The sequence below is a fragment of the Stenotrophomonas nitritireducens genome (assembly GCF_001431425.1).
Taxonomy (GTDB): Bacteria; Pseudomonadota; Gammaproteobacteria; order Xanthomonadales; family Xanthomonadaceae; genus Stenotrophomonas; species Stenotrophomonas nitritireducens.
On record NZ_LDJG01000023.1, the window covers coordinates 1 to 101,852 of the forward strand.

The window sequence follows — 101,852 nt, forward strand, 5'->3', positions numbered from 1 at the left end:
ACAAACAAAAACCCCCGCGACATCATCGCGGGGGTTTTTGTTTGTACTGGCGCCCGAAGTTGGACTCGAACCAACGACCCCCTGATTAACAGTCAAGTGCTCTAACCGGCTGAGCTATTCGGGCGGGAGGCGAATTCTAAGCATGGGGTGGGCGGGATGCAAGCCCCTGGCCGGACGCCGGTGGTGTGGCGGATGGGATGAGGGGCTTGATCCATTACTGCAGCCGCACGGCAGCTGCCTTCCCGGGGTGGTGGGGCTGATATGGCGGGGCATGTGGATGGTCTTGTCCTCACATGGGGCAGGAGGTTGGGTGGACAGGGCGGGTGCTGCGTATTCGCCCGGTGTTGTTCACGATCACGGAGCCGAGCAGTTCGCCGCGCATGTTGCAGATGGAAATGGTCAGGTTGCTGCCGGCACTGCGGCCATCGGGAAGGTAGCGGGCCTGCTGCCTTCCCGCGCTGCTGGTCAATCGAAGGTGTCGCGACACGGAAGTGTTGTCCGCGCGCACGATGTCCTTCGGGCGGTCAGGGCGGCGATTGCCGTCGCGGTCCAGGAACAGCAGCAGGCCACCGCTCCAGTCGGTGCCTGCATTGCAGGTGGCGCCATCGGTGGAGGGGCAAAGCACGGTATGGCTGGAGTGGGTAATGGCGGTCAGGCGGGCGGCCGAAAGGTGGGCGACCAGTGCGTTGGACGCGCTGATGGCGCGCTGTCGTTCAATCAGTCCGGCCATGGAGGGAGCTGCGACAGCGGCCACGATGGCCAGGATGCCGATGCCGGCCAGGAGCTCGATGAGGCTAATGCCTGATGGCTTGTCTGCAGGCAGTGTCCTTGCCATGGCTTCGGCCCTCATGCTGGATGTCGTGACCTGGAATCGTCGCTGCCGCGGTTCCATGGGGATATCGGTGACCACGCCATCACACCTGTGGGCATCACCCTCAGCCGGCCGTCATCCAGGCGGTGGCTATACTTGCCGGTCCATACCGCGCATGCCGCCATGTCCGACAGATTCCAGCTCGTATCGCCCTATTCGCCGTCAGGCGACCAGCCGGCCGCCATCGAGAAACTCGTCGCCAACTTCGAGGCGGGCATCGCCAAGCAGACGCTGCTGGGCGTTACGGGGTCGGGCAAGACCTACACCATCGCCAACGTGGTACAGCAGATCCAGCGGCCGACCCTGGTGATGGCGCCGAACAAGACGCTGGCGGCGCAGCTCTATGGCGAATTCAAGTCGTTCTTCCCGCACAACGCGGTGGAGTACTTCGTCAGCTACTACGATTACTACCAGCCCGAGGCCTACGTGCCCGCGTCGGACACCTTCATCGAGAAGGACAGTTCGATCAACGAGCACATCGAGCAGATGCGGCTTGCGGCGACCAAGACCCTGCTGTCGCGACCGGATGCGATCGTGGTGGCGACGGTGTCTGCGATCTATGGCCTCGGCGCGCCCGAGGATTACCTGTCGCTGCGCCTGATCCTGTCCAAGGGCGAGCGCATCGACCAGCGCGACCTGATCAACCACCTGACCCAGCTGCAGTACACGCGCAACGAATACGAGCTGCAGCGCGGCACTTTCCGAGTGCGCGGCGAGGTGATCGACGTGTTTCCCGCCGAGCTGGACAGCGAGGCGGTGCGCATCGAGCTGTTCGATGGCGAGGTCGAGCAGCTGAGCATGTTCGATCCGCTCACCGGCGAGAGTCTGCGCAGGATGCAGCGCTACACGATCTACCCGAAGACCCACTACGCCACCACGCGCGAACGGGTGCTGGCGGCGATCGAGACGATCAAAGTCGAACTGAAGGAGCGACTGGAACTGCTGTACGCGGAGAACAAGCTGGTCGAGGCGCAACGCCTGGCGCAGCGTACCCAGTTCGATCTGGAGATGATGGCCGAGGTCGGCTACTGCAACGGCATCGAGAACTACTCGCGGCACCTGACCGGCAAGGCCGCGGGCGAGCCGCCGCCGACCCTGTTCGACTACCTGCCCGCCGATGCGCTGCTGGTGATCGACGAATCGCACGTGACCATCCCGCAGATCGGCGCGATGTACAAGGGCGACCGGTCGCGCAAGGAAACGCTGGTGGAGTTCGGCTTCCGCCTGCCGTCGGCGCTGGACAACCGTCCGTTGCGCTTCGAGGAGTGGGAGGCGCGCTCGCCGCGCAGCATCTATGTGTCGGCTACGCCCGGGCCTTATGAGCTGCGCGAATCGGGCGATGAGATCACCGAGCTGGTGGTGCGCCCGACCGGCCTGATCGACCCGCAGGTCGAAATCCGCCCGGTGGGTACCCAGGTCGATGACCTGATGAGCGAATGCAACGAGCGCATCAGGATGGGCGATCGCGTCCTGGTCACCACCTTGACCAAGCGCATGGCCGAGAACCTCACCGAGTACCTCGGCGAGCATGGCATCCGCGTGCGCTACCTGCATTCGGACGTGGACACGGTCGAGCGCGTGGAGATCATCCGCGACCTTCGCCTGGGCAAGTTCGACGTGCTGGTCGGCATCAACCTGCTGCGGGAGGGCCTGGACATGCCCGAAGTCTCGCTGGTGGCGATCCTGGATGCGGACAAGGAGGGCTTCCTGCGTTCGACCGGCTCGCTGATCCAGACCATCGGCCGAGCCGCCCGCAACCTGCGCGGCAAGGCGATCCTCTATGCCGACAGGATCACCCGTTCGATGCAGGCGGCCATCGACGAGACCGACCGCCGCCGGCAGAAGCAGGTCGAGTACAACGAAGCGCATGGCATCGTGCCCAAGTCGGTGGCGCGGCCGATCACCGACATCCTCGAGGGTGCGCATGAGGAGGGTTCGGCCAGGGGCGGTGGCAAGGGCAAGGCCCGTCGTGTGGCCGAGCCGGAGGCCGACTACAGGGCGCTCGATCCGGCCCAGGCCGCTGCCCGCATCAAGGTGCTGGAGCAGCAGATGTACCAGCATGCGCGCGACCTGGAGTTCGAGGATGCGGCACGGGTACGCGACCAGATCCACCGGCTCAAGGAGGCGAGCCTCGGCTGATGAGGCGGGGCTTGCCGGAGTTGTTCTGGGGAGAAAAGAGCGGCGGCGAGGGGCGATGTGAAAATTTTTCCAGAAACCTGTTGCTCTCACCCTGATCGCTGGACTAAGATACGCGCCCTCGCAACGAGCAATTGATTGCGACGCGAAGGGCGGTTAGCTCAGCGGTAGAGCACTACCTTGACATGGTAGGGGTCACAGGTTCGAACCCTGTACCGCCCACCACTCCGGTAAGGAGTGGATCAATGACCCGGCAGATGCCGGGTTTTTTGTTTTCGCCATCCAGGGTTGGGTGGCGCGCCGGCAGGCGATGGCGAAGGCCGCTCCCGATGGTTTTTCATGCCCCGTTCCCGGCCGGTGGTCCGCGACGCTCGCCGCCTGGCCGGCGAAACGGCGCTCGAGCGCGGATGGAGGCGAAACGGCCGCGATTGGTTTACCATCGTGCCCGACCTCCTTCCGGAAAAGGTGGCCCGCGGAAACGCCGGCCGAGCGTGCGACATGAGCACTACCCACTCCTGACGCCAGATCACGCCACGGCCCTGCAGCAGGCGCCTTCGTGGCGCTTTTTTATTGCCCCAGTTCCCCCGGCGGCGCGCCGCCGCATCGCGCGCTCCGCGACCCGCCACACCGGCGGGCCATGACCCAGGTGAAGCCATGATCAACATCACTCTCCCCGACGGCAGTGTCCGTCAGTTCGAAAACCCGGTCAGCGTCATGGACGTGGCCCAATCCATCGGTGCCGGCCTGGCCAAGGCCACCATCGCCGGTGCGGTCGATGGCGTGCTGGTCGACGCCAGCGATGTCATCGACCATGACGCCGCGCTGCGCATCATCACCGCCAAGGACGAGGAGGGCGTGGAGATCATCCGCCACTCCTGCGCCCACCTGGTCGGCCACGCCGTCAAGCAGCTGTACCCGGACGTGAAGATGGTCATCGGCCCGGTCATCGCCGAAGGCTTCTATTACGACATCTACTCCGAGCGTCCGTTCACGCCGGAGGACATGGCGGCGATCGAGAAGCGCATGGGCGAGCTGATCGCGCAGGACTACGATGTCATCAAGAAGATGACGCCGCGCGCGGAGGTGGTCGAGATCTTCAGGGCGCGCGGCGAGGACTACAAGCTGCGCCTGATCGAGGACATGTCTGACGACATCCAGGCCATGGGCATGTACTACCACCAGGAATACGTGGACATGTGCCGCGGTCCGCACGTACCCAACACGCGTTTCCTCAAGGCGTTCAAGTTGACCCGCATCTCCGGCGCCTACTGGCGCGGCGACGCGAAGAACGAGCAGCTGCAGCGCATCTACGGCACGGCCTGGGCCGACAAGAAGCAGCTCGAGGCCTACATCAAGCGCATCGAGGAAGCCGAGATGCGCGACCACCGCCGCATCGGCAAGCAGCAGGAGCTGTTCCACCTGCAGGAAGAGGCTCCCGGCCTGGTGTTCTGGCACCCGAAGGGCTGGGCGCTGTGGCAGGTGGTCGAACAGTACGTGCGCCGCGTCTACCGCAGCAGCGGCTATGGCGAAGTGCGCTGCCCGCAGATCCTGGACGTGAGCCTGTGGAAGAAGTCCGGCCACTGGGACAACTACCAGGACAACATGTTCTTCACCGAGTCGGAGAAGCGCACCTACGCGGTCAAGCCGATGAACTGCCCGGGTCATATCCAGGTGTTCAACCAGGGCCTGCACAGCTATCGCGACCTGCCGATCCGCTACGGCGAGTTCGGCGCCTGCCACCGCAACGAGCCCTCCGGCGCGCTGCACGGCATCCTGCGCGTGCGTGGCTTCACCCAGGACGATGGCCACGTGTTCTGCACCGAGGAGCAGGTGGAGTCCGAGGTCCGCGCCTTCCACGCGCAGGCGCTGAAGGTGTATGCCGATTTCGGCTTCGAGGACATCCAGATCAAGATCGCGCTGCGCCCGGAATCGCGCCTGGGCGATGACGCCACCTGGGACAAGGCCGAGGACGCCCTGCGGTCGGCGCTGTCCAGCTGCGGCGTGGAATGGCAGGAGCTCCCGGGCGAGGGTGCCTTCTACGGCCCGAAGATCGAGTACCACCTTAAGGACGCCATCGGCCGTACCTGGCAGCTGGGTACCATGCAGGTGGACTTCATGATGCCGGGTCGCCTGGGCGCCGAATACGTCGACGAAAACAGCCAGAAACGGCATCCGGTGATGCTGCACCGGGCCATCGTGGGCTCCATGGAGCGCTTCATCGGCATCCTGATCGAGCACCACGCCGGCGCGTTCCCGGCCTGGCTGGCGCCGGTGCAGGTGGTGGTGGCCAATATCACCGACGCCCAGGCTGAATACGTTCAGCAGGTCCGTCAAACCCTTGCGGAGCAAGGGTTCCGGGTCAGCGCCGATTTGCGGAACGAGAAGATCGGCTATAAGATTCGCGAGCATACGCTGCAGCGTGTGCCGTATCTGCTGGTCGTCGGCGACCGCGAGAAGGAGAACGGCGCGGTGGCGGTACGCACCCGTTCGGGCGAGGATCTGGGCAGCATGTCGCTCCAGGCCTTCATCGAACGCCTGCAGGCGGAACACAGGCAGTAAGCATCCAGCCCCGGCCCCCGCGGACGCTCCGTCGGGGCCGGTTCGATTCCATCCGGAGATTGCAATATCAGTACCCTTGACACCAAGCAGAATCGTCGCAACCACGAAATCCGCGTGCCGCGCGTGCGCGTGATCGGCAGCGACGGTGAAATGATCGGCGTGTTGTCGCGCGACGAAGCGCTGTCGATGGCCGAGGATGAGGGCCTGGACCTGGTCGAGATCCAGCCTCAGGCCGATCCGCCGGTCTGCAAGATCATGGACTTCGGCAAGTTCAAGTTCGAGCAGCAGAAGAAGGCCAACGAGGCCAAGAAGAAGAGCAAGCAGGTCGAGATCAAGGAAGTGAAGTTCCGTCCGGTCACGGACGAGGGCGACTACCAGATCAAGCTGCGCAAGATGCGCGGATTCCTCGAGGAAGGCGACAAGGTCAAAGTCAACATCCGCTTCCGTGGCCGTGAAATGAGCCACCAGGAGCTGGGTCGCGAGATGGCCGGCCGCATCGAGGCGGACTTGGGTGAGGACATCGTGATCGAATCGCGCCCGCGCCTCGAAGGCCGGCAGATGGTCATGATGATCGCGCCGAAGAAGAAGTAAGGCCGTCGCGGCCAAGGCCGCTGCCTTGCTGGACGGGGAGCGGCATCATGCCGGCTCCCCGTTCCGCGTTCATGTGCCTGCCTGTCCGGTCGCCTGCGATTGCAAGTGCCCGGATCCGCGGGCATAATGGGCGGCCCGGTTCGCCGGGCTTGTTGTTTGCATCACCTACAGGACCTGCCTGTCTCCATCGGGAGCGCAGGCTTCAAGCAGGCAAGGGCAAGGATGGAAAGCGTGGCTCCGGCCACCGCCCCGGCCAGTAAAAAGAGACCATCAAGGACATAGCAATGCCCAAGATCAAGACCAACCGGGCGGCGGCCAAGCGTTTCCGCAAGACCGCTTCCGGCAAGTACAAGGCTGGCCACGCCAACCGTAGCCACATCCTCACCAAGAAGGCGACCAAGCGGAAGCGTAACCTGCGTCAGGCGAATCACGTCCGCGCAGAAGACGCAGGCCGTCTGGACCGCATGCTGCCCTACCTCTGAGGAACTGAACCATGGCACGAGTTAAGCGTGGTGTGCAGGCGCGTCGCCGCCACAAGAAAATCATCAGCCAGGCGAAGGGCTACTACAACGCCCGCCGCAAGGTTTTCCGCGTCGCCAAGCAGGCGGTCATCAAGGCTCAGCAGTACGCCTACATCGGCCGCAAGCAGAAGAAGCGCAATTTCCGTTCGCTGTGGATCACCCGCATCAATGCGGCTGCCCGCATCAACGGCATGAGCTACAGCCGTTTCATGAACGGCCTGCTCAAGGCTGGCATCACCCTGGACCGCAAGGTGCTGGCGGACATCGCCGTGCACGACGCGGCGGGTTTTGCCGCGCTGGCCGAGAAGGCCAAGGGCGCGCTGGCGGCATAAGTCCTTCTCCTGCCGGCGCGGTTCACCCGCGGCGGTGGTGAATGAGACAATGCATGGGGAAGGGCGCAAGTCCTTCCCCATTTCTTTTGGGGCCGGCCCGGGCATCGCCGATGCGATCGGGTCGACCGGCGGTGCGGCGGGGGTCGGCCCGGCGTGGACCGTACGAGGCAAGCCGATCCGAGGTCCGTCGATCCATGAGTGACATCCAATCCCTGACCGCACAGGCGCTGGCCGACGTGGCCGCGGCGCAGAATCCGGAAACGCTGGAAAACCTGCGCGTCGCCCTGCTGGGCAAGAACGGCAGCATCACCGCGCAGCTCAAGCAGCTGGGCGGCCTGCCCGCCGACGAGCGCAAGGCGGCCGGCGAGGCGATCAACCGCGCGCGGGACGAGGTGTCCGGCGCCCTGGGCGAGCGCAAGGCGCTGCTGGAAAACGCGGCCCTGGATGCGCGCCTGGCGTCCGAACGCATCGACGTCACCCTGCCGGGGCGCGATGGCGGACGCGGCGGCCTGCACCCGGTCACGCGTACGCTGGAGCGCATCACCGAGATCTTCGGCCGTCTGGGCTACGAGCTCTCCGAGGGCCCGGAGATCGAGGACGACTGGCACAACTTCGAGGCGCTGAACTTCCCGCCGCACCATCCGGCGCGCGCCATGCACGACACCTTCTATTTCGGCGACGGCCGCCTGCTGCGCACGCATACCTCCGGTGTGCAGGTGCGCTACATGGACGACCACCGCCCGCCGCTGCGCATGATCGCCGCCGGCAAGGTCTACCGCAGCGACAGCGATCAGACCCACTCGCCGATGTTCCACCAGGTCGAGGGCCTGCTGGTGGACGAGCATTCGACCTTCGCCGACCTCAAGGGCACCCTGAGCGAGTTCGTGCGCGCGTTCTTCGAGCGCGATTTCGAAATGCGCTTCCGCCCGAGCTATTTCCCGTTCGTGGAGCCGGGCGCGGAAGTGGACATCGCCTGGCAGCAGCCCGACGGCAGCACCCGCTGGCTGGAAGTGCTGGGCTGCGGCATGGTGCACCCGAACGTGCTGCGCAACTGCGGCATCGACCCGGAGCGCTACACCGGCTTCGCCTTCGGGCTGGGCGTGGAGCGCTTCGCGATGCTGCGCTATGGCGTGAACGACCTGCGCGCGTTCTTCGACAACGACGTGCGTTTCCTGCGCCAGTTCGCGTAAGCCGCGGCACGGCGGCAGGGTTCCCCACAGGCATACACACGGCGGGCGATGCAGGCCCGCACAACGGATCGAGCAACGATGAAATTCTCCGAAAGCTGGCTGCGCAGCCATGTCCCCACCGATGCCCCGCGCGAGGAGCTGAGCGCGGTGCTGACCGCCATCGGCCTGGAGGTCGAAGACGTCACCGCGCTGGGCGACGGGCTGGACAAGGTGGTGGTGGCGCGCATCGTCGAGGCCGTGCGCCATCCGGAGGCCGACCGCCTGCAGGTATGCAGGGTCGACGCCGGCCAAGGCGAGCTGCTGCAGATCGTCTGCGGCGCGCCGAACGCCCGCCCGGGCCTGGTCGCGCCGCTGGCGATGGTCGGTGCGCAGATCGGCGAACTGAGGATCAAGCCGGCCAAGCTGCGCGGCGTGGAATCCAACGGCATGCTGTGCTCGGCCAAGGAACTGGGCCTGGACAATGATGCCTCCGGCCTGCTGGAGCTGCCGGACGACGCGCCGGTGGGTGTGGCGCTGATAGAGTACCTGGGCCTGCCCGACGCCAGCATCGAGATCAAGCTCACCCCCAACCGTGCCGACTGCTTCAGCGTGCGCGGCATCGCTTTCGACGTCGCCGCCGCTACCCGCAGCGAAGTGAAGCCGTTCGCCGCCGACGCCGTGCCGGCGCAGGGCGCGCGCGAACTGGCCATCGCACTGGATGCTGGCGCCGAAGCGCCGCGTTACCTCGGCCGTGTGATCGAAGGCGTCAACGCCGCGGCGGCGACGCCGCTGTGGATGGCCGAGCGCCTGCGCCGCAGTGGCGTGCGGCCGGTATCGCTGCTGGTGGACATCACCCAGTACGTGATGCTGGAGCTGGGCCAGCCGATGCACGCCTACGACCTGGATACGCTCAAGGGCGGCATCGCCGTGCGCCGCTCGCGCGCCGGCGAAACCCTGAAGCTGCTCGATGGCCGCGACGCCGCGCTGGACGACAGCTTCCTGCTGATCACCGATGCCGACCGCCCGGTCGGCCTGGCCGGCCTGATGGGCGGTTTCGACACCCGTGTCACCGACGCGACCACCAATGTTTTCCTCGAGGCCGCGCACTTCGCGCCGGCCGCGATCATGGGCCGCGGCCGCAAACTGGGCCTGCATACCGATGCCGGCCACCGTTTCGAGCGCGGCGTCGATCCGCAGCTGCCGCGTACGGCCATCGAATACGCCACCCGTCTGGTGCTGGACCTGGCCGGCGGCGTGCCGGCGCCGGTCACCGAGGCCGTGCGCGAGGCCGATCTGCCGCTGGCGGCGACGATCCTGCTGCGGCGTACGCGCATCGCGCGCGTGCTGGGCATCCAGATCGCCGATGCCGAGGTCGAGCGCATCCTGCGCGCGCTGGGCATGGATGTGGTCGCAGCCGCCGAGGGCTGGAACGTCACCGCGCCGAGCCGTCGCTTCGACATCGCCATCGAGGAAGACCTGATCGAGGAGCTGGCACGCATCCACGGCTACGAGACGATCCCGACCACGCTGCCGGGCGGCGCGGCGCGCATCGCGATGCCGAGCGAAACCCGCCTGGACGACCTGAGCGTGCGGCGCCAGCTGGTGGCGCGCGACATGCTGGAGACCATCAATTACGCCTTCGTCGACGCGCAGCTGCTCGACCAGTGGGCGTTGACGGACGGGCGCGTCGCGCTGGCCAACCCGCTGTCGGCCGAACTGGCGGTGATGCGGCCAATGCTGCTGCCCGGGCTGGTGGCGACGCTGGGCCGCAATGTCGCACGCCAGGCGGGCCGCGTGCGCCTGTTCGAACTGGGGCGCGTGTTCGCGCAGCAGGCCGGCGAAGCCGGGCAGGCACCGCAGGAAACCGTGCGCGTGGCCGCGGCGGTCTGCGGCGATGCGGCGGCGCTGCAGTGGGGCGGGAAGGCGCGCAAGGTCGATTTCCATGACCTGAAGGGCGACCTGCAGTCGCTGGCCGCCGCGTCCGGCGCGCAGCTGGAGTTCCGCGTGGCGCAGCATCCGTTCGCGCATCCGGCGCGTTCGGCCGACGTCTGGCGCGATGGCCGGCGCATCGGCTGGATCGGCCAGCTGCACCCGCGCCTGGCTGCGGCGATGGAGATCGACGTGGAAGTACTGGCGTTCGAGCTGGACCTGGAGCCGCTGGCGGCGCGCCTGTTGCCGCGCGCTGGCGAGCTGTCGCGGTTCCCCGCGGTGCGTCGCGATCTGGCCTTGATGGTGGCCGAGCCGGTCGAATGGGGTGCGCTGTCGGCGACGATCCGCCAGGTCGCGGGCAGCCTGCTGCGCGAGGTCGTGCTGTTCGACCGTTACGTCGGCCAGGGGGTCGAACCCGGATTCAAGAGTCTGGCTATGGGCTTGATTTTGCAGGAGACCTCGCGCACTCTGACGGACCGCGACGTGGACGCCGTGGTCGCCTCCGTGGTGGCTGCCGTCGAGCATGAACACGGCGCCAGGATCCGGGGTTGAAGCGGAAGTAACAGGGAACAGGCATGGCATTGACCAAGGCGGAGATGGCCGACCGGTTGTTCGACGAGGTCGGCTTGAACAAGCGCGAGGCCAAGGAGTTCGTCGATGCATTCTTCGACGTGCTGCGCGATGCATTGGAACAGGGACGCCAGGTGAAGCTGTCCGGTTTCGGCAATTTCGACCTGCGGCGCAAGAACCAGCGCCCGGGCCGCAATCCCAAGACCGGGGAGGAGATTCCGATTTCCGCCCGCACGGTGGTCACCTTCCGTCCGGGCCAGAAGCTCAAGGAGCGGGTGGAGGCATATGCTGGATCCGGGCAGTAACCGCGAACTTCCGCCGATTCCGGCCAAGCGCTACTTCACCATCGGTGAGGTCAGCGAGCTGTGCGACGTCAAGCCGCACGTGCTGCGCTACTGGGAAACCGAATTCCCCAGCCTGGAGCCGGCCAAGCGCCGCGGCAACCGTCGTTACTACCAGCGCCACGACGTGCTGATGGTGCGGCAGATCCGCGGCCTGCTGTACGAACAGGGCTACACCATCGGCGGCGCCCGCCTGCGCCTGGAAGGCGAGGGCGCGCGGCAGGAGTCGGCGCTGAGCAACCAGATCATCAAGCAGGTCCGCATGGAGCTGGAAGAAGTGCTGCAACTGCTGCGTCGTTGACCGTTTCCACGGCAATACGCGTATAATCACCGGCTCGCCACCACGGTGGCGGCATGCAGTAACGATCGGGGCGTAGCGCAGCCTGGTAGCGCATCTGCCTGGGGGGCAGAGGGTCGTCGGTTCGAATCCGGCCGTCCCGACCAATTACTGCTGTAAGACAAGGGCTTGCGCTTGAAGCGCAGGCCCTTTCTGTTTCCGGTCGCGGCGAACGATCCGCTAACGCGGGCGCGCCTGGAACCGGTTAAGGTCGCGCCTTTCCCACGAGGCAGGGACGGTCATGCGGGTTGCGAAATGGAGTTTGCCGGCGGTTCTGTGGCTCGTGCTTCTGTCGCCCTCGTACGCCACTGCACCGCCCGCCGGGACGGAGGATGCGGCAGGTGCGGTGCCGATCCGCGATCTGGAAACCCTGGTGGTACACGGCGTGCAGCCCGGGCCGGGGTTGTGGAAGGTAAGCAAGGACGGCCATGTGCTGTGGATCCTGGGGACGGCGTCGCCGCTGCCCGGTCGGATCCAGTGGCAGTCGGCCGAGGTGGAGGCGATTGTCGCGCGCTCGCAGCAGGTGTTGCTGCCTCCTTCGTTGTCCTTCGACGCCGACGTTGGATTCTTCGGCATGCTCGCGCTGGCGCCAGCCGCGTGGAAGGCGATGCGCAACGAGGATGGCGCGAAGCTGGAGGACGTATTGCCGCCGGCGCTATATACCCGCTGGCAGGTGCAGAAGCGCCGGTACCTTGGCCGCGACGGCGGGGTCGAGCGCAAGCGGCCGATGATCGCCGCGAACGAGTTGTACGCGGCGGCGATCAAGTCGGCCGGCCTCGGGCAGAAGCCGGTCGTCTGGCCGGTCGTGCAGAAGGCGGCCAAGGCGGCGGGCATCAAGCCGACTTCGACGACGCTGAAGTTCGAGATCGACGATCCGAAGGCGGCGATCCGCGAGTTCCGCACGGGTGGATTCGACGATGTGGCCTGTTTCGAGCACAAACTCGCTTCGGTGGAACACGACATGCCCCGGCTGGTGGAGCGGGCCAATGCCTGGGCGGTCGGCGATATCGCGGCATTGCGCGACCTGCCGCTGGAAGACGCCGATGGTGCTTGCCTGCGTGCCCTCGCCGAATCCGGCTTTGCCCGCAATCGTGGCTATGGCGATCTGCGGGAGCGGGGGCGCGGACACTGGATGGCGATCGCCGAGGAGGCGCTGCGCCGCAACCGCGAGACGTTCGCGCTGTTGCCGGTCGATGGCCTGCTGGCCGCAGACGGCTACCTGGCCCGGCTGCAGGCACGGGGCTACGAGGTCGAAGCTCCCTGACGCGGGTGGCGCTTCATCCGGCTGCCAGCAGGCCGGCCATGGCCAGTGCGAGGAACAGCAGCGTCAATGTGCCGAACAGCAATGGCCGGGTGCGCAAGGTGACGGGCGCACGCTGCTCGATGCGGGCGCTGCTGGTGCGCAGGATCAGCCCTGCGGGGAATCCGCTGCGGGCCATGGTGTCGTCGCAGGCATCCACGCAGGCGCTGCACTCGATGCAGGAGCCGGTGCTGCCGTTGCGGATGTCCAGGCCGATCGGGCAGGCGAGGAGGCAGGCATCGCAATCGGTGCAGTCGCCGAGATGGGCGTCGCTGAAGGTCGGGCGCGGGCCGGCGCTGGCGGGGTGCGCGGCGCGGAATACGTAGTCGCGCGCGGTCACCGGGTCCAGCAGGCCGCGTGCGCGCTGCATCACGCTGCCGCCACCAGCCGGGCGTGCGCCGCGTGGTTCGCCGCGCCGCGCGTCATAGTGGATCGATGGCGTGAAGGCATCGGTGAGCCAGGGCTGCACGCGGCTGTACGGGCACAGGTAGGTGCACACCCGTTCGTGCAGGAACAACACGTTGGCCCAGGTGGCAAATGCGTAGAAGGCGATCCAGAACGCTTCCCAGCGGCCCAGCGCCAATGCAGGCAAGCCGGTGACGAGCCCTTCGACCGGCGAGAAGTAGCCGACGAAGGTGATGCCGGTCCACAGCGCGATCGCCGCCCACAGCGCATGTCGCAGCACCGGCTCGATCCTTGCGCCGGCCAGGCCATTGAGCGTGGTGATGCGCTGCAATGCGCGGTGCAGCCGCGTCAGCACGGTCTGTGGGCAGGCGTATGCGCACCACAGCCGGCCGTACAGGCTGGTTACCAGGCAGAGTGCGGCCAGCGCGGCCAATGCCAGCCACAGCATCGGCAGGACGGCGTCCATGCGCAGGTCCAGGCCGAAGAAACGGATATGGCGCGCTTCGATGTCGAACAGCAGCAGCGCAGCGCCACGCCAGCGCAGCCATGGCAGGCCGTAGAACAACCCCAGCATCGCCGCCAGCACCAGCCATTGCAGGAGGTGGCGCCGGTTCATTGGCGCCTGTCGCGCAGGTGCGGCGGGATGCGCGGCCGGGGAGTAAACGGGGCGATGGATGTTGCTCATTCCAGCGGCGGCTCGTCGCCGTCGCCCGGAGAGCGCAGCAGCAGGGCGGTCACGCTGCAGGCGGAGAGCGTGCCCAGCCAGGCAAGGAAGAAGCCGGCGGTATAGCCGAGGCCGCGGCTGATGCCATGGCGCGGGAAGCCGATGCGCTGCAGGTCCAGCGGATCGAAGAAGGCGAAGAACAGCACCGACGCGACCACCGCGACGAAGAAGCTCGGCCACAGCACCGCCCCCAGCTGCTGTAGAGGGGGGCGTCGCGTACGGGGCGAAGTGTCGAGGTCGATCATGGTGGCGGCGGACGCGGAGCTGGCAGGCGTACAATCGGTGCTTGCCGCCTCGCCGGGGCGGCGCTGAAGGCAAGGGCGAACTTGCTGTCAGCCTAGGCAGCCCGGAAGCGGGCGGCCTTGATCTGGATCAAGCCACGCCCGGAAGCGGTTCGGCAGAATGCGGGGCAGGGCGAGGAGTTTTGCAGCGATGAACGACGAACGCCTGCCGCAGCCGGCGGCGGACCTGTGCAGCGAGGAGGAGATCGATCGCCTTGTGCGGCGCTTCTACGGGCGCGTGCGCGAGGACGACCTGCTCGGGCCGGTATTCGAGACCCATGTCCACGACTGGGAAGCGCATATGCGCCACCTGGTCGATTTCTGGTCGGCGCTGCTGCGCGGCACGCGCCGCTTCCAGGGCGCGCCGATGCAGAAGCACATGGTGATCGACGAACTGCGCGAGGAACTGTTCGAGCGCTGGCTGCTGCTGTTCCGGCAGACCACCGCCGAACTGGGCAACGTGCCGATGCAGCGGCTGGCCGACGATGCCGCCGAGCGCATCGCGGGCAACTTCTGGCGGCGCTTCCAGATGTCGCGCTGGCCTACGCTGCAGGTACTGGGGCAGTAGCCGGCATGCAGGCAGCGGCTTTTGCCGCTGTCCTCCCTCGTTCCCCGCTACTGCCAACTCCCTCCTGCTCCATTGATCTGGCTCAAGGCGGCCGCATGCGGCATGCGGCAGGCTGTGCGCATGGACACGACCACCGCATTGCCCGACCCGCTGGGCTGGACCTTCGATCCGGACATCCTGCGCCGCCATGACCGGCCCGGGCCGCGCTATACCTCCTATCCCACCGCGCCGCATTTCCACGATGGCTACGGCGCAGGGCAGTTCCACGCGGCCATCGCGCGCAGCAATGCCTCGACGCGCCCGCTCTCGCTGTACGTGCACGTGCCGTACTGCACCAGCCCCTGTTTCTACTGCGGCTGCAACCGCGTCATCAGCCGCGACCGCAGCAAGGGCGCGCCGTATGTCGATCGCGTGCTGGCCGAGGCGGATCGCGTGGCGCCCCTGTTCACGTCGGAACGGGAGGTCATTCAGCTGCATTTCGGCGGCGGTACGCCGAACTTCCTCGATCCGGAGCAGCTGTCGCGGCTGGTCGAAGGACTGCGCCGGCGCTTCCGTTTCAGCGAGGACGCGGGGCGCGATTTTTCCATCGAACTGGACCCGCGCTTTGTCTCGCCTGCCGACATCGCGGTGCTCGCGCAGCTGGGCTTCAACCGCGCCAGCCTCGGCGTGCAGGATTTCGACCCGGCGGTGCAGCAGGCGATCAACCGCGTGCAGGGCGTGGACGAAACCCTGGCGATCATCGAGGCCTGCCGCGGCAATGGCCTGCGCTCGGTCAACGTCGACCTGATCTACGGCCTGCCGAAGCAGACCCGGGAAGGCTTCGCGCGCACACTGGAAACCGTGCTGGCAGTGCGCCCGGACCGGCTGGCGATCTATGGCTATGCGCACATGCCGCACCTGTTCAAGGCGCAGCGGCAGATCGTCGATGCCGACCTGCCCGACGCCGAGCGCAAGCTCGCGCTGCTGGGCCTGGCCGTGGAACGCCTGTCGGCGGCCGGCTACCAGTACATCGGCATGGATCACTTCGCGCTGCCGGAAGAAGACCTGTCGCGCGCGCAGCGCGCCGGCAGCCTGCACCGCAACTTCATGGGCTACACCACCCATGCGGACACCGACCTGCTGGGCCTGGGCGTGAGCGCGATCAGCAGGATCGACAACAGCTACAGCCAGAACCCGCGCGACCTGAATGACTGGGAGGCGCGGATCGACGCAGGCGGCCTGCCGGTATGGCGTGGGCTGGAACTGGACGCCGACGACCTGCTGCGCGCCGAGCTGATCCAGCAGCTGATGTGCCATGGCCGCGTGGACGGACATGCCCTGGCCGCGCGCCATGGCGTCGATTTCGAGCAGTACTTCGCTGCCGAACTGGTGGCGCTGCGGCATCTGGCTGCCGACGGGCTGGCCCGCTACCGCGATGGCGTCGTCGCCGCTACCCGGCAGGGGCGGCCGCTGCTGCGCCTGGTCGCCATGTGCTTCGACCGCTACCTGCAGGCCCCGCAGCAGCCGGCGCGCTATTCGAGGGCGATCTGACCGGCCTTGCTGCCGTGCGTGGGAGCGACTCCAGTCGTGACGGGGCTTTCGTGCGGATGCTACCGCCAAAGCCCCGGTTTCCTGCGCGGTTAGCCCGGCAAGGCCGGTCGCGATTGCAGTTGCTCCTGCAGGAGATGTGGCCAGATCGGATTCACAAGCGCGCGCCGATCAGGCACGCTATCGCGATGCCCGGATGGCGAAACTGGTAGACGCATCGGACTTAAAATCCGCCGGGGGCAACCCCATGCCGGTTCGATTCCGGCTCCGGGCACCAGCATGCAACCTCGAGGGATGGGATGAGCGCCGATATTTCCGCAGCCAGCGCGCCGCGCATCGCCATCATCGGCCTGGGCTACGTCGGTCTGCCGCTTGCGGTCGAGTTCGGCAGGACGCTGGACACGCTCGGCTACGACATCGACGCCGCGCGCGTGGCCGAGCTGCGCGATGGCCATGACCGCACGCTGGAACTGGATGCCGCCGAACTGGCCGCCGCCACCTGCCTGCGCTACTGCGCCGATGCGGCGGAGCTGGCGCAGTGCAATGTGTTCATCGTTACCGTGCCGACGCCCATCGACGCCTGGGAGCAGCCGGACCTGGAGCCGCTGCGCGGTGCCAGCCAGCTGATCGCCGGCGTGCTCAAGCGTGGCGACCTGGTGATCTACGAATCCACGGTCTATCCCGGCACCACCGAGGAAGTCTGCGTGCCGCTGCTGGAGCAGGGCTCGGGCCTGCGCTTCAACCAGGATTTCTGGTGCGGCTACAGTCCGGAGCGGATCAACCCTGGCGACCGCCAGCGGCGCCTGCCGGACATTCGCAAGATCACCTCCGGCTCCACGCCGGAAGCGGCCGAGGTGGTGGACGGGCTGTACCGGCGCATCATCGCCGCCGGCACCTGGCGCGCGCCGTCGCTGCGCGTGGCCGAGGCGGCCAAGGTGGTGGAGAACATCCAGCGCGACGTGAACATCGCCCTGGTCAACGAGCTGGCGCTGATCTTCGACCGGCTCGGCATCGACACGCTGGACGTGCTCGAAGCGGCCGGCACCAAGTGGAACTTCCTGCCGTTCCGGCCGGGCATGGTCGGAGGCCACTGCATCGGCGTGGACCCGTATTACCTGCTGCACAAATCCGAGAGCGTGGGCTACCACCCTGACCTGATCCACACAGCGCGGCAGGTCAACAACCGCGTGGTCGCGCACGTGGTCGGGCGCGTGGACGCGTTGCTGGCCGGCAAGGGCAAGCCGCTGCGCGGCGCCCGGGTGCTGGTGCTGGGCGTGACCTTCAAGGAAGACTGCCCGGACCTGCGCAACAGCCGTGCGCTGGACCTGGCGCGGCTGCTGGCCGGGCAGGGCGCGGCGGTCGATGCCTTCGATCCCTGGGCCGATCCGGCCGAGGCCGAGCGCGAATCGGGCCTGAAACTGGTCGATGCCCCGGCCCCGGCGCATTACGACGCGGTGGTGCTGGCGGTGGCGCACCGCCAGTTCCGCGAACTCGATGCCGCGCGGATACGCGCGCTGGGCGTGGCGGACATGGTGGTCTACGACGTCAAGTCGGCGTGGCCGCGGCACGTGGTGGACGACCGGTTGTAGAATCCGCCATTCCCGGTCGCGAGGACGGCAATGCATCGTTATCTGGTCTATGTACTGGCACTGGTCCTGTTGCCGGTGTCGCTGGCGCTGGCGGACCGTTGGCCCGCCTGGTACTGGGGCGTCGGCCTGTTCGGCGCGATGGCCCTGCTCGGCACCTGGGACGTGCTGCAGCGGCGCAGCGTGCTGCGGCGCAATTACCCGGTGCTGGCGCACTTCCGCTACGGCTTCGAGTCCATCGGCCCGGAAATCCGCCAGTACTTCGTGCAGAGCGACCTGGAGGACGTGCCGTTCTCGCGCCAGCAGCGGCAGCTGGTCTACCAGCGCGCGCGCAACGTGATGGACGTGGTGCCGTTCGGTACGCTGCGCAGCACCTATGCGGTGGATTACGAGTGGATCAACCATTCGATGGCGCCGACCAGCATCCCGCACCACGATTTCCGCGTGGTGATCGGCGCGGACTGCGCGCGGCCGTATTCGGCCAGCGTGTTCAACATCTCGGCGATGAGCTTCGGCTCGCTGTCGGCCAACGCCATCCGCGCCCTGAACAAGGGCGCGAAGATGGGCGGCTTCTACCATGACACCGGCGAAGGCTCGATCTCGCCTTATCACCGCGAGAACGGTGGCGACCTGGTGTGGGAGATCGGCTCGGGGTACTTCGGTTGCCGCGACGAGCAGGGCCGTTTCAGCGAGGAGCGTTTCGTCGAGAACGCCAACCACGACCAGGTCAAGATGATCGAGATCAAGCTGTCGCAGGGCGCCAAGCCCGGCCACGGCGGCGTGCTGCCCGCGGCCAAGGTCAGCGCGGAGATTTCCGTTACCCGCGGCGTTCCGATGGGCGTGGACTGCGTGTCGCCGTCGCGGCACTCGGCGTTCTCCACCCCGGTGGAACTGCTGCAGTTCGTCGCCCGCCTGCGCGAGCTGTCCGGCGGCAAGCCGACAGGCTTCAAGCTTGCCATCGGCCATCCGTGGGAATGGTTCGGCATCGCCAAGGCCATGCACGAGACCGGGCTGCTGCCGGACTTCATCGTGGTCGATGGCGCCGAAGGCGGCACCGGCGCATCGCCGGCCGAGTTCATCGACCACGTCGGCGTGCCGATGAACGAAGCGCTGATCCTGGTGCACAACACGCTGGTGGGCCTGGACCTGCGTGAGCGCATCCGCATCGGCGCGGCCGGCAAGGTGACCAGCGCCTTCGACATCGCGCGCACCCTCGCGCTGGGCGCGGACTGGTGCAACGCCGGGCGCGGCTTCATGTTCGCGCTGGGCTGCATCCAGTCGCTGAGCTGCCACAACGACAAGTGCCCGACCGGCATCGCCACCCAGGACCCGAGCCGCTGGCGCCACCTCGATCCGACCGACAAGGCCGAGCGGGTGCGCAATTTCCACGAGAACACCCTGCGCGCGCTGCGCGACCTGCTGGGCGCGGCCGGGCTGAACGATCCTGCCGAACTCGGTCCCGAGCACATCCTGCGCAGGGTGTCGCCGATCGAGATCCGTTCGATGGCGACGCTGTACCGCTACCTGTCGCCGGGCGAACTGCTCGACCGGGTGCCGGGCCATGCGGTGTTCCGCGAATACTGGGCCGACGCGCGCAGTGATTCGTTCGCACCGCCGCCGCGCATCGAGGCGCTACGCGGAACCAAGTTGCACTGAAGCCCGGTCTGCCCATCGTCATGTAGAGCGGGGCGCAGCCCTGCTGGGGCATTACCGGCCAAACCCCGCCGGGCGTTGCCCGGCGCTACAGAGCCTCGCCGCGTTGTAGAACGGGGCAACGCCCCGCTGGGGCATTCCCGGCCCGGCCCCACCGGGCGTTGCCCGGCGCTATAGAACGCCGGCTTGTAGAGCGGGGCAACGCCCCGCTGGGGTTTCCCCGGAAAAGCCCCGTGCGGAGCACGCTTCCCGCCTAAGCGGATGTGTTCACCGCAGCCACTCGACCACGCCTTCGGCCGCACGCAATGCGCTGGCGTAGCAGGCGGTAAGCAGGTAGCCGCCGGTCGGCGCCTCCCAGTCCAGCATCTCGCCGGCGCAGAAGACGCCCGGCAGGGCGTGCAGCATCAGTCCCGCATCCGTCGCTTCCAGGCGCACGCCGCCGGCGGTGCTGATGGTCTCGGCCATCGGCCGCGGCCGCAACAGGCGCAGCGGCAGGTGCTTGAGCGTGCGCGCCACCGTGTCGAGGTCGTTGCCGGCGTCCTTGCCGAGAATCTCGAACACCAGCGCGGCCTTGGCCGCGTCGATGCCGGTGGCGCGGCGCAGGTGTTCGCCGAAGCTGCGCCCCTTGCGTGGGCGCGACAGGTCGGCGCGCAGGCGCGCTTCGTCGCGGCCGGGCACCAGGTCCAGTTCCAGCAGCGCATGACCATCGCGGTTGATGGTTTCGCGCAGGTCGGCGGCGATGGCGTAGACCAGGCTGCCTTCGATGCCGTATTCGCTGGCCACGCATTCGCCCTGCAACTGCAGCGGCGTGCCGTGCAGATCCCGACAGTGCGCGACGACCGGCTTGAGCGGGCTGCCGGCATGGCGCTGGCGGAAATGTCCGCTCCAGTCGATGTCGAAGCCGCAGTTGGCTGGCTGCAGGGGAGCCATGTCCACGCCGCGCGCGCGCAGTGCTTCCGCCCAGGCGCCATCGGAACCGAGTTCCGGCCAGCTGCCACCGCCCAAGGCCAGCACGGTGGCGTCGGCGGTCACGGTGGCTTCGCCTTCGCCGGTCTGCATGCGCAGCGAGCCGTCGCCGTTCCAGCCCAGCCAGCGATGCTGGACGTGGAAGCGCACACCCTGTTCCTTCAGCCGCCGCACCCAGCCGCGCAGCAGCGGTGCGGCCTTGCGGTCCAGCGGGAACACACGGCCGGAACTGCCGACATAGGTGTCCACGCCCAGGCCCTGAGCCCAGCGGCGCAGGGCGTCGGCGTCGAAGCCGTCCAGCCAGCTGGCGACCTCCGCCGCGCGTTCGCGGTAGCGGCTGTCGAACTGCGGGCGCGGTTCGGAGTGGGTGAGGTTCAGGCCGCCCTTGCCGGCGATCAGGAACTTGCGCCCCGGCGAGCCCTTGGCTTCGTACAGGTCGACCGACAGGCCCGCCGCGCGCAGGCGCTCGGCAGCGAACAGCCCCGCGGGGCCGCCGCCGATCACCGCGACGCGCTTGGCCACGGCGCCGGGCTCAGCGCGGCTGGACATCGAGCAGTTCGACGTCGAACACCAGCGAGGAGCCGGGCGGGATCGGGCCGGCGCGGCGGTCGCCGTAGCCGTAGTCGGCCGGGATCATCAGCGTGCGCTTGCCGCCGACCTTCATGCCGGCCACGCCCTCGTCCCAGCCGCGGATGACCTGCTTCTCGCCCAGGTTGAAGGTGAACGGCTCGCCGCGGTCGAGCGAACTGTCGAATTTCTCGCCGTGTTTGTCGGCCGTGCGCTCGTCGTAGATCCAGCCGGTGTAGTGCACGGTGACCTTGGTGCCGGGGACCGCCTCGGCGCCGGTACCCGGCACGCTGTCGATGCGCTCGAAGGCGGCGATGCTGCCTCCCGGCGGCGGGCCGGGCGGGGTGCAGGCGGCAATGGACAGGGACAACAGCAAGGGGACGAGCAGGCGACGCATGGCGGCTCCAGGGGTGAGTTCCCGCACAACGGATGTGCGGCGCTCGGGTAAGGGGTCCACGACAGGAACCGGGACGCGGACATGCCCGGTTCTGGCGAAGGTTTTCGAGTGAAGGTCCGGCGCCGGGATGCACGGCGCTCTGGCGCGGGCTCCACGGGCGCGGGGCATGCAAGGGTAGCGTATCGCCAGCGGGTATCATGGCGCGATGGCGAAACTGCTGCTCAATCTGCGCAACGTCGGCGAGGACGAAAGCCGCGAGGTCGGCGAACTGCTCGACCGCCACGGCATCGCCTGGTACCGCACCGAACCCAGCCCCTGGGGCATTTCCTTCGGCGGCATCTGGCTGCGCGAACGCGAGGATCATCCGCGCGCGAAGGAGCTGATGGCCGCTTACCAGGCCGAGCGCTCGCGGCGCGTGCGCGCCGAACGCGAGGCCGCGCTGCGCGATGGGACCGCCGAGACCTTCCGCTCGCTGTTCCGGCGGCGGCCGCTGTACGTGCTCGCCGTGCTGCTGGGCATGCTGGCCGCGGCGGCGCTGGTGCTGCTGCCGTTCATGCTGCTGCGTGGCTGAAGGCCGGCGGCGCCGTAAAATACGCCGATGATCGTCAATACCGCCGCCTATCACTTCGTTCCCGTCGCCGATGCCGACGCGCTGGCCGCCACCCTGCTGGAGCGCGCGCAGGCGTACGAACTGCGCGGCACGATCCTGGTGGCGGACGAGGGCATCAACCTGTTCCTGGCCGGCGGCCGCGACGGCATCGACGCCTTCTACGCCGGACTGAGGGCCGACGCGCGTTTCTCCGACATGCGGGTCAAGTACAGCTACAGCCACATGCAGCCGTTCGCGCGGCTCAAGGCCAAGGTCAAGCCGGAGATCATCAGTTTCCGCCGCGACGACGGCCAGCCGCTGGATTACCCGCGCGCGCCTTCCGTGGCCCCGGCCACGCTGCAGCGCTGGCTGCGGCAGGGGCACGACGACGCTGGCAGGCGTGTGGTGATGCTCGATACCCGCAACGAGCAGGAATTCGAGCACGGCACGTTTGCCGGCGCCCTGACCCTGCCGATCGCCCGCTTCACGGATCTGCCGGCGGCACTGGAGCCGCACCGCGCGGAGCTGGCCGACGCCACCGTGGTCAGCTTCTGCACCGGCGGCATCCGCTGCGAGAAGGCCGCGCTGTGGATGCGCAACGACGGCATGGACAACGTGCTGCAGCTGGAGGGCGGCATCCTCGGTTATTTCGAGGAGGCCGGCGGCGAGGGCTACGACGGCCGCTGCTTCGTGTTCGACGAGCGCGTGGCGCTGGACCCGCAGCTGCAGCCGCTGGTGGATACCGGCGTTCCCGCGTAGCGCGGGGCAATGCCCCGCTGGGGCATTGCCAGCCAGGCCCCGCCGGGCGCCGCCCGGCGCTACAGGAGGCAGCGCCTCGGTGATGTAGAGCGGGGCGACGCCCCGCTGGGTCGTGCAGTGAATGCCCTGCCGGGCGTTGATCCGCGCGGCGCGGCCCGGTTGCCGCGAGGTCGACGATGCCGCGCCGGAAAACAGTGTCCGGGCGATGGGCGTCATGGAAGCATGGGAATCTGGCCGCGACGCCCCATGTCTCTCCCGATACCCCGCAGGAAGCCGCCGCATGATTCCACTTTCCGTTCTCGACCTGGCCCCCGTCTGCGAAGGCGCTGCACCGGGCCAGGCCTTCGCCAACATGCTCGACCTCGCGCGGCATGCCGAGCGCTGGGGCTACCGCCGCTACTGGCTGGCCGAGCACCACAACATGCCGGGCATCGCCAGTGCGGCGACCTCGGTGCTGATCGGCCATGTGGCCGGCGGTACCTCGAGCATCCGCGTCGGCGCCGGCGGCATCATGCTGCCCAACCACTCGCCGCTGCAGGTGGCCGAACAGTTCGGCACGCTGGCCTCGCTGTATCCCGGGCGCATCGACCTGGGGCTGGGCCGCGCGCCCGGAACCGACCATGCCACCGCCCGCGCGCTGCGCCGCTACTTCGACAGCGCCGACCAGTTCCCGCAGGACGTGACCGAACTGCTGCACTACTTCGAACCCGTGCAGCCGGGGCAGGGCGTGCAGGCGGTGCCGGGCGCGGGCCTCGAGGTGCCGGTGTGGCTGCTGGGTTCCAGCTTGTTCAGCGCGCGACTGTCGGCGGCGATGGGCCTTCCGTTCGCCTTCGCCTCGCATTTCGCCCCGGACGCGATGGACGAGGCATTGGCGATCTACCGCCGCGATTTCCGCCCCTCCGCGCGCCTGCGCGCGCCCCGGGCGATGCTGGCGCTGAACGTGGTGGCCAGCGAATCGGAGGCGCAGTCGCGGCGCCTGTTCACCACCCAGCAGCAGAGTTTCGTCAACCTGCGGCGCGGCCGTCCCGGACGCATCCCGCCGCCGGTCGACGACATCGAAACGTTCTGGGAACCGCACGAGAAGGCGGGCGTGGAGCGGGCGCTGGCCTGTACGGTGCTGGGCGATCCGGCCCAGGTAGGCGAAGGGTTGGCGGCTTTCGCCGCGCGCCACCGGCCGGACGAAATGATGCTCACCGCCAACATCTTCGACCATGCCGCGCGGCTGCGTTCGTTCGAACTGGCGATGCAGGCCTGGCAGGCTCGGCACTGAGGTAGTGCCCTCGCGGGGCAATCCTCCCGCTGGGCTTCACCAGGAATGCCCCGCCGGGCGTCGCCCGGCGCTACAAGGCGCGGGGCTTCGACCGTGTAGAGCGGGGCAACGCCCCGCTGCGGCTCTACCGGGAATGCCCCGCCGGGCGCTGCCCGGCGCTACAGGGCGCCGTGTTCCGACCATGTAGAGCGGGGCAACGCCCTGCTGGGGCTTTACCGGGAATGCCCCGCCGGGCGCTGCCCGGCGCTACAAGGCGCCGCGCTCCGACCGTGTAGAGCGGGGCAACGCCCCGCTGGGGCTTTGCCGGGAATGCGCCGCTGGGCTTCGCCGGGTCCGGTCTGACGCTACAGGCCGCCGCTCCAGCGCTGGAAAAGATCGACGGCGTGGCTGGCAAGCTGCCCGGAGCCAAGCCCGAAGAACACGCAGGCGGCAACGGCGGCGATCCAGTTGAACAGCATCAGCGCGCCGTCGCGCTCGATCAGCGCCAGCGCGAACAGCAGCAGCTGGAAGCCGAACAGATAGTTGGTGAAGGGAATGGGCAGCGACAGCAGGATGCCGACCAGGACCAGCAGCAGGCCGCTGAATACCCGCGCCGGTAGCGGCCATACCAGCATCGGCAGGCGCGGCTTGAGCATCCGGTCCAGGCGCCGCAGCGGCCGGTCGATGCGGCCGAGGAAGCGGTGCATGGTGCCGCGCCTGGGGCCGCGCCGGGCGATGAAGCCCGGCACCCACGGCCGCGACAGCCCGCACAGCATCTGCAGGCCGATCAGCAGCACCAGCGGGCCGCTGACCGCGCCGCCGATGCCGGGAATCGGGATGAACGAGGGCAGGATGGCGACGAACAGGAACACGCCGAACGCGCTTTCCTGCAGGCCCTGCAGGATCTTCCCCAGTGGCTGGTGCTCGTCCGGGTCGCCCTGTTCGAACATCGCCAGCAGGGTGCGGATGCCTTCGTTGCGGTAGGCGCCCGAAGCCTGGTCCGGCCCTGGTTCGTCGCCCGGCCGGTCAGCCGGTGGTGTCATCGGCGTCTTCTTCCGGGAGCCGGCGCAGCAGCAGCTTGTCGATGCGTGCGCCGTCCAGGTCGACGATCTCGATGCGCCAGCCGGCCCAGTCGAAGTACTCGCCGGCGTGCGGGATGCGGCCGAAGAAATGCATGCACATGCCGGCCAGCGTGTAGTAGTCGCCTTCCTCGGCGTCGGGCAGCTCGACGCCGCCCATCAGCTCGCGCAGGTCGTCCACCGGCAGCGAGCCGTCCACCAGCAGCGAGCCGTCCTCGCGGGTGACCACCAGCGCGTCCTCGTCGGTGTTCTCCGGCGCCTGCAGGCGGCCGACCACCGCGCCCATCAGGTCGCTGATCGTCACCAGGCCCTGGATCTCGCCGTACTCGTCCACCACCAGCGCCATCGACTGGTGCTCCTCGCGGAAGATCTCCAGCAGCTTCATCGCATGGGTGGATTCGGAGACATAGAGCGTCTCGCGCAGGTTCTCGAACAGCGCGTGCGCGTTGCCCTGCAGGCGGCGCGTGACCAGCGACTTGACCTCGAGGATGCCGGCGATGTCCTGGTCGTTGCCGCGGTACACCGGATAGCGCGAGAAGGCATGCTCGTGCATGGTCTCCAGGTTCTTCTCCACATCGGCGTTGGTGTCCAGCCAGGCGATGCGGTTGCGCGGGGTCATCAGGCTGTCGGCGGTGCGGTCGCCCAGGCGCATGACCCGGTTCATCATGTCGCGCTCGTGGATGTCGATCACGCCGGCCTCATGGCTTTCGGCCACCAGCATGCGGATCTCCTCTTCGGTCACCGAGGCCGAATCGGTGTTGCCCAGGCCCAGCAGGCGCAGCACCAGCCGGGTGGTGCGCGAGAGCAGCCATACGAACGGGAAGGCGAGGGTGGCCAGCCAGCCCATCGGCATCGCCACCAGGCCGGCGATATCCTCCGAGCGGGTCAGGGCCAGCCGCTTGGGCACCAGTTCGCCGAAGATCAGCGTGACGAAGGTGATCAGGGTGACGGCCAGCGCCTTGCCCAGCGCGCCGGCGTAGGCAAAGCCGGGCATCAGGCCCTGGATCCACGCGGCGATGGCCTCGCCCAGCGCTTCGCCGCCGAGGAAGCCGGTCAGAACGCCGATCACGGTGATGCCGATCTGCACGGTTGACAGGAAGTTCTCGGGCTTCTCGGCCAGCGCCAGCGCGCGTTCGGCGCGCTTGCTGGAAGCGGACATCTGCTTGAGCCGGCTCTTGCGCGAGGTCATGACCGACATCTCGGACATGGCGAAGAAGCCGTTGAGCAGGATCAGGGCGAAAACGATGAGGATCAGTTCAAACACGGGTCGCTCCCCGGGTCGATGGCAGGGAGGGCGGGTGCTTGCGATGGCGGCAGGAGTCCAGGGGCGTGCCCGGGCGCTGCGGCGGGGGAGAAGGGTCGTCGTCCATAGGGTGCGCCCGCGGGGGCGCCGGCGCATCTTAGCAAACCGGCATGCGGGGCCGGCAAGCGCCTGTTCACTTTTGCCGGCCCGGAGGCGGCGGGAATACCCGAGAAGTCATCCAGCCGTCATAATTCGCCCCGGTGCCGTCCCTTCCGCGACGGCGAACAGGCATCCCCAATGTTTTCATTGCAGACCATTTTCGGCTCCGGCAAGCAGTTCTATACCTACCTCGACGAGGCCGCCCAGGCCGCCGCCGACAGCGCCAAGGCGCTGCACGCGATGATGCGCGAGGCCGACCGGCAGCCGGCTCTGGATGCGTTCAAGCTGGCGCGCCTGCGCGAGCGCGCCGCCTCGGACAAGATCAGCCAGGCGCTGGTGGACAGCTTCATGACCCCGATCGAGCGCGAGGACATCGAGGCGCTGGGCTCGGCGCTGTACAAGATCCCCAAGCAGATCGAGAAATTCGCCGATCGCTATTCGCTGGCTACCCAGCACCTGGCCCAGATCGATTTCGCCCCGCGCGCGGCGATGCTGGAGCAGGCTGCCGACGTGGTGGTGGAGATGGTCCGGGACCTGCGCCACATGAACATCGACCGCATGACGGCGATGAACGAGAAGCTGCGCGCGCTGGAGAACGAGGCCGACCGGCTGATGCTGGAGCTGTACCGGGAAATCTATTCCGGGCGCCTGGACAACCTGCAGATGTTCCTGCTCAAGGAGTTCTTCGAGATCCTGGAGAAGGCCATCGACCGTTGCCGCGAGGCCGGTGTGGTGGTCTACCAGATCGTGTTGAAGAACAGCTGACGGGGACGGTCGATGCTCACCCTCGTACTGGTGGTGATCCTGGCAGCGCTCGTCTTCGAGTTCATCAACGGCTTCCACGATACCGCCAACTCCATCGCCACCGTGGTGGCGACCAAGGTGCTCTCGCCCGGCTGGGCGGTGATGCTGGCCGCGGGCATGAACCTGCTCGGCGCGCTGACCGGCACCGCGGTGGCGCTGACCATCGCCAACGGCCTGCTGAATACCGACGTGGTCGAGGTCACCCCGCAGGTGATCCTGTGCGCCCTGCTCGGCGGCATCGTCTGGAACCTGATCACCTGGTGGAAGGGCCTGCCGTCCTCGTCCTCGCACGCGCTGATCGGTGGCCTGTGCGGCGCCGGCCTGGCTGCCGCGCACAACAACTGGGACGCGCTGATCTGGTCGCAGAGCGTCGGCAACTGGGCGCAGAACAAGGGCCTGTTGTGGAAGGTGTTCGTGCCCATGATCACCTCGCCGATCGCCGGCTTCCTGCTCGGCATCGTGGTGATGTGCCTGCTGTGGGCGATCATCGCCGGCATGGCGCGGATGGGCGGCGTGCTGCGGCGGCTGGCGCGGCCGCGCTGGGTCAACGCGTTCTTCGGCAAGGCGCAGATCGCCTCGGCCGCCTACATGGGTTTCGCCCACGGCCACAACGACGCGCAGAAGACCATGGGCATCATCGCCATGACCCTGATCGGCGCCGAGGCCACCGGCGCGCTCAATGACCTGCCGTCATGGCTGGCGTTCATGCACCCGGACGCGCATGCCGGTGACGGCATCGCGATGTGGATCGTGCTGACCTGTGCGGTGGTGATGGCCGCCGGTACCGCTTCGGGCGGCTGGAAGATCATCAAGACCCTGGGCCACAAGATGGTCAAGCTGCATCCGATCCACGGTTTCGCCGCGGAGACCAGCTCGGCCACCATCCTCACCCTGGCCGCGCACTTCGGCATGCCGGTCTCGACCACGCACAGCATCTCCACCGCGATCATGGGCGTTGGCTTCGCCAAGAACCCGAAGTCGCTGCGCATCGGCGTGATCGAGCGCATCGTCTGGGCATGGATCCTGACCATCCCGGCGGCCGGCGGCTGCGCCTACCTGATCCTGAAGTTGTTCGCCCTCGTCGGCTGGAACTGAACGACGCCGGGTTCGACCCGCAAGAAGAGGCCCGCCGGAACCTGCGTTCCGGCGGGCCTTTCGTTTGTGGGGGGTAATGTCTGGCCCCGGCTTGCTGCGGTCCGCCGCATGGCGGCGGTGCCGCATCGGGCCCTGCGCGGCGGGCGCGGCAGCGGATTGCCTGCGTCGAGGCGCCGCCGGGCGCAGCCCCCGTCGCGGGGCGCCGCGCCATCGTCCTCAGTTGCGCTGGTACATCGCGCGCACGTCGCGGCGGAACGCGGCCTGGCTGTCGGCGCGGCTGTAGAACATGTGCCCGCCCGGATAGCTGCGCACCTGCACGCGCTGCGGATCGCCCATGGCCGGCATCTGGTCCACGGTCAGGATCGAGCCCATGAACGGGCACGACAGGTCGTTCCAGCCGTGCACGACCAGCACCTGCAGGCGCGGGTCGATGGCCACCGCCTGGCGCAGCTGGGTGACGGCGCCGGCGCGCAGGTCGCCGTTGCGGTCCCACAGCCGGTTCACTTCATAGCTCAGCGCGTTGTAGCGGGCGTCGACCTTCCAGCCGACCACGCGGGTGGCGAAGTCCACCATCGCGGTGGTGGTCGGGGCGATGATGCTGTCCAGCAGCGGATCGTTGGCGCGCTGCTCCGGATCGGTGGGGAACGGGTCGAAGGCGGTGACGTTGGAGTCGTAGCGGCTGCCCAGCGTGCCCTTGTCGCGGAATACTTCGCGCAGGTAGGCCTGGGTTTCCAGGCGGCCGCCGGCGCGGCGCACGAACACCGGGTCCAGGCCGGTCAGTTCGACGACGCGGCGGATCATCGCCTCGGTGGCCTGCGGGTCGGAGCGGCCCTTCATCAACGCGGTGGCGTAATCACCGCGGGTGTATTCGACGACTTCGCGCATCGCCTCGTCGGTCAGCCGGCCCTGGCGCTCCAGGTGCGCGGCGGCGATCGAGGGCAGGGTCTGGATCCAGGCCATCGGCGAGACGTCGCTGTTGTCCTCCAGCGTCGGGCTCAGGTAGGGCGAGACCAGCACCAGCCCGTTCATCGCCACGCCCAGCCGGGTCTGCAGGTAGTGGGTGATGCGGGGGCCGCGGTAGCCGCCGTAGCTCTCGCCGGTGAGGTATTTGCGCGAGGTCATGCGCTGGTTCTTCAGCAGCCAGTCGTAGACCGTGCGCGACAGGTATTCGACGTCGGCGGTGGGGGTGAAGAACTGCTTCTTCGCTTCCTCGTCGGGAATGCGCGAGCGGCTGAAGCCGGTGCCGACCGGGTCGATGAACACCAGGTCGGTGAAGTCCAGCCAGGTGCCGGGGTTGTCGCGCAGGGTGGCCGGGGCCGAGGCGCTGTCGCCCTCGCTGCCGAAGGTGACCACCTTCGGGCCGATCGCGCCGAGGTTCAGGTAGACCGAGGAAGCGCCGGGGCCGCCGTTGAGGGCGAAGGTGACCGGGCGGTCCTTGCCGGGCATCGTGTAGGCGGTGAACACCACGTCGCCGATGATCTTGCCCTGTGCATCGCGCACTGGCAGCGAACCGACGGTGGCGGTGTAGTCGAGGGTGCGGCCTTCCAGGCGCATGCTCTGGCGGGTGGAGGCATCGGCCGGAAGCGGGGCGGGGGCGGCCGCGGCGGCCTTGTCCTCGCCAGCGGCATCGGCGGGCTTGGCCGGCGCGGGGGCGGCGAACAGCAGGCCGGCGCCGAGCGCGGCCACGTACAGCAGGTGTTTCATGCGGATGACCACAGGATCAGGGAATTCCTGATCCTATGCCTGCAAGGAGAGCGGCAAATGTGCTCAAAGCCATGGAGAACCTGCCTGCAGGCGCACAGCATGATGCGCTTCTGCGAGCAGGGAGCCAGATCGTCCCTGCGCTCCGGCAGCGCCAGGGCGGCCCGTCCATCGCCGGAGTGCCTGTGCCGTCGCCACGGCAGGCGGCAATGAATCGCCGGGATCAGACTTCCAGTGAAGCCAGGTCGCCTTGCTCTCCAACCGCGCCAGGCCGGCCTGTCCGTTGCCGGAGTGCCCGTGCCGTCGCCACGGCAGGTGGCAATGAATCGCCGGGATCAGACTTCCAGCGAAGCCAGGTCGCCCTTGCTCTCCAGCCGCGCCAGGCCGGCCTGTCCGTTGCCGGAGTGCCTGTGCCGTCGCCACGGCAGGTGGCAATGAATCGCCGGGATCAGACTTCCAGCGAAGCCGGGCCGCCCTTGCTCTCCAACCGCGCCAGGCCGGCCTGTCCGTTGCCGGAGTGCCTGTGCCGTCGCCACGGCAGGTGGCACTGAATAGCCGGGATCAGACTTCCAGTGAAGCCAGGTCGCCCTTGCTCTCCAACCAGCCTTTCCGATCGCCAGCCCGCTTCTTCGCCAGCAGCATGTCCATCAGCGAGCGGGTCTGCTCGTCGTCGTCCACGGTCAACTGCACCAGCCGGCGCGTATCGGGGTGGATGGTGGATTCGCGCAGCTGCGCCGGGTTCATTTCGCCCAGGCCCTTGAAGCGGGTGACGCTGAGCTGGCCGCGGATCTTCTCGCGCTCGATCTTCTCCAGCAGCGAGCGCTTTTCTTCCTCGTCCAGTGCATAGAACACCTGCTTGCCCACGTCCACGCGGAACAGCGGCGGCATCGCCACGAACACGTGGCCGGCGGCGACCAGCGCGGGGAAGTGCTTGAGGAACAGCGCGGCGAGCAGGGTGGCGATATGCAGGCCATCCGAGTCGGCGTCGGCCAGGATCACCACCTTGCCGTAGCGCAGGCCGGAAAGATCGTCCTTGCCCGGGTCGCAGCCGATGGCGATGGCCAGGTTGTGCACTTCCTCCGAGGCCAGCACGCTGCCCGACGCCACTTCCCAGGTGTTGAGGATCTTGCCGCGCAGCGGCAGGATCGCCTGGAAATCCTTGTCGCGGGCCTGCTTGGCGCTGCCGCCGGCCGAGTCGCCTTCCACCAGGAACAGCTCGGTGCGCGACAGGTCCTGGCTGATGCAGTCGGCCAGCTTGCCGGGCAGGGCCGGGCCCTGGGTGACTTTCTTGCGGACGACCAGCTTCTCGGTCTTCAGGCGCGCGCTGGCGCGCTCGATGGCGATCTGGGCGATCTTCTCGCCGACCTCCACGTTCTGGTTCAACAGCAGGCTGAAGGCGTCGTGCGAGGCGCTTTCGACGAAGCCGGCGGCCTGGCGCGAGGACAGGCGCTCCTTGGTCTGGCCGCTGAACTGCGGGTCGGTCATCTTCAGCGACAGCACGAACGACACGCGGTCCCACACGTCTTCCGGCGCCAGCTTGACGCCGCGCGGCAGCAGGTTGCGGAAGTCGCAGAACTCGCGCAGCGCCTCGGTCAGGCCGGTACGCAGGCCATTGGCATGGGTGCCGTGCTGGGCGGTCGGGATCAGGTTGACGTAGCTTTCCTGCACCAGCTCGCCTTCCGGCAGCCAGGCAACGGCCCAGTCGACGATTTCGGTTTCCTTCTTCAGGCTGCCGGTGAACAGGTCGGCGGGCAGCATTTCGCGCTCGCCCAGTTCGGCCTTCAGGTAGTCGCGCAGGCCGTCCTCGTAATACCAGGTGTCGACTTCGCCGGTGGCCTCGTCGGTCAGCCTGACGGTCAGGCCCGGGCACAGCACGGCCTTGGCGCGCAGCAGGTGGCGCAGCGCGCGCACGTTGAACTTCGGCGTGTCGAAATACTTCGGATCCGGCCAGAAGCGCAGGCGGGTACCGGTGTTCTTGCGGCCGACCGTGCCGACCACCTCCAGCGGGCTGGCGCGGTCGCCGTCGCGGAAGCTGATGCGGTGTTCGCTGCCCTCGCGCTTGATGTGGATCTCCACCAGCGTGGACAGCGCATTGACCACCGACACGCCCACGCCGTGCAGGCCGCCGGAGAAGGTGTAGTTGCGGTTGCTGAACTTGCCGCCCGCGTGCAGGCGGGTCAGGATCAGTTCTACGCCGGGGATCTTCTCCTCCGGGTGGATGTCCACGGGCATGCCGCGGCCGTCGTCGCTGACCTCGCAGCTGCCGTCCTTGAACAGCACGACGTCGACGGTTCTCGCGTGCCCGGCCAATGCCTCGTCCACCGAGTTGTCGATGACTTCCTGCGCCAGATGATTCGGGCGCGCGGTGTCGGTGTACATGCCGGGGCGGCGTTTGACCGGGTCCAGGCCGGAGAGGACTTCGATGTCGGCGGCGTTGTAACGGGCGTTCATGTATCTCGATAAGGCGCTGATGCGACGGGCAAGTTTGCGGTCTGCCGGCGGAATTTGCACGCCGGTGTTCAGTGCGGGGAGAGGCGGGTGGAGGTATCCTGTGCGGGCTGGACAAGTACGCAACCGGCCCCTGTGGGTCGGTGGAAACTCCGGAGGATGAGAATGAAATCGTCGAAATTGCTGGTTCTGGCCGTGGCTGCCGCCGCCGTCGTGGCGGTGCCGCTGGTGATGGCGCAGAGCGCCGACAAGGGCAAGACGGGCGAGACCGCCCAGGACGCCGCCGTGGACAAGGCGCAGAACGAGGCCGAGCAGAAGGCCAAGCGCCGCGCCGCCGCCGCCGCCCAGGAAAAGGCGAAGGGCGAGCAGTCCGCCCCGCGCGAAGAGGAAGAAGAGGAAGCGCGCAAGCGTCGCTGACGCGCGTTTCCGCTGGACAGGGACGCCCCGGCCCAGGCCGGGGCGTCTTTTTTGTTGCGTCACCGTGGCGGCCGGGCTGCAGGCCGTGGCCGCCGTGCCGCGGGGCGGGATTTTTCGAGGTCGCCGCATGCCGCGCTTGGGTGTTCGCGCGACAACCTTTAAACTAGGGCTTTCCGGGAGGCAAGTGAGCCATGACCCCCCTTATTTTCGTTACCGGTGGTGTGGTGTCCTCGCTTGGCAAGGGCATTGCCGCCGCGTCGCTGGCCTCCATCCTCGAGGCGCGTGGCCTGAAGGTCACGATGATGAAGCTGGATCCGTACATCAACGTCGATCCGGGCACCATGAGTCCGTTCCAGCATGGCGAGGTCTACGTCACCGATGACGGCGCCGAGACCGACCTGGATCTGGGCCATTACGAGCGCTTCGTCCATACCCGGCTGAGCCGCAAGAACTCGGTCACCACCGGGCGCATCTACGAGAACGTGATCCGCAAGGAGCGCCGCGGCGACTACCTCGGCGCGACGGTGCAGGTGATCCCGCACATCACCGACGAGATCCGCCGTTGCATCGACGAGGCCACCGAAGGTTTCGACGTGGCGCTGGTGGAGATCGGCGGCACCGTCGGCGACATCGAATCGCTGCCGTTCCTTGAAGCCATCCGCCAGGTGCGCACCGAGCGCGGCCCGGAGAAGGCGCTGTTCATGCACCTGACGCTGGTGCCGTACATCGGCGCCGCCGGCGAGCTGAAGACCAAGCCGACCCAGCATTCGGTCAAGGAACTGCGTTCGATCGGCATCCAGCCCGACGTGCTGCTGTGCCGTTCCGAGCAGGCCATCCCGGATTCGGAACGGCGCAAGATCTCGCTGTTCACCAACGTCTCCGAGCGCGCGGTGATCAGCGTGCCGGACGTGGAAGTGCTGTACCGCGTGCCGATGGGCCTGCATGCGCAGGGCCTGGACGACATCGTGGTCAACCAGCTCAAGCTCGCCGACAAGGCCGGTCCGGCCGACCTGTCCGAGTGGGAGGCGGTGCTGGATGCGGCGCTGCACCCGCTGGACGAGGTGACCATCGCCGTGGTCGGCAAGTACGTGGACCACCAGGACGCCTACAAGTCGGTCGGCGAGGCGCTCAAGCACGGCGGCCTGCGCCAGCGCACCCGGGTCAACCTCAAGTGGCTGGAAGCGCAGGAGCTGGAAGAGTCCGGCATGGCCGCGCTGGAAGGCGTGGACGGCATCCTCGTGCCCGGTGGTTTCGGCGACCGCGGTTTCGAGGGCAAGGTGCTGACCTCGCAGTACGCCCGCGAACACCGGCTGCCGTATTTCGGCATCTGCTACGGCATGCAGGCGGCGGTGGTGGATTACGCACGCCACGTGGCCGGGCTGGAAGGCGCCAACAGCACCGAGAACGACCGCCAGTCGCCGAACCCGGTGATCGGCCTGATCACCGAGTGGCGTACCGCCAGCGGCGAGGTCGAGAAGCGCGACGAGAAGTCCGACCTGGGCGGCACCATGCGCCTGGGCCTGCAGGAGCAGCGCCTGAAGCCGGGCACGCTGGCGCGCGAGCTGTATGGCAAGGACGTGGTGGCCGAGCGCCACCGCCACCGTTACGAGTTCAACAACCGCTACCGTACCCAGCTGGAAGACGCCGGCCTGGTGATCTCCGGCAAGTCGATGGACGACACGCTGGTGGAAGTGGTGGAGCTGCCGCGCGAGGTGCACCCGTGGTTCCTGGCCTGCCAGGCGCACCCGGAGTTCCTGTCCACGCCGCGCGGGGGCCATCCGCTGTTCATCGGCTTCATCCGCGCCGCGCGCGAGAAGAAGGCCGGCGGCAAGCTGTTGAAGGAAGCGCGGGCGTGAATCGCCCGCCGCCATCCGGTGGCCGGTTGCAGCGGCGCATGGCCCGCTGGTTCATGGTCGCCGGGGTGGCGGTGTATCCGCTGGTGTTGATGTTCTACCAGGGCTGGCGCTCGCAGTCGGGGCTTGCCGACAGCCAGGGGCTTGGCCTTTTCTACGCGCTGCTGATCGCGACCGTGATCGCCGTACCACTGCTGCTGGTGGCGCTGGCGCTGTGGATTTCCAATCGCAGCCCCGATTTAAGCAGAAACGGGTGAACAGGAACGAGGAGCGAACCGGAGCCACCGCTGCTTCACTCGTTCCCCGCTTCTTTCCACTCGTTTCTTGTCCTTGGCCCATTAACCGGGAAACAGTATGAAACTTTGTGGATTCGACGTCGGCCTGGACCAGCCGCTGTTCCTGATCGCCGGCCCCTGCGTCATCGAGTCGATGCAGCTGCAGCTCGATACCGCTGGCAGGCTCAAGGAAATCACCCGGAAGCTGGGGATGAACTTCATCTTCAAGTCCAGCTTCGACAAGGCCAACCGCACCTCCGGCACCAGTTTCCGCGGCCCGGGCCTGGAAGAAGGCCTGAAGGTGCTGGCCGAGGTGAAGAAGCAGATCGGCGTGCCGGTGCTGACCGACGTGCACGAATACACGCCGATGGACGAAGTGGCCTCGGTCGTCGACGTGCTGCAGACCCCTGCCTTCCTGGTGCGCCAGACCGACTTCATCCGCAAGGTGTGCAGCGCCGGCCGGCCGGTGAACATCAAGAAGGGCCAGTTCCTGTCGCCGTGGGACATGAAGCCGGTCGTGGAAAAGGCCAAGTCCACCGGCAACAACGACATCATGGTCTGCGAGCGCGGCGCCAGCTTCGGCTATAACAACCTGGTCAGCGACATGCGCTCGCTGAGCGTGATGCGCGATACCGGCTGCCCGGTGGTGTTCGACGCGACCCATTCGGTGCAGCTGCCCGGCGGACAGGGCAGCAGTTCCGGTGGCCAGCGCGAGTTCGTGCCGGTGCTGGCGCGTGCGGCGGTGGCGGTCGGCGTGGCCGGCCTGTTCGCCGAGACCCACCCCGATCCGTCCAAGGCGCTGTCCGATGGCCCCAACGCGTGGCCGCTGGACAAGATGGAGGCGCTGCTGGAGACCCTGCTGGCGCTGGACTCGATCACCAAGAAGAACGGGTTCCTGGAGAGCACGCTCTGATGATCCGGAGTGTTGGGCGGATGGGCGCTGCATGCATGCAGCGTGTTGTCCTCGCCATGGCCTGCGTACTGGCCGCGCCCGTGGGCGATGCCGGTGCATGTGTCACGGACCCGCCGCTCAGGACTCCGGAGCCGCGCGAGGCCGCGCGTGGCGCCGACATCGTGGCCGTCATCCATGTCGATCATGTCGAACCCTTGACCGCGCGGGAACGGGCCGAAACCGATCGCCTGTTCACGACGCCGGGCGCAGGGCCGTTCGTTCCTCCCGCCCCCTCGGCGCGTTTCAGCGTGCGCCGTGTGCTCAAGGGCGATATCCCGGTCGGTGCGGTGATACGCAACGGCCCCACCAGCTGCGAGGTGTATCTGGCGGAGGGCGGCGATTACGTATTGTTCGCCATGAAACCACCTGCGCCGGGCGACCGGATCGTACCGATGGATGCTACCTTTCGGCTGGACAATACCGGATACGACGCGGCCAGACTGGCCGAAGTGGAATCCTCCCTCACTCACTCCAACTCACTTTCACCATGACCACTATCGCCAAGATCCACGCCCGTGAAATCCTCGACAGCCGCGGCAACCCCACGCTGGAAGCCGAAGTCACCCTGGCCGACGGCTCGTTCGGCCGTGCCGCGGTGCCCTCGGGTGCCTCGACCGGCACCAAGGAGGCGGTGGAACTGCGCGATGGCGACAAGACCCGTTACCTGGGCAAGGGCGTGCGCGATGCGGTGGCCAACGTCAACGGCCCGATCGCTGCGGCGCTGAAGGATTTCAATGCCGAGGACCAGGCCGGGCTGGACCGCCGCCTGATCGACCTGGATGGCACCGAGAACAAGGGCCGCCTGGGCGCCAATGCGCTGCTGGGCGTTTCGATGGCCGCCGCGCATGCCGCCGCCGCCTCGAATAAGCAGGCGCTGTGGCAGTACCTGGCCGGCAAGACCGGCGCCACGCCGTCGCTGCCGGTGCCGATGATGAACATCATCAACGGCGGCGCGCATGCCGACAACAACGTCGATTTCCAGGAATTCATGGTGCTGCCGGTCGGCTTCGGCTCGTTCGGCGAATCGCTGCGCGCCGGCACCGAGATCTTCCACGCGCTCAAGTCGGTGCTCAAGGGCCATGGCCTGAGCACGGCGGTGGGCGACGAAGGCGGCTTCGCGCCGGACTTCCGCAGCAACGTCGAGGCGCTGGACACCATCCTGGAAGCCATCGGCAAGGCCGGCTACACCGCGGGCGAGGACATCCTGCTGGGCCTGGACGTGGCCTCCAGCGAGTTCTACGAGAACGGCAAGTACAACCTGGTCGGCGAGAACAAGCGCCTGACCTCCGAGCAGTTCGTCGACTTCCTGGCCGACTGGACCGCGCAGTACCCGATCATCACCATCGAGGACGGCCTGGCCGAGAACGACTGGGCCGGCTGGAAGCTGTTGACCCAGCGCATCGGCAGCAAGGTGCAGCTGGTCGGCGACGACCTGTTCGTGACCAACCCGAAGATCTTCGCCGAAGGCATCGAGTCGGGCACCGCCAATGCGATCCTGATCAAGGTCAACCAGATCGGCACCCTGAGCGAGACGCTGGAAGCGATCGCCATGGCCGACAAGGCGCACTACGCGGCGATCGTCTCGCACCGCTCGGGCGAAACCGAGGACACCACCATCGCCGACATCGCCGTGGCCACCACCGCCACCCAGATCAAGACCGGCTCGCTTTGCCGCAGCGACCGCGTGGCCAAGTACAACCAGTTGCTGCGCATCGAGGAAGCGCTCGGCGGCAACGCGCGTTACGCCGGGCGTGACGCGTTCGTCTCGCTCAAGCGCTGACGCCGATGCGCGACTGGCGCTGGCTGCTGCTGGTGCTCGCGGTACTGCTGGCATTGCTGCAGTACCGCTTCTGGTTCGGCCCGGGCAATTCGGGTGAGGTGATGATGCTCGAGGCACAGGTCGCCAACCAGAAGCGCGACAACGAAGGCCTGCAGCAGCGCAACGACGCGCTCGCCGCCGAGGTGAAGGATCTCAAGGAAGGCGAGGCCGCCATCGAGGAGCGCGCGCGCAGCGAACTGGGCATGATCAAGCCGGGCGAGAAGTTCTACCGCGTGGTCGAGGACGCGCCCGTCACGCGGCCGGCCGCGGCGCAGGCGCGCGCGCATGACGCCACGACGCAGGAGGTCGTGCCATGACCACGCAGGTCTGGGCCGTGGTGCCCGCCGCCGGCCGCGGCACCCGCTTCGGCGGGCCGGTGCCCAAGCAGTACCTGCTGGCCGCCGGCGAACCGCTGCTGGCGCATGCGCTGGCGGCGCTGCTGTCGCATCCGGGCGTGGCCGGGGTGATGGTGGCCATCGCCGAGGACGATGCCGACTGGCCGGGCTGGAGCGATTTCGCCGGCAAACCGGTGCTGACCTGCACCGGCGGCGATACCCGCGCCGCCTCGGTGCTGGCCGGGTTGCAGGCCCTGCCGGAGAGCGTTCGCGCCGACGATTTCGTGCTGGTGCACGACGCGGCGCGCCCGAACCTGCCGGCGGGCGACCTGGGCCGGCTGCTGGAAGTGGGGCGCGCCGATCCGGTCGGCGCGATCCTCGCCGCACCAGTGCGCGACACGCTCAAGCGCGCTGGCGACGACGGCGGCATCGACCGCACCGAGCCGCGCGAGCGGCTGTGGCGTGCGCTGACGCCGCAGCTGTTCCGCCGCCACCAGTTGACCCGGGCCCTGGCCGACGCGACCGGCGCCGGCGTGGAGGTGACCGACGAGGCCATGGCCATGGAGCGCCAGGGCGCGCGGCCGCTGCTGGTCGAGGGCGACGAGTGCAACTTCAAGGTCACCACGCCGGCCGACCTGGCCCGATTCGAATTCGAGCTGTCGCGACGCGGCGGCTGATCTCCCTGCCGGCGCCCGTCGCCGGCATTGCAACGATGTACGGTACCGCCATGAATCCTTCCGCTCCGTTTCCTCCCCTCCGCATCGGACAGGGCTACGACGTCCATGCCTTCGGCGAAGGCGACCACGTCATGCTCGGCGGCGTGCGCGTGCCGCACCGTTGCGGCGTGCTTGCGCACAGCGATGGCGACGTGATCCTGCACGCCCTGTGCGACGCCATGCTCGGCGCGCTGGCGCTGGGCGACATCGGCCAGCATTTCCCGCCCAGCGACGACCGCTGGAAGGGCGCGGACAGCAGCGATTTCGTGCGCCATTGCAACGGCCTGCTGCGCGAGCGTGGCTGGCAGGTGGGCAATGCCGACATCACCGTGATCTGCGAGCGGCCCAAGGTCGGCCCGCATGCGCTGGCCATGCGCGAAACGGTGGCGCAACTGCTGGGCATCGCCCTGGACCGGGTCAGCGTCAAGGCCACCACCAGCGAGAAACTGGGCTTCACCGGCCGCGAGGAAGGCATCGCCGCGCAGGCGGTGGTGCTGCTGGTTCCGGCATAGCCGCCGCGGATCGCCCCGCATTTCCGCAGGAGCGGCTTCAGCCGCGAAAAGGCCGCCGGCCCAACCCCGCGCCTGGCCTGGGCAAAGGCGGGAGAAGGCATGAAAGCCCCCTTCGCGGCTGAAGCCGTTCCTACGAAAATACCGGCCAGACATCGTTCCACAGGACTGACATGACCGATCTTCCCGCGCTTCCCCTTGCCTACGGTGTACCGGTACTGCGCGCGCTGATGCGCAGCGTGCCGGAGGACTTCCAGGTCGATGAACTGCCCGCCTTCGAGGCGAGCGGCGAGGGTGAGCACCTGCTGCTGGACATCCGCAAGCGCGGCGCCAACACCGTGGCCGTGGCCAGGCAGCTGGCGCAGTGGGCCGGCGTGCCGCAGATGGGCGTCAGCTATGCCGGGCAGAAGGACCGGCATGCGGTGACCACGCAGCGCTTCAGCGTGCACCTGCCCAAGCGCGTCGCGCCGGACCTGGCGCTGCTGGAATCGGACGAAGTCCATGTGCTGGCCTCGACCTGGCACAACCGCAAACTGCAGCGCGGCGCGCTGGCCGGCAACCGCTTCAGGCTGGTGCTGCGTGAAGTGCGGGGCGAACGCCCTGCCATCGACGAGCGCCTGCAGGCCATCGCCGCGCGGGGCCTGCCCAACTGGTTCGGCGAGCAGCGTTTCGGCCGCGATGGCGGCAACGTGCCGGCCGCGCTGGCGATGTTCGCCGGCCGCCGGGTGCGCAAGGACCAGCGCTCCATGTTCCTGTCGGCGGCGCGTTCGGCGCTGTTCAACCGCGTGCTGGCCGCGCGGGTGGAACAGGGCAACTGGGACGGCGCGCTGGAGGGCGAGGTGTGGATGCTCGACGGCAGCCGCTCGGTGTTCGGCCCCGAGCCGATGAGCGAAGCCCTGGCCGAGCGCCTGGCGCGGTTCGACATCCATCCCAGCGGGCCGTTGTGGGGGGCGGGCGAACTGCGCGCCACCGGCGCGGCGCTGGAACTGGAGCAGGCGGCGCTGGCCGACGAGCAGGCATTGGCGCTGCGCGCCGGCCTGGAACAGGCCGGATTGAAGCAGGAGCGGCGCGCGCTGCGCCTGCGCCCGGCGCTGATGCAGCACGCCTGGCTGCAGGACGACATGCTGGAACTTTCCTTCGCGCTGCCGCCGGGCTGCTATGCCACCGCGGTGCTGCACGAACTGGGTGAAGTGAGCGAAGCCCCGCACCCGCAGGCGACCTAGGGCTGCGCGCTGCCGCGGCGGCGCGGCGTGCCGCGCTTCAGTCCTCCACGCACAGGTCGGGGTCGTCCACCACGCAGTCGCGCAGCGTGGCCGCGCTGCGCAGGCCGCGCGTGGCCGGGCCGGATGCGGCCGCGGCGGCCTGCGCCTGTGCATGCGGCAGCAGCAGCCACATCTGCGCCCGGTCGTTGGTGGCCAGCGCCAGCTGTCCGGCGCTGTCGCCGAAGCCCCAGAACAGGTCGGCGCGCACGCTGCCGCGGATCGCGCCGCCGGTGTCCTGGGCGAACATCAGGCGTTGCAGTGGCCCACCGCGCCTGGCCGGATCGCGGGTGGAGATGAAAACCGGCGATCCCAGGGGGATCGAACGCGGATCCACCGCCAGCGAGCGCCCGGCGCTGAGCGGCACGCCGAGGGCGCCGACCGGCCCTTGCGGGCCGTCGCCACCGGTGTTGCGGAAGAACACATAGCTGGGATCGGGGATGCCGCTGCTGCCGCTGCTTGCGCCGCTGTCGGCGACCGGCCGGGAAGCGGAGGCCGATCCACTGCTGCCGGCGGGCGCACTCGCCGGCGCGACCAGCGCCAGCGATGCGGGGGGCTGTTTCTGCGGCTGCGCCGGGGCAGGCGCGGCGGGCCTTGCCGGCGCCGCCGGGGCGTCCCCCATCAAGGCGGCGATCAGTGCCTGCACGTTGGCATTGGCGCTGACCGGGCGTGGCCGTGCCGGCATCGAGGCAGGCGTCGTGGCAGGGGCAGGCCGTTTGGCGGCGGCAGGCGGTGGCGCCTGCCCGGACAGGCGCGCGATCAGTTGCGCCACCTCGTCGTTGACTACTGCCGGTACCGCCGGGTCCGGCGCGAGCGCGCCGCTGGCCGCGCCCACGCGCAGGCCGCGGGTCTTGATGGCCTGCAGCACCAGGCCGGCGTCGGCGCTGCGGGTGACGTTGGGCAGGAAGGGCTGTCCGTTCTGTTCCAGATATGACACCCGGATGAGCGAGCCGTCTTCCAGTTCGATCTTGCCCGAGCCCTGGATCTGCAGTGAGTACAGCCGGCGCGCGTCGTCCACCCAGGCCAGTACCGGCGCGTCCAGTGCCTGCTGTTCGATCTCCTGCCGGGTCCAGTACGGACGCACGGTGGTGCCATCCAGGCGCACGCGCAGGCGTTTGTCGCGGATGTTGGGCCGGGCATCGTCCAGCGCCAATGTGTACTGGGCCGCCCCGGACGTACCCGGTTCCGCCGGCAGCAGGCGGTTGCCCTGCCGCACCAGCCACGCCGACGCGCCTTGCCCGCGCGCGGCGGCGTCGAGCGTCAGCAGGTCGCGCGGCAGGCCATATACCGGGTGGCGGAAGCGGTCGTCGCGCTGGCGGCGGCCATCGAGCAGAGGCTCGAAATAGCCGGTGATCAGCCCGTCGGGTTGCCGTGCCGGGGACATGATCTGGTAGGCGTAGAAATTGCGCAGGAAAAACCCGCGCAGGGCCGCGTCGCTGCCATCGAGTGCGTCGAAATCCGCGCAGATGCCGGCCCAGGCCGGCTTGCGCTGCAGGGCCTGGCAGGAGGCGCGCATGCCGTTGGCGCTCTCGTGCAGCGCGTCGCTGTCCCAGCCGGGCAGCTGCGCGTAGGACACCGGGAGGAAGGCGGCGTTGCGGGTCGCGAAGGCGGGCCCGAGCGTGTCGGCGGCGGGGACTTCGTCCGCCGATGCCGCGGCCGCAAGCAGGGCCGGCAGCAGGCCGTGCAGCAGCCAATGCCTGCGCTGGCGGACGCGGCGGTCCATCAGTTGCCGGTCCGTATTTCCACGCGGCGGTTCTCGCTGGCATAGGGGTCGTTGGCGTTGAGCAGTTCGCTCATGCCCTTGCCAGCGGAATTCAGGCGCGCGGCGGGTACGCCTTGCCGGATCAGTTCGCGCTTGACGGCCAGGGCGCGGCGTTCGGACAGCGCCTGGTTGTATGCCAGCGAGCCTTTGCCATCGGTATGGCCGATGACGGTGAACGATCGCGTCCCCAGCTGCGGCGCCTGCATGGCCGTGGCCAGGTTGTCCACCATGGCCTGCGAATTGCCGGAAATGCGGTCGGAGTTGAAGTCGAAGTTGATCTGTACCGAGATCGCCGCCTGCCTGGGCGCCACAGCCGGCTGCGGGGCCATCGTCGCCGCGGCCGCCGCGCCGGGGCGCAGGGCCCGGGTGGCGGTGGCCGGGTTCGTGCCGGCTTTGTCGCCTTCCAGGCCGGAAATGATGTCGTCCACCGAGGCATCGGCTTTCATTGCCGTGGCCGGCGGCGCCTGCTGGGCATGCACGGGAAGGGCGGCGAGCGCCAGCAGCAGGGCGGCCAGCAGGGGCCCGGAGGCAATACGACGGTTCATTGCGGCGATCTCCTGACGAGGGCGGATGGACCTGTTCGGCGGCAGCATGGGCGCATGCCCCGGCATTTTCGATACGGCGAACGGGATAGGCCGGTTGCCGCTCAGAGGCGTTTTCCGCGGGGCGACGCAGGGCCGGTATCGGCCCGGGCGGGATCGTGCGCGGGCTGGGCGTCGTCCAGCCGGGAACCGAGGCGCCGGCCATTGCGGGCCTCCGATTCCAGCAGGACCAGCGACAGCGCGGTGTCCTGCGCCAGCGGCGCGGGGGTGGCCGGGAGCATGGCTTCGATCAGGTTGCCGGCGTCGCCGCCACGGGCCTGCACGCGTGCGCCGGTGCGCGCGGCCACGCCGGCGGCGACGCTGAGGCCGGGCGTGCGCTGGCCACTGGGCCAGGTCTGCTGCAGCAGTTGCGCCAGCGGAATGGGAGCGGCGGCGGAGAAGCGCGGGCCGTCGTCGTGTACCTGTATGCAGGGGGATTCGCTGCGGATGCGATGGCTCACCAGGACGCGGGAGGCGGCGCTGCCGATGGCGTTGGCGACCAGCGCCCGCAGCAGATGGGTGCTGGCCTGCGGCACGAGGAAGCGGCAACCGTGGCTGCGCCGCCAGCGCAGGCGTACCCCCTGTTGCGCGGCCAGGGCGTCGAGTTCCGGGCGGATCGCCGCGAACACCCGGGACAGCGGAACCGGCCCGGTGTCGGTGCTGCCTGGCTGCGCCAGCCACTGCAGCAGCTGGTCGATCTCGTTCACCGCATCGGCCAGTTCGCGCACGCTGCTTTCCATGCCGTGCAGGGCGCTGCGCTGCGCCGGCTGCGCGTTTTCGTTGAGGCTGCCGGCATACAGGCTCAGCGCCTGCAGGGGTTGGCGCATGCGGGGAACGGCACTGGTCAGCAGCTCGGCCAGTTCGTCGGTCCCGGCGGGGACATCCAGGTGCCGTACCGGCGGCGCTGGCGTGGGCGGCGTGCCCGGGCGGTCGTCGCGTACAGGGGGACCGTGCGCGCGCCAGCAGGCCAGCGCGGCCAGCAGGGCCAGCAGCGACAAGGTGGCCAGCATGACCCACGGCCAGAGCGGGGCGGCAGGCGCGGTGCGCTGCGCGGCCGAGGCGGACCACGGCAGGGCCGCGATGGCCAGCGGCATGAGGCGCGACATCGCCACGGTCCCGGGCAGGGAGAGCGACATGGGGCAGGGTCAGGACAGGCAATGCGCGTGGATGCGGCGGCAGGCGGGCGTGGACATGCGGAACTCCTGGCGTGCCTGGATTGCCTGCCATTGGATGCAATGCCGCCATGCTTGGCGATACCGCTTGCGCGCTAGAGCGTGTTGCGTACGCCGATGCGGCCGCTGCAGGCGCCGGGCAGGCGGCCACGCGGGCAGGAGAGCATGCGGACGCCGGTCTATTCCGTATTGCCTATCGCGGCGGACGCGCGCGCGAACGCACAATCGCGGCACATCCTCCGAGGCGAACGCCATGGCCAAGCAGGTCGTCAACGGTGCGCTGCTGCAGTGCAGTTTCGGTGTCGCGCCCAGCTCGCTGGTGGTGTTGCCGGTCAACCGGGAGAACTCCAGCCAGCAGCCGGCGGCCACGATCATGGATCACGTGCCGATGGTCAACGTGATGCCGTTCGGCATGTGCCTTTCACCGGCCAACCCGAGCGTGGCCGCGGCCACCGCCGCCGCCCTCGGCGTGCTGACGCCGATGCCGTGCATTCCCAACACCCCCGCGCCGTGGGTGCCGGGCAGCCCGACCGTGCTGCTGGGGAACCAGCCCTGCCTCAACGACACTTCCACCTGCATGTGCCTGTGGGGAGGCACGATCAAGGTCGCTTTCCCCGGCCAGCTCACGCACGAGATTCCCTGAGGAAGCCGGCTTTCAGAAATCCCCGCAACCGTTTTCGCGCTCGCTGTCGAGGCAGCTCATCAGGTTGGGCCGGGTGCGCACGCGCGCCCATTCGCGGCCCAGCGTGTCGCCATTGGATTCCTGCTTCATGCCCAGCGGCGTATCCACCGGGCAGATGCCGGCCTGGCCGATGTTGAGGTCGTAGAGGTAGTTGTCCGGCGGCTGCAGCACGTAGTCGGGTGGCGTGGGCTGGCGCACCAGGCCGATATTCAGGGCGGTGGCATTGGCCGGCGCCTGCTCGAACACGTAATTGCGCGCCGACAGGCCGCTGCCGACGATGGCGTAGTCGCCGGGCAGCGAGAGCGGGGTGGCGTCGGTGGCGAACCTCGCCGTGCCGGTGGTGGCGGTCTGCAGCGTGTCGCCGTTGACGAAGCCGGTCACCGTGCCATGCAGTGTGCCGAGGCGCTGGCCCATCAGGATCGACAGCGGGTCGGCGACATAGGTGAGCAGGGCCGGGGTGACGAGCAGGGTGCCCGGCGAGACGGACAGGAAATAGCCGGGATTGGGCGAGTCGAATTTCCAGTCGATGGCGTAGCTGCCCGTGTCGCTGGCGGCGGTGGCGCTGGTGTATGCCGAGAGCGCGATCCTGTCATCGGCGAACAGTGGCGCGCTGACGGTATAGGTCAGCGGCGGGTTCTGCTGCCCGTATACGCGGCTCTGGTCGTCGAAGCGGATGGCCAGCACCGGCTGGGCGGCGTAGACGAAGTGATTGTCGGTGGCAGGAACGCCCACGGCGCAGGCGCCGGCATAGGTGCAGCCATAGAGGTTGGGCAGGCCGCCGCTGCCGGCCAGGCCGCCGCGGGTTTCGCCGCTCCAGGTCGAGGCCCAGATGCGCCAGCTGTCGGCGGCGCTCACGCTGGCGTTGCCGGTGTTGTCCAGCACGCCGGCGCTGACCAGGTCGACGCGGTTGCCGGAAACGTTGCCCCGCAGCGTCAGGTTGCCGGCCAGGCTGCGCACGAAGACGTTGCCGCCGGCACTGATGCCGGACGCGGTGAGCGGGGTGGTGCGGCTGTCGCCGGTCGTGCCGATGGCGCTCACCGTGCCGAGCGCCAGCGCGGCGCTGTTGAGAAAGGCGAAACCGCCGCCGGCGCTGCCGGCGAGAGTGTCGCTGGCGACATGGTTGGCCGCCGCATCCAGCGCGACATTGCCGTTGGCCCTCACCAGCAGGTCGCGCGTGGTGATCGCGGCATTGGCCGTCTGGCCGATATCGCCGCCGCTGGACAGGGCCAGGGTGTGGCTGCCGGTATCGAGGACGTCGTCCAGTTGGATGCCCGCGGTGCCGCCGTCGTTCTGCAGGGTGAGATCGCCGTTGCGGATGATCGCGTCGGCGACGGTGATCGCGCCGCCGTAAGCGGCGTGGCCGGCAACCAGTACGGGAGTGTCGAGGTTGGCCAGTGTCCTGGCGCTGGCGAACAGGCCGCCGAGCACCATCGGCGCGGTGTCGTCGTCCACCACGGCATCGCCACTGACCGCACCGGTGCGCAGGTTGAGCACGCCGCTGCTGGACGCCGCGCCATCGACCTGCAGGGCGTCGGCCGATGCACTGCCCGCGCGCAGGACGACCATGCCGCCGCCGTCCAGGCGGGAGCCGCTGTCGACCTGGATGCCATGGTGATGCTGCGACCAGCCCGATACCGACAGGTCGCCGCTGCCGCGGATCTGCGAGGACTGGAGCAGGGCGACACCGGCATCGGCGGCGACGCCGTTGGCGATGCCGCCGATGCCGATGGAACCGGTGCCGCCGTAGAGCGCCGTGGCCGATAGCAGTACCCCGGCACGGCCATTGCCCAGCAACTGCAGCCCGGTGGAGCGCAGCGATGCGCCGTAGGCGAGGATTCCCGTTCCGTCGCGGCTGCTCCCGTCGACGCGGATGTGCCCGCTGCCGGCAATCAGCGTACTGGCATCGAAGAACACGCCATGCGTGATTCCCCTGAAGCCGCTGCCGATGGATTGGCCGGCGATGGTGATGTCGCCGCCGCCGCTGTCGATGTCGCTGTCGGCGATGCCTACGCCGTAGGTCTGCGCCGTGCCGCCATGCAGGGCGATGCTGCCGCCCAGGCTGCCGATGCGCATGCCGGACAGGGTGATGCCTTCGCTGGAACTGGCGCGGCTGCCCATCGATACCGATCCACCGGCGGTCCGCAGCGCGCCACCGTACAGGCCGATGGTGGAAAGCGCGTCGAACACCAGGGCCAGCGGGGCGCTGCCGGCGAGCGACCAGGCGCCGGTGCTTGCGCCGCTGGCGGCCACGCCGCCCATGATCTGCCCGGCCGGCGTCCGGAAAGAGAGCGTCACCGGAAGCGGATTGGTGGCGGCGACGTTCACTCCCGGGGCGATGTTGATCTGGCTCGTCGGCCCGCCTGCGGCGCCGGCCTGCAGGCCGACGTCGCTGCCGGCGCTCAATGCGCCGGCCACGCTGGTGTCCGATACCAGGCTCGCATAGCCGCCGAAGCTGCCGTTGCCCGGAACGAGCGCGAGGTCGCCGCCGGATTCGATCCTCCACTGGCCGGGGCTGCCGCCGCCTGCCGATACGCGCAAGCCGCGCAGGTCCAGCCATGGCGCCTGGGTGAGGATCGTGCCACCGGCGCTGCCGCCGTCGGCGCGCAGGCTCGCCCGGGCTCCGGTGACGAGCGTTTCGCCGGCCTGCAGCAGGATGCTGCCGCCCCTGGCGGCCCCACTGGCGTCGAGGGATGCGTCCTGGCCGATCTGTATGTTGTCGGCGGCGAGCGTGATGCTGCCGCGCCGGCTTCCGCTGCTATGGACATTCAGGCTGCCGTCCGTTTCGACCAGATAGCCGGCGCGCAGATCGATGCTGCCGCCGTCGCTGGCGATGACGCCGTGGTTGATCGCCATGCCATCGTCGCCCGGCGCGGTGATGGTGAACTGGGTCAGTCCATCGCCATAGGGATCCAGGGTGATGCTCTGGCCGGCGATCAGGCCGATGCTGCCGCCGGCGCCGGTCAGCGTGCCGTTGTTCTCGACCGAGCCGCCGAGCAGGGCGATCGTGCCATCGGGCCGGGTCGCGGTGAGGGTCGCGCCCCGGTCGACGACCACTGCCGCTGGCGGGTCGCCGTTCGCGGCATGCGCGAAGACATGGCGGCCGCTGGCCGCGCCAGCGCTGAAATCGACATCGTCGATGTCGAGGGTGGAAGCGACGATGCCGCCGACGTTGACCTGCGCGCTGCCGGCGAAGGTGATGCCGGACTGGTTGACCAGGAACACGGTGCCGTCGGGGGCGTTGATCGCGCCGGCGATCAACGATGCGAGCGGCGCGTCGCCGGCCCAGCCGACCACGCGGTTGAGGGTGACGCCGCCGGACGTGGCGTGGTCGAAAATGACGGTATTGCCTTCGCTGATCGAAAACGAACCCCACTCGATCACCGCTCCCCTGCTGGTCTGCCGGATCGTGGTGGCGGCATTGACCGGGATGACATCGCCGGCGCCGGGGTTGTAGGAGATCGTGGCATTGCCCCTCGTCACGTTGCCGCCGCGCGGCAGCTCCGTGCCCCGGGACTGGGCCAGCGCCGGGGCGGCCGGCAGCGCCAGCACCGCCATCGCCAGGGCCATGCTCAGCGGATGGCGGGAAAGCGCGTGGCGCAGGGTGCGGTGGATGCGCGGAGTCATGGTGATCTCTCCTGATCAGAAACTGTGCTGGAGCTGCAGGTACAGCCGCGGTTCGCGGCGATCGGCCAACGGCCTGCCGGCATCGGGCCAGGACAGGCTGGCGTTGACCGTGTAGCGGCCCGGCCGCCCCCAGTTCACGCCCAGGCCGTAGCCGCGCAGGCTGCGGCCGTTGACCCGGGCCAGCGGATGGCGAAGGGTGTCGTACTGGCCGTGGGCGATGTCGTACAGCAGGAACGGCGTCAGGTTGTCGCTGGCCGACCAGCGCAGTTCCAGGTTGGCCAGCCAGCCGCGATCGACCAGCAGCTCGTTGCTGGAGTAGGCGCGCACGGCGCGCGGCCCGCCCAGCGACAGCTGTTCGGACGGATCGAGATTCCGGCTCGCCGCCTGCAGGCCCGCGCCCAGGTACAGCGTGGTGCGCGCGCTCAATGCCTGCAGGCGGGTGGCCTGCACGGTGAACTTGGAGAACCCGCCTTCGGTCTGGCGGCCGAACGGGGAGTGGTCCAGCACGCGGGCCGCGGGGTCGTGGATATGCAGCCTGCCGCCATAGAGCGCGAGGTTGAACGAGGTGTAGCCACCGCCCAGCAGGCGGTCGCGGTACTCGAAGCTGGTGCCGATGCCGATGCCCTGCACGCGCTTGCCCACGCTCAGGCCGACGGCCTCGAAGCGGTCGGTCAGCGCCTTGTTGTCGATGCCGGCGCGGACGAACCAGTTGCCGCTGCGTTGCCGCAGCGCGGGCCAGCTCAACGACAGGTCGGTGATGTTGGCGGTGCCGGTGGCTTCCAGTGCGCGGAAGGCGCCGCCCAGTTCGTACTGCACGCGGCTGAAGCCGGCGCCGATGCGCGCGCCGTCGTAGCCGACCGGCATCTCATAGGACAGGCGGCCGAACAGGGTGTGCGCGTCCTCGGCCACCATCAGCCGCAGGTCGAGGTTGTCGCCATGGCCGGTCGGGCTGGCCCAGCGCAGGGTGCCGCCCAGGCGCGCGCGGCCGGATTCGGGCGTGCCGTGGTTGTCGGCTTCCAGCAGGAAGGACAGGGGCCGGCCCCTGTCCACCTTCACCACCAGGTTGCTGCTGCCGGCTTCCGCGCCGCTGCTGACCGCCGATCGCGGGCGGATGCCGGGCAGGTCGGACAACAGCAGCATGCGGCGTTCGTATTCGCGCCCGTCCAGCGGCTGGCCCGGCTGCAGCGTCGCCAGCATGCGTTCGACCCGCTCGCGCGGAATCGGCGCATCGTCGGCAACCTGCACATCGACCACGCCCAGCACGCCTTCGGCCACGCTGATCTGCACGTGGCCATCGCGCACCTCCTGCACCGGCACCACCGCCTGGGCGAGGAAATAACCCCGGCTGCGGTACAGCGCCGTGATCTGCGCGGCGAGCGCCTGCAGCTCGGCCAGGCTCACCTGCCGGCCCAGCAGGGGCGCGGCCAGCGCCTGCAGACGCGCCTCGTCCACCTGCGTGGCGCCACTGAAGCGCACCGCCTGCAGCAGGAAGGTCTGCTGCTGCGGTGGCGCCTTCATCTGCGGCTCCGCCGGCGCCAGCGACTGCAGCGGCGTTGCCTGCCCGTCATCGTCGGCACCGGCAGGCGCGTCCTCGCCGGCTGACCCGGCCAGGGCCGCCGCCGGCAGCAGCAGGCCGGCGATGGTCCAGGCCAGCAGGGCGGCGCGGGGCTGGTGGTACGCGGGGAAAAGCCTGTTCATGTCACTTCTCCACCGTCAGACGCCAGTCGCCCACCAGGCTGAAGGCCGCCCAATAGAACGGATGCGAGGTGGCCGCATCGGCGATCACCGCCTGTTGCCCGGCCTGCAGCGCCTGTTGCGCGGGGACGCCTTCGCGCAACCGGCCGTACAGGGCCTGCATCAGCTTCTCGGTTTCGCGGTCGGGCACCGGCCACAGCGAGGCCACCAGCGTGGATACGCCGGAAGACAGGAATGCACGGGTGAAGCCGAGCGCTTCGTCGCCGTTCTCGACCTTGCCCAGTCCGGATTCGCAGGCCGACAGCGTCACCAGCGCCACGTCGTGCAGGTCCAGCCCGATCACGTCGCGCGCCTCGAGGAAATGAGTCCTGCCATCGACGTCGGCGAACAGGATCTCCGAGCGCATCGGGTCGGCCAGGTCCACGCGCGCATGCGAAGCCACGTGCACCAGCCGCGCCTTCGGCGCCTGTGCGACGAAGCGTTCGCGGGTGGCGTCCTGCAGGAAATAGGTCTCTGGGCGCGGGAACAGCGCGGTGATGGTGCGCACTTCCTGCTCGGCATGCGGCAGCGGGCTGGCCACCGCCGGGCTGACCAGCGGATTGCCGAAGGCCAGCATGCGCGGCGGCGCGCTGCCACGCCCGGCCAGGCGCAGGGCGATGCTGGCCGAGGGCGCCACCGACAGGGGGTTGCGCTGCACCAGGTATTCATCGTCCATGCGCAAGGCCTGGAACGGCAGGTAGTGCAGCGGCCCGTGCGGCACGAACACCAGCGGCTGGCCGGCGGGAAGCTGCAACGGTTCCAGCAGCAGCCGGGCGACGCTGGCGCCGGCATTCACCGCGCCGGGATGCTGGTTGATGATCGCGTCGCGCCAGGCGGCCACCAGGCGTTCCAGATCGCTGCGGCCAAGTTTGAGGACGGTCATGCGCGCGCCGTCGCGGGACACCACCCAGGCCAGCAGCCGGTCGGGCAGGGCGTGGTAGGCGACGAGGCGTTCATCCGGCTTGAGCTGGCCGCGCAGCTGCGCCACCGGCATGGGCGGGGCGGCGATTCCGCCCGCGCCGCGGGCATGGCCGGCCACGGCGTCGAGCAGGGCGCGGGCCCGGCTGCGTTCGCTGATGTCGAACGCGCCTTCGGCATCGCCGGCATCGGCGCGCAATGCCACCGCGTGGTCGAACACGTCCTGGAAATCGGAGAACAGGCCCATCTTGAATTCGTCGCTGCGGAAGTGCGCGCGCACGTCGTCGAAGGCGGCGATGGCCTGTTCGTAGGCACGTCCGGCGGCCTGCGCATCGCCCAGCGCGGACTGGCTTTCGGCAATGCCGGTCAGCGCCCACATGCGGTAGTTGCCTTCATCGCCCGGCACCGGGGTGTCGGCCAGCGTGCGGTACAGCGCCAGCGCGTCGGCGGGCCTGCCCTGCGCCAGCAGCAGGCGTGCGCGGGTGCGGTCGAGCTGGAAGCGCAGGGCCGGCGTCTCCGGCTCGGCCAGCGCATCCAGCTCGGCCTGTGCGCGGGCGGTGTCGCCGGCCAGCAGCAGCGCGTTGACCAGCGAGGCGCGGGCCAGCGGCAGGTAGCGCGGCGAGCTGGCGGCCACGGCCTGTTCGTAGGCCGCCACCGCTTCGGCGGGGCGGCGCTGGCGCATGCGCAGGTCGCCGATCACCTTGTACACCGGTCCCCGCACCTGCGCCGGATCCGAGGCCTGTCTGCCCAGCGCCAGCTGAGCGAACTGTTCGGCGCGTTCGCTCTGCCCGGCATAGTTGAAGACGATGGCCAGGTCGCGGTAGGACTTGGCCAGCAGGTCCTCGTTGCCGGTTTCCAGCGCTACATGCAGGGCCTTGCTGGCGGCCTGCACGCTGGCGCGGAACTCGCCTTTGTCGGCCAGCGCCACCGACTGGCTGCAGTAGGCGTAGCCGTCCAGCTTGACCGGTTCGGCCGCGTACAGCGCTGCGCCGTCGGCCGACAGCGACAGCGCCGTATCGGTGTCCTGCATGCGCGACAGCGCCCTGGCCACGGCGGTCAGGTCGTCGGCGGGAGCGGCAACCTGCGCGTGCGCGCCCAAGGCCGCCCAGGCCAGCAGCAGGCAGGGCAGCGCCGCGATGCGGCGTCGTGTCCGCCGATCGGAATATCCCGGAGTAGGGGCCCGCGTCATCCTGCCGCTCCTTGTGCAAAGCGCCGGGGGAAGGCGCACAGTAGGGGGGAGGAAACGAGTCTAGGAACCGGCCGGATGCTCGCCTATTTGTGGAATGGCGTAGCCCATTCGGCCGAGACGCCCGGCGCGTCGGCGCCGGTATTCCACGGTAGATTGCCCGCATGCACATCATCGATGACGCCGGCGAAGCGCGCCGCAGGATCACGTTGTCGTTCAGCAGCCGGCTGGCGTTGCTGGCGATCCTGCCGGCCATCCTGACCACCGTGCTGGTGGCCTGGGTGGTGACCCGCAACTACCAGCATGAAGTGCGCCAGTTCGGCACCTCCACCACGCAGATGCTGGCCGACAGCCTGGCCAGTGCGGCGGCGGGCCCCATGGAGCGCGGCGACCGCGAGGAGCTGGAGCGCATCGCCGCGCAGGTGGTGGCGGGCTCGATGCAGGTGAACGTGCAGTTCCTGTCCGGCGAAGGCGAGATCATCGCCGACGCGGGCATCCGCACCACCGATGGCGTGCACGCCATGCGCGGATTGCCGCCGTTTCCCGGCACCCACGCACCGGGCATGGTGCAGGTGTGGCTGAGCATGGAGCAGGCCCACGCCGCGCGCCGCGCGCAGTGGCTGACCACGGTCGCGCTGCTGGCTGCCGGCGTGCTGGTGGCCGGGGGCGTGAGCTGGCGCATGGCGCGGAGGATGGGCCGGCCGATCGCCGAGTTGACCGGCGTGGTGGAGCGCATCGGCCGCGGCGAACGCGGCATCATGGTGCCGGTAACCCGCAGCGGCGAGGTGGGACGCCTGCAGCGCGGTTTCAACGAGACCTCGCTGCTGCTGGACCGGGCCTGGGGCGAAATGGAGGCGCGGGTGGCCGCGGCGACGGCGGAGCTGGCGCACAAGAATGCGCGGCTGGAAGCGGTGGGGCTGGCGCGCGCGCGCTTTCTTGCCGCCGCCAGCCACGACCTGCGGCAGCCGCTGTACGCGCTGACCCTGTTCTCCTCGCTGTTGAAGGCGGGCATATCCGACCCGGTGCAGCTGGAGCGCGCCAGCCACGTGCAGGAATGCGTGGCCAGCCTCGACGCCCTGTTCGCCGAGCTGCTGGACATCTCCCGGCTGGACAGCGGTGCGATGCAGCCGGTGCCCAGTGCGTTCGCGCTGGATGGACTGTTCAACGACATCAGCAATACCTTCCGCGCCATCGCCGAGAAGCGGGAGCTGCGGCTGGTGCTGCGCAAGACCGATGTGCGGGTGGAAACCGACCGCATCATGCTCGCGCGCATCGTCAACAACCTGGTCAGCAACGCGTTGCGCTATACCCGCCACGGCGGCGTGCTGGTGGGGGTGCGCCGCGACAGCCCCGGCTGGGCCCGGCTGGAGGTGTGGGATACCGGTATGGGTATCGAGCCGGAGGTGCAGCAGCGCGTGTTCGAGGAATTCTTCCAGGTCGATCCCGGCCGCCGCAGCGGCGAACACCGCGAGTACGGGCTTGGCCTGGGCCTGTCCACGGTGGAGCGCCTGGCGCGCCTGACCGGCTGCGAGGTCGGCCTGCGCTCGCGTCCGGGCCGCGGCAGCGTGTTCTCGGTGCGGGTACCGCTGGCAGCGGAGGATGCGCAGGGCATGGCGGCGACGCCGGCAGCGGACACGGCGGAGGAGATCGACCTGGCCGGCGTGCGCGTGCTGGTGGTGGACGACGAGCCGGCCATCCTCAGGGGCATGCATCTGCTGCTGGACGCATGGGGCTGCCGCATGCGCAGTGCCCAGGACATCGGGCAGGCGCTGCGGATCGTGGCCGAATGGGGCGTGCCGGACATCGTGCTGACCGACCTGAAGCTGGCCCACGGCAAGACCGGGCTGGATGTCGTGGCCGCGCTGGAAGCATGGGGGGCGAAGCAGGCGCAGGCGCGCCGTTTCGCCTGTCTGGTCGTCACCGGCGAAACCAAGCCCGAGCAGCTGCAGGCCGTGCGGGATGCGGGCATGCGCGTGCTGTACAAGCCGTTGCCGCCGGAGCAGCTGCGTGCCGCGATGGCCGCGGCGCTGGCGGCTCAACGCACCTGATACACCTGCGTGCTCAGCTGCAGCACGGCGTCGAACTGTACCTTCTCCCGCGCCGGCCCCATTGCCATCAGCGCATCGACGCGGAAGCGCAGGGCGCGCTCCAGCGGCGAGGGCGGCTCCAGCGCGATGCGCACGCGGCTCAGCCGCGATTCGTGCTGGGCGATGGCCTGCTCCAGGTGACGGCGGATGCGGTCGCGATCCTTCGGATCGAGCAGGCTGTACGAGGAGAAATCGGCGATGCCGTAGGTCAGCAGCGATCGGCGGCATTCGGCGAAGGCATCGGCAATCAGCCGCGCACCCTCCGAGCGGGTGTTGAGCAGGTGCTCGAGGTCGCGGGAAATGCCCGCCCGCAGGCCATTGGCGCCACGGGCGGCATCGGGGTCTTCCTGCAGGCGGTCGAACAGGGTCGGCATGGGCTGTCATCCGCCGTGGTGGCGCATCGGCGCGGGAGCGGGCGGTCCCGCGCCGGCGCCGGGCGTATCGACGCGCCGCGGGGCGCTACTTGGATTCGTTGCGGGTCCAGTCGTAGTTGGCCGGCACCACGCCGCCCAGCGTGCCATCGGCGTTCTGCGGCTTATATTCGAAGGTGACCTTGCCGACGTTGAGCGAAAAGCTGTCGTGCACCAGCGCATCGCCGGAGGCGGCGGTCGAATAGCTGCTGACGAACACCGCCTCGAAGGTGATGACCAGGTAATCGGCCTGTCCGCCCTGGCCGGACGCCTTGCGCACGCTCAGCACCACCTTGGGGATGTGCTTGCCGGTGGCGGCGGCGGCCATCAGCAGCGGGCTGGCCTTGTCGCATGGCTTGCTGAAGGTGAAGTCGTTGGCGGTGGATTTTCCCGAGCCGCCGCCACCGCCCTGGCCGGTGCTGCCATGGTTGACCACGCCCCAACTGAAGGCGGTGATGTCGATTTCGTTGGCGTGCTTGCTGTCGGTGGATTCGCCGGGGATACCGTCGATTTTCAGGTGATAGTCCGAAGCGGCCATCGGAAGGCTCCTTGCTGGTGGCGGAAGTGCGGTGGAACGGGGCGGGCGAAGCGCGGGGCGCGGGGCGTCAACGTGCCGACTGCGGCAGTTCGGCGACCAGGCGCAGCGAAACGCTCAGTTCGTCGAGCTGGTAGTGCGGGCGCAGGAAGGCCACCGACTTGAAGCAGCCGGGCTTGCCGGGGATTTCGGCGACCTCGATGCGCGCTTCGCGCAAGGGGTATTTGGCCTTGGCAGACTGGCTGGCGTTGTCGTCCAGCAGCACGTACTGGGTGATCCAGTTGTTGAGGAACAGCTCCACGCTGGACTTGGAGGCGAAGCTGCCGACCTTGTCGCGCATCATCGCCTTCAGGTAATGGGCGATGCGGCTGACCGCGAAGATGTACTGCAGCTGCGAGGACAGCCGCGCGTTGGCGTTGGCCGCGTCGGTGTTGTATTCCTTGGCCCTCTGCACCGACTGGGTGGAGAAGAACGCGGCGTAGTCGGTGTTCTTGCAGTGCACCAGCGGAACCATGCCCAGATCGGCCAGTTCCTTCTCGCGGCGGTCGGTGATGGCGATCTCGGTGGGGCATTTCAGCGCCACCTCGCCGTCGTCGGTGGCGAAGGTATGCGCCGGCAGGCCCTCGACCAGGCCGCCGCCTTCGACGCCGCGGATCGCCGCGGTCCAGCCGTACTTGGCGAAGGCGTCGGTGATCTTGCTGCCCAGCGCGTAGGCGGCGTTCATCCACAGGTAGCGGTCGTGCTCCTTGCCGGATACCGATTCGACGAAGTTGAACGCTTCCACCGGCGTGGTGTCCGGACCGTAGGGCAGGCGCCCGAGCACGCGCGGCATCGCCAGGCCGACGTAGCGCGAATCCTCGCTCTGGCGGAACGATTTCCACTTGGCGTACTCGACCGTGTCGAAGATCTTGGCCAGGTCGCGCGGGCCGGACAGCTCGGTGAAGCTCTCGAAACCCATCAGCTCCGGCGAGGCGGCGGACAGGAACGGCGCGTGCGCGGCGGCGGCCACGTGCGACATCTCGCCCAGCAGGTAGATGTCCTCGGGGTTGCGGCCGAACTCGAAATCGCCGATCAGGGTGGCGAAGGGCGAGCCGCCGAACGTGCCGTATTCCTCCTCGTAGATCTTCTTGAACACCTGGCTCTGGTCGAAATCCGAGGCGTTCCTGAAATCCTTGACCAGTTCCTTCTTGGTCACGTTGAAGAGCTTGATCTTCAACGTGGTGCTGGTCTCGGAGTTGTCCACCAGGTACTTGAGCCCGCGCCAGCTGCCTTCCATCTGCTGGAAGTCGGCCATGTGCATGATGGCCGAGAGCTGGTCGGAGATGAGCTTGTCGATATCGGCGATGCGGGCGTCCAGCGACGAGATGGCGTCCTTGGACACCACCAGCGCGCCTTCGGTCACCTGGTTGACCAGCTCGGCCATCAGGTCGCGGGCGCGGTCCTTTTCCGAATCGGTCTTGGCGATCCGGCTCTGCGACAGTATCTGGTCGAACAGGCTGTTCTCGCCGGCTTGTGCGCCGGCGCTCGCGGTAGCGGTCTGGGTGCTGGCCATGGGCTGGGTACTCGCGGTTGCTGGAGGAAACGGGGGCGACGGTGCCGGGCGGGCGTCACTCCGGGGCGGAGGTTTTCCCCGCGCCGATCTCGCTGCTGAGCTGGGCGATCTTGTCGGTGTTCTGCAGGACGTCGTTGAGCAGGTCCTCGAACCGGTCGTTGCCTGCCGCCTTGTTGCGCAGGTCGGCCAGCTTCTGCCGCGCTTCCAGCAGCCTGCGCAGCGGCTCGACCTGCTGCACCACGTTCTCCGGGTCGAAATCGGCCAGGCTGGAGAACTGGATGTCCACCCCGATCCGCGATCCATCGCCGGCCAGCGTGTTCTCCACCTGCCCGGCGATGCGCGGCTTTATCGCCTTCAACACGTCGTTGAAGTTGTCCTTGTCGACATTGATGAACTTGCGGTCCTTCAGCTTGGGCTGCGGAACTTCGCTCTGCCCGCTGAAATCGCCGATCACCCCGGCGACGAACGGCAGCTCCTTCTTCTCGATGGCGTCGCCCACTTCGACGTCATAGGTGAGCTGCACGCGCGGCGCGCGCACGCGGTCGAGCTTGTGCTGGGTACTTTCCTTGGCCATGGCGAGGGTTCCGGTGGTGGTGGGACGGCGCCCGGCGCGATGCGCGGCGGGGCGGGCGCAATGGAGTCTGTGCGGCGCGCAATGCGGGGGAAATCCATCGGAAGGCCAGAAAACGGCATATGCCTTTTGGCGCGCGGGGACGGCGAAGCGGCGCCGGCCCCGTCACCCCTGCGGCAGGCCGACGCGGGCGCGGATGGCGTTGAGCACGCTGTCATCGCGCACCACTTCCTGCAGGAAGTCGGCCAGCGGCATGTCGGCCCAGCGCACGGCCTGGTCCAGCAGGGTGGAGACGGGACTGTGCGGTTCGGTGCGGCGGAAGTAGCCGGCAATCTCGCCAAGCGCTTTCAGGGCGGCCTGTTTGCTGGCGGCGTTGTTGCCGGACAGGTCGAGCGTGCCGCCGCCATTTCCGGTGGTGGCGGCACGCGGCGCGGCGGCATCGCCGCCGATGTCGGCGGCGGGCGCCAGGCCGGCCTCCGCGGCCGGAGCCAGGCCCTTGGCCTGGGCGGCCTTCAGCAGCACCTGGCCGATGCGCTTGAGCGCGGCGTCGATGGCGGCGAGGCTGGGCGAGGCCCGGCCCAGGCGTTCGTCGGCGGTGGCCTTGAGGCGCTGCAGGGCGGCGCTGGCGGCGTTGCTGGCGGCCAGGCGTTCGCTCAGTACGGCATCGGGCGTGGCGGCGATGGCGGCATCGAAGGCTTCGCCGCTGGCCTTGCCTTCGGCCAGCGCGGCCTGCCAGGCGTCGTTGTTCTGGCGCTGCAGGTTGTCCACTTCGCGCGAGCTCTGCCAGTCGTTGAGATTGAGCGGCGCGGCGCCGTCGGCAGTGAGCGGCATGGCCTGCAGGGCGGCGGCGAGATTGGTGTTGAGCCAGGCGATCTTGCCGGCGCGCTCGTCGGCGTCGTCGCCGTCCAGTTCCGGGTACAGGCCGTCCCAGTACTGCTCCAGCAGGCCGGCGATCACGCTCAGCCCGTCGCGCGCGCCTTCCAGCCCCAGGCGGTTGATGGCGGCTTCGGTCAACCAGCCGGCGGCCTGCAGATCCTTGCTGACGGTGGTGAGCACCTTGATCGACAGATCCAGCGCGCTGCGCCAGTCGGCGGTCTTCAGTTCGGTGGCCCAGTCGCCCTGCGACAGGCCGGGGTCGTCGAAGCGGCGCGCTTCGCGGATGCGGTCGAACAGGTCCGAGAAGCTGGCGTCCTCGCCGCAGGGCGAGTCGGCGCTGATCGGGGCCAGCAGCAGGTTGACGTCGAGGGCCATGGGCATGCTCCGTGGAAAGGTCAGTCGATGATCTGCCCCGGCAGTTCGCGCGGCGCGTCGGCCGCGCCGGACACGGCCTGCAGGAGCTGCGGCGAGGCGTCGATGCGCAGGTAGACGCGGGCCTGGCGGAAGCCGGCGGCGACCAGCCGGGGCTGCAGTTCCTGCCATTGCCCGGGGCTGTAGGAACTGCGGAAATCGGCCATGCCGAAGGCGTGGCTGCCACCGGCGAAATCCTGCAGCAGGCGCGCCATGCCGTCCTTGCCGCGATACAGCAGCACCAGCCGCGGGCTGTCGCCGACGACCGGTGCGGGTGTCGGCGGCGCGGCAGTTGCAGGCGTCTCGGCGGCAGCGGGGATCGCGTCGGGCAGCGTCGGCAGCGGCGGCAGGGCGATGCGGATGCGCGCCTCGGCGCAGGTCTGCGCCGACCATTGCGGCTGCATCTGCGCATCGCTGAGCGATTCGCCGCGGCTGCCGATGCTGCTGGTCTGCCCGCCGCAGGCCAGTTCGAAGACGGTGCCCTGCGCCCCTTCCTCCAGGGGCGACAGGTCCGATGGACTGTCCAGGGTGAAGGTGCCGGCCGGCACCGGCGCGTCGCTGGGCGGGCCGGCCTGGCCGGAGGCGATCAGGGCGACGAAGGCCGGAGCCAGCGGCATCGTCACGCCGGCCACGCTGACCGGGGTGCGCTCGCGTTCGCTGACGAAGGGCTTGAGCCAGTCGCCGACGAAGGCTTCGAGCTTGCCCTGCGGCCCCAGCAGGGCGCCCTGGCGGGCCTCGGGCGGCAAGGCGGCCAGCGGTTGGAAGACGGTTTCCTGCCAGCGCTGCTGCAGGGTCCTGGCGGCCATCGACGCCGTCGCCTGCCACAACAGGCGCGCCGGTCCGCGTGCGATCGCCCAGGCCGTCTGGTCCTGCGGGCTGAAGTTCTCGCCGTGGCCTTCCGGCGGCTTGTCGGTGGCGGCGAGCAGGCGCGCGTAGTCGTCGGCCGGCGGCTTGTCGCTGTTGCCGTGGCCGGCGAACAGCTCGCTGGCGATATGCCAGGCATCCTGCCCGGCGCCGGGGCCCTGCAGGCGCAGCCAGGCCTGGGCGAACGCCGGCGCCTGCGGGGCCAGCACCTGCAGCCGGGTGGCGCGCAGCGCCGGCACCCACGGCGGCGGTTCGATGCGGGTGCGCCACAGGGCGAGACTGTCGCCGATGAAGCCGGACAGGGGCCGCCACGAGGTCAGCCAGCGCGATTTCATCTGCGCCCAGCACTGGCTCCAGCGCAGGCCCACGGGCAGCGCCAGCGGCAGTCCGTAGACCTGTTCGTCCAGGCGGGCGAAGTACAGGGCATAGGGGTTGTCGTTGCCGGCGGCGCGCTTGAGCAGATCGTCCTCGCGCCCCTTCCACAGCGCCAGGCCGTCGCCGAAATGCGCCTGCAGGCCGCCCCAGGCGGCGAAGTAGTCGGTGAAGTACTGCCCGCGCAGCGCGTCTATGCGTTCCCGCGCCACGCCGGCGTCGGGCAGGGTGTCGAGAAAGGGCTCCACCACGTTCTCCCAGGCCGGCCGGGTGTAGGCCGCCGGTATCGCGGGCAGTGCGGCATCGGTGCCGACCAGGGCGCCGGCGGGCAGCCACCAGTCGGCCAGGGTGAAGCCGCCGCCGCGTGCCTGCGACCAGCTCTTCAACTGGCCGGGGGCGACGGCCTGCGTCGACTGCATCAGCCGGGCGAGCTGGCCGCGCAGGCGGTCGCGCTCATCGTCCAGCGTCTTTTTTTTTTGCCAGCGCAGATAGCCCAGGTAGGCGCCGAACAGCGCCATGCCGTTGTCGTGGTCGCGCGCGGTGTCGTGGTCGGCGCTGACGAACGGCGCGAACAGGCGCGAGCGCGCGTCGAAGGCGAGGTTCCCGCCGGCCTCGTGCTGCAGGCACCAGCGGCTGGAACCGCGGCAGTGTTCCAGCATGCGCAGGCGCTGGGCGATGGCCAGCGCGTGTTCCAGGCCGGCGTGGCCCTGTTCGATGTCCTGGCCCAGCATCTGGTCGTAGGGCGCCAGGATCAGGTTGGCGAAATCCTCGGTGACGCGCTGGCGGAGCGTGCCGATGTCGCGGTCGGCGCGGCGGATGCCGAAACCGAGCAGGGTCTTGTCGGCCGCGGATTCGAGCTGCTCGATGGTGCGTCCGCAGCTGGCCACCCATTCGATGCGGGCATTGCCCAGCCGGTCTTCCATCTCCCGGCAGGCGCTGTGGGTGCTGGCCAGCAGGCGGGTGTCGTCGCGGCGCGCGGTGGACAGGCCGTAGGCGAGGTACACGCTGAATCCCAGCAGCGCGGCCACGCCCGCCGAGGCCACCGCCATGCGTCCGGCATTGCCGCGCAGCGAGCTGCCGGCCAGCGGCTGGTCGCCCGGCAGGAAGCGGGTGAACAGGTCGGCCACGAATGCGCCGCCGGGGTTGGCGCTGTCGGCGCCGCCGGCGAAGTAGAGCCCGCGCCAGCTGGGCGTGCGCTGGAACGTGTTGTCTTCCAGCAGCAGGGTGACCAGCAGGTTCAGGCCGGAAGAGGCGCGGCGGATGGCGTCGAAGAACTCGAAGATGCCGCGCCGCTGCGCCGGGGTGGACTGGCCGCGCAGGGCGGTCAGGCCCAGGGCGTGCAGGCGGTCGAGCAGCGGGGTCAGCAGGCCGGGCAGGGCGTTGGCGTTCGCGCCTGCCGGTTCCAGCACATGGCCCAGCGCCTGGGCGAAGGCCTCGGCGGGCAGGGTGGCGCGCAGTTGCGGATAGCCGCGCAGGCGTTCCAGCCCGGTGACGGCGATATAGACCGGCACCCGCACCTGCAGGTGTTCCATGGCTTCGTCCACCAGCCGGCGCAGGCGCGTGGCGGTGGACTTGAGCGCATCGGCCGGGCCGAGCAGCGACTGGATCGACACCGCCAGCACGATGCCGTTGAGCGGCAGTTGCGCGCGCTCGCCGGCCAGCTGCATCAACGCCTGGTACCACAGCCCGCGTTCCAGCCGCGCGCCCGGTTCGCAGACGATGCGCGGATGCATCTGGATGGCGATCAGGTTCTTGAAGAACCACCACTGCCACACCGCTCCGGGGTCCGCCGCCGGTGCGGGGAACGGCGAGACGTCGGCGGCCGCGCGCAGCAGGCCGGAGGTGTCGGCGTCGTCGTCGCCGATCACCAGCATCCATGGCACCCGGTACAGCGGGTCGCGGCCCTTGTCCATTTCCGGCGAGCGGGCGATGGTGCGCTTGGCCTCGGCGATGGCGGCCTGCATCCGCGCCAGCGGTTCGCGTTCGTCGTCGGCATTGCCGGGGCCGAGATCGCCGATGCGCTTGCGCGCGCGTCCCTGCAGGGAGAAGCGGCGCCGGCCGGCGGCGAACCACCAGATCAGTGCGGCGGCGATCAGGCAGATGCCCAGCAGCTGCCAGAACCGCGCCGGCAGCTGCGGCAGCAGCTGGACCAGCACGAGGGTGCCGCCAACCAGCACGGCCAGCGCCAGCACGGCCAGCAGCAAGCGCGGCAGCCACGGCTTTTTCGCGCCCGCGGCGGCGCCATCGGCCAGCGGCTTGGCGCGGCGGAACAGGGCGAGCAGCGGAGCGAGCGGATTGGGCAGGTTCATGGCGCGGGCTCCGTCTGCATGAACATGTAGTCGGCGCTCATCGCACGGGCGTCGCCGTGGGCCTTGAGCATCTGCTCCAGCCGCGGCAGGTAGTCGCGGGCCGGTTCGATCATTTCGGTCGGCGCCTGTTCCGGCGCATACAGCGGCGTGGGCGAGGAAATCACCAGGATCAGCTCCTGCCCATAGGGCGCGGACACCTCCCACGCCACCGCGCCGCCGACATCGAACGGGGTGCCGGCGGGCACCAGGCCACGGTCGCCTTCGCGCGCGTTCGGATACATGTGCGCCACCTGGCCGTTGACGGTGAAGTAGTCCACGTACAGGTAGCCGTCGGCATTGCCCTGCACCAGGCGGGCGGTGACATTCTCGCCATCGGTGAAGCGCGCGGTGTGGCCGGTGCTCGGGGTGACCGACAGGCCGCTCTTCAGGTCGTGGTTGCGCGCATACAGCGGCTTGACGATGCGCGTCACCTCGCAGTGCGGCCAGATACGCAGCTGCACGTCGAAGCCGGCATCGCGCACGCCCTTGACCGCCGCGACCCGCTCCTTGAGCGCGGCCAGGTCCTCGGCGCGCGAGACATGGCCGGTCACCCGCGTCCGCCCGTCCCCGGCCACCGTCGCCGACAGGTCAGAGCAGGGGAAACCGGCGATCTGCCGGTCGACCAGCTCCTGCACGGTCGGGCCTTCCACCCTGGGCGCGGCGACCAGCAGATAGCCCAGGTAGAGCAGCGGGATCAGCAGCGCCACTACCAGACCGGCCTTCAGCAGCAGGCCGTCCCATTGCCGCGGATAGCGGGGGCCGGCAGGCGCCTGGCTGGCGTAGGGCTGCGGCGTGATCCGTTCCTCGCGCAGGGTGTGGATCGGGGCCGGCGGCACCGGCAGCTGGCGGGCATGCAGTTCCTTCAAGCGGCCCAGTTCGCCGCTGTCGCCGTTCTCGTAGTAGTACTGGCCGACGAAACCCAGCAGCAGGGTCTGGTAGAAGACCTCGCGCACTTCGTCCTGTTCGGCCTTGAGGTTGGACAGGTGGGTGAAGAACTCGTTGCCGGCGTTGTTGGTGTTGAACAGGGTGATCTGCAGCGGGGTGATGTGCGCGGTCAGCCAGGCCGGGTTGCGGGCCATGATCTCGTCGAACCAGGCGACCACCGCGAAGCTGGCTTCCTCGATCTGTTCCGGGCGCTTGCCGCCGGCGCTGGCCGAACCGCGCGCGCGCTCCAGCAGGTCGCGCGCGTGCTCGATGATCGCCTGCGGCTGCTCGTCGGCGGCATTGGCCGCGATCTTCTCCTCCAGCGCCAGGCCGAAGGAGAACAGCGGGGCGAAATGATGGACGAGGCGGGCCACGGTTCAGCGCCCCCCGCCTTGCGCGCGGGTGTTCATTCGTCGGCTCCCACCGGGAACAGCTTGATGACGGTGTCTTCCGGCGACAGGTCGGAGAACACCGCCAGGTTGCGCGCGTTCCTGATCATCTGCCAGAACGGGTGCGTGGTATCGACCTGGAAGTAAGTGGTGTTGGGCGTCTTCTGCGGCAGCTCTTCCGGCGGCACCGGCAGCAGGTCGATCTTCAGGCCGAACAGTGCGGCCTGCAGCAGGCGCGGCATCTCGTCCATCGAGGCGATCTTGGCGGTGCGCGACAGGCGGGTGAAGAGTTCCTGCCCGCGCACGTCCGATTCGATCGTCAGGTAGAAGCGGGTCTTGTCCGACTCGAACAGCGACGCCGGCAGGTCCGCCTTGTAGAAGCGGCCGTCCCAGGCCAGGGTGATGCCGACCTCGGCGCCGACGGTCAGCGCCTTGATCAGCGCCTCGGCGCGCTCGAAGGCGAGGCGGAAGCAGCGCCGCAGGTCTTCGTGGTCGTAGTCCGGCAAGGCGGTTTCGATCGGGTTGGACGCCAGCCCGCCGAAATAGCCGATGTCCTCGGAGAACACCGAGAATTCGGCCACCAGCGTGCGCAGTTGCTGGTACAGCGGATAGGCCGGCACGCTGCCCAGGCGCACATGTTCGTCCAGCACCGGCATCCAGCGGGCGAAGGTCTGCATCATCAGCACGCGCATCACTTCCTGCGCGCTGGTGGAAGCGGCGCGGATGCCGCGCTGGCGCTTGCTGGCGGCGAAATCCTGCCCGCGCGATACCAGCAGGTCGCGCAGTGCGCGGGTCCAGCGCGACAGGTTGGTCGATGCGTCCAGGGCCAGCAGCGGCGGCACATAGTCCTGCGACAGGCGGAACTTGCCCGGCGACAGCGGCATTATCTCGGCGAACCGGTAGGCATCCCCCGAGCGCACCAGCACCTGCGCGTTCTCGTCCAGCGAGGTGACGATGCCCGGCTGGTACAGCAGGAAATCCACGTCCACTGCCGGCGCCGCCGGATCGTAGGGATCGGCGATGCTGTCGCTGCCCAGCGCGTGGCGTTCGCCCAGGCGCCCGCCGTTGCCCATGCCCTGCAGCGTGCGTTCGCGGTTGAGCACCAGCCACAGGCCGATCGGGTTGGCGTCGCGCGGGACCAGCTCGGCCAGCGACCGCTGCGGTATGCGGGCGTTGCCGGTGGCCACCGCCGAACCGCCGTGCAGGCGTTCGCCGTCGCGGGTATGCAGCAGCAGCTGCTCGATGTCCACGATGCCCTCGCCCAGCGCGGCCTCGCGCAGCTGCAGGCGTTCGAAGCCCCAGGGGTGCGGCGACAGGCGCGCATGTAGTTGCTGGCGCATCGCCAGGTGCCAGGCGTCCTGCGCCTGCAGGTGCTGCGGGCTGAGGAATGCGCCCTGGCCCCAGAAGACCTGGCGTTCGCCGGGCGTGGCCGGGGTGATGGTCGTGCTCACAGGGGTTGCGCCTCCACGCGATAGCCGGCGCGCAGCAGGGCGGCCAGCAGTCCGTCATAGCCGGGCAGGTGGATCGCGCCCACCGCGACCAGGCTTCCACCTTGCGCCAGCACCTGCAGCAGCCGCGGCAGCCACTGCGCATTGCGCTGCTCGATCAGGCAGCGGCGGGCGCGCAGTTCGATGGCCCGGGCGCTGTCGCCGAGGCCGGACATGCGGTCCACATCCGCCAGCCAGGCCCACAGGTCGCCGCGGTGGTAGAAGACGAGCGCGCGCGCCGACTCGTCCTGCATCTGCGAGGGCGCACGCAGGCGTTCGGCGAGTACCTGCGCCTGTTCCTGCGACGACACGCAGTCCAGCGCCCGCAACTGCGCCGGCATGTCCTCCAGGTGCACCAGCGGCAGGCCGCCGGCGGCGGCCAGGTGCTGCACGCGCACGTCCATGGTGTCCTCGCCGACGCGCTCGCCGCGCGCTTCCAGCAGCGCCAGCACCAGCCACGGCTTCATCCGCGCCAGGGTGTCCGGCGCGATCTCCGGCAGCAGCTCATGCGCGCGGGCCAGCCCCTCGGGCCCGATCAGGGAGGTCAGCGACTGTTCCGGCGGCAGCCAGCGGTAGGCATCCAGCACCGCATCGATGGGCGTGTCGACGTCCACTTCGTTGACCACGGTGGCGGCGGCGTCCACCAGCCGCTGCAGGCGTGCGCCGTCGATGCCGTGTTCGCTCTCGCTGCCGAAGTGGATGGTGCCCAGGATCCAGTTGGCACGACTCTGCGAGGGGGAGGCGTCGGCAGCGGTCGCGGTGACGGCATCCGCTGCCGGCGCCGCGCCGCCGGTGTCGTTGCCGATGTCTGCGGCGATGTCTGTGGCGGCGGCCGGCGGCGTGACCCGGAACAGCACGCCGTACCAGGGCAGGGTGCCGGCGGGCGAGGGCAAGGGCGGTGGCGGCAGCGGCGTGCGGGGCCTGCCGGGCGCCTGCTCCGACCCAGCGGCGGCCGCGCCAGCCGCGCTGTCCCGTGCCGCCGGCGCGGCCATGACATGCGCGCCCATTGCCAGGAGCAGGCAGGCAAGCGCGAGAGTCGTCAGGAGGCGGGGCGGGAGGTTCATGGCAACCGGGCTGGCCGCATGTCGCGGGACGCTGCATCTTTCCTGCTGGCCGATGCCGGCGGCCATATCGCCTGAGGACTAGGCCATCCGGCCTGTATCGGCTATTGCCCAGGCAGGGGCGGCGGACTATGGTCGTGCCCGTTCACTGCATGGCACGCGGCCGGACCCGCGCCGGCATCCCGCCGCACCCCGGGGACAGGATTCCATGAAGGTTTTGATTGCCGACGACCACCTCCTCATCGTCGAGGGCGTGAAAGCCAAATTGATGGAGCTTGGTGGCGATATCGAGTGCGTGGTCGCCATGGACATGGACGGTCTGGCGCGGGCGACGGCCAGCGTCGAACACCTGGACCTGGCGCTGCTGGACATCGCCATTCCCGGCGCGGTCGGCTACCAGCACATCGCGCAGATGCGCCAGCGCCTGCCGGACACGCCGGTGATCGTGCTGTCCGGCTCCGAGGACCTGGACCTGATCCGCGTCCTGCTGGAACTGGGCGTCAACGGCTTCATCCCCAAGGCCTATTCGCCGGAAGTGATGCTGTCGGCGATCCGCCTGGTGCTTTCCGGCGGAGTCTATGTGCCGCCGATGCTGCTGGCCGGCGTGCAGGCGCGTGGCTGGACGCCGCCGGCAGCGATGGCGCCGGTGGTGGAAACCGGCCATTCACTCGATTCGCTGCGCAGCATCCTGACCGGCCGCCAGATCGACGTGATGATGCTGCTGTCGCAGGGCAAGCCGAACAAGCTGATCGCCCGCGACCTGGGCATCAGCGAAGGCACGGTCAAGATCCATCTGGCGGCGATCTTCCGCGCGCTCAACGTGCGCAACCGGGTGGAGGCGGTGGTGGCCTCCCGGCGCATGGTGGAGTCCTGAACGCGGATGGCGGCGTGACGCGGCGACAGGGCGTGCCCATAATGGCGTCCCTCCGGGGTCCCCGAACGGTCACGGCCATGGATGCCATGTCGCGTCGCGCGCTTATCCGCCTTGCCCTGCTGGCCAGCCTGGGGGCGGGCATCCTGTCCGCGTCCGGCCAGAACAGCGGCGCGCCGCCCCTGCGCTTCGGCATCCTGCCTACCGGCGGTCCGGCCGAATCCAGCGAGGACTGGCAGCCGGTGCTGGACGATATGTCCAAAGCATTGAAGCGCCCGGTGATCGGCGTGTCGGTCAGCACCTATGAAGGCATGTACCGCGCGGTGCTGGACAGGCGCGTGGACGTGGCTTTTCTTTCCGGCAAGCTGGCGCTGGACAGCGTGCTGGCCGGCAAGGCCAACGTGACCGTGCAGCTGGCGCGGCTGGATGGCGCACCCGGTTACCGCGCTGTGCTGCTGGCGCACAAGGACGGGCCGATCCCCAATCTGGAGACGGTGTTTTCGGGCAGCAAGCGCTGGAGCTATGCGCGTGGCGAAGCGGTGTCCGTGTCCGGCTACCTGGCCCCGGAGGCGCAGCTGTTCGCCCGCCGCGGGGTGAATTCGGATTCCTACTTCAAGAGCGTGAAGGTGGACAACCACCAGAACAACGCGCTGGCCGTGGCCAACGGCGAAGTGGACCTGTGCAGCAACAATTCCGCCGACATGGAACGGTTCGCGAAAAGGTTCCCGCGGCAGAACGCGCAGCTGCGGGTGCTGTGGACCTCGGCGGTGATCCCGCATGCGGTACTGGTGACCGCGCGCGACCTGCCGGACGCGGACAAGGAACAGGTGCGGCGTTTCCTGCTGGACTATGCGCGCGGCCGCAGCGCGCAGGCGGCGGCGCAGCTCGAGCACCTGCAGCGCGTGCACAAGCTGGCCGGTTTCATCGCCGCCAACGACAGCGTGCTGCTGCCGTTCGCGCAGATCGAGCACTCGCTGGAACTGCGGCGCACCCGCGACGGCCGCTGGGTGGACGAAGCGGCGCGGCAGGCGCGCATCGACCGGGTCAACGCCGAATTCGCCGAAAGGAAGGCGATCCTGGAAGCGGGCAGCAGGCGCACCGCGCCGCGCTGAGCGGCTGCCGGCCGGCCCGCTGGCGGCATGGCCTATCCCATCCGGCGAATGGGCGGGCTCCGTCCTCCTGCCTAGGCTTGGCCCATCTTCAGGCATAGGCCGGGGCCACCGGACAGGTAGCCATGCTCGACGAGTTGCTGCCCTATTACGAGAACGAACTCACCTACCTGCGCCGGCTCTCGCGCGAGTTCGCCGGGCGCTACCCGAAGATCGCCGCGCAGCTGATGCTGGAAGGCGAGGTCTGCGAGGACCCGCACGTCGAGCGGATGATCGAGTCGTTCGCCTTTCTCTCCGCGCGCATCCACAAGAAGCTGGACGACGAATTCCCGCAGGTCACCGAGGCGCTGCTGTCGGTGCTGTATCCGCACTTCCTGCGGCCGGTGCCGTCGATGTCGATTGCGCAGCTGCATCCGGCGCCGGGGGTGGAACTGACCACGATGCAGGAAGTGCCGCGCGACACCCTGCTGCTGACCCGCCCGGTGCAGGGGATGCCGGTGCGTTACCGCACCGCCTATCCGGTGCAGGTGTGGCCGATACAGGTGGCCGATGCGAAGCTGGAAGCGGCCGAACGCTCGGCCTTCGCGCTGGGCGCGGCGAGCCGGGTGGCGACGCTGCGCATCGCGCTGCGCGCCAGCGGCAGCGAACCGCTGGCGAAACTGGCGCTGCACAGCCTGCGTTTCCACATCGATGGCGAAAGCCCGCTGGCGCACGCACTGCACGAGATCGTGCTCAACGCCACCGAAGCGGTGTCGCTGCGCGATCCGCACAGCGGGCGCAGCGTGGCCTTGCCGGCGGCGGCACTGCGGGCGGTGGGCTTCGACGAGGACGAAGGGCTGCTCGACTACGACGCGCGCTCCTTCCTCGGTTACCGCCTGATCCAGGAATACTTCGCGCTGCCCGAGAAATTCCTGTTCTTCCAGGTCGATGGGCTGGACCTGTCCGGCTTCGGCCAGCAGGCCGAACTGGTGCTGGAGATCGGCGCGTTCGGCCGGCCCGAGCGCCTGGCGCGGCTGGAACAGGCGGTCACCGCCGATACCTTCAGGCTCAACTGCACGCCCATCGTCAACCTGTTCAAGCAGCAGGCCGAGCCCATCCGGCTGACCCAGGAGCGCCACGAATACCCGGTGATTCCCGATGCGCGCCGCCCGCTGGGACTGGAGGTGTACTCGGTGGATTCGGTACGGCGCCTCACCCGCCAGGGCGACACCGGCAAGGTCACCGAGTTCGAGCCGTTCTACTCGGTGCGCCACGGCCTGCACGACGACCCGGACGCCTGTCACTGGTACGGGCAGCGGCAGCCTTCGCTGCGCGCCGACGACGAAGGCACCGAACTGTCGATCAGCCTGGTCGACCGCAACATGGACCCCACCGTGCCGGCGGTGGAAACGCTGTCGCTGTCGCTGACCTGCACCAACCGCGACCTGCCGTCGCAGCTGCCGTTCGGCGGCGAGGAGAGCGTGCTGCAGGTCGAGCGCGGCGGCGCCATCGGCCAGGCGCGCCTGCTGAAGAAGCCCACGCCGACCTGGCGCGCGCCGATGCGGCTGGCCAACCAGTGGCGGCTGATCTCCCACCTGGCGCTCAACCACCTGTCGATCGTCGAAGGCGGGCGCGACGCGCTGCTGGAGATCCTGAGCCTGTACAACTACGCCGATTCGGCCAGCCTGCGCAAACAGATCGCCGGCATCGTCCAGGTGCGCAGCACGCCCTCGCTGACCGCCATCGGCATGCCGCCGCGCCGCGCCTTCGTGCGCGGCACCGACATCGAGATCGACTTCGACGAAAGCCAGTACGTCGGCAGCGGCATCTACGTGCTGGCGCGGGTGCTGGACGTGTTCTTCGGCCTGTACTGCACCGCCAACTCCTATACGCGGCTGACCGTGCGCTCGCTGCAGCGCGAAGGCGAGCTGGCCCGCTTCCCGCCGCGCGCGGGGGCATGGCCGCTGGTGTGAGCATGGACGGCGCGCTCCCCGCCGCGACGGGCCTGGCCGATGGGCTGCAGGCCCTGCCCGGCCAGGCCGCGGCCGCGCCGCTGCAGCGGCTGCAGGCCGATCCGCTGGCATTCGGGTTCTTCCAGGCGGTACGCATCCTGTATGCCAGCGCCGGTTTCGACGGGCGCGGCGGCGGTGGCCGGCCCGGACCGGTGCGGTTCGCCACGCCGGCCTCGCTGTCCTTCCCGGTGGCCGAACTGGCATCACTGGAACAGGAAGGCGGGGACTGGCGGATGGGGGTCAATTTCCTCGGGCTGACCGGCCCCAGCGGCGTGCTGCCGCGCCACTACACCGAGCACCTGATCGAGCTGAAGCAGCGCCGCGAGCGCCCCACCCAGGATTTCCTGGACCTGTTCAACCAGCGCGCGTTGTCGTTGTTCTGGCAGGCCTGGGGCAAGTACCGCCCGGAGATAGGCCGCGAATTCGGCTTCCGCAACGCGCCCCTGCGCTACGTGCATCACCTGGTCGGCCTGGGCACGCCGGCCCTGCAGGCACGGCTGGAAGAGGGCGCCGCGCCGGCGGTGGAGAAAGGAGCGGGCCGGCGCGCGCTGCCCTCGGCGGCCATCGGCTATTTCGCCGGGCTGATCTCGCAGCGGCCCCACGGCGCGGGGGCGCTGTCGCAGGTGATCGGGCAGTGCGTGGGCGCGCCGGTGACGGTGGAGAGTTGTCCGGGGACCTGGCAGCCGGCGCCGGCGCGCGACCGCATCCGCCTCGGCGCGCGCCAGCGCCTGGGCGAAGGCGTGCTCGGTCCGCGCTACTGGGACCGCCAGATCACCCTGCGCCTGCGGGTCGGGCCGTTGGACCGCCCGCGCTTCCGGGCCCTGCTGCCCGACCAGAAGCTGCTGGCCGACATCGCCGAGCTGGCGCGCTTCCTCACCGGCCTGTCGATGGACCTGCGCATCGGCCTGCTGCTGCGCGAGGACGAAGTGCCGCCATTGGCGCTGGGCGGCGCCGGCCCCGACCGCCCGCGGCTGGGCTGGAACACCTGGCTGCGCGGCCAGCGCCACGGCCGCCCGGCCGACGAATGCGAATTCCATTTCACGCAATGAGAGGCCCGTCATGGCACTGAACCTGCGTTCCCTGGTCTCCCGCCTGGATGCCACCTGCCGTTCGGCGATAGAGGGCGCCGCCGGCCTGTGCCTGGCGCGGACCCATTACGACGTCGAGATCGAACACCTGCTGGTCAAGCTGCTGGAAGCGGACAACACCGACCTCCACCGCATCCTGCGCCAGTTCGAGGTGCCGGCCGATGCGCTGGAGCGCGCGCTGGGCAAGGCGCTGGACGGATTGAATGCCGGCAACCAGCGCACCCCGGCGCTGAGCGCGCATATCCCGCTGCTGCTGGAGCGCGGCTGGGGATGGGCGTCGATCGAGTTCGGCGAATCGAAGATCCGCAGCGGCCACCTGCTGGTCGCGCTGCTGGCCGATGCCGAACTGCGCCGCCTGCTGGGCGACGCGGCGGGCGTGCTGGCGCCGGTCAACCTGGAAACGCTGCTGCAGAACTTCCACGCCATCGTCGCCGCTTCGGCGGAGGCGAAGCAGGCGCGCGGCCTGGGCGACGCCGCTGGCGCCCCCGCCGGCGCGGACATCGCGCCCGGTTCCGGCAGCGCCGGCGGCGCGCCCAGCGCCACGCCCAATCTGGACCAGTACTGCCAGAACCTGACGGCCAGGGCGCGCGAGGGCAGGCTCGATCCCGTGCTGGGCCGCGACGGCGAAATCCGGCAGATGGTCGACGTGCTCACCCGTCGCCGCCAGAACAACCCGATCCTCACCGGCGAGGCCGGCGTCGGCAAGACCGCGGTGGTCGAAGGACTGGCCGCGCGCATCGCCGCCGGCGACGTGCCCGCGCCGTTGCAGGGGGTGGAGGTGCTGTCGCTGGACCTGGGGCTGCTTCAGGCCGGCGCATCGGTCAAGGGCGAATTCGAGAACCGCCTGAAAGGCGTGATCGAGGAGGTCAAGGCCAGCCCCCGGCCGATCATCATGTTCATCGACGAGGCGCATACCCTGATCGGCGCGGGCGGGCAGGCGGGCCAGAACGATGCCGCCAACCTGCTGAAGCCGGCGTTGGCGCGCGGCGAGATGCGCACCATCGCCGCCACCACCTGGAGCGAGTACAAGAAATATTTCGAGAAGGACCCGGCGTTGACCCGGCGCTTCCAGGTGGTCAAGGTCGAAGAGCCTGACGACGAGCGCGCGGTGGCGATGCTGCGCGGCGTGGCCGCGGCCATGTCCGCCCACCATGGCGTGCGCGTGCTCGAGGAGGCGGTGCGCGATGCGGTCAAGCTGTCTTCGCGCTACATCGCCGGCCGGCAGCTGCCGGACAAGGCGGTCAGCGTGCTCGACACCGCCTGCGCGCGCGTGGCGGTGGGGCAGGGCGCGACCCCGGCGCAGATCGAGGACCTGCGCCGGCGCGGCGAAGTGCTGGCCGCCGAGCACACCCAGCTGCGGCGTGAGGCGGCGGGCGGCGCCGACCATGCCGCGCGCCTGGCCGAACTCGAGGCCGAACAGGCCGACGTGGCCGAACGGCTGCGATCGCTGGAGCTGCGCTGGCGGGGCGAGGGCGAACTGGTCGGGCGCATCCTGGCCGCGCTGGACGAACTGGAAGCGCTGCCCGAGGACGCGGCCGAGCGCGCCGGGAAAACGGCCGCGCTCGATGCCCTGCGCGCCGAACTGGCGCAGTTGCAGGGCCAGAACCCGATGGTGCTGCCGGTGGTGGATGCCAACGCGGTGGCGCAGATCGTTGCCGGCTGGACCGGCATTCCGGTCGGGCGCATGGTCGGCGACGAAATCCAGACCGTGCTCAACCTGCGCGAGAACCTGGAGCAGCGCGTGATCGGCCAGGGCCATGCGCTGGAGGCCATCGCCCAGCGCGTACGCACCTCGCGCGCCAACCTGGAAGACCCGGACAAGCCCAAGGGGGTGTTCCTGCTGGTCGGCACCAGCGGCGTGGGCAAGACCGAAACCGCGATCGCGCTGGCCGAGCTGCTGTACGGCGGCGAACGCAGCATGATCACCATCAACATGAGCGAGTACCAGGAGGCGCATACCGTCTCTTCGCTCAAAGGCTCGCCTCCCGGCTACGTCGGCTACGGCGAAGGCGGCGTGCTCACCGAGGCGGTGCGGCGCAAGCCGTATTCGGTGGTGCTGCTGGATGAGATCGAAAAGGCCCATCCCGACGTGCTGGAACTGTTCTTCCAGGTGTTCGACAAGGGCCGCATGGAGGACGGCGAGGGCCGCGAGATCGATTTCCGCAACACCATCATCATCCTCACCTCCAACGCCGGCACCGAGCTGATCATGCGCGCCTGCCGCGGCAATCCCGAGCCGCCGGACGTGGCCGCGCTCAACGAACTGCTCAAGCCGGAACTGAACGCGGTGTTCAAGCCGGCCTTCCTCGGCCGCACCACGGTGATCCCGTACTACCCGCTGGACGACGCCAACATGCGCAGGATCGTCCGCCTGAAGCTCGGCAAGATCGCCCGCCGCATCCAGGCCAGCCACAACGCCCGCCTCGACTACGACGATGCACTGGTGGACGCGGTGGCCGCCCGCTGCACCGAGGTGGATTCGGGCGCGCGCAATATCGACCACATCCTCACCGGCAGCCTGCTGCCGGAAGTGGCCGGCGAGGTGCTGGTGCGAATGGGCCAGGGCCGGAGCTTCGGCAGCATCCACGTCAGCGTCGGCGACGACGGGCGTTTCGCCTATGCGCTGGAATGAGGCCAGGGCCGCCGTCCTCCCACCATCGGGCTAACCCGTCTGGCCGATACCGCCGCCACCAGCCCACGCGCGAGCATGTGCCGGCCGCCACCCGGTGACCGAGCCGCCATGCCTTTCAGCACCGCCCACCGCGCCTACAACCTGGTCAGCCCGCTCGGCGAGGATGCCCTGCTGGTGCATGCGGTGGAGGGCAGCGAAGGCTTGTCGCAGCTGTTCGAGTTCAACCTCACGCTGATGTCGCTGGACGATGCCATCGAGCCGGCGGCGATCATCGGCAAGCGTGTCCGGCTGGAGCTGGAGACGCTGGACGACAGGCGCTTCTGGACCGGCGTGGTCGTCGCCTTCGGCCGTACCGGCGTCCGCCAGCTGGGCGGCGACGACGAGGCTACCGTCTACCAGGCGCAGATGGTGCCGTGGGTATGGCAACTGCAGCTGCACGAGGACAGCCGCATCTTCCAGCAGTTGTCGGTGGTGGAAATCGCCGAGCAGATACTGGGCGAGTTCGGCCTGGCCGATTTCGATTTCCAGCTCAACGAAAGCTACCCGCCGCTGGAATACTGCGTGCAGTACCGCGAGACCAGCTTCGCCTTCCTTTCGCGCCTGCTGGAAGCTTCGGGCATCCATTATTTCTTCCGGCACGAAGCCGAGGCCGAAGTGTGGGTGTTCACCGACAACCGCGACCGCAATCCGGAGATGCGGCCCAGGGAGCTGCGCTTCGCGCTGGCGGCCAGCGACGTGGAGAAGGACGACGACGACCTGCTACTGACCCTGACCCGCCGCGAACACCTGCGCAGCGGGCGCGTGACCCTGCGCGACTTCGATTTCAAGCGGCCGGCCACGCTGCTGGAATCGTCGATGGAATCGGTGCTGGAGATGGGCGACAACCGCAGCCTGGAGCGCTTCGTGCACCCGCCGCTGCACTACACCGAACAGGATGGCGGCGACCGCTTGGCCAAGCTGCTGGTCGAGATCGAGGAAACCGACCACGACACGCTGCAGGGCACCGGCAACGCGCGGATGATGTCGCCCGGCTATGTGTTCGGGCTGAGCGACCACCCCGACGACGCGCTCAACCGCGACTACCTGGTGGTCAGCGTGCAGCACCGGGGCCGCAACAACCTGGTCGAGGGAAACGCGCGCTACACCAACACCTTCACCGTCATTCCGCACGACACCACGTGGCGCGCGCCGCTGCGCACGCCGCGGCCGACGATGCCCGGCCCGCAGACGGCGATGGTGGTCGGCCCGGCAGGCGAGGAGATCCACTGCGACGAACATGGCCGCATCAAGGTGCAGTTCCACTGGGACCGGCGCGGCCAGCGTGACGACAAGAGCTCGTGCTGGCTGCGGGTCGCACAGATGTGGGCCGGGCGCGGTTGGGGCGCGCTGTTCATCCCGCGCGTCGGGATGGAGGTGGTGGTCGATTTCATCGAGGGCGACCCGGACGCGCCGCTGGTTACCGGTTGCGTCTACAACGGCGCCAACACCCCGCCGTACGCGCTGCCTGCAGAAGCGACCCGGACCGCATTGAAAAGCAGCTCGTCCAAGGGCGGCGATGGCTTCAACGAACTGCGCTTCGAGGACAGGAAGGGCGAAGAGCAGCTGTTCGTGCACGCGCAGAAGGATGTCGATCTGCGCACGCGCAACGACCGCCGCGAGTTTGTCGGCAACGACCGCAGCCTGACCGTGGAGCGCGACCGGCTGGAAACCACCCGGCGCGACCACAGCAACCGGGTCGAGCGCGACCGCATCACCGAGATCGTCCGCGACGACTCGCTCAAGGTCGATGGCAAGCAGGCGGTCAGGATCGCCGACTCGCTGTCGCTGAGCGTCGGGGCGGCGCACAACGTGGCGGTCAACGCCGATTCCAGCCACCAGGCCGCGGGCAACCTCTACCTCAAGGCCGGCGCCAACCTGGTGCTCGAGGCCGGGAGCAACATCACCCTGAAGGTCGGCGGCAGCTTCATCGCGATCAGCGCCGCCGGCGTGGATATCCAGGGACCGATGACCAAGATCAACAGCGGTGGCGCGCAGCAGTCCGGCAAGGCCGGCGCGCTGGTCGCGCCGCTGGCGGCGCTGGCGCCGGCCGCCGCGCTCACCGCCCTGGCCGGCAAGCCCATGGAGACCGGGCCGCTGGGCCAGGTGCGCGGGGGCAGGCCGCCGGAAGCCCTGCCCGATCACAAGCCCGACCCGGCCAAGATCCACTGGATCGAGGTCGAGCTGCTGGACGAGGCGGGCAGGCCCGTGCCCGGCGAAATGGTGCGGGTGGAACTGCCCGACGGCAGCGTCAGCACCGGCACCACCAACGACAAGGGCGTCTACCGGGTGGCAGGCCTCGATCCGGGCGACTGCCAGGTCACCTTTCCGGATCTGGACGAAAAAGCATGGGAGCCGGCATGAGCGGGTCCGACCAGGGGTCGTGGCACACGGTATCGGCCGGCGAAGGCATCGCCGCCATCGCCAAGAAGAACGGCTACCTGTGGAAGACGCTGTGGGAGCACGGCAACAACAGCCGGATCCGGTCGCAGCGGCCCAATCCCAACCAGCTGGTGGCCGGCGACAAGGTGTTCCTGCCGCCCAAGGGCCGGCGTCAGGAGGCGCGCGCCACCGATGCCCGCCACCGCTTCAGGCGCAAGGGCGAGCCGACGCGCCTGAAGCTGCAGCTGACCAGCATGGGCGAGCCGCGCGGGAACGAACCCTACACCCTGGTGTTCGCCGATACGGTCATCACCGGCAGCACCGACGGACAGGGACGCATCGACCAGCCGATCCCCGGCGAGGTCGCCACCGCCATGCTCACGCTCAACGAGGGCCGCGAACAGTACCCGCTGACCATCGGCCTGCTGGAACCGGTCGAGGAACCGCGTGGCGTGCAGCAGCGCCTGCTCAACCTGGGCTACGACTGCGGAGGCGAGGACGGACAGGCGGGCGCGGGCACCCGCGCGGCGCTGCTGCGGTTCCAGGCCGAGAACGGCCTGCAGCAGAGCGGCGAGATGGACGGGCCTACCCGCGACGCCCTGCGCGACCTGCACGTCTGAGCCGGACGAAGGGAGAATCACGATGGGACTGGGCGGACTGGGCGACACGGCCAAGGGGCTGGCCGACAAGGCCACCGACAACGTGGTGGGCAATGCCATCGATGCGCTGGCCGGCGACCTGGCCGGCAAGGCGGGAGGGAGCGCGCCGGGCACCGTGCGTTTCATCAAAGGCCGATCGCTGGCCGACGGACAGGACGCCGTTGGCGGCGCGGTGCAGAACGCACCGGCGGGCGAGGACGGGGGCAGGAAGAAGGAGAATGCCCTGTCCATCGACCCGCCGATCGAGTTCATACACCTGGGCTGGGTCCACCCGGATGCGGTCAAGACCTTTGCCGGCGAGGCCGGCAGCCATGGCATCGCCTTCCGCGATGCGCTGCTGCGCGAGAACATCCTGCTCTGGTCGTTTGCCAGCTCGGCCCGGCGCGTGCTGCAGCAGGTCAAGGATTCGAAGGGCGCCGCCGGCGCGCTGCTGGAAACGGCAGGTTCGCTGTTCGGCGGGAAAAAGCAGGCGTCGCCGGGGCCTGAATCGATCGACCCGATCCTGGAACGCATCCGTAGCGCCGGCGACAAGGCCAACCGCGATGCGCCGACGTACACCGATCTGCACGATGCCGGCAAGGCGCTCGCCCAGGCCTGGGCGGATCTCAATGTCGCCTGCATGAGCGCGCTCAAGCCGGGCGAGGGCGGAGGCGCGGGCCTGCCCACCCTGCCCGGGGCCAACCTGATTCCGGGCGCGGTACCGGAGGTGGTGGCGAAGATTCCCGAATGGCTGTTCAAGGCGCAGGACTGCTACATGGCGATCTTCCGCGAAGCGCGCGTGGCCTACGAATGGCCGCTGATGAAGGCGGTCCACGAGTATTCAGTGGCGGCGATCAAGGCGGACTGGCGGCCTACCTACGACATCTGGTTCCTGCGCGACAGGGCGGCGGCCGAGGGCGGGGGCGGCGACGCGGCCAGTGCTCCGGAGCAGGCCCTGCAGAAGGCGCAGGACGCATTGCAGGGGTTGCCCTCGTTCCAGGGCTTCGACCCCGGCGGCAGCGTCGCAAGCCCGCTGGGCAGCGTGCGCGAAGGCATCGCCGGTGCGCGCCGGGACGCGCGCGATTCGCTGGGCGACATCACCGGCTGGCTGGCCACCGCCGAAACCGAGCAGGCCAATGTCCCGGCCGAGGCCGCGGCCGCGCTGGGCGCGTGCTTCGCGGTGTTCAAGGGGGACCCGCAGGCCACGCCGCCGGTGCCGCCACTGGCCGATGTCGTGGCCGCCGGCCTTGCCGGCGGGCTCGGCCTGAAAGGCGGGCTGCCGGGATTCCTGGCGTTCCATGTGGGCATCAGCTGCGACATCGCCCAGGTGGTGCTGCCGAAAATCTACAGCCACCTGCATGGACGCCTGGGCAAGCCGGATCCCGGCCTGTTCATGGCCGCCATCCACGACGCCATCGCCAGCCGCATCGTCGAACTGATCTGGGGGCTGATCTTCGGCAAGGACAGCGGACCGGGCCACGACGATGCCGACGCGCAACGCAGGCGCGGCACCGATGTCGTCGATGGCCTGGGGCAGGGACAGCTGGGCACCGGCAATCTCGTGCCCGGCACCGAGGAGCTGAAGAACAAGGCCGCCGACCTGGTGCGGCAGTTCGTCAACAGCCAGGCGAAGCATCTCAATGCGCTGTACCTGTTCCTGGCCCAGGATCTGTTCGAGGAACTGGGGCAGGCCTATGCCGACGCCGCGGCCCGCAGGCAGCTGACCATGGAGGCCTATCTGGGCCACCTGCCGCGCATGGCCGCGCTGCTCGCGCGCAACCTGACCTTCCCCCTGTTCAACCTGCTGCTCGACGTGTTCGGGCTGGGCGACAGGTTCGCCGGCCTGGCCTGGAACCCGGTACGCGAGAAGATCGGCCAGCTGGGAGGAATCGCCAACGCGGTCAAGGGCGCCAAGGACGACATCGGCCGGGCCGGCGCGGACATCCAGCGCGGCTCGCACCAGGCCGACGAGGCCATCGACGCGCGCAGGGAAAAACTGGGCGAGGACCTGCGTGGCCTGGGCAGCGCCGATACCAGCGACCTGATGGACGGCGGGCAGGCCAAGCAGCAGGCCCTGGAGACGCTGGGCAACGATGCCGGCTCGGCCCCCGGCGACATCTGGGATGCGGCAACCCGCAAGGAGGCCGAAGCGGCCGGAATCGCATTGCCGGAGCAGAAGGGCAGTGGTCCGATTTCCGCCGCGCGCAAGGCCGGCGGCGCCGCGGCCATGATCGAACCGGGCGAGCCGGCGCGCGTGGGCTACGTCAACGGCGAAGAGGAGGCCGAAGCGGTCAAGGGCCAGCAGGCGCCGCCGCCGGCGCCGCCTCCGGCCGCGGGCCGCACGGCGGGCGCCCTGCCGTTCTGAGCATCGCCGGCCGGGCTGGCAGCGGGACGGGCAAGCGACGGGGCCGGCTCAACGCCGTGCCAGCAGCACCAGCAGCGCCCCGGTGCCGCCCTGCGCGGGCGGTGCCGAATGGAAGGCCAGCACGTCGTTGCGCTGGCGCAGCAGGCGGTCGACGAGGTTCTTCAGCACCGGCGCGCCGCCATCGGACTGCAGGCCCTTGCCGTGGATGATGCGCACGCAGCCATGTTCGTGGGCATGGGCTTCGAGCAGGAATCCGCGCAGCAGGTGCTCGGCCTGGAGCGCATTGGCGCCATGCAGGTCCAGTTCGTCCTGCACCGCGTACTGGCCGCGCTTGAGCCGCTGGAACATCCCCGGAGGCAGGGCGTCGCGGCGGTAACTGGCGACGTCGCCGGCTTCCAGCGGCGTGCTCGAATGCAGCAGCCGGGCGAATTCGCCCAGCGCCTGGGCCTCGTCCTGCTCGGCCATGCGCGCGCGCGCCCTGGGGCGCGGCCGGGTGGTGGCGGGTGCGCCCACCTTGCGCAGCGGCGTCACTTCGCCGATGGCCGAGCGGAACAGGGCGCCGTCGTCTTGGTCTTCAGGGTGCGACATGCGCATAGCGTAACGGCTGCGGCAATGCGGATGGCGTCACGGGAAGGCGATGGACGCATTCCGGTATCATGCCGGATCGGGCCATGCCGGCCGGTGCGCAGCGCACCGACGGGATGGCGGTGGACGGCGAGGCAGCGGGAGCGCCGTCATGGATTCAGCGATTCAGGTCTTCAATGCGCGTACTTGTAAGCAACGACGACGGCGTGGACGCCCCCGGCATCAGGATGCTCGCCGAGGAGCTGCGCAATGCCGGCCACGAGGTCACCGTGGTGGCGCCGGACCGCGACCGTTCCGGCGCCAGCAATTCCCTCACCCTGGACCGGCCGGTGCGGCTGCGCCGGATCGACCACTACACCTGCGCGGTGAGCGGCACGCCCACCGACTGCGTGCACCTGGCGCTGACCGGCATGCTGGAGCACGAGCCGGACATCGTGGTCTCGGGCATCAACAACGCCGCCAACCTCGGCGACGACGTGATCTATTCCGGCACGGTTTCGGCGGCGATGGAGGGGCGTTTCCTCGGCCTGCCGTCGGTGGCCGTGTCGCTGGTGACCCAGCGCCATGAAGCGAAGCATTTCCTGAGCGCCGCGCGCGCCGCCATCGAGATCGTGGCGCGGCTGATGGCCGATCCGTTGCCGGCCGACACCATCCTCAACGTCAATGTGCCGGACCTGCCGTGGGAGCAGATCCGCGGCTTCGAGGTGACGCGGCTGGGCAACCGCCATCGCGCCGAGGCCTGCATCCCGGCCAGCGATCCGCGCGGCAACACCGTGTACTGGATCGGCCCGGCCGGTTCCGAGCAGGATGCCGGCCCCGGTACCGATTTCCATGCGGTGCGCACCGGCCACATCTCGATCACGCCGATCCAGGTCGACCTGACCCGCTACGAGGCGCTGGAGAAAGTGGCCAGCTGGGTGGGCGGCCTGTCCGCGAAATTGGGGCGCCAGGCATGACGCCACGCCTGCGTCTTTCGCCGGAGGCGGTCGGCAGCGGCATGACCTCGCAGCGGGTGCGCGACCGCCTGGTCGACCGCCTGCGCGACGGCGCCCACAGTGGCGGGGGCATCGGCGACGAGCGCGTGCTCAACGCCGTGCGGGTGGTGCCGCGGCACCTGTTCATCGACGAGGCGCTGGCCTCGCGCGCCTATGAGGACACCGCGCTGCCGATCGGCCATGGCCAGACCATCTCCCAGCCCTGGGTCGTGGCGCGCATGACCGAGGCGGTGCTGCAGGTGGCGCCGAAGACGGTGCTGGAAGTGGGCACCGGCTCGGGCTACCAGGCCGCGATCCTGGCGGCGGTCGGCCTGGAAGTATTCACCGTCGAGCGCATCGGCGACCTGCTGCGCCAGGCCCGCAAGCGCCTGCGGCAGCTGGGCATGAACGTGCGCAGCAAGCACGACGACGGCCGCATCGGCTGGCCCGAACACGGCCCGTACGATGCCATCGTCGTCACCGCCGCCGCACCGGCGCTGGTGGAGGCATTGATCGGGCAGCTGGCCGTTGGTGGCCGCCTGGTGGCGCCGGTTGGCGGCCCCGGCGGGCAGGTGCTGCTGCAACTTACCCGGCAGGCCGATGGCATCGTGCAGGAGGAACTGGCGCCGGTCAGCTTCGTGCCGCTGTTGTCGGGCATGCTGGACTGAACGCGCTGGACTGACAGGGAAACCCCGCGACGATGAAGATATTCGGGCCGCTGTACGACCGCGCGCTGTACTGGGCCAGCCACAGGCGCGCGCCCACCTACCTGACGGTGCTGAGCTTCATCGAGGCCATCATCTTCCCGGTGATGCCGGAAGTGATGCTGATGCCGATGTGCGTGGCGCAGCCGCGCAAGGGCTGGCGCTTCGCCACGTTGAGCCTGGCCGGTTCGATGGTCGGCGCGATGGTCGGCTATGCGCTGGGCCACTATGCGTTCGAGGCGCTCAAGCCGCTGTTCGCCGCGCTGGGCATGTTGCCTGCCATCGAATCGGGCATCGCCACGCTGCAGGCGAAGATGGTCGAATCGCCGTGGGCGGTGTTCACCTTCCTGGTGCTGGGCGGCTTCATGCCGATCCCGATGAAGGTCTTCACGTGGGCATCCGGTATCGTCGGGGTGCCGCTGCCGCAATATGTGCTGAGCATGCTGGTCGGGCGCGGCAAGCGTGTGTTCGTGCTGGCCGCGGTGATCCGCTTCGGCGGCGCGCGCGCGGCCGAAGCGCTGCGGCGCTGGATCGAACCGCTGGGCTGGATCGCGACCGCGCTGGTCGTCGGCCTGGTGGGTTGGCTGGTATGGAGGACGAAATTCGCATGAGTGCAGAGGTGAGGTTCAAGGGCGCGTTCAAGGCGTCCGCCGGCGCGGCGGCAATGCTGCTGGTCGCGGCGCTGGCCGGCTGCGGCACGGCCACGGTGGTGCGGCCTTCGGGCGGCGCATCGGCGGCGCCGGCGGCTCCGCGCACATCGGTGCCCAAGCCCGGGCAGACCGCGGTGGTGCGCCGTGGCGACACGCTGTACGCGCTGGCCCGCATCCACAACATCACGCCTGGCGACCTGGCGGCCTGGAACGGCCTGTCCAACCCCAACGCGATCTATCCGGGGCAGACGCTGCGGCTGTATCCGGGCAGCGGCGCCACCGCCTCGCGCCCTGCCACCGGCAGCAGTGGAGCCGCCACGCGGCCGGCCACGCCGCCAGCGGCGGCGACGCCGGCCCCGGCCCCGGCCAACAGCGGCATCGGCTGGCGCTGGCCGGCCGACGGCGCGCTGGTCGGGCGGTTCGTCGCCGGCGAGACCACCAAGCAGGGCATCGACATCGCCGGCAGCAGCGGCCAGGCGGTACGCGCGGCCGGTCCGGGCGTGGTGGTCTACTCCGGCGCCGGCCTGGTCGGCTATGGAGAGCTGATCATCATCAAGCACAACGACCAGTGGCTGTCGGCCTATGGCCACAACCGCAAGCGCCTGGTCAACGAGGGGCAGAACGTCAAGGCCGGCGACCAGATCGCGGAGATGGGCCGTACCGGCACCTCGCGCGACATGCTGCACTTCGAGATCCGCTACAACGGCAAGCCGGTGGATCCGCTGCAGTACCTGCCGGCGCGTTGACGGTTGATTCGCCATCCGGGCTGATCCCCGCCCCGGTGCGGCGTGCGGGGCGTTCGCCATGGATGCGGCCGATGGGTTGCAGGCGCCCCCGGTACACCCCTGCTGCAATGGCCGGCGCTGTGGGGCCACCGCAGGGCCGGCGCATGAAGATCGCAGGTTGGCGGTCCGTCCACCCGGGCGAGGGAGGACAGGAATGCCGTTCGTCGAAGCCCTGAAGGAAGCCTGTTTCGTGGTGTTCCCGATCTACGCCGTCCTGAGGGTGCTGGCATGCGCCTTCGGCTGGCGTCGTCTGCAGGGGCTGGGCACGCTGGGCATCATGGTGGGCTGCGTGCTCGGCGCCGCGCTGGCGGCGCAGATGGGCATGGCACTGTTGTCCCGCAGCCTGGTGATGGGCCTGATGGTCGGAGTCTTCCACTATCTGTTCGACCTGCTGGAACGCAAAGCGCAGCGGCGCGACCAGGGCAGGCGTGCGCGCCCGACCGGTACCGGTTAAGGAGAAAGAGAATGGGGAAGCCGCGTTACTGGTTCGCCGCCAAGGAGCTCGGATGGGGCTGGGGATGGCCGCTGGCGTGGCAGGGATGGCTCGCCTATGCGGTAGCGGCGGTGCTGCTGGTGGCCAACTTCGTGGTCTTCCCTCCTGCAGCCGATCCCGTCCGCTTCATCGTGTGCAACACGGGCGTGGTCCTGCTTCTCCTGCTCGTCTGCTGGTTCAAGGGCGAGCCATTGCGCTGACCGCAGGGCGTGCCTGGGATCGGGTGATGCGCCCCATCGCGGCGTTGCCCGCCGCGTGGAGGGCGGCGTCAGTTGCCGCCGGTTTCCAGGATGAACGCCGCGACCACGCGGCGGTTTTCGCCGGCCAGCACGTTGAAGGTGCGCGCCGCCGAGGCGTTGTTCATCACTTCGATGCCCACGCCGCGGGTCAGGCAGGCGGCCATGACCTCCACCGGCGGGAATACCTGCTGCTCGCCGGTGCCGAGGATGAGCACGGCCGGGTTCTGTTCCAGCGCCGGAGCCAGGTCCGCCACGGTGAGCCGGCCGACCGCGGCCACCGCCCAGTCCTCGATCAACTGATCGGGAGAGAGGATGAAGCTGCGCGCCAGCGTCCGGTCGTTGACCCGGGCCTGCTGGCCGTCGGCCGAGCGCAGGGAATAGATGTAGTCGGGCAGTTCGCGGCTCAGTTGCATCTTTGGCTTCTCGGCGGTCAGCCGCGGGGCAGCACGATCTGGCGCTTTTCCCGGGCCGGGCGGTACAGGACGGCGACGTGGCCGATGCGCTGGATCAGCGCGCTGCCGCTGGCGTCGACCAGCTCGCCGACCATGACGTCGCGCGCCTCGCGGTCCTCGGCGGCGACCTTCACCTTGATCAGTTCGTGGCGTTCCAGCACCTCGTCCAGTTCCGCCAGGAAGGCGGGGGTGACTCCCTTGCCGCCGATCTGCAGCAGTGCTTTCAGATCGTGGGCCATGCCGCGCAGGAATCGGTTCTGGGCCGGGGTGAGGACGATGGACATGCAGTGATTACGGGTTATCAAGGGGGTTCAGGGTATCATGCCCACCCCTACAGGCCCCATTCCGATGTCCCGCAGCAAGAGCAGTCAACGCTGGTTGAAGGAGCATTTCTCCGACCCCTTCGTGAAGAAGGCGCAGTCCGAGGGCATGCGCTCGCGCGCCGCCTACAAGCTGGAGGAACTGCTCCAGCGCGACCGCCTGCTGAAGCCGAACATGGTGGTGGTCGACCTCGGCGCCGCGCCGGGCGGCTGGTCGCAGCAGGTGCGGAGACAACTGGGCGACAGCGGCCGGGTGCTGGCGCTGGACATCCTGGAGATGCCGCCGCTGGCCGGTGTCGAGTTCCTTCATGGTGACTTCAGGGAAGAAACCGTCCTATCCCAGTTCGAAGCCATGCTCGGCGGCCAGCCGGTGGACCTTGTCCTGTCGGATATGGCCCCCAATAAGAGTGGCATGGATGCGGTGGACCAGCCGCGGATGATGCACCTGGCGGAGCTGGCGATGGATTTCGCCGACAACCATCTCAAGCCGGGCGGGGCGTTCCTGATCAAGCTGTTCCAGGGCGTCGGCTTTGACGACTACGTGCGGGAAATGCGCCGCCGTTACGAAAAGGTCGTGATCCGCAAGCCGGAAGCCTCGCGCAAGCGCTCGCCCGAGGTCTACGCCCTGGGCCAGGGCAAGCGTCCGCAGATCAAGTAAGCTCGACACCATACGAATCGCGTCAGAAATTAGAGGAACGCCGGAGCCGATGAGGATGAACGACCTGACCAAGAACCTCCTGCTATGGGTGGTTGTCGCCGTCGTGCTGATGGTGGTGTTCCAGAGTTTCGCCCCGCGCGGCGGCACGCCCACCGCCGGTGACGCGAACAACTACACCCAGTTCCTGCAGGAAGTGGACGCGGGCCGGATCAAGTCGGTGGAGTTCACCGACGATACGACCCTAACCACCAATGCCATCCGCTTCAGGCGCAGCGACGGCAGCGAAGGCTCGCTGTACGCGCCGCGCGACGAGAAGCTCATCGACCAGCTCTACACCAAGAAGGTCGACATCGTGCGCATGAAGCCGGCCACCGGCCCGAGCTTCTGGAGCATCGCGCTGCAGTTCCTGCCGGTGCTGCTGCTGATCGGCTTCTGGATCTTCATGATGCGGCAGATGCAGGGCGGCGGTGGCGGCGCGAAGGGCGCGATGTCCTTCGGCAAGTCGCGCGCCAAGCTGCAGGGCGAGGACCAGATCAAGGTCACCTTCGCCGACGTGGCCGGCTGCGACGAGGCCAAGGAAGAAGTCGGCGAGCTGGTCGAATTCCTGCGCGACCCGTCCAAGTTCACCAAGCTGGGCGGCAAGATCCCGCGCGGCGTGCTGATGGTCGGTCCGCCGGGCACCGGCAAGACCCTGCTGGCGCGCGCCATCGCCGGCGAGGCCAAGGTGCCGTTTTTCGCGATCTCCGGTTCGGACTTCGTCGAGATGTTCGTCGGCGTCGGCGCCAGCCGCGTGCGCGACATGTTCGAGCAGGCCAAGAAGCATGCGCCGTGCATCATCTTCATCGACGAGATCGACGCGGTCGGCCGTCACCGCGGTTCGGGCATGGGCGGCGGGCATGACGAGCGCGAGCAGACCCTGAACCAGATGCTGGTCGAGATGGACGGCTTCGAGGGGGGCGAGGGCGTGATCGTGATCGCCGCCACCAACCGTCCGGACGTGCTCGACAAGGCGCTGCTGCGTCCGGGCCGCTTCGACCGCCAGGTCATGGTCGGCCTGCCCGACATCAAGGGCCGCGAGCAGATTCTGCGCGTGCACCTGCGCAAGGTGCCGGCTGCCGACGACGTCAGGCCGGAAGTGCTGGCGCGCGGCACTCCGGGGTTCTCCGGTGCCGACCTGGCCAACCTGGTCAACGAGGGCGCCCTGTTCGCCGCGCGCCGCGGCAAGCAGGAAGTGAGCATGCAGGACTTCGAGGACGCCAAGGACAAGATATACATGGGTCCGGAGCGCCGCAGCATGGTCATGCGCGAGGAAGAGCGCCGCAACACCGCCTACCACGAGTCCGGCCACGCCGTTGTCGCCATGTCGCTGCCCAAGGCCGACCCGGTGCACAAGGTGACCATCATGCCGCGCGGCTGGGCGCTGGGCGTGACCTGGCAGCTGCCCGAGCACGACCACATCAGCAAGTACAAGGACCGCATGCTGGAGGAACTGGCGATCCTGTTCGGCGGCCGCATCGCCGAGGAGATCTTCGTCGGCGAGATGTCCACCGGCGCCTCCAACGACTTCGAGCGCGCCACCAAGCTGGCCCGCGGCATGGTCACCAAGTACGGCATGTCCGATGTGATGGGCACCATGGTCTACGCCGACGAGGAAGCCGGCTATGGCATGCACAGCAAGACCATTTCCGAGGCCACCCAGCAGAAGGTGGACGCGGAGATCCGCCGCATCCTCGACGAGCAGTACGACGTGGCGCGCCGCATCCTGGAGGACAAGCGCGACATCGTCGAGGCCATGACCGCCGCGCTGCTGGACTGGGAAACCATCGACGCCGAGCAGGTCAAGGCGATCATGGAAGGCCGCAAGCCCTCGCCGCCGGCCGGTTGGGTGGACAAGGGCAAGAGCGACCCGTCGGACGGCGACAAGGGCGGCGACGAACGCCCGGTGGCGCCGATCAGCGATCCGGCCGGGCAGCATTAACCTGCTGTCAGGATGTTGAACACGACGGGCCGGATATTCCGGCCCGTCGTGTTTCCGGGAGCCGGCAACCAGGCCCGTGGTGGGCTGGCGCATCCGCGGAGGGCGCCTGTCCGCGGGTGTTCCGCTTCCCGGCTCCCGGGAAAGCACGGGCACGGGCCTCGCGGGCAGCTCCGCTTCCACGCCCGCAGGCTTTTCACTATGGAAGCCCCCCCTTCAGCCTCGATGGTTCCGGTGACCGCATCCGCGGGAGACAATGGGCCACCGTGCCCCAGCCGCTTGCCGAATGACCGCCCAGACTCCCGCTCCCAATACCTCCACCCACATCCCCGAAATGGTGATCGCCACCGTGGCCGGCGTCGCTTTCGGGGTGAAGACCGGTCATTACCTGACGGGCATCTTCATCGGCATCGTGCTGGGCGTGGCGCTCAGCGTGCTCGGCACCGTGGTCCGGGCGAGGAGCCGGCGCTGATGTTCGATACGTCACCGGTACTGGATTGCGCCGGCCGACCGCTGCGGCTTGACCGCCCGCGGGTGATGGGCATCGTCAACGTCACCCCGGATTCGTTCTCCGACGGTGGGCGGCACTTCGATACCGATGCGGCCATCGCCCATGCGCTGGCGCTGGTCGAGCAGGGCGCGGACCTGCTTGATGTCGGCGGCGAGTCCACCCGGCCCGGTGCCGCGCAGGTATCGGTGCAGGAGGAGATCGACCGCGTGGTGCCGGTGATCGAGGCGCTGGTGGCGCGCGTGCCGGTGCCGGTCAGCGTCGACACCTTCAAGCCGGAGGTGATGCGCGCGGCGCTGGCGGCCGGCGCCGGCATGGTCAACGACGTGCAGGCCCTGCGCCAGCCCGGTGCGCTGGAGGTCGTGGCAGATTCCGGAGCCGCCGTGGTGCTGATGCACGCGGTCGGCGGGCCGCATGACGCCGGCATGGCCTGGGACAGCGACGATGTCGCCGGCGACGTGCAGCGTTTTCTTGCCGAGCGGATCTTCGCCGCGGAGATGGCCGGCATCGCCCGCAACCGGCTGGTGGTCGACCCCGGCTACGGTTTCAACAAGGACACCGCGCAGAATTTCGCGCTGCTCGCGGCCCAGGAAAAACTGCTGGCGCTGGGCGTGCCGCTGCTGGCCGGGTTGTCGCGCAAGCGCTGCATCGGCGAGGTCACCGGGCGTGGTGTCGCCGCCGAACGCCTGGCAGGCTCGGTCGCCGCGCACCTGCTGGCGGTGCAGCGCGGGGCGAAGATCGTGCGCGTGCATGACGTGGCCGCCACGGTCGATGCGTTGAAGGTGCTGGCGGCGCTTGACGCGGTGCCGGCGCCGCGCGCCGATCGGCCGGCAATGCCGCGCTGGCCGGACGAGGACTGATGGCGGCCGACGCGCGGCCGCTGGCCATCGCGCTGATGGGGCCTACCGCCTCGGGCAAGACCGCGGCGGCGATCGAACTGGCCAGGCGCCATGGCGGCGAGATCGTCAGCGTCGATTCGGCGCTGGTGTACCGCGGGCTGGAAATCGGCGCGGCCAAGCCCGACGAAGCCGAGCGCGCCGGCATCCCCCATCATCTGCTGGACCTGCGCGATCCCTGGCAGAGCTACTCGGCCGCCGAGTTCGCCGCCGATGCGGCCGCCGCGGTGCGCGACATCGTCGCCCGCGGCCGGCTGCCGATCCTGGCCGGCGGCACCGGACTGTATTTCCGCGCGCTGCTGCAGGGGCTTTCGCCGATGCCGGAGGCCGACCCGGCCGTCCGCGCGGCGATCGGCGCCGAAGCCGAGGCGCTGGGTTGGCCGGCGCTGCACGCGCAGCTGGCGCAGGTCGACCCGGCCGCGGCCGGGCGCATCCATGCCACCGATCCGCAGCGCATCCAGCGCGCGTTGGAGGTCTACCGGCTCACCGGCAAGCCGATCAGCCATTGGCAGGCGCTGCCCGGCATCGCCCGCCTGCCGGCGCGCGTGCTCAAGTTGGTGCTGGCGCCGGCCGACCGCGCGGTGCTGCACGCCCGCATCGAGCGCCGCTTCGACCTGATGCTCGAACAGGGATTCCTCGACGAAGTGCGGCGCCTGCGCGCCCTGCCGGCGATGGCCGGCGTGGCGGTTCCTCTGGACCTGCCGGCGATCCGCGCGGTGGGTTACCGCCAGGCCTGGCAGTTCCTGGAAGGGCAGGACGAGGCGGCCGCATTCCGCGACAAGGCGATCTTCGCCACCCGCCAGCTGGCCAAGCGCCAGCTCACCTGGCTGCGCGGCGAACGGGACGCGCGCTGGTTCGACCCGGCCACCGACATGCCGCGTCTGCACGAGGCGATTTCCCTGTTTCTGGCAAGGTGAGCGGGCGTGCGGCGGTGTACCATCGGCAGTCCGGCGCGGCGGGGGAAGCCGCGCCGGCCCATAAGAACAATAACTAGGAGTTGAAGATGTCCAAGGGGCAATCCTTGCAGGACCCGTTCCTGAACGCACTGCGCCGCGAGCGCGTGCCGGTTTCGGTCTACCTGGTCAACGGCATCAAGCTGCAGGGCACGATCGAATCGTTCGACCAGTTCGTGGTGCTGCTGCGCAATACGGTCAGCCAGATGGTCTACAAGCACGCCATTTCCACCGTGGTGCCGGCGCGCAACGTGCGCGTGGGGCCGGGCGGCGGCTATGTGCAATCGGCCGACAGCAATCAGGCAGGCGATGACGACAACGAATAAGCAGGACGTGGCGCGTGTTTGACCGCTCCAAACGAGGCGAACACGCGCTGTTGATCCAGCCGCACGCAGGGCGGCTGGAAGAGGATGTGCTGGAGGAGTTCACCGACCTGGCCCGCTCGGCCGGGGCCAGCATCGCGGCCACCGTGACCGCGCGCATCGACCGCCCCAATCCCTCCACCCTGATCGGCAGCGGCAAGCTGGACGAGGTCAAGGCCATGGCCGACGCCACCGGCGCCGACCTGGTGCTGGTCAACCACGCCTTGACCCCGGTACAGGAGCGCAACCTGGAACGGTTCCTGGAGCGGCGCGTGATCGACCGCACCGGGCTGATCCTGGACATCTTTGCCCAGCGTGCGCACAGCCACGAAGGCAAGCTGCAGGTGGAGCTGGCGCAGCTGCGCCACCTGGCCACGCGCCTGGTGCGCGGCTGGACCCACCTGGAGCGCCAGCGCGGCGGTTCCATCGGCCTGCGCGGCCCCGGCGAGACCCAGCTGGAAACCGACCGCCGGTTGCTGCAGAAGCGCGTGGAGCAGCTGCAGAAGCGCCTGGAGAAGGTGGAAGTGCAGCGCACCCAGATGCGCCGCGCACGCGTGCGCAGCGAGATGCCGCGCGTGGCCCTGGTGGGCTATACCAACGCCGGCAAGTCGACGCTGTTCAATGCGCTGACCGGAGCCGGGGCGTACGCCGCCGACCAGCTGTTCGCCACGCTTGATCCGACCGTGCGCCGCATCCAACTGCCCGGCGGCAACGCGATGCTGGCCGACACCGTCGGTTTCGTCCGCGACCTGCCGCACGAACTGGTCGCCGCGTTCCGCTCCACGCTGAGCGAGGCGCGCGAGGCGGATTTCCTGCTGCACCTGGTCGATGCCGCCGATCCGCTGCGCGAGGAGCGCATCGCCCAGGTGGATGAAGTGCTGGAGGCGGTCGGTGCCGGCGAGCTGCCGCAGCTGCTGGTGTTCAACAAGATCGACCGTATCGAAGGTGCGGACGTGCGCCACGACGCGCAGGACGGCGTGCCGGACGAAGCGCGCCGCGAACGCGTGTGGATTTCCGCGCGCGACGGCCGCGGCCTGGAACTGCTGCAGTCGGTGCTGGGCAAGCGCCTGGGCCTGCAGCACGTCACCGGCAGCGTGCGACTGCCACCCAGCGCCGGCCGGCTGCGTTCGCGCCTGCACCAGCTGGAGGTCATCCGCAGCGAGCAGGCCGACGAGGAAGGCTGGCTGATCGAGGTGGACATTCCCATCGCCGAAGCGGAGAAACTGGCCGCGGGGGCCGACGGGCAGGTGATCCGCGCATTGCTGCCGGAGCGCGAACCGGAGTGGTGAGCCGCCTGCGATGAATGTGGGCTGGAAACGAAACAGGAGCGACGTGTGTCGCTCCTGTTTTGCTTTTGGCGTTGCCGCTTCTGTCGGTGGCGCGCAGGCCTGCGCGCCAGCGGGGTTACTTCAAACGCGCCAGCAGCTGCCCAAGCCGCACCGGACTTTCGGCCATCAGCGCTGGATCGAATTCAGCCACGCCAGGCGGCAGCAGCACGATCACGGTGCTGCCGTAGTTGAAGCGCGCCATCTCCGCGAACCTCTCCAGCGTGATGCCCTTGCCGCGCCAGTCCTTGCGGGTGATGCGGTCGCCGTAGGCGGGGATTTCCTCGCCGCTCCACACCGTTTCCACGCCGCTGACCAGCAGCGCGCCCACCATCACCTGCACCATCGGGCCGAAGTCGGTGTCGAAGTGGCACACCAGCCGTTCGTTGCGGGCGAACAGGCGCGGCACGTTGGCCACCGCATCCGGGCCGACGCTGAACAGGCGTCCGGGCACGTGCACGGTCTCGCGCAGGGTGCCGGTCCAGGGCATGTGCACGCGGTGGTAGTCGCGCGGGGACAGGTACACGGTGGCGAACAGGCCGTCGGCAAAGGGCTCGGCGTCCCTGGCGTTGCCGAGCAGTTCGGCGGCGGTGAACGACTGGCCCTTGGCCTGGAAGATGCGGCCATCCTCGATCGGGCCGAGCTGGCTGATGCGGCCATCGGCCGGCATCAGCAGCGCGCGCGGATCGGCATCGGCCACGCGCGCGCCCGGTTTCAGCGCGCGGGTGAAGAAGGCATTGAAGCTGGCATAGCTGCGCGGGTCCGGATCGGCCGCTTCGGCCAGGTTGACGTCGAATTTCCGCGTCACCGTGTCGATCAGCCAGCGCGACACGCGCGGGTTGCGCGAATAGGCCAGCGCGCGCGCCATCGACGACAGCAGCCGGTGCGGCAGGGCGTGGGTAAGCGTGGTCAGCAGACTCATGGTGCGGTTTTTCCGGTCAGCTTGGTCAGGTCGCTGGCGATCATCTTCGGGTCGAACGGCGGGCGCATGAGTCCGGCCAGCCTGCCTTCCGGGTCGAGCACGGCGATGCTGGCCGAGTGGTCCATGCTGTAGTCGTTCGGATTGGCCTTGAAGTTCTTGCCCGGCGCCTTCTGGAACACCAGGCCCAGCGGCGTGGCGAAGCGCTCCAGCGACGGGACGTCGGCGGTGGCGGCAATGGTGTCCTTGTGGAAGGCATGGGCGTATTCGCCCAGCCGCGCCGGCGTGTCGCGTTCCGGGTCGACCGACACGAACACCACGCGCGGGCGCAGGCTTTCGGGAATGCTTTCCCATTGCTTCTGCGCAAGCGCCAGTTCGGCCAGGGTGGTCGGGCACACGTCCGGGCAGGAGGTGAAGCCCAGGAACACCAGGGTCCAGTGTCCGCGCAGTTCGCCGGGGATCAGGCGGGTGCCGTCGGACTGTCCGAGGCTGAAATCCGGCAGCGGCCGCGGCGTGGGATAGAAGATGATCGAGCCGGTCTGCTGGCCGCCGTTGCCGGCGGGGCCGAATACCTTCTGTGCCAGCAACAGTCCCAGGCCTGCCGCCAGCGCGATGGCCAGGACGATGCCGGTATTGCGGTTGAACATGGGCCGTTTCTCCGTACGGGTAATGGCGGCACCGGGCGGAGCGCGGGCCTGCGGGCGGCGGTGGCGGGATCCAGCGGCAGGCCGGCCCCTTGCCGGGTTGTTGCGGTCCGATGCCGGGACATCGCCGCAGTTTCGGCTGCAACCGGGCGCTCAATATACCGGGTGCACGCCTATAATCGCAGACCACCAATATTCCCCGTATTGCCATGACAGCCCAGGCGGCCGCCGAACTCCTCACGATCATCGACCTGATCCGCTACGGCGCGAGCCGTTTCAATGCCGCGGGCCTGACCTTCGGCCACAGCTACGACAACGCGCTGGACGAGGCGACCAGCCTGGTGCTGCACGCCCTGCACCTGCCGCCGGACCTGGGCCCGGCCTACGGCCAGGCGCGCCTGCTGGCCGAGGAGAGGCAGCAGGTGCTGGCGCTGTTCGAGCGCCGCATCGCCGAGCGCGTGCCGGCCGCCTACCTCATCGGCGAGGCGTGGTTCGCCGGGCTGAGCTTCAAGAGCGACACGCGCGCGCTGGTGCCGCGCTCGCCCATCGCCGAGCTGATCCTCAATGGCTTCGAGCCGTGGCTGGCCGGGCGCGACGTCGCCCGCGCGCTGGACCTGTGCACCGGTTCGGGCTGCATCGCCATCGCCATGGGCCACTACTACCCGAACTGGCAGGTGGACGGCAGCGACATCAACGACGCCGCGCTGTCGCTGGCGGCCGAGAACAAGGAGCGCCTGCTCGCGCACAACGTCGAACTGGTCAAGAGCGATCTGTTCGGCGGCCTGCAGGGCCGCGTCTACGACCTGATCGTCACCAACCCGCCCTACGTCACCAACGACGAGACCGATGCGCTGCCGCGCGAATACGCGCACGAGCCGGACCTGGCGCTGCGCGCCGGCGACGACGGCCTGGACCTGGTACTGAAGATCCTGCGCGATGCGCCGGACCACCTGAGCGAGGACGGCCTGCTGATCTGCGAAGTGGGCGATTCCGAGCAGCACCTGGTCAAGCTGCTGCCGGAAGTGTTCATGTCCTGGATCGAATTCAAGGTCGGGCAGATGGGCATCTTCGCGGTCGAGGCCGCCGAGCTGCGTACCCACCATGCGCGCATCGCCGAGCTGGCGGCGCAGCGATGAGTTCCAATTCCTTCGGCAAGCTGCTTACGGTCACCACCTTCGGCGAATCGCACGGGCCGGCGATCGGCTGCGTGATCGACGGGTGCCCGCCGGGGCTGGAGATCGCGCCGGAGGAATTCGCCCACGACCTGCAGCGCCGGGCCACCGGCAAGAGCCGGCATACCTCGGCGCGGCGCGAGGCCGACGAGGTGGAGATCCTGTCCGGCGTGTACGAAGGCCGCACCACCGGCACGCCGCTCGCGCTGCTGATCCGCAATACCGACCAGCGCAGCAAGGACTACAGCAACATCGCCGCGCAGTTCCGTCCCGGCCACGCCGACTACAGCTATTGGCAGAAGTACGGCATCCGCGACCCGCGCGGCGGCGGCCGCTCCTCCGCGCGCGAGACCACCATGCGCGTGGCCGCCGGCGTCATCGCCAAGAAGTGGCTGCGTCAGCGTTACGGGGTGACCGTGCGCGGTTACCTGTCGCAGCTGGGCGCGATCACCCCGGCCGGCTTCGACTGGAGCGCGGTCGAGGACAACCCGTTCTTCTGGCCCGACGCCGCGCAGGTGCCGGAACTGGAGGCGTACATGGATGCGCTGCGCAAGTCCGGCGATTCGGTCGGCGCGCGCGTGGACGTGGTCGCCGACGGCGTGCCGCCGGGCTGGGGCGAGCCGATCTACGGCAAGCTCGACGGTGAGATCGCCGCGGCGCTGATGAGCATCAACGCGGTCAAGGGCGTGGAGATCGGCGACGGTTTCGCCAGCGTCGTGCAGAAGGGCACCGAGCACCGCGACCTGATCACCCCCGCCGGCTTCCAGTCCAACCACGCCGGCGGCATCCTCGGCGGCATCGCCACCGGCCAGCAGATCGTCGCTTCGATGGCGCTCAAGCCGACCTCCAGCCTGCGCCTGCCCGGCGCGACGATGGACGTGGAAGGCAACGCGGTCGAAGTCGTCACCACCGGCCGCCACGACCCCTGCGTCGGCATCCGCGCCACGCCCATCGCCGAGGCGATGCTGGCGCTGGTGCTGATGGACCAGGCGCTGCGCCACCGCGCGCAGTGCGGCGACGTCGGCGTGGTGGCGCCGCGCATCCCCGGGAGCCTCGATGGCTGACCGGCGGCCCCGCGTCTGGGTATCGCAGCCGCTGTTCGACGACACCGTCGCGCAGCTGGCCGCGTACTGCGACGTGGTGGCCACGCCGGCCGTCACCGCGCACGACAGCGCGGCCCTGGCGGAGCACCTGGCCGGCGCCGATGGCGCCCTGGTCACGCTCAACGAACGCATCGGCGCGGCCGAGATCGCCCATGCGCCATCGCTGAAGATCGTCGCCAACGTCGGCGTCGGCTACAACAACCTCGACATTCCCGCGCTGAGCGCGGCGGGCATCGTCGCCACCAACACGCCCGACGTCCTCACCGAAACCACCGCCGACCTCGGTTTTGCGCTGCTGATGGCCGCGGCGCGGCGCATCGTCGAATCCGATCGCTGGCTGCGCGAGGGCCACTGGGGGCAGTGGTCGTTCACCACCATGCTTGGCGCCGACCTGCATGGCAGCACCCTGGGCATCCTCGGCATGGGCCGCATCGGCCAGGCCATCGCCCGCCGCGGCCATCATGGTTTCGGCATGAAGGTGCTGTACCACAACCGTTCGCGGCTGCCCGCGGACATGGAGCAGGCGGTCGGCGCGCGTTACGTGGATTTCGACGAACTGCTGGGCAGCGTCGATCACCTGTTGCTGGTGCTGCCGTATACCGCGCAGAACCACCACATCATCGATGCCGCCGCACTGGCGAAGATGAAGCCCACCGCCACGCTGGTGAACATCGCGCGCGGCGGCATCGTCGACGAACTGGCGCTGGCCGACGCGCTGGCGCACGGCCGCCTGGCCTCGGCCGCGCTCGACGTCTACGAGAACGAGCCGGACGTGCGCCCCGAACTGCTGGCCCTGCGCAACATCGTGCTGACCCCGCATGTCGGCAGCGCCTCGCTGGCCACGCGCCGGGCGATGGTGCAGGTGGCGATGGACAACCTGCTGGCGGGCCTGGGCATCGGCCCGGATGCCGGCCATCCCGCCAATGCGGTCAATGCCGGCCTGCTGGCCGATGGCATGGCGCGCACGGGCAATGCCGGCACCAAAATCGACATCAAGAAACGGTAGGGAGCCTCCGAGGCTGTCGCCGGAGGTTCCCCGAACCTGGCTCGACGTGTGTGTCCCCCCATCTCTTTCTTTCGAGTACACCCCATGAGCAATGAAGCCCGTCGTTTCCACGTAGCCGTCGTCGGCGCAACCGGCGCGGTCGGCCAGACCATGCTGGCCATCCTCGCCGAGCGCGATTTTCCGGTCGGCAAGCTGAGCCTGCTCGCCTCCGAGCGCTCGGCCGGCCAGCAGGTCGAGTTCAACGGCGAGAAGGTCACCATCCAGGACCTGGCCACGTTTGATCCCGCCGGCGTCGAGATCGCCCTGTTCTCGGCCGGCGGCGGCATCTCGAAGGAATACGCGCCGAAGTTCGCCGCCGCCGGCGCGGTCGTCATCGACAACTCGTCCTCGTTCCGCTACGACGACGACGTGCCGCTGGTGGTCTCGGAGGTCAATCCGGAAGCGGCGAAGAACCGTCCGCGCGGCATCATCGCCAACCCGAACTGCTCGACCATGCAGCTGATGCCGGTGCTGGCGCCGATCCACCGCGAGTACGGCATCGAACGCGTCAACGTGGCCACCTACCAGTCCGTTTCCGGCGCCGGCCAGAGCGGCATGGAAGAGCTGGGCAAGCAGACCGCGCAGCTGCTGGGCTTCCAGGAAATCGAGCCGAAGAAGTTCCCGGTGCAGATCGCCTTCAACCTGATCCCGCACATCGACGAGTTCCTCGACAACGGCTTCACCAAGGAAGAAATGAAGCTGGTCTGGGAGACCCGCAAGATCCTCGGCGACGACAGCATCCAGGTGAACCCGACGGCCGTGCGCGTGCCGGTGTTCTATGGTCATTCCGAGGCGGTGAACATCGAGACGAAGAAGAAGATCAGCGCGGACCAGGCGCGCGAGCTGCTGGCCGCCGCGCCGGGCGTGAAGGTCGTCGACGAGCGAAGGGCCGGCGGCTACCCGACCCCGGTCACCCACGCCTCGGGCACCGACCCGGTCTATGTCGGCCGCATCCGCGAGGACATCTCGCATCCGCGCGGGCTGAACCTGTGGGTGGTAGCCGACAACATCCGCAAGGGCGCTGCGCTCAACGCGGTGCAGGTCGCCGAACTGGTCGCCAGCGGCGGCTGAGGCAAGGCCCGCCGCACCATCCTGCATCGCCGGGGATGCGGCGCCATCCTGGGCCCGGCCGCTGGTCGGGCTTGGGCTTTCAAGGGGCCGCCAAACAATGCCGACCAACGGTCGGCCCCCTCCGGTACCGGTACCTGCCAACACCACCTGGAAGCATCTGGAGCAAAGCCTCCTTGGTAAGCGGGCGCGCCACTGCGCGAAGCGCGAACGGCGAAGCCGACCCGAAGGGAGAGCCGCTTGCGGCGAGTCAAGGCGCGGGGGTGTGGCAAGCGAGAGACGGGGCCCACGGTTTGCGAGGCAAACCGTGGGGCGACAGCGCGCAGCGCTGAGGTGTCTATGGCAGGCGAAAGAGGGCCCGCGGTTTGCAGCGCAAACCGTGAGGCAACAGCGCGCGGCGTTGGCGTGTCTCCCCCGCGGTATTCCGAATCCGGCTCTGCCGGTATATTGGCCGGCATGAAACCACGGGGCAGGAGCGCGATGCGCTCGATACAAGGCGTGTTCGTCCTCGCGCTGGGGCTGTACAGCAGCGCCGCGCTTGCCCTCGGCCTGGGCAACATCCGCGTACTGTCCAGGCCCGGACAGCCGCTGGTGGCCGAGATCCCGGTGATCTCCAGCGACCCGGGCGAGCTGGAAAGCGCCACGGTGGCGCTGGCCTCGGCGGCGACCTTCGAGCGCGTGGGCCTGTCGCGGCCGGAAGGGCTGGTCAGCGAGCTCCAGTTCCAGTTCGCCCAGGATGCACAGGGGCGCGCCGTAGTGCGCGTGACCAGCGCGGCGCCGGTGCAGGTGCCGGCGCTGAGCTTCCTGATCGAGGTGGACTGGGGGCAGGGGCGGCTGGTACGCGAATACTCGGCACTGGTCGCCGCGCCGGAGGCCGCTACCGCGGTCGCCGAACCGGTGATCGAGGCGCCGGCCGCGGCGCCTTCCAACCTGATCGTGCGCGAGCCCGGGCCGGCGTCGGTGCCCATGTCCGGGCCGGCGAAGGAACCGGCGGCGGTCGCCGCACCCGTACCATCCACGCCTTCCGCATCCCGTCCGGCGCCTGTCGCGCGGCCGGCGGCCACGGCCGACGGCACGCTGGCGCCCGTACAGCGCGGCCAGACCCTGTCGGGGATCGCGGGCGAGCTGGCGCGCGACAACGGCGTTTCGCTGGACCAGGCGATGGTGGCGCTGCTGCGCGCCAACCCCGAGGCGTTCATCCGCGGCAACGTCAACCTGCTGCGGCAGGGGGCGGTGCTGCGTGTTCCCGGAAGCGGGGAGCTGGAGCGCACCGACACGGCCGCTGCCCGCGCATTGGTGCGGGAGCATGTCGCGCAATGGCACCAGGCGCGCGCACCGATCCCGCAGCCGGCGGTGGTCGGCACGGCGACCGCCACCGCAAAGGCGGATGCGGTCGCGCCGGCGGCGCGCGATGCGCGGCTGGAAATCGCGCCGGCGGTGGCTGGCGCACATCAGACGGCAGGAATGACGACCGGGCTCCAGGCCGGTGGCGAGGGCGACATGGCGGCGAACGAACAACTGCGGCAGGCCAGGGAAGATCTCGCCACGCGCGATGCGGAACTGCAGGAACTGCGCGAGCGCGTCGCCGAACTGGAGAAACTGCAATCGCAGCAGCAATCGCTGATCGCGATGAAGGACAGCAACCTGGCCGCAGCGCAGCAGCGCCTGGCCGAGGTGGGGAAGAAGGAGCCGGCGGGCACCGCGCCATGGGCGTGGCTGGGCGTGCTGCTGCTGGTCGTGGCCGCGGCAGGCTGGTGGCTTTCGCGCCGTCGCCGGCCGTCGCCGCTTCCGCCCGCGCCACCTGCCGGTCGCGCCGCCGAAGGCGAACTGTCGGCGCTTGCCGCGGCGATGCCTGCGGTGGAAGAGGAGATCGCCACCGAGGTCGCGCCCGTGCAACCGGCTGCCGCGCCCGTCGAAGATGAGGTCGAGGTCGAGTCCGTTCCGTTCTGGTCGCAGCCGTCCACCGGCGCCAATCCGCCGCGTTCGGCCCGGCAGGAGCCGGTGCTGCTGTTCGAGGCCTCGCGTCCATCGGGCGACGCCGCAGCGCCAGCCGCGCCGGCGGAACCGACTGTGCAGGAGGAAGGCGACTGGCTGGCCGGCGACATGGCCAGTCTGGCGCCGCTCAACCCTGCGCCTGCCGGCCGCGAGCGGCTGGAGCTGGCGATCGCCTACCTGGACCTGGGCGATGCGGAAACCGCGCGTACCCTGTTGAACGAAGTGGCCGCAGGCGGCGACGTGCAGGCGCGCGCCGAAGCGGTCGAATTGCTGGGGCGGTTGGGATGAGCGGGCAGGAGCCGGCGGTGAAGCACGAACGGCGCATCGACTATGTCGAGTTCGCCTCGCGCGATCCTTCCGCGAGCCGGCGTTTCTTCGAGCAGGTGTTCGGCTGGCGCTTCGAGGATTACGGCCCGGACTACACCGCGTTCGACGACGGCGGACTGCAGGGCGGTTTCTTCCGCGGCGAGCCGGCGACGAGCGGGTCCGGCGCACCGCTGGTGGTGCTGTACGCGGCGCGGCTGGCGCCGCTGCAGGCGGCGGTGCTGGCGCAGGGCGGCATGCTGAGCAAAGCCGAATTCACCTTCCCCGGCGGGCGCCGCTTCCAGTTCCTCGAACCCGGCGGCAACGAACTGGCCGTGTGGTCCGAACGCGACGCGGATTGAACGGGCGCCCGCTGCGGGCGCCGGCTCCGGCAAGCGCCGGCGAAACGAGAGGTTTGACGATGCGCTACGCGCTGGGCGTGGAATACGACGGCAGCGGCTTCAAGGGCTGGCAGCAGTTGGGCGAAAGCGGCTGTGCGAGCGTGCAGGCCACGCTGCAGGATGCTCTTTCGTCGGTGGCCGATGCGCCGGTGAGCGTGGTCTGCGCCGGCCGCACCGATGCCGGGGTGCACGGCGAATGCCAGGTGGTGCATTTCGACAGCGATGTCGCGCGCGAGCCGCGCGGCTGGGTGCTGGGCACGACCACGCGGCTTCCGCCTTCGGTGTGCGTGCGCTGGTGCGTGCCGGTGGCCGACGACTTCCATGCGCGATTCTCCGCGCGCGCGCGGCGCTACCGTTACCGCCTGCTCAACCGCCAGGTGCGTCCTGCGCTGTACCGGCAGACGCTGAGCTGGGAACGCCGGCCGCTGGACGCCGATGCGATGCACCGTGCCGCGCAGGCGCTGCTGGGCGAAAACGACTTCAGTTCGTTCCGCAGCGTGCAATGCCAGGCGCTGCACGCCCGCCGCGAGCTGCAGTCGATTTCCGTCGCGCGCCACGGCGAGGTGGTCGAGGTGCAGGTGCAGGCCAATGCCTTCCTGCACCACATGGTGCGCAATATCGTCGGCTCGCTGCTGCTGGTCGGTGCCGGCGAGAAGCCGGAGTCGTGGATCGGGCAGGTGTTGGCGCTGCGCGACCGCACCCAGGCCGGGCCGACCGCGCCGCCGCAGGGGCTGGTGTTCGTAGGCCCGCTGTATCCTGACCAGTGGCAACTGCCGGCCGAGGTGACGTCATGACCCGCATGCTGTTCCGCACCCGCATCAAGTTCTGCGGCATGACCCGCGCCGGCGACATCCGCCTGGCCAGCGAGCTGGGCGTCGACGCGATCGGTTTCGTTTTCGCCCGCGGCAGCGCGCGCCGGGTGGCGCCGGCCGAAGCCCGCGCGATGCGCCAGGCGATCACGCCGATGGTCGATGTGGTGGCGCTGTTCCGCGACAACAGCCGCGAGGAAGTGCGCGAGGTGATGCGCACGGTACGGCCGAGCCTGCTGCAGTTCCACGGCGACGAGGACGACACCTTCTGCCGTGCGTTCAACATGCCCTACCTGAAGGCGGTGGCGATGGGCGGTACGGAGGCGGTCACCGCGCGCAGCCTGCAACTGGCGCATCCGCATGCGGCCGGTTTCCTGCTGGACAGCCACGCGCCGGGCGGCAGCGGCGGCAGCGGCGTGGCCTTCGACTGGTCGCAGGTGCCCTCCGGGCTGCACCGGCCGTTCCTGCTGGCCGGCGGCATCCGCCCGGACAATGTGTTCGAAGCGATCGCCAGCGTGCAGCCGTGGGGCGTGGATGTCTCCAGCGGCATCGAATCGGCGCCGGGCATCAAGGATGGCGACCGGATGCGCCGTTTCGTCGAGGAAGTGCGCCGCGCCGACATGCACGACGCATCCGCGTAAGCCCCAGGAGCGGCTTGGGCCGCTCCTACGCGGCCAGCTGCCGCCGCAACCAGTCCGCCAGTGCCTCGACCCGTGGATGTCGGTCCCCGCCGGCGGTGCACAGCGCCCATTGCCCTTCGGTATCGACGAAGCCCCACGGGGCGATGAGGCGGCCGTTGACCAGGTCGTCGGCCACCAGCGGTTCGGGGGCGATGGCGATGCCGAGGCCGGCGACCGCGGCTTCGAGCAGGTAATACAGATGCTCGAAACCGGTGCCTTCGCGCAGCGCCGCCGCGTCCAGGTCGTTGAGCGCGGCCCAGGTGGGCCAGGCCTGCGGCCGCGAGCGGGTGTGCAGCAGCGCATGGCCGAGCAGGGCGTCGAGCGGCTGGTGGGCGAGTACGTGCGCGCCACGCATGGATGGGCTGAACACCGGGCCGATGCGTTCGCTGCCCAGGCCGTGCACGGTCCAGCCGGCCGGCCACGGCGCCTGGCCGAGCAGGAGGGCGGCGTCCATCCCGGCCAGCCGCGGGGCGAAATCGCCGTCCTGCGCGGCCAGATGCAGGGTCAGCCCCGGCAGGTCGCGCTGCAGCTGCTGCAGGCGCGGGATCATCCAGCGCGCCAGCACGCTGCCCGGGCAGCCAAGCA

Annotated in this window: 90 protein-coding genes and 4 tRNA genes; 63 read left to right on the forward strand and 31 right to left on the reverse strand. The window is 69.2% G+C overall.

The annotated features are described in order from the left end of the window. Nucleotides 1-47: 47 nt before the first annotated feature. Together ABB22_RS13745 and ABB22_RS13750 are read right to left on the reverse strand one after the other, a co-directional pair. A tRNA-Asn gene (locus tag ABB22_RS13745) sits at nt 48-124 on the reverse strand. A 165-nt stretch (nt 125-289) separates the two neighbouring features. Then, nucleotides 290-910, reverse strand: coding sequence for a GspH/FimT family pseudopilin (locus ABB22_RS13750; protein ID WP_152984184.1), 621 nt, complete (start codon nt 908-910; stop codon nt 290-292). Nucleotides 911-994: 84 nt separating this feature from the next. On the opposite strand from ABB22_RS13750, the gene uvrB reads away from it, so the two are divergent. From uvrB to ABB22_RS13810, 12 genes are all read left to right on the forward strand, one after another. Then, nucleotides 995-3,010: an excinuclease ABC subunit UvrB gene (gene uvrB, locus ABB22_RS13755; protein ID WP_055770382.1), complete on the forward strand. Its 2,016-nt coding sequence runs from the start codon at nt 995-997 to the stop codon at nt 3,008-3,010. Between the two features lie 147 nt (nt 3,011-3,157). After that, nucleotides 3,158-3,232, forward strand: a tRNA-Val gene (locus tag ABB22_RS13760). Between the two features lie 429 nt (nt 3,233-3,661). Then, the gene (gene thrS / locus ABB22_RS13765) at nt 3,662-5,566 is read left to right on the forward strand and encodes a threonine--tRNA ligase (protein WP_055769965.1); all 1,905 of its coding nucleotides are present in this window, start codon (nt 3,662-3,664) and stop codon (nt 5,564-5,566) included. A gap of 66 nt (nt 5,567-5,632) precedes the next feature. Continuing rightward, nucleotides 5,633-6,157: a translation initiation factor IF-3 gene (infC, locus tag ABB22_RS13770; protein ID WP_235504317.1), complete on the forward strand. Its 525-nt coding sequence runs from the start codon at nt 5,633-5,635 to the stop codon at nt 6,155-6,157. A gap of 284 nt (nt 6,158-6,441) precedes the next feature. Further along, on the forward strand, nt 6,442-6,639 hold the full coding sequence (gene rpmI / locus ABB22_RS13775; protein ID WP_055769959.1) for a 50S ribosomal protein L35: 198 nt from the start codon (nt 6,442-6,444) through the stop codon (nt 6,637-6,639). An 11-nt stretch (nt 6,640-6,650) separates the two neighbouring features. Continuing rightward, on the forward strand, nt 6,651-7,010 hold the full coding sequence (gene rplT / locus ABB22_RS13780) for a 50S ribosomal protein L20 (RefSeq protein WP_055769956.1): 360 nt from the start codon (nt 6,651-6,653) through the stop codon (nt 7,008-7,010). Nucleotides 7,011-7,204: 194 nt separating this feature from the next. Beyond that, complete coding sequence (locus ABB22_RS13785) at nt 7,205-8,200, forward strand: phenylalanine--tRNA ligase subunit alpha (RefSeq protein ID WP_055769953.1); 996 nt, start codon at nt 7,205-7,207, stop codon at nt 8,198-8,200. Between the two features lie 78 nt (nt 8,201-8,278). Further along, entirely contained in the window at nt 8,279-10,660 is a 2,382-nt protein-coding gene (gene pheT, locus ABB22_RS13790) for a phenylalanine--tRNA ligase subunit beta (protein WP_055769950.1), read from the forward strand. A gap of 23 nt (nt 10,661-10,683) precedes the next feature. Then, a complete protein-coding gene (locus ABB22_RS13795; RefSeq protein ID WP_054657702.1) occupies nt 10,684-10,983 on the forward strand; it encodes an integration host factor subunit alpha in 300 nt (99 codons plus the stop codon). Beyond that, nucleotides 10,964-11,320, forward strand: a complete 357-nt coding sequence (locus ABB22_RS13800) for a MerR family transcriptional regulator (RefSeq protein ID WP_055769947.1) — start codon at nt 10,964-10,966, stop codon at nt 11,318-11,320. The genes ABB22_RS13795 and ABB22_RS13800 overlap by 20 nt, the downstream gene beginning before the upstream one ends. Nucleotides 11,321-11,386: 66 nt before the next feature. Continuing rightward, nucleotides 11,387-11,463, forward strand: a tRNA-Pro gene (locus ABB22_RS13805). Nucleotides 11,464-11,597: 134 nt separating this feature from the next. Further along, a complete protein-coding gene (locus ABB22_RS13810) occupies nt 11,598-12,620 on the forward strand; it encodes a TraB/GumN family protein (protein WP_055769944.1) in 1,023 nt (340 codons plus the stop codon). 13 nt (nt 12,621-12,633) lie between these two features. On the opposite strand, the gene ABB22_RS13815 is transcribed toward ABB22_RS13810, so the two are convergent. Both ABB22_RS13815 and ABB22_RS13820 read right to left on the reverse strand, forming a co-directional pair. Continuing rightward, entirely contained in the window at nt 12,634-13,677 is a 1,044-nt protein-coding gene (locus tag ABB22_RS13815) for a 4Fe-4S dicluster domain-containing protein (protein WP_055769942.1), read from the reverse strand. Nucleotides 13,678-13,742: 65 nt separating this feature from the next. Continuing rightward, nucleotides 13,743-14,030 carry a hypothetical protein gene (locus ABB22_RS13820; RefSeq protein WP_055769940.1) on the reverse strand — a complete coding sequence of 96 codons (288 nt, stop codon included), beginning with the start codon at nt 14,028-14,030 and terminating at the stop codon, nt 13,743-13,745. Between the two features lie 187 nt (nt 14,031-14,217). Here ABB22_RS13820 and ABB22_RS13825 point away from each other — a divergent pair, with 187 nt between their 5' ends. From ABB22_RS13825 to ABB22_RS13845, 5 genes are all read left to right on the forward strand, one after another. Further along, nucleotides 14,218-14,634: a group III truncated hemoglobin gene (locus ABB22_RS13825; protein ID WP_055769938.1), complete on the forward strand. Its 417-nt coding sequence runs from the start codon at nt 14,218-14,220 to the stop codon at nt 14,632-14,634. Nucleotides 14,635-14,754: 120 nt separating this feature from the next. Beyond that, on the forward strand, nt 14,755-16,164 hold the full coding sequence (gene hemN / locus ABB22_RS13830) for an oxygen-independent coproporphyrinogen III oxidase (protein WP_055770380.1): 1,410 nt from the start codon (nt 14,755-14,757) through the stop codon (nt 16,162-16,164). A gap of 187 nt (nt 16,165-16,351) precedes the next feature. Continuing rightward, nucleotides 16,352-16,438 (forward strand) — tRNA-Leu (locus ABB22_RS13835). Nucleotides 16,439-16,460: 22 nt separating this feature from the next. Beyond that, on the forward strand, nt 16,461-17,750 hold the full coding sequence (locus ABB22_RS13840; RefSeq protein ID WP_055769936.1) for a nucleotide sugar dehydrogenase: 1,290 nt from the start codon (nt 16,461-16,463) through the stop codon (nt 17,748-17,750). Nucleotides 17,751-17,780: 30 nt separating this feature from the next. After that, on the forward strand, nt 17,781-19,403 hold the full coding sequence (locus tag ABB22_RS13845) for an FMN-binding glutamate synthase family protein (RefSeq protein WP_055769935.1): 1,623 nt from the start codon (nt 17,781-17,783) through the stop codon (nt 19,401-19,403). A gap of 264 nt (nt 19,404-19,667) precedes the next feature. On the opposite strand, the gene ABB22_RS13850 is transcribed toward ABB22_RS13845, so the two are convergent. Then, nucleotides 19,668-20,915: a TIGR03862 family flavoprotein gene (locus ABB22_RS13850; RefSeq protein ID WP_055769932.1), complete on the reverse strand. Its 1,248-nt coding sequence runs from the start codon at nt 20,913-20,915 to the stop codon at nt 19,668-19,670. Further along, the gene (locus ABB22_RS13855; RefSeq protein WP_055769930.1) at nt 20,899-21,330 is read right to left on the reverse strand and encodes an FKBP-type peptidyl-prolyl cis-trans isomerase; all 432 of its coding nucleotides are present in this window, start codon (nt 21,328-21,330) and stop codon (nt 20,899-20,901) included. The genes ABB22_RS13850 and ABB22_RS13855 overlap by 17 nt, the downstream gene beginning before the upstream one ends. Nucleotides 21,331-21,535: 205 nt before the next feature. On the opposite strand from ABB22_RS13855, the gene ABB22_RS13860 reads away from it, so the two are divergent. The 3 genes from ABB22_RS13860 (at nt 21,536) to ABB22_RS13870 (ending at nt 23,948) form a co-directional block, all read left to right on the forward strand. After that, a complete protein-coding gene (locus ABB22_RS13860; protein WP_055769929.1) occupies nt 21,536-21,901 on the forward strand; it encodes a DUF6164 family protein in 366 nt (121 codons plus the stop codon). 27 nt (nt 21,902-21,928) lie between these two features. Then, on the forward strand, nt 21,929-22,678 hold the full coding sequence (locus ABB22_RS13865; RefSeq protein ID WP_055769927.1) for a sulfurtransferase: 750 nt from the start codon (nt 21,929-21,931) through the stop codon (nt 22,676-22,678). Nucleotides 22,679-22,958: 280 nt separating this feature from the next. Then, nucleotides 22,959-23,948 (forward strand): LLM class flavin-dependent oxidoreductase, encoded by a 990-nt coding sequence (locus ABB22_RS13870; protein ID WP_055769925.1) that lies wholly within the window; start codon nt 22,959-22,961, stop codon nt 23,946-23,948. A gap of 344 nt (nt 23,949-24,292) precedes the next feature. Here the strand turns inward: ABB22_RS13870 and ABB22_RS13875 are convergent, their stop codons facing one another. Next, the gene (locus tag ABB22_RS13875; protein ID WP_057505279.1) at nt 24,293-24,970 is read right to left on the reverse strand and encodes an exopolysaccharide biosynthesis protein; all 678 of its coding nucleotides are present in this window, start codon (nt 24,968-24,970) and stop codon (nt 24,293-24,295) included. Beyond that, nucleotides 24,954-26,270: a hemolysin family protein gene (locus ABB22_RS13880; RefSeq protein WP_055769922.1), complete on the reverse strand. Its 1,317-nt coding sequence runs from the start codon at nt 26,268-26,270 to the stop codon at nt 24,954-24,956. Before ABB22_RS13880 ends, ABB22_RS13875 begins: the two co-directional genes overlap by 17 nt. A 276-nt stretch (nt 26,271-26,546) precedes the next feature. On the opposite strand from ABB22_RS13880, the gene ABB22_RS13885 reads away from it, so the two are divergent. Both ABB22_RS13885 and ABB22_RS13890 read left to right on the forward strand, forming a co-directional pair. Further along, nucleotides 26,547-27,173, forward strand: a complete 627-nt coding sequence (locus ABB22_RS13885; protein WP_055769920.1) for a DUF47 domain-containing protein — start codon at nt 26,547-26,549, stop codon at nt 27,171-27,173. A 12-nt stretch (nt 27,174-27,185) separates the two neighbouring features. Beyond that, complete coding sequence (locus ABB22_RS13890; RefSeq protein WP_055769918.1) at nt 27,186-28,307, forward strand: inorganic phosphate transporter; 1,122 nt, start codon at nt 27,186-27,188, stop codon at nt 28,305-28,307. A 216-nt stretch (nt 28,308-28,523) separates the two neighbouring features. Here ABB22_RS13890 and ABB22_RS13895 read toward each other — a convergent pair whose 3' ends face one another. Beyond that, nucleotides 28,524-30,011, reverse strand: coding sequence for a S10 family peptidase (locus ABB22_RS13895; protein ID WP_055769916.1), 1,488 nt, complete (start codon nt 30,009-30,011; stop codon nt 28,524-28,526). A 558-nt stretch (nt 30,012-30,569) separates the two neighbouring features. Then, nucleotides 30,570-32,459, reverse strand: coding sequence for a DNA topoisomerase IV subunit B (parE, locus tag ABB22_RS13900; protein ID WP_055769914.1), 1,890 nt, complete (start codon nt 32,457-32,459; stop codon nt 30,570-30,572). A gap of 162 nt (nt 32,460-32,621) precedes the next feature. On the opposite strand from parE, the gene ABB22_RS13905 reads away from it, so the two are divergent. The 10 genes from ABB22_RS13905 (at nt 32,622) to truD (ending at nt 40,555) form a co-directional block, all read left to right on the forward strand. Further along, complete coding sequence (locus ABB22_RS13905; RefSeq protein WP_055769912.1) at nt 32,622-32,873, forward strand: hypothetical protein; 252 nt, start codon at nt 32,622-32,624, stop codon at nt 32,871-32,873. A 191-nt stretch (nt 32,874-33,064) separates the two neighbouring features. After that, the gene (gene pyrG / locus ABB22_RS13910; protein WP_055769910.1) at nt 33,065-34,729 is read left to right on the forward strand and encodes a CTP synthase; all 1,665 of its coding nucleotides are present in this window, start codon (nt 33,065-33,067) and stop codon (nt 34,727-34,729) included. Nucleotides 34,730-34,767: 38 nt separating this feature from the next. Then, nucleotides 34,768-34,983, forward strand: a complete 216-nt coding sequence (locus ABB22_RS13915) for a hypothetical protein (RefSeq protein ID WP_055769908.1) — start codon at nt 34,768-34,770, stop codon at nt 34,981-34,983. Nucleotides 34,984-35,080: 97 nt separating this feature from the next. Next, nucleotides 35,081-35,914 (forward strand): 3-deoxy-8-phosphooctulonate synthase, encoded by an 834-nt coding sequence (gene kdsA / locus ABB22_RS13920; protein ID WP_055769907.1) that lies wholly within the window; start codon nt 35,081-35,083, stop codon nt 35,912-35,914. Nucleotides 35,915-35,949: 35 nt separating this feature from the next. Next, the gene (locus tag ABB22_RS13925; protein ID WP_152984185.1) at nt 35,950-36,444 is read left to right on the forward strand and encodes a hypothetical protein; all 495 of its coding nucleotides are present in this window, start codon (nt 35,950-35,952) and stop codon (nt 36,442-36,444) included. Beyond that, the gene (gene eno, locus ABB22_RS13930; RefSeq protein WP_055769903.1) at nt 36,441-37,733 is read left to right on the forward strand and encodes a phosphopyruvate hydratase; all 1,293 of its coding nucleotides are present in this window, start codon (nt 36,441-36,443) and stop codon (nt 37,731-37,733) included. The genes ABB22_RS13925 and eno overlap by 4 nt, the downstream gene beginning before the upstream one ends. A gap of 5 nt (nt 37,734-37,738) precedes the next feature. Further along, nucleotides 37,739-38,089 (forward strand): cell division protein FtsB, encoded by a 351-nt coding sequence (gene ftsB / locus ABB22_RS13935; protein WP_055769901.1) that lies wholly within the window; start codon nt 37,739-37,741, stop codon nt 38,087-38,089. Then, on the forward strand, nt 38,086-38,784 hold the full coding sequence (ispD, locus tag ABB22_RS13940; RefSeq protein ID WP_055769898.1) for a 2-C-methyl-D-erythritol 4-phosphate cytidylyltransferase: 699 nt from the start codon (nt 38,086-38,088) through the stop codon (nt 38,782-38,784). Before ftsB ends, ispD begins: the two co-directional genes overlap by 4 nt. A gap of 50 nt (nt 38,785-38,834) precedes the next feature. Continuing rightward, nucleotides 38,835-39,335, forward strand: a complete 501-nt coding sequence (gene ispF, locus ABB22_RS13945; protein ID WP_055770378.1) for a 2-C-methyl-D-erythritol 2,4-cyclodiphosphate synthase — start codon at nt 38,835-38,837, stop codon at nt 39,333-39,335. Nucleotides 39,336-39,505: 170 nt separating this feature from the next. Then, complete coding sequence (gene truD, locus ABB22_RS13950; protein ID WP_055769896.1) at nt 39,506-40,555, forward strand: tRNA pseudouridine(13) synthase TruD; 1,050 nt, start codon at nt 39,506-39,508, stop codon at nt 40,553-40,555. A 37-nt stretch (nt 40,556-40,592) separates the two neighbouring features. Here truD and ABB22_RS18960 read toward each other — a convergent pair whose 3' ends face one another. From ABB22_RS18960 to ABB22_RS13965, 3 genes are all read right to left on the reverse strand, one after another. Then, nucleotides 40,593-42,314: an MltA domain-containing protein gene (locus tag ABB22_RS18960; RefSeq protein ID WP_055769894.1), complete on the reverse strand. Its 1,722-nt coding sequence runs from the start codon at nt 42,312-42,314 to the stop codon at nt 40,593-40,595. Then, nucleotides 42,314-42,898, reverse strand: coding sequence for an OmpA family protein (locus ABB22_RS13960; RefSeq protein ID WP_055769892.1), 585 nt, complete (start codon nt 42,896-42,898; stop codon nt 42,314-42,316). The genes ABB22_RS18960 and ABB22_RS13960 overlap by 1 nt, the downstream gene beginning before the upstream one ends. Nucleotides 42,899-42,999: 101 nt before the next feature. Continuing rightward, nucleotides 43,000-44,040, reverse strand: coding sequence for a sensor histidine kinase (locus ABB22_RS13965; protein ID WP_152984187.1), 1,041 nt, complete (start codon nt 44,038-44,040; stop codon nt 43,000-43,002). Between the two features lie 319 nt (nt 44,041-44,359). Between ABB22_RS13965 and ABB22_RS13970 the strand changes: the two genes are divergently transcribed. Next, nucleotides 44,360-44,749 carry a DUF4280 domain-containing protein gene (locus ABB22_RS13970; protein ID WP_055769888.1) on the forward strand — a complete coding sequence of 130 codons (390 nt, stop codon included), beginning with the start codon at nt 44,360-44,362 and terminating at the stop codon, nt 44,747-44,749. A 12-nt stretch (nt 44,750-44,761) separates the two neighbouring features. Here the strand turns inward: ABB22_RS13970 and ABB22_RS13975 are convergent, their stop codons facing one another. Genes ABB22_RS13975 through ABB22_RS13985 form a run of 3 tightly spaced genes read right to left on the reverse strand, consistent with a single transcriptional unit; the run spans nt 44,762 to nt 52,253 of the window. After that, the gene (locus tag ABB22_RS13975) at nt 44,762-48,412 is read right to left on the reverse strand and encodes an MBG domain-containing protein (RefSeq protein WP_055769885.1); all 3,651 of its coding nucleotides are present in this window, start codon (nt 48,410-48,412) and stop codon (nt 44,762-44,764) included. Nucleotides 48,413-48,427: 15 nt separating this feature from the next. Beyond that, the gene (locus ABB22_RS13980; protein ID WP_055769883.1) at nt 48,428-50,110 is read right to left on the reverse strand and encodes a ShlB/FhaC/HecB family hemolysin secretion/activation protein; all 1,683 of its coding nucleotides are present in this window, start codon (nt 50,108-50,110) and stop codon (nt 48,428-48,430) included. 1 nt (nt 50,111) lies between these two features. Next, complete coding sequence (locus ABB22_RS13985) at nt 50,112-52,253, reverse strand: CHAT domain-containing protein (RefSeq protein WP_200911377.1); 2,142 nt, start codon at nt 52,251-52,253, stop codon at nt 50,112-50,114. Nucleotides 52,254-52,414: 161 nt separating this feature from the next. Between ABB22_RS13985 and ABB22_RS13990 the strand changes: the two genes are divergently transcribed. Continuing rightward, nucleotides 52,415-54,298 carry an ATP-binding response regulator gene (locus tag ABB22_RS13990; protein ID WP_055769881.1) on the forward strand — a complete coding sequence of 628 codons (1,884 nt, stop codon included), beginning with the start codon at nt 52,415-52,417 and terminating at the stop codon, nt 54,296-54,298. Here the strand turns inward: ABB22_RS13990 and tssE are convergent. The 9 genes from tssE to ABB22_RS14035 form a co-directional block, all read right to left on the reverse strand. Further along, nucleotides 54,286-54,711: a type VI secretion system baseplate subunit TssE gene (gene tssE / locus ABB22_RS13995; RefSeq protein WP_055769879.1), complete on the reverse strand. Its 426-nt coding sequence runs from the start codon at nt 54,709-54,711 to the stop codon at nt 54,286-54,288. The two genes, ABB22_RS13990 and tssE, sit on opposite strands and share 13 nt — an antisense overlap. Nucleotides 54,712-54,796: 85 nt before the next feature. Then, a complete protein-coding gene (locus ABB22_RS14000) occupies nt 54,797-55,285 on the reverse strand; it encodes an Hcp family type VI secretion system effector (protein ID WP_055769877.1) in 489 nt (162 codons plus the stop codon). 67 nt (nt 55,286-55,352) lie between these two features. Beyond that, entirely contained in the window at nt 55,353-56,834 is a 1,482-nt protein-coding gene (tssC, locus tag ABB22_RS14005) for a type VI secretion system contractile sheath large subunit (protein ID WP_055769875.1), read from the reverse strand. Nucleotides 56,835-56,889: 55 nt separating this feature from the next. Then, nucleotides 56,890-57,408, reverse strand: coding sequence for a type VI secretion system contractile sheath small subunit (gene tssB, locus ABB22_RS14010; RefSeq protein ID WP_055769873.1), 519 nt, complete (start codon nt 57,406-57,408; stop codon nt 56,890-56,892). 162 nt (nt 57,409-57,570) lie between these two features. Beyond that, complete coding sequence (gene tssA / locus ABB22_RS14015; RefSeq protein WP_055769871.1) at nt 57,571-58,656, reverse strand: type VI secretion system protein TssA; 1,086 nt, start codon at nt 58,654-58,656, stop codon at nt 57,571-57,573. Nucleotides 58,657-58,676: 20 nt separating this feature from the next. Beyond that, a complete protein-coding gene (locus ABB22_RS14020; protein ID WP_055769870.1) occupies nt 58,677-62,237 on the reverse strand; it encodes a type VI secretion protein IcmF/TssM N-terminal domain-containing protein in 3,561 nt (1,186 codons plus the stop codon). After that, entirely contained in the window at nt 62,234-63,574 is a 1,341-nt protein-coding gene (locus tag ABB22_RS14025; RefSeq protein WP_055769868.1) for a DotU family type IV/VI secretion system protein, read from the reverse strand. Before ABB22_RS14025 ends, ABB22_RS14020 begins: the two co-directional genes overlap by 4 nt. 32 nt (nt 63,575-63,606) lie before the next feature. Continuing rightward, nucleotides 63,607-65,040 (reverse strand): type VI secretion system baseplate subunit TssK, encoded by a 1,434-nt coding sequence (tssK, locus tag ABB22_RS14030; protein WP_055769866.1) that lies wholly within the window; start codon nt 65,038-65,040, stop codon nt 63,607-63,609. Continuing rightward, entirely contained in the window at nt 65,037-65,969 is a 933-nt protein-coding gene (locus ABB22_RS14035; RefSeq protein ID WP_161809370.1) for a TraB/GumN family protein, read from the reverse strand. Before ABB22_RS14035 ends, tssK begins: the two co-directional genes overlap by 4 nt. Nucleotides 65,970-66,345: 376 nt before the next feature. Here ABB22_RS14035 and ABB22_RS14040 point away from each other — a divergent pair, with 376 nt between their 5' ends. The 8 genes from ABB22_RS14040 (at nt 66,346) to ABB22_RS14075 (ending at nt 79,249) form a co-directional block, all read left to right on the forward strand. Next, nucleotides 66,346-67,011, forward strand: coding sequence for a LuxR C-terminal-related transcriptional regulator (locus tag ABB22_RS14040; protein WP_055769862.1), 666 nt, complete (start codon nt 66,346-66,348; stop codon nt 67,009-67,011). A 77-nt stretch (nt 67,012-67,088) separates the two neighbouring features. Further along, nucleotides 67,089-68,120, forward strand: coding sequence for a phosphate/phosphite/phosphonate ABC transporter substrate-binding protein (gene phnD / locus ABB22_RS14045; protein WP_235504305.1), 1,032 nt, complete (start codon nt 67,089-67,091; stop codon nt 68,118-68,120). Between the two features lie 122 nt (nt 68,121-68,242). Then, on the forward strand, nt 68,243-70,069 hold the full coding sequence (tssF, locus tag ABB22_RS14050; protein ID WP_055769857.1) for a type VI secretion system baseplate subunit TssF: 1,827 nt from the start codon (nt 68,243-68,245) through the stop codon (nt 70,067-70,069). A gap of 2 nt (nt 70,070-70,071) precedes the next feature. After that, entirely contained in the window at nt 70,072-71,157 is a 1,086-nt protein-coding gene (gene tssG / locus ABB22_RS14055; protein WP_055769855.1) for a type VI secretion system baseplate subunit TssG, read from the forward strand. Nucleotides 71,158-71,167: 10 nt separating this feature from the next. Next, on the forward strand, nt 71,168-73,828 hold the full coding sequence (gene tssH, locus ABB22_RS14060) for a type VI secretion system ATPase TssH (protein WP_152984189.1): 2,661 nt from the start codon (nt 71,168-71,170) through the stop codon (nt 73,826-73,828). A 108-nt stretch (nt 73,829-73,936) separates the two neighbouring features. Next, nucleotides 73,937-76,228, forward strand: a complete 2,292-nt coding sequence (tssI, locus tag ABB22_RS14065; protein WP_057505281.1) for a type VI secretion system tip protein TssI/VgrG — start codon at nt 73,937-73,939, stop codon at nt 76,226-76,228. After that, the gene (locus tag ABB22_RS14070) at nt 76,225-76,866 is read left to right on the forward strand and encodes a PGRP and LysM peptidoglycan-binding domain-containing protein (protein ID WP_057505282.1); all 642 of its coding nucleotides are present in this window, start codon (nt 76,225-76,227) and stop codon (nt 76,864-76,866) included. Before tssI ends, ABB22_RS14070 begins: the two co-directional genes overlap by 4 nt. Before the next feature lie 22 nt (nt 76,867-76,888). Continuing rightward, the gene (locus ABB22_RS14075) at nt 76,889-79,249 is read left to right on the forward strand and encodes a hypothetical protein (protein WP_057505283.1); all 2,361 of its coding nucleotides are present in this window, start codon (nt 76,889-76,891) and stop codon (nt 79,247-79,249) included. Nucleotides 79,250-79,297: 48 nt separating this feature from the next. On the opposite strand, the gene ABB22_RS14080 is transcribed toward ABB22_RS14075, so the two are convergent. Then, nucleotides 79,298-79,837 (reverse strand): Smr/MutS family protein, encoded by a 540-nt coding sequence (locus ABB22_RS14080; RefSeq protein ID WP_057505290.1) that lies wholly within the window; start codon nt 79,835-79,837, stop codon nt 79,298-79,300. Between the two features lie 173 nt (nt 79,838-80,010). Between ABB22_RS14080 and surE the strand changes: the two genes are divergently transcribed. From surE to ABB22_RS14110, 6 genes are all read left to right on the forward strand, one after another. Continuing rightward, nucleotides 80,011-80,790, forward strand: a complete 780-nt coding sequence (gene surE, locus ABB22_RS14085; RefSeq protein WP_057505284.1) for a 5'/3'-nucleotidase SurE — start codon at nt 80,011-80,013, stop codon at nt 80,788-80,790. After that, on the forward strand, nt 80,787-81,476 hold the full coding sequence (locus ABB22_RS14090; RefSeq protein ID WP_057505285.1) for a protein-L-isoaspartate(D-aspartate) O-methyltransferase: 690 nt from the start codon (nt 80,787-80,789) through the stop codon (nt 81,474-81,476). The genes surE and ABB22_RS14090 overlap by 4 nt, the downstream gene beginning before the upstream one ends. 32 nt (nt 81,477-81,508) lie before the next feature. Then, nucleotides 81,509-82,123 (forward strand): YqaA family protein, encoded by a 615-nt coding sequence (locus tag ABB22_RS14095; RefSeq protein WP_057505286.1) that lies wholly within the window; start codon nt 81,509-81,511, stop codon nt 82,121-82,123. After that, entirely contained in the window at nt 82,102-82,908 is an 807-nt protein-coding gene (locus ABB22_RS14100; protein WP_152984191.1) for a peptidoglycan DD-metalloendopeptidase family protein, read from the forward strand. Before ABB22_RS14095 ends, ABB22_RS14100 begins: the two co-directional genes overlap by 22 nt. Before the next feature lie 193 nt (nt 82,909-83,101). Then, a complete protein-coding gene (locus ABB22_RS14105) occupies nt 83,102-83,401 on the forward strand; it encodes a hypothetical protein (RefSeq protein WP_055769839.1) in 300 nt (99 codons plus the stop codon). An 11-nt stretch (nt 83,402-83,412) separates the two neighbouring features. Continuing rightward, entirely contained in the window at nt 83,413-83,640 is a 228-nt protein-coding gene (locus ABB22_RS14110; RefSeq protein WP_055769837.1) for a hypothetical protein, read from the forward strand. Nucleotides 83,641-83,708: 68 nt separating this feature from the next. Here the strand turns inward: ABB22_RS14110 and ABB22_RS14115 are convergent, their stop codons facing one another. Next, nucleotides 83,709-84,092, reverse strand: coding sequence for an Mth938-like domain-containing protein (locus ABB22_RS14115; RefSeq protein ID WP_055769835.1), 384 nt, complete (start codon nt 84,090-84,092; stop codon nt 83,709-83,711). A 17-nt stretch (nt 84,093-84,109) separates the two neighbouring features. Then, nucleotides 84,110-84,415, reverse strand: coding sequence for a ribosome assembly RNA-binding protein YhbY (gene yhbY, locus ABB22_RS14120; RefSeq protein WP_055769833.1), 306 nt, complete (start codon nt 84,413-84,415; stop codon nt 84,110-84,112). A 64-nt stretch (nt 84,416-84,479) separates the two neighbouring features. On the opposite strand from yhbY, the gene rlmE reads away from it, so the two are divergent. The 7 genes from rlmE (at nt 84,480) to hflX (ending at nt 91,092) form a co-directional block, all read left to right on the forward strand. Further along, entirely contained in the window at nt 84,480-85,109 is a 630-nt protein-coding gene (gene rlmE, locus ABB22_RS14125; RefSeq protein ID WP_425477809.1) for a 23S rRNA (uridine(2552)-2'-O)-methyltransferase RlmE, read from the forward strand. Between the two features lie 55 nt (nt 85,110-85,164). Further along, a complete protein-coding gene (gene ftsH / locus ABB22_RS14130) occupies nt 85,165-87,087 on the forward strand; it encodes an ATP-dependent zinc metalloprotease FtsH (RefSeq protein ID WP_055769828.1) in 1,923 nt (640 codons plus the stop codon). 283 nt (nt 87,088-87,370) lie between these two features. After that, the gene (locus ABB22_RS18275; protein WP_152984192.1) at nt 87,371-87,556 is read left to right on the forward strand and encodes a hypothetical protein; all 186 of its coding nucleotides are present in this window, start codon (nt 87,371-87,373) and stop codon (nt 87,554-87,556) included. Beyond that, nucleotides 87,556-88,452: a dihydropteroate synthase gene (gene folP, locus ABB22_RS14135; protein ID WP_055769827.1), complete on the forward strand. Its 897-nt coding sequence runs from the start codon at nt 87,556-87,558 to the stop codon at nt 88,450-88,452. The genes ABB22_RS18275 and folP overlap by 1 nt, the downstream gene beginning before the upstream one ends. Next, the gene (miaA, locus tag ABB22_RS14140; protein ID WP_055769825.1) at nt 88,452-89,405 is read left to right on the forward strand and encodes a tRNA (adenosine(37)-N6)-dimethylallyltransferase MiaA; all 954 of its coding nucleotides are present in this window, start codon (nt 88,452-88,454) and stop codon (nt 89,403-89,405) included. Before folP ends, miaA begins: the two co-directional genes overlap by 1 nt. An 86-nt stretch (nt 89,406-89,491) precedes the next feature. Further along, nucleotides 89,492-89,767 (forward strand): RNA chaperone Hfq, encoded by a 276-nt coding sequence (gene hfq / locus ABB22_RS14145; protein ID WP_054668644.1) that lies wholly within the window; start codon nt 89,492-89,494, stop codon nt 89,765-89,767. A gap of 14 nt (nt 89,768-89,781) precedes the next feature. Then, nucleotides 89,782-91,092: a ribosome rescue GTPase HflX gene (gene hflX / locus ABB22_RS14150; RefSeq protein WP_055769823.1), complete on the forward strand. Its 1,311-nt coding sequence runs from the start codon at nt 89,782-89,784 to the stop codon at nt 91,090-91,092. A gap of 115 nt (nt 91,093-91,207) precedes the next feature. Here the strand turns inward: hflX and asd are convergent, their stop codons facing one another. Further along, complete coding sequence (gene asd, locus ABB22_RS14155) at nt 91,208-92,050, reverse strand: archaetidylserine decarboxylase (protein ID WP_055769820.1); 843 nt, start codon at nt 92,048-92,050, stop codon at nt 91,208-91,210. Beyond that, entirely contained in the window at nt 92,047-92,694 is a 648-nt protein-coding gene (locus ABB22_RS14160; protein WP_055769818.1) for an SCO family protein, read from the reverse strand. The genes asd and ABB22_RS14160 overlap by 4 nt, the downstream gene beginning before the upstream one ends. 206 nt (nt 92,695-92,900) lie before the next feature. Between ABB22_RS14160 and prmB the strand changes: the two genes are divergently transcribed. From prmB to ABB22_RS14200, 8 genes are all read left to right on the forward strand, one after another. Next, nucleotides 92,901-93,827: a 50S ribosomal protein L3 N(5)-glutamine methyltransferase gene (gene prmB / locus ABB22_RS14165; RefSeq protein WP_055769816.1), complete on the forward strand. Its 927-nt coding sequence runs from the start codon at nt 92,901-92,903 to the stop codon at nt 93,825-93,827. Next, complete coding sequence (gene aroC, locus ABB22_RS14170; protein ID WP_055769814.1) at nt 93,824-94,927, forward strand: chorismate synthase; 1,104 nt, start codon at nt 93,824-93,826, stop codon at nt 94,925-94,927. Before prmB ends, aroC begins: the two co-directional genes overlap by 4 nt. Beyond that, nucleotides 94,920-95,972 carry a 2-hydroxyacid dehydrogenase gene (locus tag ABB22_RS14175; protein ID WP_055769812.1) on the forward strand — a complete coding sequence of 351 codons (1,053 nt, stop codon included), beginning with the start codon at nt 94,920-94,922 and terminating at the stop codon, nt 95,970-95,972. Before aroC ends, ABB22_RS14175 begins: the two co-directional genes overlap by 8 nt. A gap of 84 nt (nt 95,973-96,056) precedes the next feature. Continuing rightward, a complete protein-coding gene (locus ABB22_RS14180) occupies nt 96,057-97,082 on the forward strand; it encodes an aspartate-semialdehyde dehydrogenase (RefSeq protein ID WP_055769810.1) in 1,026 nt (341 codons plus the stop codon). Between the two features lie 477 nt (nt 97,083-97,559). After that, nucleotides 97,560-99,362: a type IV pilus assembly protein FimV gene (locus ABB22_RS14185; RefSeq protein WP_152984193.1), complete on the forward strand. Its 1,803-nt coding sequence runs from the start codon at nt 97,560-97,562 to the stop codon at nt 99,360-99,362. Continuing rightward, nucleotides 99,359-99,739 (forward strand): VOC family protein, encoded by a 381-nt coding sequence (locus tag ABB22_RS14190; protein ID WP_055769806.1) that lies wholly within the window; start codon nt 99,359-99,361, stop codon nt 99,737-99,739. The genes ABB22_RS14185 and ABB22_RS14190 overlap by 4 nt, the downstream gene beginning before the upstream one ends. 59 nt (nt 99,740-99,798) lie before the next feature. Then, nucleotides 99,799-100,572 (forward strand): tRNA pseudouridine(38-40) synthase TruA, encoded by a 774-nt coding sequence (gene truA, locus ABB22_RS14195; protein WP_055769804.1) that lies wholly within the window; start codon nt 99,799-99,801, stop codon nt 100,570-100,572. After that, the gene (locus ABB22_RS14200; protein WP_055769802.1) at nt 100,569-101,228 is read left to right on the forward strand and encodes a phosphoribosylanthranilate isomerase; all 660 of its coding nucleotides are present in this window, start codon (nt 100,569-100,571) and stop codon (nt 101,226-101,228) included. Before truA ends, ABB22_RS14200 begins: the two co-directional genes overlap by 4 nt. A 25-nt stretch (nt 101,229-101,253) precedes the next feature. Here ABB22_RS14200 and ABB22_RS14205 read toward each other — a convergent pair. Then, nucleotides 101,254-101,852, reverse strand: a 599-nt coding sequence (locus ABB22_RS14205) for a LysR substrate-binding domain-containing protein (protein WP_082592181.1), incomplete at its 5' end; no start/stop codon positions are given.

What these genes read in the sequence shown, in the direction of transcription:
- uvrB (WP_055770382.1), top strand. Translation starts at nt 995, where the DNA reads ATGTCCGACAGATTCCAGCTCGTATCGCCCTATTCGCCGTCAGGCGAC.
- thrS (WP_055769965.1), top strand. Translation starts at nt 3,662, where the DNA reads ATGATCAACATCACTCTCCCCGACGGCAGTGTCCGTCAGTTCGAAAAC.
- rpmI (WP_055769959.1), top strand. Translation starts at nt 6,442, where the DNA reads ATGCCCAAGATCAAGACCAACCGGGCGGCGGCCAAGCGTTTCCGCAAG.
- rplT (WP_055769956.1), top strand. Translation starts at nt 6,651, where the DNA reads ATGGCACGAGTTAAGCGTGGTGTGCAGGCGCGTCGCCGCCACAAGAAA.
- ABB22_RS13785 (WP_055769953.1), top strand. Translation starts at nt 7,205, where the DNA reads ATGAGTGACATCCAATCCCTGACCGCACAGGCGCTGGCCGACGTGGCC.
- pheT (WP_055769950.1), top strand. Translation starts at nt 8,279, where the DNA reads ATGAAATTCTCCGAAAGCTGGCTGCGCAGCCATGTCCCCACCGATGCC.
- ABB22_RS13795 (WP_054657702.1), top strand. Translation starts at nt 10,684, where the DNA reads ATGGCATTGACCAAGGCGGAGATGGCCGACCGGTTGTTCGACGAGGTC.
- ABB22_RS13800 (WP_055769947.1), top strand. Translation starts at nt 10,964, where the DNA reads ATGCTGGATCCGGGCAGTAACCGCGAACTTCCGCCGATTCCGGCCAAG.
- ABB22_RS13810 (WP_055769944.1), top strand. Translation starts at nt 11,598, where the DNA reads ATGCGGGTTGCGAAATGGAGTTTGCCGGCGGTTCTGTGGCTCGTGCTT.
- ABB22_RS13815 (WP_055769942.1), bottom strand. Translation starts at nt 13,677, where the DNA reads ATGAACCGGCGCCACCTCCTGCAATGGCTGGTGCTGGCGGCGATGCTG.
- ABB22_RS13820 (WP_055769940.1), bottom strand. Translation starts at nt 14,030, where the DNA reads ATGATCGACCTCGACACTTCGCCCCGTACGCGACGCCCCCCTCTACAG.
- ABB22_RS13825 (WP_055769938.1), top strand. Translation starts at nt 14,218, where the DNA reads ATGAACGACGAACGCCTGCCGCAGCCGGCGGCGGACCTGTGCAGCGAG.
- hemN (WP_055770380.1), top strand. Translation starts at nt 14,755, where the DNA reads ATGGACACGACCACCGCATTGCCCGACCCGCTGGGCTGGACCTTCGAT.
- ABB22_RS13840 (WP_055769936.1), top strand. Translation starts at nt 16,461, where the DNA reads ATGAGCGCCGATATTTCCGCAGCCAGCGCGCCGCGCATCGCCATCATC.
- ABB22_RS13845 (WP_055769935.1), top strand. Translation starts at nt 17,781, where the DNA reads ATGCATCGTTATCTGGTCTATGTACTGGCACTGGTCCTGTTGCCGGTG.
- ABB22_RS13850 (WP_055769932.1), bottom strand. Translation starts at nt 20,915, where the DNA reads ATGTCCAGCCGCGCTGAGCCCGGCGCCGTGGCCAAGCGCGTCGCGGTG.
- ABB22_RS13855 (WP_055769930.1), bottom strand. Translation starts at nt 21,330, where the DNA reads ATGCGTCGCCTGCTCGTCCCCTTGCTGTTGTCCCTGTCCATTGCCGCC.
- ABB22_RS13860 (WP_055769929.1), top strand. Translation starts at nt 21,536, where the DNA reads ATGGCGAAACTGCTGCTCAATCTGCGCAACGTCGGCGAGGACGAAAGC.
- ABB22_RS13865 (WP_055769927.1), top strand. Translation starts at nt 21,929, where the DNA reads ATGATCGTCAATACCGCCGCCTATCACTTCGTTCCCGTCGCCGATGCC.
- ABB22_RS13870 (WP_055769925.1), top strand. Translation starts at nt 22,959, where the DNA reads ATGATTCCACTTTCCGTTCTCGACCTGGCCCCCGTCTGCGAAGGCGCT.
- ABB22_RS13875 (WP_057505279.1), bottom strand. Translation starts at nt 24,970, where the DNA reads ATGACACCACCGGCTGACCGGCCGGGCGACGAACCAGGGCCGGACCAG.
- ABB22_RS13885 (WP_055769920.1), top strand. Translation starts at nt 26,547, where the DNA reads ATGTTTTCATTGCAGACCATTTTCGGCTCCGGCAAGCAGTTCTATACC.
- ABB22_RS13890 (WP_055769918.1), top strand. Translation starts at nt 27,186, where the DNA reads ATGCTCACCCTCGTACTGGTGGTGATCCTGGCAGCGCTCGTCTTCGAG.
- ABB22_RS13895 (WP_055769916.1), bottom strand. Translation starts at nt 30,011, where the DNA reads ATGAAACACCTGCTGTACGTGGCCGCGCTCGGCGCCGGCCTGCTGTTC.
- parE (WP_055769914.1), bottom strand. Translation starts at nt 32,459, where the DNA reads ATGAACGCCCGTTACAACGCCGCCGACATCGAAGTCCTCTCCGGCCTG.
- ABB22_RS13905 (WP_055769912.1), top strand. Translation starts at nt 32,622, where the DNA reads ATGAAATCGTCGAAATTGCTGGTTCTGGCCGTGGCTGCCGCCGCCGTC.
- pyrG (WP_055769910.1), top strand. Translation starts at nt 33,065, where the DNA reads ATGACCCCCCTTATTTTCGTTACCGGTGGTGTGGTGTCCTCGCTTGGC.
- ABB22_RS13915 (WP_055769908.1), top strand. Translation starts at nt 34,768, where the DNA reads ATGGCCCGCTGGTTCATGGTCGCCGGGGTGGCGGTGTATCCGCTGGTG.
- kdsA (WP_055769907.1), top strand. Translation starts at nt 35,081, where the DNA reads ATGAAACTTTGTGGATTCGACGTCGGCCTGGACCAGCCGCTGTTCCTG.
- ABB22_RS13925 (WP_152984185.1), top strand. Translation starts at nt 35,950, where the DNA reads ATGCAGCGTGTTGTCCTCGCCATGGCCTGCGTACTGGCCGCGCCCGTG.
- eno (WP_055769903.1), top strand. Translation starts at nt 36,441, where the DNA reads ATGACCACTATCGCCAAGATCCACGCCCGTGAAATCCTCGACAGCCGC.
- ftsB (WP_055769901.1), top strand. Translation starts at nt 37,739, where the DNA reads ATGCGCGACTGGCGCTGGCTGCTGCTGGTGCTCGCGGTACTGCTGGCA.
- ispD (WP_055769898.1), top strand. Translation starts at nt 38,086, where the DNA reads ATGACCACGCAGGTCTGGGCCGTGGTGCCCGCCGCCGGCCGCGGCACC.
- ispF (WP_055770378.1), top strand. Translation starts at nt 38,835, where the DNA reads ATGAATCCTTCCGCTCCGTTTCCTCCCCTCCGCATCGGACAGGGCTAC.
- truD (WP_055769896.1), top strand. Translation starts at nt 39,506, where the DNA reads ATGACCGATCTTCCCGCGCTTCCCCTTGCCTACGGTGTACCGGTACTG.
- ABB22_RS18960 (WP_055769894.1), bottom strand. Translation starts at nt 42,314, where the DNA reads ATGGACCGCCGCGTCCGCCAGCGCAGGCATTGGCTGCTGCACGGCCTG.
- ABB22_RS13960 (WP_055769892.1), bottom strand. Translation starts at nt 42,898, where the DNA reads ATGAACCGTCGTATTGCCTCCGGGCCCCTGCTGGCCGCCCTGCTGCTG.
- ABB22_RS13965 (WP_152984187.1), bottom strand. Translation starts at nt 44,040, where the DNA reads ATGTCGCGCCTCATGCCGCTGGCCATCGCGGCCCTGCCGTGGTCCGCC.
- ABB22_RS13970 (WP_055769888.1), top strand. Translation starts at nt 44,360, where the DNA reads ATGGCCAAGCAGGTCGTCAACGGTGCGCTGCTGCAGTGCAGTTTCGGT.
- ABB22_RS13975 (WP_055769885.1), bottom strand. Translation starts at nt 48,412, where the DNA reads ATGACTCCGCGCATCCACCGCACCCTGCGCCACGCGCTTTCCCGCCAT.
- ABB22_RS13980 (WP_055769883.1), bottom strand. Translation starts at nt 50,110, where the DNA reads ATGAACAGGCTTTTCCCCGCGTACCACCAGCCCCGCGCCGCCCTGCTG.
- ABB22_RS13985 (WP_200911377.1), bottom strand. Translation starts at nt 52,253, where the DNA reads ATGACGCGGGCCCCTACTCCGGGATATTCCGATCGGCGGACACGACGC.
- ABB22_RS13990 (WP_055769881.1), top strand. Translation starts at nt 52,415, where the DNA reads ATGCACATCATCGATGACGCCGGCGAAGCGCGCCGCAGGATCACGTTG.
- tssE (WP_055769879.1), bottom strand. Translation starts at nt 54,711, where the DNA reads ATGCCGACCCTGTTCGACCGCCTGCAGGAAGACCCCGATGCCGCCCGT.
- ABB22_RS14000 (WP_055769877.1), bottom strand. Translation starts at nt 55,285, where the DNA reads ATGGCCGCTTCGGACTATCACCTGAAAATCGACGGTATCCCCGGCGAA.
- tssC (WP_055769875.1), bottom strand. Translation starts at nt 56,834, where the DNA reads ATGGCCAGCACCCAGACCGCTACCGCGAGCGCCGGCGCACAAGCCGGC.
- tssB (WP_055769873.1), bottom strand. Translation starts at nt 57,408, where the DNA reads ATGGCCAAGGAAAGTACCCAGCACAAGCTCGACCGCGTGCGCGCGCCG.
- tssA (WP_055769871.1), bottom strand. Translation starts at nt 58,656, where the DNA reads ATGGCCCTCGACGTCAACCTGCTGCTGGCCCCGATCAGCGCCGACTCG.
- ABB22_RS14020 (WP_055769870.1), bottom strand. Translation starts at nt 62,237, where the DNA reads ATGAACCTGCCCAATCCGCTCGCTCCGCTGCTCGCCCTGTTCCGCCGC.
- ABB22_RS14040 (WP_055769862.1), top strand. Translation starts at nt 66,346, where the DNA reads ATGAAGGTTTTGATTGCCGACGACCACCTCCTCATCGTCGAGGGCGTG.
- phnD (WP_235504305.1), top strand. Translation starts at nt 67,089, where the DNA reads ATGGATGCCATGTCGCGTCGCGCGCTTATCCGCCTTGCCCTGCTGGCC.
- tssF (WP_055769857.1), top strand. Translation starts at nt 68,243, where the DNA reads ATGCTCGACGAGTTGCTGCCCTATTACGAGAACGAACTCACCTACCTG.
- tssG (WP_055769855.1), top strand. Translation starts at nt 70,072, where the DNA reads ATGGACGGCGCGCTCCCCGCCGCGACGGGCCTGGCCGATGGGCTGCAG.
- tssH (WP_152984189.1), top strand. Translation starts at nt 71,168, where the DNA reads ATGGCACTGAACCTGCGTTCCCTGGTCTCCCGCCTGGATGCCACCTGC.
- tssI (WP_057505281.1), top strand. Translation starts at nt 73,937, where the DNA reads ATGCCTTTCAGCACCGCCCACCGCGCCTACAACCTGGTCAGCCCGCTC.
- ABB22_RS14070 (WP_057505282.1), top strand. Translation starts at nt 76,225, where the DNA reads ATGAGCGGGTCCGACCAGGGGTCGTGGCACACGGTATCGGCCGGCGAA.
- ABB22_RS14075 (WP_057505283.1), top strand. Translation starts at nt 76,889, where the DNA reads ATGGGACTGGGCGGACTGGGCGACACGGCCAAGGGGCTGGCCGACAAG.
- ABB22_RS14080 (WP_057505290.1), bottom strand. Translation starts at nt 79,837, where the DNA reads ATGTCGCACCCTGAAGACCAAGACGACGGCGCCCTGTTCCGCTCGGCC.
- surE (WP_057505284.1), top strand. Translation starts at nt 80,011, where the DNA reads ATGCGCGTACTTGTAAGCAACGACGACGGCGTGGACGCCCCCGGCATC.
- ABB22_RS14090 (WP_057505285.1), top strand. Translation starts at nt 80,787, where the DNA reads ATGACGCCACGCCTGCGTCTTTCGCCGGAGGCGGTCGGCAGCGGCATG.
- ABB22_RS14095 (WP_057505286.1), top strand. Translation starts at nt 81,509, where the DNA reads ATGAAGATATTCGGGCCGCTGTACGACCGCGCGCTGTACTGGGCCAGC.
- ABB22_RS14100 (WP_152984191.1), top strand. Translation starts at nt 82,102, where the DNA reads ATGGAGGACGAAATTCGCATGAGTGCAGAGGTGAGGTTCAAGGGCGCG.
- ABB22_RS14105 (WP_055769839.1), top strand. Translation starts at nt 83,102, where the DNA reads ATGCCGTTCGTCGAAGCCCTGAAGGAAGCCTGTTTCGTGGTGTTCCCG.
- ABB22_RS14110 (WP_055769837.1), top strand. Translation starts at nt 83,413, where the DNA reads ATGGGGAAGCCGCGTTACTGGTTCGCCGCCAAGGAGCTCGGATGGGGC.
- ABB22_RS14115 (WP_055769835.1), bottom strand. Translation starts at nt 84,092, where the DNA reads ATGCAACTGAGCCGCGAACTGCCCGACTACATCTATTCCCTGCGCTCG.
- yhbY (WP_055769833.1), bottom strand. Translation starts at nt 84,415, where the DNA reads ATGTCCATCGTCCTCACCCCGGCCCAGAACCGATTCCTGCGCGGCATG.
- rlmE (WP_425477809.1), top strand. Translation starts at nt 84,480, where the DNA reads ATGTCCCGCAGCAAGAGCAGTCAACGCTGGTTGAAGGAGCATTTCTCC.
- ftsH (WP_055769828.1), top strand. Translation starts at nt 85,165, where the DNA reads ATGAACGACCTGACCAAGAACCTCCTGCTATGGGTGGTTGTCGCCGTC.
- ABB22_RS18275 (WP_152984192.1), top strand. Translation starts at nt 87,371, where the DNA reads ATGACCGCCCAGACTCCCGCTCCCAATACCTCCACCCACATCCCCGAA.
- folP (WP_055769827.1), top strand. Translation starts at nt 87,556, where the DNA reads ATGTTCGATACGTCACCGGTACTGGATTGCGCCGGCCGACCGCTGCGG.
- miaA (WP_055769825.1), top strand. Translation starts at nt 88,452, where the DNA reads ATGGCGGCCGACGCGCGGCCGCTGGCCATCGCGCTGATGGGGCCTACC.
- hfq (WP_054668644.1), top strand. Translation starts at nt 89,492, where the DNA reads ATGTCCAAGGGGCAATCCTTGCAGGACCCGTTCCTGAACGCACTGCGC.
- asd (WP_055769820.1), bottom strand. Translation starts at nt 92,050, where the DNA reads ATGAGTCTGCTGACCACGCTTACCCACGCCCTGCCGCACCGGCTGCTG.
- ABB22_RS14160 (WP_055769818.1), bottom strand. Translation starts at nt 92,694, where the DNA reads ATGTTCAACCGCAATACCGGCATCGTCCTGGCCATCGCGCTGGCGGCA.
- prmB (WP_055769816.1), top strand. Translation starts at nt 92,901, where the DNA reads ATGACAGCCCAGGCGGCCGCCGAACTCCTCACGATCATCGACCTGATC.
- aroC (WP_055769814.1), top strand. Translation starts at nt 93,824, where the DNA reads ATGAGTTCCAATTCCTTCGGCAAGCTGCTTACGGTCACCACCTTCGGC.
- ABB22_RS14175 (WP_055769812.1), top strand. Translation starts at nt 94,920, where the DNA reads ATGGCTGACCGGCGGCCCCGCGTCTGGGTATCGCAGCCGCTGTTCGAC.
- ABB22_RS14180 (WP_055769810.1), top strand. Translation starts at nt 96,057, where the DNA reads ATGAGCAATGAAGCCCGTCGTTTCCACGTAGCCGTCGTCGGCGCAACC.
- ABB22_RS14185 (WP_152984193.1), top strand. Translation starts at nt 97,560, where the DNA reads ATGCGCTCGATACAAGGCGTGTTCGTCCTCGCGCTGGGGCTGTACAGC.
- ABB22_RS14190 (WP_055769806.1), top strand. Translation starts at nt 99,359, where the DNA reads ATGAGCGGGCAGGAGCCGGCGGTGAAGCACGAACGGCGCATCGACTAT.
- truA (WP_055769804.1), top strand. Translation starts at nt 99,799, where the DNA reads ATGCGCTACGCGCTGGGCGTGGAATACGACGGCAGCGGCTTCAAGGGC.
- ABB22_RS14200 (WP_055769802.1), top strand. Translation starts at nt 100,569, where the DNA reads ATGACCCGCATGCTGTTCCGCACCCGCATCAAGTTCTGCGGCATGACC.